The organism is Tolypothrix tenuis PCC 7101 (assembly GCF_963874875.1).
Classification (GTDB): Bacteria; Cyanobacteriota; Cyanobacteriia; order Cyanobacteriales; family Nostocaceae; genus Aulosira; species Aulosira tenue.
Genome location: NZ_CAWNJS010000001.1, coordinates 2167977 through 2283319 on the forward strand (window position 1 = coordinate 2167977; position 115343 = coordinate 2283319).

The 115343-nt window shown below is 40.5% G+C and carries 97 protein-coding genes, 1 tRNA gene and 2 pseudogenes (2 of these 100 cut by a window edge); 61 read left to right on the plus strand and 39 right to left on the minus strand.

The window, feature by feature from the left end:
- Together AACU25_RS08910 and AACU25_RS08915 are read left to right on the plus strand one after the other, a co-directional pair.
- Positions 1-466: the final stretch of a hypothetical protein gene (locus AACU25_RS08910; protein WP_096574822.1), read on the plus strand. The gene continues 860 nt to the left of window position 1, outside the view; 466 of the gene's 1326 nt are visible here — the last part of the coding sequence; its start codon lies beyond the left edge, outside the window; its stop codon occupies positions 464-466.
- Positions 467-758: 292 nt separating this feature from the next.
- Positions 759-1355, plus strand: a complete 597-nt coding sequence (locus AACU25_RS08915) for an SH3 domain-containing protein (protein WP_096574823.1) — start codon at positions 759-761, stop codon at positions 1353-1355.
- 132 nt (positions 1356-1487) lie between these two features.
- Here AACU25_RS08915 and AACU25_RS08920 read toward each other — a convergent pair whose 3' ends face one another.
- Together AACU25_RS08920 and AACU25_RS08925 are read right to left on the minus strand one after the other, a co-directional pair.
- A complete protein-coding gene (locus tag AACU25_RS08920; protein ID WP_096574824.1) occupies positions 1488-2855 on the minus strand; it encodes a DUF3370 family protein in 1368 nt (455 codons plus the stop codon).
- 40 nt (positions 2856-2895) lie between these two features.
- Positions 2896-3408, minus strand: a complete 513-nt coding sequence (locus AACU25_RS08925; RefSeq protein WP_096574826.1) for a pyroglutamyl-peptidase I family protein — start codon at positions 3406-3408, stop codon at positions 2896-2898.
- Between the two features lie 58 nt (positions 3409-3466).
- On the opposite strand from AACU25_RS08925, the gene hisH reads away from it, so the two are divergent.
- A complete protein-coding gene (gene hisH / locus AACU25_RS08930) occupies positions 3467-4102 on the plus strand; it encodes an imidazole glycerol phosphate synthase subunit HisH (RefSeq protein ID WP_096574828.1) in 636 nt (211 codons plus the stop codon).
- A 104-nt stretch (positions 4103-4206) separates the two neighbouring features.
- Positions 4207-4752: a 16S rRNA (guanine(966)-N(2))-methyltransferase RsmD gene (rsmD, locus tag AACU25_RS08935; protein WP_096574830.1), complete on the plus strand. Its 546-nt coding sequence runs from the start codon at positions 4207-4209 to the stop codon at positions 4750-4752.
- 99 nt (positions 4753-4851) lie between these two features.
- Here the strand turns inward: rsmD and petG are convergent, their stop codons facing one another.
- Positions 4852-4965 carry a cytochrome b6-f complex subunit V gene (petG, locus tag AACU25_RS08940; protein WP_071989488.1) on the minus strand — a complete coding sequence of 38 codons (114 nt, stop codon included), beginning with the start codon at positions 4963-4965 and terminating at the stop codon, positions 4852-4854.
- Between the two features lie 211 nt (positions 4966-5176).
- Between petG and AACU25_RS08945 the strand changes: the two genes are divergently transcribed.
- The 4 genes from AACU25_RS08945 to AACU25_RS08960 all read left to right on the plus strand — a co-directional run bounded on the left by AACU25_RS08945 (position 5177) and on the right by AACU25_RS08960 (position 8828).
- The gene (locus AACU25_RS08945) at positions 5177-5551 is read left to right on the plus strand and encodes a c-type cytochrome (protein WP_045874409.1); all 375 of its coding nucleotides are present in this window, start codon (positions 5177-5179) and stop codon (positions 5549-5551) included.
- A 538-nt stretch (positions 5552-6089) separates the two neighbouring features.
- Complete coding sequence (locus AACU25_RS08950; protein WP_045874408.1) at positions 6090-6827, plus strand: peptidylprolyl isomerase; 738 nt, start codon at positions 6090-6092, stop codon at positions 6825-6827.
- Between the two features lie 671 nt (positions 6828-7498).
- A complete protein-coding gene (locus tag AACU25_RS08955) occupies positions 7499-8116 on the plus strand; it encodes a class I SAM-dependent methyltransferase (RefSeq protein WP_096574832.1) in 618 nt (205 codons plus the stop codon).
- A gap of 220 nt (positions 8117-8336) precedes the next feature.
- Complete coding sequence (locus AACU25_RS08960; RefSeq protein ID WP_096574834.1) at positions 8337-8828, plus strand: hypothetical protein; 492 nt, start codon at positions 8337-8339, stop codon at positions 8826-8828.
- 107 nt (positions 8829-8935) lie between these two features.
- Here AACU25_RS08960 and AACU25_RS08965 read toward each other — a convergent pair whose 3' ends face one another.
- From AACU25_RS08965 to sufB, 7 genes and pseudogenes are all read right to left on the minus strand, one after another.
- Positions 8936-10660: an ABC transporter ATP-binding protein gene (locus AACU25_RS08965; protein WP_096574836.1), complete on the minus strand. Its 1725-nt coding sequence runs from the start codon at positions 10658-10660 to the stop codon at positions 8936-8938.
- A gap of 173 nt (positions 10661-10833) precedes the next feature.
- Positions 10834-11091 (minus strand): annotated as a pseudogene (locus AACU25_RS08970) (PDDEXK family nuclease); the annotation flags it as partial.
- Between the two features lies 1 nt (position 11092).
- Positions 11093-11701, minus strand: a complete 609-nt coding sequence (locus AACU25_RS08975) for a hypothetical protein (RefSeq protein ID WP_096574838.1) — start codon at positions 11699-11701, stop codon at positions 11093-11095.
- A 226-nt stretch (positions 11702-11927) separates the two neighbouring features.
- On the minus strand, positions 11928-13190 hold the full coding sequence (locus AACU25_RS08980) for a cysteine desulfurase (RefSeq protein WP_096574840.1): 1263 nt from the start codon (positions 13188-13190) through the stop codon (positions 11928-11930).
- A 41-nt stretch (positions 13191-13231) separates the two neighbouring features.
- A complete protein-coding gene (sufD, locus tag AACU25_RS08985) occupies positions 13232-14578 on the minus strand; it encodes a Fe-S cluster assembly protein SufD (RefSeq protein WP_096574842.1) in 1347 nt (448 codons plus the stop codon).
- On the minus strand, positions 14578-15366 hold the full coding sequence (gene sufC, locus AACU25_RS08990; protein ID WP_096574844.1) for a Fe-S cluster assembly ATPase SufC: 789 nt from the start codon (positions 15364-15366) through the stop codon (positions 14578-14580). Before sufC ends, sufD begins: the two co-directional genes overlap by 1 nt.
- 124 nt (positions 15367-15490) lie before the next feature.
- The gene (sufB, locus tag AACU25_RS08995; RefSeq protein WP_096574846.1) at positions 15491-16930 is read right to left on the minus strand and encodes a Fe-S cluster assembly protein SufB; all 1440 of its coding nucleotides are present in this window, start codon (positions 16928-16930) and stop codon (positions 15491-15493) included.
- Between the two features lie 244 nt (positions 16931-17174).
- Here sufB and sufR point away from each other — a divergent pair, with 244 nt between their 5' ends.
- The 3 genes from sufR (at position 17175) to AACU25_RS09010 (ending at position 19413) form a co-directional block, all read left to right on the plus strand.
- A complete protein-coding gene (gene sufR, locus AACU25_RS09000) occupies positions 17175-17855 on the plus strand; it encodes an iron-sulfur cluster biosynthesis transcriptional regulator SufR (protein ID WP_096574848.1) in 681 nt (226 codons plus the stop codon).
- A 73-nt stretch (positions 17856-17928) separates the two neighbouring features.
- Positions 17929-18180: a hypothetical protein gene (locus AACU25_RS09005; RefSeq protein WP_096574850.1), complete on the plus strand. Its 252-nt coding sequence runs from the start codon at positions 17929-17931 to the stop codon at positions 18178-18180.
- Between the two features lie 162 nt (positions 18181-18342).
- Positions 18343-19413, plus strand: coding sequence for a DUF6745 domain-containing protein (locus AACU25_RS09010; RefSeq protein ID WP_096574852.1), 1071 nt, complete (start codon positions 18343-18345; stop codon positions 19411-19413).
- A gap of 88 nt (positions 19414-19501) precedes the next feature.
- Here AACU25_RS09010 and AACU25_RS09015 read toward each other — a convergent pair.
- The 7 genes and pseudogenes from AACU25_RS09015 to AACU25_RS09045 all read right to left on the minus strand — a co-directional run bounded on the left by AACU25_RS09015 (position 19502) and on the right by AACU25_RS09045 (position 27372).
- Positions 19502-20123 (minus strand): annotated as a pseudogene (locus tag AACU25_RS09015) (Uma2 family endonuclease).
- Positions 20124-20282: 159 nt separating this feature from the next.
- The gene (gene ccsB, locus AACU25_RS09020; protein ID WP_096574854.1) at positions 20283-21338 is read right to left on the minus strand and encodes a c-type cytochrome biogenesis protein CcsB; all 1056 of its coding nucleotides are present in this window, start codon (positions 21336-21338) and stop codon (positions 20283-20285) included.
- A 207-nt stretch (positions 21339-21545) separates the two neighbouring features.
- Entirely contained in the window at positions 21546-23249 is a 1704-nt protein-coding gene (locus tag AACU25_RS09025) for a DUF3352 domain-containing protein (RefSeq protein WP_190445750.1), read from the minus strand.
- A gap of 475 nt (positions 23250-23724) precedes the next feature.
- Positions 23725-25701, minus strand: coding sequence for a response regulator (locus AACU25_RS09030; RefSeq protein WP_096574856.1), 1977 nt, complete (start codon positions 25699-25701; stop codon positions 23725-23727).
- 594 nt (positions 25702-26295) lie between these two features.
- Positions 26296-26916, minus strand: coding sequence for a chorismate lyase (locus tag AACU25_RS09035; RefSeq protein WP_096583612.1), 621 nt, complete (start codon positions 26914-26916; stop codon positions 26296-26298).
- A 13-nt stretch (positions 26917-26929) separates the two neighbouring features.
- Positions 26930-27136, minus strand: a complete 207-nt coding sequence (locus tag AACU25_RS09040; protein ID WP_096574858.1) for a hypothetical protein — start codon at positions 27134-27136, stop codon at positions 26930-26932.
- 155 nt (positions 27137-27291) lie between these two features.
- Positions 27292-27372 (minus strand) — tRNA-Leu (locus tag AACU25_RS09045).
- A 373-nt stretch (positions 27373-27745) separates the two neighbouring features.
- Between AACU25_RS09045 and accC the strand changes: the two genes are divergently transcribed.
- Positions 27746-29089: an acetyl-CoA carboxylase biotin carboxylase subunit gene (gene accC, locus AACU25_RS09050; protein WP_096574860.1), complete on the plus strand. Its 1344-nt coding sequence runs from the start codon at positions 27746-27748 to the stop codon at positions 29087-29089.
- Between the two features lie 107 nt (positions 29090-29196).
- Here accC and AACU25_RS09055 read toward each other — a convergent pair whose 3' ends face one another.
- Positions 29197-29490 carry a YggT family protein gene (locus AACU25_RS09055; RefSeq protein ID WP_096574862.1) on the minus strand — a complete coding sequence of 98 codons (294 nt, stop codon included), beginning with the start codon at positions 29488-29490 and terminating at the stop codon, positions 29197-29199.
- Between the two features lie 257 nt (positions 29491-29747).
- On the opposite strand from AACU25_RS09055, the gene psbX reads away from it, so the two are divergent.
- The 4 genes from psbX to AACU25_RS09075 all read left to right on the plus strand — a co-directional run bounded on the left by psbX (position 29748) and on the right by AACU25_RS09075 (position 32287).
- Entirely contained in the window at positions 29748-29867 is a 120-nt protein-coding gene (psbX, locus tag AACU25_RS09060; RefSeq protein WP_045874392.1) for a photosystem II reaction center X protein, read from the plus strand.
- A gap of 252 nt (positions 29868-30119) precedes the next feature.
- Complete coding sequence (locus AACU25_RS09065) at positions 30120-31031, plus strand: Ycf66 family protein (protein ID WP_096574864.1); 912 nt, start codon at positions 30120-30122, stop codon at positions 31029-31031.
- A gap of 29 nt (positions 31032-31060) precedes the next feature.
- A complete protein-coding gene (locus AACU25_RS09070) occupies positions 31061-31627 on the plus strand; it encodes a TolB family protein (protein WP_096574866.1) in 567 nt (188 codons plus the stop codon).
- A 135-nt stretch (positions 31628-31762) separates the two neighbouring features.
- Positions 31763-32287, plus strand: a complete 525-nt coding sequence (locus AACU25_RS09075; RefSeq protein ID WP_096574868.1) for a TolB family protein — start codon at positions 31763-31765, stop codon at positions 32285-32287.
- Between the two features lie 107 nt (positions 32288-32394).
- On the opposite strand, the gene AACU25_RS09080 is transcribed toward AACU25_RS09075, so the two are convergent.
- On the minus strand, positions 32395-33402 hold the full coding sequence (locus AACU25_RS09080; RefSeq protein ID WP_096574870.1) for a succinate dehydrogenase/fumarate reductase iron-sulfur subunit: 1008 nt from the start codon (positions 33400-33402) through the stop codon (positions 32395-32397).
- A 1612-nt stretch (positions 33403-35014) separates the two neighbouring features.
- Between AACU25_RS09080 and AACU25_RS09085 the strand changes: the two genes are divergently transcribed.
- From AACU25_RS09085 to AACU25_RS09190, 22 genes are all read left to right on the plus strand, one after another.
- Positions 35015-35461 (plus strand): AbrB-like transcriptional regulator, encoded by a 447-nt coding sequence (locus tag AACU25_RS09085; RefSeq protein ID WP_096583614.1) that lies wholly within the window; start codon positions 35015-35017, stop codon positions 35459-35461.
- A gap of 394 nt (positions 35462-35855) precedes the next feature.
- Positions 35856-36734 carry a CPBP family glutamic-type intramembrane protease gene (locus AACU25_RS09090; protein WP_096574872.1) on the plus strand — a complete coding sequence of 293 codons (879 nt, stop codon included), beginning with the start codon at positions 35856-35858 and terminating at the stop codon, positions 36732-36734.
- 146 nt (positions 36735-36880) lie between these two features.
- The gene (locus tag AACU25_RS09095; RefSeq protein WP_190445749.1) at positions 36881-37528 is read left to right on the plus strand and encodes a P-loop nucleotide/nucleoside kinase family protein; all 648 of its coding nucleotides are present in this window, start codon (positions 36881-36883) and stop codon (positions 37526-37528) included.
- 321 nt (positions 37529-37849) lie between these two features.
- Entirely contained in the window at positions 37850-39835 is a 1986-nt protein-coding gene (htpG, locus tag AACU25_RS09100; protein WP_096574876.1) for a molecular chaperone HtpG, read from the plus strand.
- 129 nt (positions 39836-39964) lie between these two features.
- A complete protein-coding gene (gene rpmB / locus AACU25_RS09105) occupies positions 39965-40201 on the plus strand; it encodes a 50S ribosomal protein L28 (RefSeq protein ID WP_096574878.1) in 237 nt (78 codons plus the stop codon).
- A gap of 643 nt (positions 40202-40844) precedes the next feature.
- The gene (gene hpsA / locus AACU25_RS09110) at positions 40845-45389 is read left to right on the plus strand and encodes a hormogonium polysaccharide biosynthesis protein HpsA (RefSeq protein ID WP_096574880.1); all 4545 of its coding nucleotides are present in this window, start codon (positions 40845-40847) and stop codon (positions 45387-45389) included.
- A gap of 120 nt (positions 45390-45509) precedes the next feature.
- Positions 45510-46184, plus strand: coding sequence for a hormogonium polysaccharide secretion pseudopilin HpsB (hpsB, locus tag AACU25_RS09115; protein ID WP_096574882.1), 675 nt, complete (start codon positions 45510-45512; stop codon positions 46182-46184).
- A gap of 31 nt (positions 46185-46215) precedes the next feature.
- A complete protein-coding gene (hpsC, locus tag AACU25_RS09120; RefSeq protein ID WP_096574884.1) occupies positions 46216-47223 on the plus strand; it encodes a hormogonium polysaccharide secretion pseudopilin HpsC in 1008 nt (335 codons plus the stop codon).
- Positions 47224-47264: 41 nt separating this feature from the next.
- Positions 47265-47894: a type II secretion system protein gene (locus AACU25_RS09125; RefSeq protein WP_096574886.1), complete on the plus strand. Its 630-nt coding sequence runs from the start codon at positions 47265-47267 to the stop codon at positions 47892-47894.
- 267 nt (positions 47895-48161) lie between these two features.
- The gene (gene hpsE, locus AACU25_RS09130; RefSeq protein WP_096574888.1) at positions 48162-49133 is read left to right on the plus strand and encodes a hormogonium polysaccharide biosynthesis glycosyltransferase HpsE; all 972 of its coding nucleotides are present in this window, start codon (positions 48162-48164) and stop codon (positions 49131-49133) included.
- Positions 49134-49161: 28 nt separating this feature from the next.
- Positions 49162-50109: a hormogonium polysaccharide biosynthesis glycosyltransferase HpsE gene (gene hpsE / locus AACU25_RS09135; RefSeq protein ID WP_096574890.1), complete on the plus strand. Its 948-nt coding sequence runs from the start codon at positions 49162-49164 to the stop codon at positions 50107-50109.
- A gap of 26 nt (positions 50110-50135) precedes the next feature.
- A complete protein-coding gene (locus AACU25_RS09140; protein WP_096574892.1) occupies positions 50136-51140 on the plus strand; it encodes a glycosyltransferase in 1005 nt (334 codons plus the stop codon).
- Between the two features lie 23 nt (positions 51141-51163).
- Positions 51164-52117: a glycosyltransferase gene (locus tag AACU25_RS09145; protein ID WP_096574894.1), complete on the plus strand. Its 954-nt coding sequence runs from the start codon at positions 51164-51166 to the stop codon at positions 52115-52117.
- 87 nt (positions 52118-52204) lie between these two features.
- Complete coding sequence (locus tag AACU25_RS09150; RefSeq protein ID WP_339382010.1) at positions 52205-52723, plus strand: GspH/FimT family pseudopilin; 519 nt, start codon at positions 52205-52207, stop codon at positions 52721-52723.
- A gap of 163 nt (positions 52724-52886) precedes the next feature.
- Entirely contained in the window at positions 52887-53540 is a 654-nt protein-coding gene (locus AACU25_RS09155) for a TIGR04282 family arsenosugar biosynthesis glycosyltransferase (RefSeq protein WP_096574896.1), read from the plus strand.
- Positions 53541-53891: 351 nt separating this feature from the next.
- Positions 53892-54734, plus strand: coding sequence for a hormogonium polysaccharide biosynthesis protein HpsJ (gene hpsJ-B / locus AACU25_RS09160; RefSeq protein WP_096574898.1), 843 nt, complete (start codon positions 53892-53894; stop codon positions 54732-54734).
- Positions 54735-54886: 152 nt separating this feature from the next.
- Entirely contained in the window at positions 54887-55165 is a 279-nt protein-coding gene (locus AACU25_RS09165) for a hypothetical protein (protein ID WP_096574900.1), read from the plus strand.
- A gap of 149 nt (positions 55166-55314) precedes the next feature.
- Positions 55315-56190 carry a glycosyltransferase family 2 protein gene (locus tag AACU25_RS09170; RefSeq protein ID WP_096574902.1) on the plus strand — a complete coding sequence of 292 codons (876 nt, stop codon included), beginning with the start codon at positions 55315-55317 and terminating at the stop codon, positions 56188-56190.
- A 603-nt stretch (positions 56191-56793) separates the two neighbouring features.
- Entirely contained in the window at positions 56794-57603 is an 810-nt protein-coding gene (locus tag AACU25_RS09175; RefSeq protein ID WP_096574904.1) for a DUF502 domain-containing protein, read from the plus strand.
- 94 nt (positions 57604-57697) lie between these two features.
- Positions 57698-58327 carry a transcription antitermination factor NusB gene (nusB, locus tag AACU25_RS09180; protein ID WP_096574906.1) on the plus strand — a complete coding sequence of 210 codons (630 nt, stop codon included), beginning with the start codon at positions 57698-57700 and terminating at the stop codon, positions 58325-58327.
- Between the two features lie 147 nt (positions 58328-58474).
- A complete protein-coding gene (gene ftsY, locus AACU25_RS09185; RefSeq protein WP_096574908.1) occupies positions 58475-60154 on the plus strand; it encodes a signal recognition particle-docking protein FtsY in 1680 nt (559 codons plus the stop codon).
- A 1518-nt stretch (positions 60155-61672) separates the two neighbouring features.
- Positions 61673-63058 (plus strand): SpoIIE family protein phosphatase, encoded by a 1386-nt coding sequence (locus AACU25_RS09190; RefSeq protein WP_190445748.1) that lies wholly within the window; start codon positions 61673-61675, stop codon positions 63056-63058.
- Between the two features lie 382 nt (positions 63059-63440).
- Here the strand turns inward: AACU25_RS09190 and AACU25_RS09195 are convergent, their stop codons facing one another.
- Positions 63441-64010, minus strand: coding sequence for a DUF3611 family protein (locus AACU25_RS09195; RefSeq protein ID WP_190445747.1), 570 nt, complete (start codon positions 64008-64010; stop codon positions 63441-63443).
- Positions 64011-64205: 195 nt separating this feature from the next.
- Between AACU25_RS09195 and AACU25_RS09200 the strand changes: the two genes are divergently transcribed.
- Complete coding sequence (locus tag AACU25_RS09200; protein WP_321206683.1) at positions 64206-64820, plus strand: RecQ family zinc-binding domain-containing protein; 615 nt, start codon at positions 64206-64208, stop codon at positions 64818-64820.
- 188 nt (positions 64821-65008) lie between these two features.
- Here the strand turns inward: AACU25_RS09200 and AACU25_RS09205 are convergent, their stop codons facing one another.
- Complete coding sequence (locus tag AACU25_RS09205; protein ID WP_096574915.1) at positions 65009-66664, minus strand: hypothetical protein; 1656 nt, start codon at positions 66662-66664, stop codon at positions 65009-65011.
- Positions 66665-66769: 105 nt separating this feature from the next.
- Between AACU25_RS09205 and AACU25_RS09210 the strand changes: the two genes are divergently transcribed.
- The gene (locus AACU25_RS09210) at positions 66770-69991 is read left to right on the plus strand and encodes an alpha-mannosidase (protein WP_096574917.1); all 3222 of its coding nucleotides are present in this window, start codon (positions 66770-66772) and stop codon (positions 69989-69991) included.
- Between the two features lie 124 nt (positions 69992-70115).
- On the opposite strand, the gene psbN is transcribed toward AACU25_RS09210, so the two are convergent.
- On the minus strand, positions 70116-70247 hold the full coding sequence (gene psbN / locus AACU25_RS09215) for a photosystem II reaction center protein PsbN (protein ID WP_045874358.1): 132 nt from the start codon (positions 70245-70247) through the stop codon (positions 70116-70118).
- 421 nt (positions 70248-70668) lie between these two features.
- Between psbN and psbH the strand changes: the two genes are divergently transcribed.
- From psbH to pth, 3 genes are all read left to right on the plus strand, one after another.
- A complete protein-coding gene (psbH, locus tag AACU25_RS09220) occupies positions 70669-70872 on the plus strand; it encodes a photosystem II reaction center phosphoprotein PsbH (protein WP_096574919.1) in 204 nt (67 codons plus the stop codon).
- Between the two features lie 173 nt (positions 70873-71045).
- Positions 71046-71318, plus strand: coding sequence for a TatA/E family twin arginine-targeting protein translocase (locus AACU25_RS09225; protein WP_045874356.1), 273 nt, complete (start codon positions 71046-71048; stop codon positions 71316-71318).
- 292 nt (positions 71319-71610) lie between these two features.
- Positions 71611-72252, plus strand: a complete 642-nt coding sequence (gene pth / locus AACU25_RS09230) for an aminoacyl-tRNA hydrolase (protein ID WP_045874355.1) — start codon at positions 71611-71613, stop codon at positions 72250-72252.
- A gap of 465 nt (positions 72253-72717) precedes the next feature.
- Here the strand turns inward: pth and rpsU are convergent, their stop codons facing one another.
- The 3 genes from rpsU to rsmI all read right to left on the minus strand — a co-directional run bounded on the left by rpsU (position 72718) and on the right by rsmI (position 74833).
- Positions 72718-72897 (minus strand): 30S ribosomal protein S21, encoded by a 180-nt coding sequence (gene rpsU / locus AACU25_RS09235; RefSeq protein ID WP_008226419.1) that lies wholly within the window; start codon positions 72895-72897, stop codon positions 72718-72720.
- Between the two features lie 416 nt (positions 72898-73313).
- Positions 73314-73658: a hypothetical protein gene (locus AACU25_RS09240; protein ID WP_096574921.1), complete on the minus strand. Its 345-nt coding sequence runs from the start codon at positions 73656-73658 to the stop codon at positions 73314-73316.
- Positions 73659-73975: 317 nt separating this feature from the next.
- Positions 73976-74833 carry a 16S rRNA (cytidine(1402)-2'-O)-methyltransferase gene (gene rsmI, locus AACU25_RS09245; protein WP_096574923.1) on the minus strand — a complete coding sequence of 286 codons (858 nt, stop codon included), beginning with the start codon at positions 74831-74833 and terminating at the stop codon, positions 73976-73978.
- A gap of 144 nt (positions 74834-74977) precedes the next feature.
- Between rsmI and AACU25_RS09250 the strand changes: the two genes are divergently transcribed.
- The 8 genes from AACU25_RS09250 (at position 74978) to AACU25_RS09285 (ending at position 83619) form a co-directional block, all read left to right on the plus strand.
- Positions 74978-75841: a sugar kinase gene (locus AACU25_RS09250; RefSeq protein ID WP_096574925.1), complete on the plus strand. Its 864-nt coding sequence runs from the start codon at positions 74978-74980 to the stop codon at positions 75839-75841.
- A gap of 31 nt (positions 75842-75872) precedes the next feature.
- Positions 75873-76736 (plus strand): 3'(2'),5'-bisphosphate nucleotidase CysQ family protein, encoded by an 864-nt coding sequence (locus tag AACU25_RS09255; protein WP_096574927.1) that lies wholly within the window; start codon positions 75873-75875, stop codon positions 76734-76736.
- Between the two features lie 185 nt (positions 76737-76921).
- Positions 76922-78181, plus strand: coding sequence for an ISAs1 family transposase (locus AACU25_RS09260; protein WP_096574929.1), 1260 nt, complete (start codon positions 76922-76924; stop codon positions 78179-78181).
- 368 nt (positions 78182-78549) lie between these two features.
- Entirely contained in the window at positions 78550-79158 is a 609-nt protein-coding gene (locus tag AACU25_RS09265; RefSeq protein ID WP_096574931.1) for a DUF4129 domain-containing protein, read from the plus strand.
- 147 nt (positions 79159-79305) lie between these two features.
- Positions 79306-80394 (plus strand): DUF4350 domain-containing protein, encoded by a 1089-nt coding sequence (locus AACU25_RS09270; RefSeq protein WP_096574933.1) that lies wholly within the window; start codon positions 79306-79308, stop codon positions 80392-80394.
- A gap of 301 nt (positions 80395-80695) precedes the next feature.
- Positions 80696-81646 carry an AAA family ATPase gene (locus AACU25_RS09275; protein WP_096574935.1) on the plus strand — a complete coding sequence of 317 codons (951 nt, stop codon included), beginning with the start codon at positions 80696-80698 and terminating at the stop codon, positions 81644-81646.
- A 44-nt stretch (positions 81647-81690) separates the two neighbouring features.
- A complete protein-coding gene (locus AACU25_RS09280) occupies positions 81691-82257 on the plus strand; it encodes a CPBP family glutamic-type intramembrane protease (protein ID WP_096574936.1) in 567 nt (188 codons plus the stop codon).
- 39 nt (positions 82258-82296) lie between these two features.
- Positions 82297-83619 carry a DUF58 domain-containing protein gene (locus AACU25_RS09285; RefSeq protein ID WP_096574938.1) on the plus strand — a complete coding sequence of 441 codons (1323 nt, stop codon included), beginning with the start codon at positions 82297-82299 and terminating at the stop codon, positions 83617-83619.
- 63 nt (positions 83620-83682) lie between these two features.
- Here the strand turns inward: AACU25_RS09285 and AACU25_RS09290 are convergent, their stop codons facing one another.
- The 7 genes from AACU25_RS09290 to AACU25_RS09320 all read right to left on the minus strand — a co-directional run bounded on the left by AACU25_RS09290 (position 83683) and on the right by AACU25_RS09320 (position 90579).
- On the minus strand, positions 83683-84249 hold the full coding sequence (locus AACU25_RS09290; protein ID WP_096574940.1) for a hypothetical protein: 567 nt from the start codon (positions 84247-84249) through the stop codon (positions 83683-83685).
- A gap of 154 nt (positions 84250-84403) precedes the next feature.
- Positions 84404-85159 carry a hypothetical protein gene (locus AACU25_RS09295; protein ID WP_096574942.1) on the minus strand — a complete coding sequence of 252 codons (756 nt, stop codon included), beginning with the start codon at positions 85157-85159 and terminating at the stop codon, positions 84404-84406.
- A gap of 244 nt (positions 85160-85403) precedes the next feature.
- Complete coding sequence (locus AACU25_RS09300; RefSeq protein ID WP_096574944.1) at positions 85404-87047, minus strand: tetratricopeptide repeat protein; 1644 nt, start codon at positions 87045-87047, stop codon at positions 85404-85406.
- Positions 87048-87083: 36 nt separating this feature from the next.
- On the minus strand, positions 87084-87218 hold the full coding sequence (locus AACU25_RS09305; RefSeq protein ID WP_321206682.1) for a hypothetical protein: 135 nt from the start codon (positions 87216-87218) through the stop codon (positions 87084-87086).
- Between the two features lie 236 nt (positions 87219-87454).
- A complete protein-coding gene (locus tag AACU25_RS09310) occupies positions 87455-87661 on the minus strand; it encodes a hypothetical protein (RefSeq protein ID WP_045874343.1) in 207 nt (68 codons plus the stop codon).
- 230 nt (positions 87662-87891) lie between these two features.
- The gene (locus AACU25_RS09315) at positions 87892-90021 is read right to left on the minus strand and encodes a tetratricopeptide repeat protein (protein WP_096583618.1); all 2130 of its coding nucleotides are present in this window, start codon (positions 90019-90021) and stop codon (positions 87892-87894) included.
- A gap of 237 nt (positions 90022-90258) precedes the next feature.
- Entirely contained in the window at positions 90259-90579 is a 321-nt protein-coding gene (locus tag AACU25_RS09320; protein ID WP_096574946.1) for a hypothetical protein, read from the minus strand.
- A 182-nt stretch (positions 90580-90761) separates the two neighbouring features.
- Between AACU25_RS09320 and AACU25_RS09325 the strand changes: the two genes are divergently transcribed.
- The 5 genes from AACU25_RS09325 to AACU25_RS09345 all read left to right on the plus strand — a co-directional run bounded on the left by AACU25_RS09325 (position 90762) and on the right by AACU25_RS09345 (position 99661).
- The gene (locus AACU25_RS09325; protein ID WP_321206681.1) at positions 90762-90890 is read left to right on the plus strand and encodes a hypothetical protein; all 129 of its coding nucleotides are present in this window, start codon (positions 90762-90764) and stop codon (positions 90888-90890) included.
- Positions 90891-90901: 11 nt separating this feature from the next.
- The gene (locus tag AACU25_RS09330) at positions 90902-92380 is read left to right on the plus strand and encodes an alpha-amylase (RefSeq protein WP_096574948.1); all 1479 of its coding nucleotides are present in this window, start codon (positions 90902-90904) and stop codon (positions 92378-92380) included.
- A gap of 151 nt (positions 92381-92531) precedes the next feature.
- Entirely contained in the window at positions 92532-93011 is a 480-nt protein-coding gene (locus tag AACU25_RS09335) for a cupin domain-containing protein (protein WP_096574950.1), read from the plus strand.
- 694 nt (positions 93012-93705) lie between these two features.
- A complete protein-coding gene (locus tag AACU25_RS09340; protein ID WP_096574952.1) occupies positions 93706-94764 on the plus strand; it encodes a spore photoproduct lyase family protein in 1059 nt (352 codons plus the stop codon).
- Positions 94765-96454: 1690 nt separating this feature from the next.
- A complete protein-coding gene (locus AACU25_RS09345) occupies positions 96455-99661 on the plus strand; it encodes an AAA family ATPase (protein ID WP_096574954.1) in 3207 nt (1068 codons plus the stop codon).
- A gap of 22 nt (positions 99662-99683) precedes the next feature.
- On the opposite strand, the gene AACU25_RS09350 is transcribed toward AACU25_RS09345, so the two are convergent.
- From AACU25_RS09350 to AACU25_RS09360, 3 genes are all read right to left on the minus strand, one after another.
- On the minus strand, positions 99684-100079 hold the full coding sequence (locus tag AACU25_RS09350; RefSeq protein WP_096574956.1) for a hypothetical protein: 396 nt from the start codon (positions 100077-100079) through the stop codon (positions 99684-99686).
- 209 nt (positions 100080-100288) lie between these two features.
- Entirely contained in the window at positions 100289-100522 is a 234-nt protein-coding gene (locus tag AACU25_RS09355) for a hypothetical protein (protein WP_096574957.1), read from the minus strand.
- A 37-nt stretch (positions 100523-100559) separates the two neighbouring features.
- Positions 100560-101522: a fatty acid desaturase family protein gene (locus AACU25_RS09360; protein WP_096574959.1), complete on the minus strand. Its 963-nt coding sequence runs from the start codon at positions 101520-101522 to the stop codon at positions 100560-100562.
- Positions 101523-101967: 445 nt separating this feature from the next.
- Between AACU25_RS09360 and AACU25_RS09365 the strand changes: the two genes are divergently transcribed.
- Together AACU25_RS09365 and AACU25_RS09370 are read left to right on the plus strand one after the other, a co-directional pair.
- The gene (locus tag AACU25_RS09365; protein WP_190445746.1) at positions 101968-102966 is read left to right on the plus strand and encodes an ABC transporter substrate-binding protein; all 999 of its coding nucleotides are present in this window, start codon (positions 101968-101970) and stop codon (positions 102964-102966) included.
- 219 nt (positions 102967-103185) lie between these two features.
- Complete coding sequence (locus AACU25_RS09370) at positions 103186-106368, plus strand: ATP-binding protein (protein WP_096574961.1); 3183 nt, start codon at positions 103186-103188, stop codon at positions 106366-106368.
- Positions 106369-107053: 685 nt separating this feature from the next.
- Here the strand turns inward: AACU25_RS09370 and topA are convergent.
- A complete protein-coding gene (topA, locus tag AACU25_RS09375) occupies positions 107054-109237 on the minus strand; it encodes a type I DNA topoisomerase (RefSeq protein ID WP_096574965.1) in 2184 nt (727 codons plus the stop codon).
- Positions 109238-109687: 450 nt separating this feature from the next.
- Between topA and AACU25_RS09380 the strand changes: the two genes are divergently transcribed.
- The 3 genes from AACU25_RS09380 (at position 109688) to AACU25_RS09390 (ending at position 113514) form a co-directional block, all read left to right on the plus strand.
- Positions 109688-110986, plus strand: a complete 1299-nt coding sequence (locus AACU25_RS09380) for a HEAT repeat domain-containing protein (protein ID WP_190445745.1) — start codon at positions 109688-109690, stop codon at positions 110984-110986.
- Positions 110987-111414: 428 nt separating this feature from the next.
- Positions 111415-112362 carry a LysR family transcriptional regulator gene (locus AACU25_RS09385; RefSeq protein WP_096574969.1) on the plus strand — a complete coding sequence of 316 codons (948 nt, stop codon included), beginning with the start codon at positions 111415-111417 and terminating at the stop codon, positions 112360-112362.
- Positions 112363-112443: 81 nt separating this feature from the next.
- Positions 112444-113514, plus strand: coding sequence for an anthranilate phosphoribosyltransferase family protein (locus tag AACU25_RS09390; protein WP_096574971.1), 1071 nt, complete (start codon positions 112444-112446; stop codon positions 113512-113514).
- A gap of 93 nt (positions 113515-113607) precedes the next feature.
- Here AACU25_RS09390 and AACU25_RS09395 read toward each other — a convergent pair whose 3' ends face one another.
- The 3 genes from AACU25_RS09395 to AACU25_RS09405 form a co-directional block, all read right to left on the minus strand.
- Complete coding sequence (locus tag AACU25_RS09395) at positions 113608-114510, minus strand: MBL fold metallo-hydrolase (protein ID WP_096574973.1); 903 nt, start codon at positions 114508-114510, stop codon at positions 113608-113610.
- A 12-nt stretch (positions 114511-114522) separates the two neighbouring features.
- Positions 114523-114906 carry an aspartate 1-decarboxylase gene (gene panD / locus AACU25_RS09400; RefSeq protein WP_096583621.1) on the minus strand — a complete coding sequence of 128 codons (384 nt, stop codon included), beginning with the start codon at positions 114904-114906 and terminating at the stop codon, positions 114523-114525.
- Between the two features lie 248 nt (positions 114907-115154).
- Positions 115155-115343: the 3' portion of an inorganic diphosphatase gene (locus AACU25_RS09405; RefSeq protein WP_045871833.1), read on the minus strand. The gene runs 324 nt beyond the window's last position; 189 of the gene's 513 nt are visible here — the last part of the coding sequence; its start codon lies off the right edge, out of view; the stop codon is at positions 115155-115157.

The window sequence follows — 115343 nt, forward strand, 5'->3', positions numbered from 1 at the left end:
GATGGTCATGCCAAAAGTGGATTTACCTGCTGAACTCAAAAAAGCTGAACAAGTTACAGCAATTTCCCATCCCCGTTGGGGACAAATATTTTTACCAACATATAGTAAATTCAAAACAATTTTATCAGCCGAAAATTGGCAGAGCGTTGAAGGCGCTGAGAAATTAATTCGCTCTTATTTGGAAGATAAGAGTATCAATGCTTTTATCTGGCATCGATTAGCTCAAGAGTATCCCACATCATTAGAAAAGGTATTACAAACTTTTCTACAACGTCCAGATTTTAGTCTAGCAAATGACTTGGATTCACTTCTACAAGAATTCGGTAAACCTCTAGAGCCAGATTTACCAGAAATTGCTAGTGTTCCTGTACATCTGCATAACTTATTTCAAGCAGCCATAGCAGAAGTGCAAAAATCTAAGCCTCAAAGTAAAGGTCAAAAAAAATCAGCAAAGGGTTTCAAATAATGTGAAATCTGCTTTGATTGCTGAAATTACTTGTGTAACTAGGGACAGAGAATAGGAAAGAATAAAGGGCTACCTAACTCTGCAACCATTCAATATCATGCCTATCTCAGGAGTAAATTCCTGAGTACAAAAATCATTTGACCTTTAACTGAGCCATATTCCAGTCCATACAGTTTCTTAAACCTGCGTACATTATTAAGAAATTTAAGTATATTTTTTCCCAATTCGGAAAACCAGTAGTATCATTTGAAGCATCTATTGTCAAGAAATCCTTATCTGGCTGCATCAGAATATGACAAATTCCAACCAAATTCTATCTAGCGAAGGCATTCTCAAGACTAATTCTACTAGCACGAGCGTAGTTAATATTCGTTCAGCACCCGTAATTAAAGAAGGTAACGTCATTCGCCAAGGTAAATCAGGCGATCGCGTCAAAATTCTAGACAAACAAAAGCCCTCGGGGGATACTCGTACTTGGTACAAAGTGCAATTTGGTAAACAAGCAAACGAAGTCGGCTGGGTGCGTGAAGATGTGATCTCAGTCGTTGCTCCTACCAAGCCTGCGCCTGATAAAAATCCTTCAGAAGCAGATACGCTAGTCTATTTTGTGACTGACACTAAAACTGTGAGAGTTCACGGTAAAGGTCAAGCATATATAAATGTGTACGACAACAAGAGCGAAACTACAAATAGCGCTCCAGCAGCAAAGTTACCTAAAACCGAAACTAATAGTCTTTGGACAACCTACATCGCATCTAAGGATGGATATACTTATCAAGTCCGCTTTATTCCTGGTGCTGACACGGAACTGACAATTATTCAGAACAATAAAGTTGTTTTACAACAAAAAGGTTTTCGTGCGGATGGTATTGAATACCGACCAAAATAATTAAAAGTCAAAAGTTGTAGAGACGCGATTAATCGCGTCTCTTAAGGTTGGGTTACGGCGAGTATAATGTAGAGTTTTGAGCCAGAAATGGCGCTATACGCCGTAACACACTACCTAAAATGATGAAGTAGCTTATTGTCCCTTTGTCTGAGTTGCAACGGTTAATACTTGCGGTGGGGAAGCATCTGGTGGATAGATCAAGTCTACTTGTACTAATCTGCGATCGCCTGCTGGCATATTTAATAAAGTTAAGGGTTCTCCAGCCTGGCCTCTAGTTTGCATTAAGTGGACAAACTTGGTTTGTGGCTTACCTTGATCGTCGTTGTAACGGATTCGTACTGTCCCACGGAAAAATACTTGATTGGCTGGTCTGTTGAAAAAGCGTAGTCCTGGTTTGACTAATTGGTCTTCTTTGAGTGGTGTTTGGACTGATACAGTTACAGTCTGCGGAGTTTGAGTATTGTTATACAACGGCAATTTGAGACTATATTGAATGCCGTAATTACCGTGAGCGCGGTATGCGGTGTCAGGATAGCGTACCAACAACTTAGCACTTTGAATTTGATTGGTTCCCAAAGTACCACCATGCACAGTACTCAAAGCGTAGGAAAGGGCTTGACCCGGTTGAGGAATCGTTAAATATTTAGCTTTAGGCTCATCCACTAATAAGGCGCGCCACAGAGAACCACTAGCTACTCCTGCTACACGTCCGTAAATTCTCGGTTTACCAGTCTCTTCTAAAGGTGTGGGAGTTTTATCTCTGGGGCCAGCTACATCACTATTATTGAGTAAATTTTGCCACTCATCTAAATTTGGGGCACGTTCGCTACCATCAGGATTTGTTTGTGCAAACATGGCGAGGCTAGCTGCGTAGACTGTGCCATTACTGCGTAGCCGCATTAATGTCGAGCGACCATTTAAAGGTGGGGTAAGTCCTTTCACAGGAATTGGCAGATTTAATAACATCTGACTTCCTTTTGGGGGAATCACAATTTGAGCAGGAAAGATTTCTTGTCGTCGTCCTCGTAGGACATCGCTAGTAACGCGATCGCCCGGGCCAGCGTAAACTGTACCTAAAGTATTTTCACTGAATGATGGTAACGAAATAAAAGGTGCATCTGGCTGACTTAAATAAGTTGCTCCTTGCAAGACATTAATAGTTACTGGAGTTGTACCAGGATTATGCAAGATAATTCCTAAATATAGCGAGCGTAAATTTTCTGGCGGTTCAGCTCTAGCTATATGGTGAGCAAAAATATCAAATCTTCCTTGAAAGGGAAAATTTAGATGAGCTGTTGGTACTTTTTTGCCATCTGGGGGAAAAGTAGAGAGTAAAATCCCTTCCTTTAAGACTAATTCTGGACTATTGCTATTAAATACTGGAACTGTATCGAGATTACCTGGTAAGGGACGAACAACTTGCGGTTGTACTACTTCTTCTGGTGGTGGTGTAGGCGAAATTGATTGAGCAAGTGTCAAACTTAGTAACAATGGCAACATAAATTTAACTATTTTTTCCTCCATAAAGACGCGGGCAAATTTATGAAAGTGCCAGTTTGTTAATAATTAATACGAAATCTGCAACAATGTTTACCAAATTTTCGTGATTTAAAACTGGAACATGGACAAAAATACAATTTGCCTGCATTTGGGATTGGTGTAAATGATCCAATACTGAATAATAAAGACCTTCGCAGACAAATTTACCGCAGTCGTGACTAATCTCAATTCCCCTGGCTCCAGAAACTAATTGTTCTATATCCACAGCTGTTTGCAAAACACTTTCTGCACTAGTTGCACAAACTTCTACAGTTAATTGCATCCGACTAGCAGCCATTCCACAACAGATAATACAATCCGGTTGGAGTTCATTGATTTTTTGAATTACAACATTACTAGCAAGCTGCACATCTACAGGTAAATGACGTAAATAAGTCAAATGATGAGGTAGTGTTTCTAGTTTGGTGACTTCTAGTAATAAATCATCCGAGGAATTTGACTGTTGATCTTCGAGCCAAGTGTCAAAAGAAGTTAATAGAAATCTTTTCTTCATAAGAAATATTATTTAAAATAGAATTACTCTCCATAATAAATTTACAAGGAGCAGGTCAATGCCAGTGATTGCGGTCGTAGATTATGATATGGGAAATTTACATTCAGTTTGCAAAGGCTTGGAAAAAGCTGGAGCAACTCCTAAAATCACTCATTCTTTTAAGGAATTAGAACAAGCAGATGCAGTAGTTTTGCCAGGAGTTGGAGCATTTGATCCAGCTATGCAACACCTGCGTGGGCGTGGTTTAGAACAACCTATTAAGGATACGATCGCATCAGGTAAACCTTTTTTGGGTATCTGTTTGGGATTGCAAATTCTGTTTGAATCGAGTGCCGAAGGTACACAACGAGGATTAGGAATTGTTAAAGGAACAGTTAAAAGGTTTCGTCCAGAACCAGAAATTACAATTCCTCACATGGGTTGGAATCAGCTGGAAATAACTCAGCCAAAAAGTATTATGTGGGAGCATTTGCCTGCGAATCCTTGGGTTTATTTTGTTCATTCTTACTATGTTGAACCAACAGACCCACAAATTAGCGCGGCAAATGTTACCCACGGGAAGCAAACAGTTACAGCTGCGATCGCTCGTGATAATCTGATGGCGGTGCAATTTCACCCAGAAAAATCATCTAATATTGGATTGCAAATCTTATCTAATTTTGTTGCTCAAGTCCGCGAACAAGTAGCAGCATAATACAATTTAGTTGTCTGTCAGTTGTTATTTGTTCTTTGTCATTTGTCTTTGTGCAATGACCAATGATCGATGAACAATGACTAATGGCTCATAACTAATGACTAATGGCTCTGAGAATTTACGGAAATCGTCAGTTAAAAACCTTGCCTGGTAAAGATACCAGACCCACCAGTGCGCGGGTACGAGAGGCTGTCTTTAATATTTGGCAGGAAAGAATATTTGGGTGTCGTTGGCTAGATTTGTGTGCTGGTAGCGGTTCAATGGGCGCAGAGGCTTTGTGTAGAGGAGCCAGCTTAGTAGTCGGTATTGAACAATCGAGCCGCGCCTGTAACATCATTCAACAGAATTGGCAGCGAGTAGCGAGTGCTGACCAAGAATGGAAATTGTTACGGGGAAATGTACTCCAGCAGTTAAAAACCTTAACAGACAAAAAATTTGACAGAATTTATTTTGATCCGCCCTATGCTAGCGGATTATATCAACCAGTTTTAGAAGCGATCGCAAACTACCAGCTTTTAGATCCTGAAGGCGAAATTGCGGCTGAACATAGTGCCCAAGATTGGACTCCCCCAATCATTCCTAATTGGGAAATTTGCCGCCAGAAAGTGTATGGAAATACTGCTTTGACGTTTTATAGGATGATCGAGTGAGTCAGGGGAAGGGGAGAAGGGGGAAGGGACAAGGGGGAAAATGAGAAATTCCCATTACCAATTACCAATCCCCAGTCCCCAATCCCCAGTCCCTAATCCCTAACCTCCCAGTTCAGTGGGGCGCTTGTATTGCTTATAAGCAGCGTAAAACAGACCAGAAAGGGTAACTACAATTAGACCAAGGACGATACCTGAGAGCAGGGGTTCAACCACTGTAAATCTCCTCTTTGCAATTATTAAACATTTGTTTCCTGTTTTTGATTTTACCAAATTCGGGATGAATGCCGCTCTCTACAGCATTTTTGGAGAATGAATCATCAAAGTAAAACTGCCATCCATGCTTGCAGTGAGCATCAAGAACTTTTAAGCTATGTGTAGGAAATGAAAAATTCTTAGCACACCTACAACTTTCACAACAAACCTTTTGGATAACCAGATTACCAAACCTGAAAATTTAATTCAGCGGATCGCTTTGCTGGCTCTTGCCGTAATGCTAGCTATCACTTTGGGCATTTTTGGTGTTCAGATGGTGCAAGCTTCCGATCCTTATGTGAAAAATGTTCTATCCTTAACTGGAGATCCAGTTCAAGGTAACGCTATTTTTCAAATCAATTGTGCTGGTTGTCATGGCTGGCAAGCCGATGGGCGAGTAGGCCCCAGCTTGCAAGGTGTATCCAAGCATAAATCGCGTTATGGACTGATTCGCCAAGTGATTAGTGGTGAAACACCACCGATGCCAAAGTTTCAGCCTAGTGCCCAAGAAATGGCAGACCTATTGAGCTATTTAGAGTCTTTATAGCCCAATCTTGGGAAATTATTGCTTGGTATGAACTATATTAAGGCTAAAAGGCGATCGCTCTCACCATATATTAAAGACTGGCGATTTTAGCTTAAAAATTTTTAACTGAATAAAGTCAAAAACTTTGTATAGCAAAGATTGTAGTAGGTGGAAATGCTTGCTGGATTTACGCTATCTATTTAGATGTGTTTTACCTTAGTTAAGGCACAAAGTTGCTGACTATATTGCACTTGTGCTTGCCTCATGACCTTGGTATTATCTTCGCCTAAACTTCATAATAGGCTGCATATTTTTGAAATTAGAATTGTATTGGGTATAACAGAGGGGCAACTGATAGCCCGTTTTGGGTTTGAGATTAACAATCTTTATCAAAAGGTTGTTCCAAACTTAGAAAACATGACTATCTAAGCCGATTTAGTATAAAGGATGACTAGTAAATTGCCTGTAGCATGATTTATGTAAGGGCTGGTTGAATAGTATGTACAACCAAAGAGTGTAAAATTCTACAAAACATATATTTTGATATATATAAAAGCTAATGACTGAAGTATTAAGAATTGGTAACCGTACAATCACGAATGACGAACTAATTCCCTTACTGGCAGGCTATCAAATGCTGCCACAGTTGCGACGGGAGTTAATTATCGATGATGCGATCGCATCCATAGATTGTACTCCGGAAGAAATCGCGGCTGCTCAACAACAGTTTTTCGCTGAAAGACAGTTAACATCTGAAGCTGATGTTAAAGCATGGATGGAATATCAAGGATTGAGTCCAAAGCAACTAGCAGATTTGACGGTGCGGAAGCTGAAAGTAGAAAAATTTAAGCAAGAAACTTGGGGTAAAAAGCTGGAAGCTTATTTTTTCCAGTCGAAAGCAAAACTGGATAAAGTAATTTATTCTCTGCTACGCACCCAAGATATGGGAATCGCTCAAGAACTATATTTCCGCATTCAAGCTAAAGAGCAATCCTTTGCAGATGTAGCGCGAGAATATTCTAAAGGCCCAGAGGCGCAAACAGGCGGGTTAGTTGGGCCAATTGAACTTAACCAACTCCATCCAGCAATGGCGCAATTACTGGCTAATAATCAACCAGGGCAAGTTTTACCCCCGACTCGCATCGCTGAATGGTTTGTGATTGTGCAGCTAGAGAAATTTATTCCTGCACAATTAGATGAACCAATGAAAGCACGGCTACTCAATGAACTGTTTGAAGGTTGGATACAAGAACAGCAAAAACAAATGATGACTCCTGCTGTTTCTCTTAGTAGCTAGAGAAGCAGTCCCAATGAAACAAGTTTCACCACCAAGGATGAAAGTCGAGGCGGGGATTTTTACTCAGCACTCTTGTACAGACGCGATTAATCGCGTCTTTGCAAATCAATTCATATTGCTCTATTGATTTACAAAACTTTAGAAAAAGTAATACTTTTCTACATATCTAGCTAACGCCTCTGTATAAGGACATTACAGAGGCTTATTCCTTTGCTAAAACGAAAATAAATGAGCTTAAACGGAATATTACGGGGAATACTTATTTGATTTTTCAACAAGATTACGAGAAAATACCGCTAAGAGTAGACAATAATACATCAGCATCTACTAGTACGTGTTCATCTAAATTAGTCCTGATTGCAATCCAGCTTAATAACCAACAAAAAAGTAAGCATTGATTATTCGATTCATTGTCTCAGACTTCAAGTAATTGCCAAATTTGAGTCGCTTTACGTCTAAACCTAAATCTTGGTCAATAAGTAGCACTTAATAGGATTGTTTTAACATTTATTGAGGATAAAACAGTCTTATTGACATGATGCTATTGTCTCCACAGCATCTACAAAAAGGTCATTTTACTAATAATTCTTCCTCAAAGTAGCGGAAGAACTAGGGCTTTATTTTGAAATTTCGCACCTCCCATCATCTAGCAGTTAGAAAAGAGATGTCAGATGTTAAAACTAAATCTTGGTAGCGGTTCTCATACTCCCAGTGGTTGGCTAAATGTAGACTATGCTATGGGGGCTTGGATAACAAAGATACCTGTTGTTTCCCATATCAATAAGAACTTTAAAATCCTCAATCTTGATTGGCCAGATAACATTTTTCTCTACGACTTGCGAAAGAAATTTCCTTGGTCAGATAATTCAGTAGATATAGTTTACAGTTCTCATACTCTAGAGCATCTATCCAAAACTGAAGGGCAAAATTTTTTAAGTGAGTGCTATAGAGTTTTAAAACCTCATGGTATTATTCGCATTATCGTGCCAGATTTGAAGGCAATTATCAACAAATACTTGCAAGGTCAAATCGCAGCCGACCAATTACTTGATACACTTTATGTAAGCTATGAATCTCCTGAAGATAATATTCTGAAAAAGAAACTAGCGCCATTTATTCGCTTTCCGCATAAGTGTATGTATGACACTCCCACTTTATTAAAAGTCATGTCTGAGATTGGCTTTCAAGCGACTAGCAAACAAGCTTTTGAAAGCGAAATTAACGATTTATCACAGATAGAAGACTACAGTCGAACTATTGAAGCTGTGATTGTGGAAGGTAAAAAGTAAACAGAGACATTTGATTGCGCGTGAGGATATTTAGTCAGTTGATGAGGATAAACCTAACTATGTTAATAGTCCTGATTTTGAGAGGAAATTAGGAGACATAGATTATTCTGATATGAAAAGGCGATCGCAGCAAATGTCTGGATCGCCTTTGGAGTTTCATGCTTTAGGAACTGCCTAAATTTTTACCTCGTCGTTGATATTGCAACTTAGAATTTAAACTATGCTTACTTTTTCTCAAGCCACTGCTTTGGCTTTAACAAGTTTAAGTTTATACGGTGTCAGTATATCAACATTATCAACATCTGTAATCGCTGGGGAACCAATTATTGATAGAAACTGCCGCTATCATGTAAGAACACAAGAAGTATTGCGGCAAATACCACAACGGAATCACGCTAGAGTATTTTCAACATCTCAGTTTCAAGTTAATAATCAAAAATACGTTCTACAATTACTAAAATTTCCCAACTCTACAGGTGTTTTATGTCTTTGGAAACCTCATACTCGGCTACCACAAAGATTAAAAGATGTGTCGATTATTCAAGACAAGGTAATTGAAAAACTTGAAAAACATCCTGATCAACCAGCAACTTATATAGTCACAGTTAAAGGTGATGAATCAGGAGATATATTAAACACGGCTTATAGATTAAACCTAACTAATCCCGAACAACCAAAGGTGACACCGTTAATCAGAGTGTACAAAAAATAGATTAATATTCTAGTCTGACTTTATGTGATCGCTGCGCCAGCACTTGGCGATTGCATCTTTTGATCAAAGTATAAATTGCAAATGCGATCACCCCAACTCACATATCACTAACTAAACTGTTGAGCATAAAACCTGGCATAGCGACGTTGAAACGCTAACAGTTCTTCATGGGTTCCAGATTCAACAATTTGACCTTGTTCTAGTACTAAAATGCGATCGCATCTTTTCACTGTACTTAATCGGTGAGCAATAATAAATACTGTGCGTCCTTGCATCAGTCTTTCTAAAGCCTCCTGTACCAAGGCTTCTGACTCAGAATCTAAGGCTGATGTGGCTTCATCAAGTATCAAAATTTGCGGGTTGAGGAGCACAGCACGGGCGATCGCAATTCTTTGTCTTTGTCCGCCTGATAAATTGACTCCACGCTCACCAACCCATGTATCATAACCCTCTGGTAGCTGGGTAATAAAATTATGGGCGTTAGCAATTTTCGCGGCTGCTTCTACTTCTGACATTGCAAAGGAATCTTGCCCAAAGGCGATATTTTGGGCAATTGTGCCAGAAAACATGATAGTTTCTTGGGGAACAATGCCAATTTGTCGCCGCAGGCTATAAAGCGTGACATCGCGAATATCCACACCATCAATTAATATTTGCCCAGATTCGGGATCGTAGAAACGGGGTAGCAGATTTACAAATGTGGTTTTACCAGCACCAGAAGCACCCACAAGGGCGATCGCTTCCCCTGGTAATGCTAATAAATTAATATTTTTTAAGACCGATTCACCAGCTTTGTAAGCAAAGGAAACATGGCGATATTCTACCTTGCCTTGTACAGGTGGGAGGGCGATCGCATTCGGCTTTTCTAAAACTGTGGGTTGAATTGCTAATAATTCAAAAACTCGGTCAATGGATGCCTCGCCTTGCTTAAATTCGTTGTAATTATTAGTAGTATGACCGATAGGGTCAATTAACAATGCTGCTGCTGTGAGGTAGCTGAAAAACTCGCCTACAGTTAAGTTGCGTTGGGAAATTTGCCATCCTCCCACCAACAAAAGTGATAAAGCACTTAAAGCTTCGAGAAAGCCGATAATAGGGATTTGAATGGCTTTGAGGCGTTCGGCTGAATATTTAGCTTTGAGGCTGTGTTCTGCTTCGTGGCTAAACCGCACCATTTCGTAGGTTTCGGCTGCAAAAGCTTGAACTAACCGAATCCCACTAAAAACTTCTGTGAGGATAGCCGATAAACTAGAAACTCGATTTTGACTGCGACGAGAATATTTCTGTAACCTTTCGCCAAACCAACCAATCAAAATCCCCATCAGTGGTGCAACAATCACCGTTGCTAGGGTGAGCTGCCAATTCAAGTAAATCATGTAGATGGGAATTGCCAGCAATTGCAACACACAGGGGATTAAATCGTGAAAGATTTTATTGACTACTTCCCCAATCCTGTCAACATCCTCAGTCAAGCGGTAAGATAAATCACCTGCTTTGGCGGTTTCAAAATAGCTGAGGTTGAGTTTTTGCAGATGTCCGTAAACTTGCTTACGGAGGAGAAACGCTACTCTTAACGCAGCCTGAGCCATGTAGATATCTTGCACAGACTGAAAAAAGCCACGTACCAGAAATACTACAGCACAGATGCCAGCTAATTGTGCGATCGCCACTACATTACCCTCTCCAAAGGGCGTTGCCAATTTACCCGCGAGATTGATGAGTGTTAATGTCGCCAGCACATATCCTAAGATGCCAATAAATCCCTTGATGATAGTTTGCCACTGGGTTCGGATATAGGGTAGCAGTTGCCAATAATTAGATCGCGTTTTCAAGCTGTCACATCCACAATAATTTCTTTCTTTGTTTGACGCTATCAGTTTTTGCGGAGTTTCTGAATAGTTAGGCGAAAAAAAGGCTGAAGTATGAAACCCAACACCATAAATTCTCAGTTTTTTTGTAGGGTGTGTTATGCCGTAGGCTAACGCACCTGTAATAGTTAACAGTATCGTTGTTTCAGTGTTGTAGAGCCAGTACTTTTAATTTCGATTGACAATTCTTCTGCTAAAACCAAAATCAAGCGATCAAATTGAATTTTGGGATTTTCATGTTCAAAAAGTGGAGTCATAATTTCTAAAGTGCCACAGTCATAAGCAAATCTAGAGCCTCTGTCCTCACCTGTATCTTTGAGTAAGGCTTCAAAGGTATCCCAGCTAATGTTGTATAGCACTGTTCTTTGTTCAGCAGACGTAGACTTAACCAGCATATTACAATAATTCTTCTGTCATAACGCTAGATAAAATTCCTAAAATTTTACCTATATCATTAATATAATATTCATTCAAATCAATCTCTACTATTTGTCCCAGAAGCTTTAAAAACTTCCAGTTAGTTCCAGAGGTAACAGTTCCATAAATTGTTTTAATATTGTTTCCCTCGCGTTCGTTAAACAATTTAGCTGCTATCATTTCTGCAACACACTGACCTAAACCAGCATTGAGATTTTCTTTTTTAGCTTCTACAATCGTTACCACTGGAGCATTAACAATTAATAATTCTGGGGAACGGCTAATAATAAAATCACAATTACCATTTAATCCTTGAGATGATTCGACAGTAAAATCTATACCTGAAAATAAACTGATTTGATTATTTAAATATTTTCTAATAGCAATTAAAATAGGGGCAATAATCATCTCACTCCGAGATTTTTCTGTATTACTAGCAAGAGCTAAAGGTATATTTTCTTGTAAAATTTCTGCTAGTAATGGCGGACAGATAATTTCAGGCACAGATGAAAATATATTAATTTTGTCAGAAATAGTTAAGTTAAAAGCTTTTCTAACTTTATCTAAAGTAAAATCACTGTATGACATTGAATTTACTCCTGTAAATCTTTCCAATTATTAATTTAAATGTAGGGGAGCCAGTGCGTTGCGGAGGTTTCCTCCGTTGAAGCAACTGGCGTTGTGTTGTCGCGCAGCGCAATGCACCGTCAACAATTTAAGGTATTTAAAACCCATTAAAAACTAAATTGTGCCAATTATCAGCCTTATACATAGCTAATAGTTGACACAATTAATCTGAAAATATTGACAATTTTTAGCCGAAGATTCCCGCGAAAAATTCAAGAGTATCCTTCAACGCCTTGATGAAAATATCAATTTCCTCACGGGTATTGTAGAAAGATAAACTTGCCCGTGCAGTTCCCGCAATATTTAGGTAGCGGTGTAATGGTTGAGTGCAATGATGTCCAGCACGGATGGCTACACCTTCTTGATCTAATAATGTAGATAAGTCGTTGGCGTGGACTTCGGAAGTTGTAAATGAGGCTAAAGCGGCTCTACCTTCTCCTTTAGCATCTGGCTTGGGGCCATAAATCCGCACTTGGGGAATTTGTTCTAATTGTTGGAACAAATAAGCTGTTAATTCAGCTTCATAGGCATGGATTTTATCCATACCAATACTAGTAAGATAATCTATAGCTGCACCAAGAGCGATCGCTTCTCCAATTGCAGGTGTACCCGCTTCAAATTTATGGGGTAATTCTGCATAGGTAGAATGGTCTAAATAGACTTCTGCAATCATCTCGCCACCACCGAAAAATGGTGGCATTGCTTCTAGTAATTCTAACTTGCCATATAAGAATCCTATGCCAGTTGGGGCACACATTTTATGACCGGAGGCGACTAACCAATCACAGTCTATTTGTTGTACATCAATGGGCATATGGGGGACACTTTGGCAAGCATCCATTAAGAATTTCGCGCCGTATCTGTGAGCAATCGTAGCTATTTCTTGGACTGGATTAATACAACCCAAGGTGTTAGAAACATGAACCACTGATACCAATTTTGTTTTTGCAGAAATCAGTGATTTAAACTGTTCCAAATCAAATGTTTCTTCTGGTGTCAGTTCGACAAACTTGAGTACCGCACCCGTTTTTTGTGCCACAAATTGCCAAGGAACTATATTACTGTGGTGTTCCATCACCGACAGAATAATTTCATCTCCTGGCTGCAAATTGTTCATTCCCCAGCTATAAGCTACCAAGTTAATCGCTTCACTCGCGTTGCGGGTGTAGACAATTTCTTGACGCGATGCAGCATTGATAAATTTGGCTACTTTATCTCTAGCACCTTCATAAGCATCGGTAGCTTTAGCACTGAGAATATGGGCACCCCGATGGACGTTGGCATTATACTGCTCGTAATAATCTCGCAGAGTATTTAATACTGGCAGAGGTTTTTGAGAAGTAGCAGCATTATCCAGGTAAACTAAGGGTTTACCATTGACTACCTGACGCAAGATAGGGAAGTCAATACGTACTTGATCGGCTAAGGTTTTGGTAGAAGTAAAAGTCATTGGTAATTAATGATTTGTCATTTGTCCTTAGTCATTTGTCCTTAGTCATTGGATGTCTTAAGACTCTTGACTGTGTTTAACAGACTTTCCCTGAGAGAGGGAACTGGTATTTGATTAATGATTTCAGCAGCAAAAGCGTTAATTAACAAATTTCGGGCGGCGTTTTCATCAATGCCCCGACTTTGCAGATAAAATATTTCATCATCTTCTAACTGGCTGACGGTAGCCCCGTGAGCGCATTTGACGTTATCTGCTGTAATTTCTAGTTGGGGTTTGGTATCAACTCTCGCTTTGGATGATAGTAGCAAATTCCGATTTAATTGTGCTGCATCTGTGAGCTGTGCTGGTTTGGGCACGAAAACCTTGCCATTGAATACAGCATGGGCGCGATCGCCTACAATACATTTGTGCAATTGCTTACTTGTACCATAGGGATGATTGAGGGCGATCGCACTGTGAGTATCAGCTAACTGATTGCCAAATATTACCGTCAACCCGTTGAGGGTGGTTTGAGTTTGTTCGCCAGTTTGCAAAATTTCTAAATTATGGCGTGACAGCTTGCCACCAAAGCTAATAGCATGACAGGTATAGCGACTATCACGAGCTTGAGCGATCGCAGTTTTACCAATATGGAAAGCTTCTACACTTTCACGCTCAACTCTAGTGTGACTGACTTCAGCATTCTCAGCTAGCCAAATTTCCGTAACTGCATTGGTGAAATAAACTCCCTCCTCTGCGTTCTCTGCGCCTCTGCGGTTCGTAAACTCTTCCACCAAAGTCACCTGTGAACCGCTTTCCGCTACCACCAAACAACGTGGCTGCGAAATCGTTGCTTTTTCCCCTGCAACTGTAATAAACAGCAAGTGAATTGGCGTTGCAACTGCTACATTCTTCTTCACCAATACCACGGCTGCATCAGTCAAACCAGCAGTATTCAGAGCCGTGAAAACTTCCTGCTGTCCTTCACTTTGGGCTAAATACTGCCGCACCCGTTCCTGTTCATCTGTCGCTAAAGCTGTCAAATTGCTAACAACTACACCCGCAGGTAAATCTGCAATTGCAGATAATTCTGGTGCGTATACACCGTTAACAAATACCAAATGGCTGTTAGCGGCTTCTGGTAGAGTGAGCGCCGCAATATCTGTAGAGATTAATTGCTTCTCTACCTGAAATTCCTGCTTTCGCAACGCTGACAAATCTGTAAAGCGCCATTCTTCATCGCGGCTGGTGGGAACAGTGGAATGACGCACCACATTCGCAGCAGCTTGGCTAACTCCTTGTAACCAACCTGCTGCTGGTTGTGCTGTTACCTGTGCTAACAATCCACTGAGATACTCATCTCTATCCAGCAAACTAGAAATTGAACTGGGGGAAACTTGAATAGTCATTACACACCCACCTCAACCGCAGCTTCTTCTAGAATCCAGTCGTAACCGCGAGACTCTAACTCTAGCGCCAATTCCTTGCCACCAGTAGTAAGAATTCTTCCGTGTGCCATGACATGCACAAAGTCAGGCACAATATAGTCGAGTAAACGCTGATAGTGAGTAATCAAAATTGTGGCATTGTCGGGACTAGCCAAGTGGTTTACCCCACCAGCGACAATTTTTAGCGCATCAATATCTAAACCAGAATCGGTTTCATCCAAAATTGCTAACTTTGGTTCTAGTAGCGCCATTTGCAGAATTTCATTGCGCTTCTTCTCACCACCGGAAAATCCTTCATTGACACTGCGGCTGAGGAAAGCGGGATTCATCTTCACCACTTCCAGCTTTTCCTCTACCAAATCGTCAAAATCAAAAGCATCCAGTTCTTCTAAACCTTGTGCTTTACGGCGAGAATTATATGCAACGCGCAAAAAATCTAAATTGCTGACACCGGGAATTTCTAGGGGATATTGAAACGCTAAAAATACACCACTTCTCGCCCGTTCTTCGGCTTCCAATTCCAGCAGATTTTGTCCTTGGAAAATTACCTCGCCACCAGTGACTTCATAAGCTGGATGTCCCGCCAATACTTTAGAAAAGGTACTCTTTCCAGAACCGTTCGGCCCCATAATCGCATGGATTTCGCCTGCACGAACTTCCAGATTTACACCCTTCAGAATTGGTGTCCCATCAACTGTAGCTGTCAGATCCTTAACTGACAGTACAACTTCGCTATTTTCAATAATCATGTTCTCTCTCTCTTCTCTGTCTCTCTCTATCTTCGTGCCCTTCGCGCCTTAGCGGTTCGTTACTTCTATCACAGATGAACACAGATAAATACGGATATATTCGGCTTCATCTGCGATTTGAATATTAACCAACACTACCTTCTAATTTCAGGCTCAATAATTTATCAGCTTCCACCGCAAATTCCATTGGTAGCTGATTAAACACATCCTTGCAGAAGCCGCTAATCATCATCGAAATAGCATCTTCTGCCGAAATGCCCCGTTGGGCAAAGTAAAATAGCTGATCTTCCCCAATTTTGGAAGTAGAAGCTTCATGTTCTACCTTGGCACTGTTATTTTGTACCTGAATATAGGGGAAAGTATTGGCATGAGCATTATCGCCAATCAGCATGGAGTCACACTGAGAATAATTTCTCGCACCTTGCGCTTTCGGGTTAACTTTCACTAAACCGCGATAGCTGTTGCTGGAGTTACCCGCAGAAATTCCTTTAGAAATAATTGTGCTGCGAGTGTTTTTACCAACATGAATCATTTTGGTGCCGGTGTCGGCTTGCTGCATATTATTTGTCAGCGCCACCGAGTAAAATTCACCTACAGAGTTATCACCCACTAATACGCAGCTGGGATACTTCCAAGTAATTGCTGAACCTGTTTCTACTTGAGTCCAGGAAATCTTGGAATTCACACCCTGACACAAACCGCGCTTGGTAACAAAGTTATAAATTCCACCTTTACCGTTAGCATCGCCTGCGTACCAGTTCTGCACAGTGGAGTATTTAATTTCGGCGTTATCCAAAGCAACTAGTTCTACAACAGCAGCGTGTAGTTGATTGCTGTCATACATTGGCGCAGTACAACCTTCCAGGTAGGAAACATAGCTACCTTCTTCAGCCACAATCAATGTCCGCTCAAATTGTCCTGTATCACCAGAGTTGATGCGGAAGTAGGTAGACAGTTCCATCGGGCATTTTACGCCTTTAGGAATATAGACAAAAGAACCATCGCTAAACACAGCAGCGTTCAGCGCCGCAAAATAGTTATCAGCTACCGGCACAACGCTACCCAGATATTTTTTGATCAATTCTGGATGTTCCCGCAATGCTTCAGAAATTGAGCAGAAAATTACGCCATCTTTAGCTAGCTTTTCCTTAAAGGTTGTGGCGACAGAAACGCTATCAAAAATTGCATCAACAGCGACGTTGGCGAGGCGCTTTTGCTCAGATAGAGGAATACCTAGCTTTTCAAAGGTTTCTAACAGGGTGGGATCTACTTCATCCAGACGTTCCAGCTTTTGTTTTTTCTGCTTGGGAGCTGAATAGTAGATGATATCCTGGTAATCTATTGGTGGATACTTGACATTAGGCCAAGTTGGTTCTGTCATTTTCAGCCACTGGCGATACGCTCTGAGGCGAAACTCCAGCATAAATTCCGGCTCTTCTTTCTTGGCGGAAATTAGGCGGATAATGTCCTCGTTTAGTCCACGCGGAATAGTGTCGGCTTCAATATCCGTGACAAAGCCGTACTTGTATGGTTGGTTGACTAAGGTTTTGACAGTGGCACTCATCGGTAGTAATCTCTCGTGTTCTTTAGGATCTCTCTCTAGGATTCGGAGACGGGCTTGGTTTGAGCCGATTCCCATCTCGCATTACTGAGTGGTTACACGGCTGTTACAATAGGAATTGAGACTAAAACAACAACAATGTTGTTTAATGTATCTTCATTTTACGCTAAATTAACAACAACAATGTTGTTTAAGTCAAATTTTCCTAGAAATTTTTTGGACGTTTGCAGAGCGTCTCCCCAAAAAGATGACGACTACCCACCAGTCCTCCACCAAGCAAGACATTCTGGAATATCTCCAGAAACACTCACAAGCAACCGCTTTTGAGCTAGCCGAAGTTTTAGATATTAGTCCCCAAGCGATTCGCCGCCATCTCAAGGATTTGGAGGCGGAAGAGCTAATTTTATATTCCACCACAGTGCAGGCGGGAATGGGACGACCCCAACATATTTATCAATTGAGTGCGAGAGGACGCGATCGCCTACATCGACAACAAAGCGATCGCTTTGGTGATAGTTATGGTGATTTTGCTGTTTCTTTGCTGGATACCTTAGCAGAAACAGTAGGCAAAGACCAAGTCACATCAATCTTACAAAAACAGTGGGAGCGTAAAGCCCAAGAATACCGCGATCGCCTTGGTAACGGTTCCTTAAAAGAGCGTGTCGCCAACTTAGTGGAGTTTAGAAAAGCAGAAGGCTTCATGGCAGAGTATCATGCTGTAGAGTCCGATAATTCTAAGAAAAGCGATCGCTTTCTCTTCATCGAGCATAAATGTGCTATTTCTAATGTTGCCGAATCTTTCCCCAGCGTTTGCGGTCATGAACTAGAAATGTTCGCCGCAGTCCTCCCCGATTGTACAGTCGAGCGCACCCACTGGATTATCAATGGTGAGCATCGTTGTGGCTATTTAGTCCAAGCGCGGGAATAGAAGGGGGACAAGGAGGACAAGGAGGACAAGGGAGACTATTAACTATTGACAAATGACTATTGACTATTGACAAATGACTAATTCACCATCAGAACAGTTTTTAAGTTTGGAAGAGTCCTCAAAAGTAGAAGCGGCTTTGTTATCTTCCTCGGAAAAATTTTTAACAAGATTGACAATTTCATCCCTGAAGCTTTTAAAGCATATTGCTCAAGAATATGGTGTTGCTATCGAAGATTTGACCACACCACAAGTCATTGCTTGGTTTGAAAAAGATAGCAAAATAAAGCGTGAGCAGGGAATTGAAGCTTCTTATTTAAAGTGGTAAAGTTGTGTTTTAATGCATTGATAAAAAATCTAAAACGCTTGTAGTTGCGCTTTAAAGCCATTTCGGATACTAAAATTGTTATTTCTGCACTCGTATATAAATAATATTAAATATTGATGTGCCTGTTGCCAAAATTGAACAGTCATGATTTTCTAGCTGAGAATGTCTAATCAAGAGATTAAAACACTAACTCCAGAGCAAGAAGCTTTAATTCCTGTTTATCAACAGAAGTGGAGAAAAATTGCGCTGTCAACTGAGAGAATTGATAGAGAAAAAGCATCTGAGGCAGTGAAGGCTGCTTATGATTTAATTGGTGAAGATGAGCCAGAGATTATTTTCTTTGATAGCCCTTACACTGCTGCTAAACACTTTTATTTTCAAGGCTCATATTCGGAATTAGATTATAGTGATCTTTTACCTCAAATCAGAGAAATTTTCATGTGTATCGTGTTTAACGATATCGGTAATGAGGATTTTAAAACAGATTTTGATACAGATCGTCAACTCTGGGAAATAATAAGCAATATAGAGGAAATTTCTGAACGAGAAATGCGAGAGCTAGAAATTGGAGATGACCTACCTTATGAATTTGAATCTGGTCACATGCAAACAGACAGTATCTGCTATGAATGTGGCTGGTCGGATTTTTGTATTTCAGAACTGGGATTTTATAAACATTCTACATGGGATATTTACCAAAATATTCTGAAAAATTGCGGACGAATTTATGCGTATAAAGAAGCTTGTTTAATTTGCGATCGCCCTACTAAACTATCCTTCAACAATCAAAACCGTCTCCACGCAGAAGGAGAACCAGCATTAGAGTATGTTGATGGTTTTAAAGTCTATGCTTATGAAGGTGTTAGACTACCTGAAAAATACGGTAAAGTATTTGCAAATCAATGGCAAGCAACATGGTTACTTGAAGAAGGTAACGCAGAACTCAGAAGAGTTTTGATTCAAGGTATTGGCTACAAACGCATTTGTGAAGAATTGGGTGCAATTGAGTTAGATAGTTGGCAAGAATACACTTTATTAAGAATTGATAATTACCAAGAAATAAATCGGCGTGGTTCTACATCTCTAGAATCTATGTGTTTATTAAAAATGATTTGTCCCAGTACAGGAAATATTCATATATTGCGCGTACCCCCGAATATAACATCCGCACGAGAGGCTATTAGTTGGGTAAATTGGGGTATAGACCCAGAAGATTTTTTGGTACAAACTTAAGTTAAAATAAAAAACATTGTTTGCTCCTACTCTTTTACCTCATTTACATGAAAAAAGCTATATATTTATTTTTATAAATAAACTGTAATTAAAGTTTTTGTATTTGACTTGCAGCTACAATTTGTTTGACAGTAATTTGTAATTCTGGGAAAGTGGCAGAGATAATGCGGTCATTACCTGTAAATTTTTGCGCTTGATATTGACCATCAATTAACTGATAAACAAACACCGTAGGAAGTTTAGGATTACCGAGATAAGCACGAGAAGCGATCGCTAAATAATCCACAATCCAATACTCAAGAATACCCAGACGCTGATACTCATCTAATTTATCAATATAATCATCATCCCAATTTAGTGGAAGTAACTTCTACAGCCAGTTGAATCGGCTCAATTAACGCCCCATAAGCTAGCACATTACTATTCCACTGTGATGCTTTAACTACAGCTACATCAGGATTTCTACCTTGTTCTTCTCCCGTACTAGAAAATGTCCTAACTACCACATCTTTATCAGCAATATAATCAAGCTCTAAGCGCCTAATTTCATCATTGAAACCAAGCATGAGAAATCTTGCTACATTCTTATGCGCCCTAATAGGTTCCACTTTGATAATCTGTCCATTTACCAGTTCATAGATACCAGAACCATCAGGATACTGTTCTAAAAAATCCTCAAAAGTTAATTTTTGAACTGGAATCTTAACCATATTTATTCACAGCTAAATATAATATTTTGGCTATTATACTGTGCGCTCTTTGGTTGTATTTCGTATCCTTCTGTTGCAAACATAATTATCAATTACGAATTACGTATGATGAATTTTTAATATCCCCTCCTCTGCTCACAGAGAAAGGGATAATTTTTGTTAGAAAAACCAACCATAAGAATGCAAACCTTTACCCAAAAGATTCACACCCAAATAGCAAACCCAAACCACAACAAAACCACTAGCAGCTAAAATCGCGGGACGACGACCTTGCCAACCGCGAGTAATTCTGGCGTGGAGGTAAGCGGCGAAAACTAACCAAGTAATTAACGCCCAAGTTTCTTTAGGGTCCCAACTCCAATAAGAACCCCAAGCTTCGTTAGCCCAAACTGCACCAGCAATAATACCAATTGTGAGTAAGGGAAATCCCAAACCAATGATGCGGTAGCTGATATTATCTAAAGTTTCTGCAAGGCTAAGACGTTGAGGTGATAAAGGTTCAGCAGATGTAACAGTTTGCGATTGCGGCGCAGTGACTAAATTTAAAACAGCAGTTTTACCGTTACCATTGCTATTACTTTCATAGCGAACAAAACCATTATTTTCTACAGCAGGTGTTTGTGGTTCAGAAACTAATTCACCTGCTTTGTGTAACTTATAGCCATTACTGCGATAGCCACCAGTGCCAACAGAACTGCCTTGTAGTTGGATATTGTGACCGCGAGTCACAATGAGAAAAGCGATCGCCAGCAATGAACCGACCATCAAAGCAGAATAACTCAACATCATCACACTGACGTGCATCATCAGCCAATTTGACTTCAGCGCAGGTACTAAAGGTTCTGACACCTGCATTTGCGATGGTAACGTCAAAGCCGCAAAAGCCGAGATTCCCATAGCCACAGGGGCAGTTACCACTCCTACTAAGCGGCTACGGCTTGAATTTTCGGCAATTAAATGAATAGTGGTAATTCCCCAAGTCAAGAAAAACAGCGATTCATACAAATTACTCAGTGGGAAATATCCACCTTCTATCCATCTTGCTCCTAATAAAGTAGCTATGCACAAATTAGCGATCGCCATTCCAGCTGTCCCCAAAGCGGCCATAGCTGGAAGATTTGGAAAAGCTGCCCCTGCCCAATACACCAGCATGGTGAGGAATAAGACAGCAAAGGAGGCATTGTCCAGCCAGTTCTGGAGTACAACCAGATTCATAAAGTGTTCTCCCCAGTGGATTCGTTAAAATTATTTTTTCTGACTGTTCTGATCCTATCTGCTTAGAGCGTATTGGGTCATAGGTTTTTCAAAAGTCAAAAGTTATGGGGCATGGGGCATTGGGTAATTGGTAATGGGTAATTGGAATTAAGAATTTCCCCCCTTCTCCCTGCCCCCTGCCCCTCTGCCTCCCCAATCCCCAATCCCCTACGAATGCTCCACCTTTTTGAGTGCAAAGAAAATATCATACCGACTACTGCGATTATCACTCACAGCAGTTGTCACACCAATGGAACGGGTTGCACCTAACCAAGTTTGTTGATTGGGAATTATATTTGGTAGCGGAAAATTTTTCGCTGCTTGTTCAACATCTAAGAAAAATTGCCCATTTGTTGGGTTCGGTTCTGTGGGTACAGTTTGTTGAAAAGGAATTGTACTAGCTAATGTATTTGTAGGTTTGGGAACGATTTTATCGGCAATGGGCGCACCGAAGATGAAAAACGCCACATCTCCATCTAACCAACCGTGGGTAGCGGTTAAGGTTCCATAAGGTGCAACCCAATTAGTCACAGGTTTACCTGCAACCGATGCAGGTTGAATTCTGAACTGATATTGAGTTTTCATCACGTCATCGAGCTGCTTTAGGGATGTTTCCGCCAAAGTGCGATCGCTTGCTTTGACCATGAACAGCAATCCAGCTCGAAAATCTGCTGTTGAACTATCTTTTGGGGTGTTGGGAATAACTGATAAAGAAAATTCACCCTTCATCCACCGCAGTAAATCCCGTTCTAAATCCATATTGATTAAAGATTTCACCCCACTTCGCAGTTGTTCTGGGGTAATTGGCGATAGGGGATTTCCTTGGGATGTTAAAGCGTAGTCTGCCCAGAAACGCTGTAAGTTACCACCAGAAAGCATCATTAAAGTTTCTGCTGGCACCATGCTTTGCATTCTACCTGCCTTATTTTCCACTGCCAGCACTCGCTGACTATTCGGGGTCAGCCAAGAAACTCCTTTTAAACGTATCCCTTGGGGCTCTAATTGAATTGTCCCTGCCAAACCTTGGTTATTTTGCAGCTGTGCTAAAACTTGCGCGGGTAACTGGCGATTTGGCGCAGATGCAGCTATCCTAGCAGCCGTTGGTACATTGACATAAAACTGAGCAAAAGGCTGATAACTAGCAATTTTAGGAAAATTATCGGCAAATCCGCCTGTTGTAGCTAAAGACGTTTTATTTTTGTAAGCATCAATAGCTCGTTCTGTAGCTTTGGGATCATCAGCGATTACCAAGTACCGCCCATCTAAGACTGTAGCGCAGAGGTTTCCACCCGTTTGTCCATCAGTTTGCTTGATGGGAAAACCTTGATATGTGCGGTCAATCCATTTACCTTGTTTTAAGCTTTTAGGTTGTGCCAAAAGGCTTTGAGCCTGTTCTGGGTTTTTTACAGGCAGAACCATTACCATTGACTGCTGACTGCTATTAGGTTCTGGGTTAGTAGAAACTGGCTTTGGTGGTGGTTGAGTAGCTTGGGGTGCGAGAATGGCGATCGTTACCTCATTGCCTACCCACGGCTGAATATCTTTCTGGAAGTCATAACCATTATTAGTCAGAAAGCGATCGCGCAACTTCACTAAATTTTTATCTATTTCTGCTTGGGTTTCTTTTGTCCCATACTGCCGCAATTGCTGCCATTGTTTAGGATCTGTGGTGAGAGAAACCGCAAACAGGGCATCTTGAGGAATAATAGTTGCACCTACTGGTAAATCTTTAGAAAATAATTGCCCCTGGGTTAATAGCCAGTATGCTGCACTCCCGCCACCAATTAACAACCCAGCAGCCGAAAGCGTCAGCACCAGAGACGGTTTCTTAATTTTTTTCTTCATCGCAACAGACACATTAGGCAGTACCATCGAAACCCATACCTCATACTTGCGAACTCATTACTTGATTTGCCAAGTAAATCAAAGGCTTAGACATTCTTTAGGGCAGCAAATTATCTTAATTTGTCCACCCTGAACATTTACCAGCCTTTGTTGATCAACTTTTCCCAGTATGTCAAAAGCACTGTTTTACTAGTTAGTTAGCTTTGCTAACACATTTTATTAACACACTTTAGTTGATTTTGCCGGACAATACCAAAGTCGCTCCGTTACCCCAAGCGTTATGAGGATATAACTAACTTGACACAGCTGCAAGTCAGTTGCTTCTACGGTGCCATCGCAGCGATCGCTGCGATTTACTAAGAAACTTCCGGAAAATAAATTATTCAATATACTCCGAGAATATTTTCTTTCTTCCCCCTGCACCCTGCACCCTGCCCCCCTGCCAACAAAGCGATAGTATATTTTTTTAGTAGAAAGTCCCCAATCACCAATCCCCAAGAAGCTATAAATTAGTCAGCAGCCGTACTTTTCTGCTCATAAACGTCAAGAAGCTTTCTTTTTGAGCAATAATTTCCGCTTTAACTTCCATTCCTGGTTGAATGGGATAAGAGCGATCGCCTTTTGTTAAATAAAGTTTTTCCGGTTCTATAGTCACCTCATAGTAAGGCGCAGTTGTAGCCATAGCATTATTTTGAGGTGTAATCGCATCGGCACTGATACTCCTCACAGCACCAGCTAAAATCCCATAATCTGGGTAAGGATAAGCGGAAATCCGCATTTGGACTTTACCTTCTTGGCAAGCTGTAACTGGTTGCACTTTACAGACTTTGACGTTACCAATATCTTCAACACTGACGTTAGCTTTAACAACCAAAGGAGCCTCAGAGGGAGCAACTTGTGCGATTACCTCTCCTGCACTCACTAACTGCTGAGGATTTCGCAATTCTAACTTCAAAATCGTACCTTTATCAGGAGAACGAATGATAGTTGCTTGCTGTTGCTTATCTATTTGTTTTAATTCTTTTTGACCGTTGTCAATGATATTTTTAATTTCGATTCTCAGCTGGAGCAGAGCATTTTTTTCTTGCTGCAAGCTTGCCAAACTTCCATCACCAGCAGAACGTTCTTGAGCAATTTTTGCTTCTACAACTGTTAACACAGCATTATTAGGATTAGTGGCGGCTACTGCTGGTTTGTATTTGCTAGTAGCTGCGGCTACACCCTGTTTTTGCCTTTCGATAACTTGCTTTTGAGCTTCTAATGCTGCTTTTTGCGATAATAAAGTTTGTTCCTGCTGTTCTAGTGTTAGTTGCACCTGTTCCAACTGATTCTGAGAAATTGATCCAGATTTAGCAAGACCGAGATAGTAATCGCGCTTCAGTTTAGCAGCTTTCCAGGCTGCTTCTGTCGCTTTCACATTCGCTTGCATTGATTTCAAATCAAATTCTGCTTTTTGTAATTCATTTTGAGCAATTTTAATATTTGCCTTAACTTCGTCTAGTTGACCGCTAGATGAAACTTGAGTTTGCTGATATTCTCTTTCTGTATGTTGCAACTCTGCCGTTGCACCTGCGATCGCCTTTTTATTTCGCTCTGTTTCTGCACTTATTTGCCTATCTACAGCACGAATTTGAGCATCCAATTGCATTAGTTGCATTTCATTCTGCTGGATATTCGCTAGAACTTGACTTTTTTTAATTAGTATTTCGCTATCATCAATAGTGGCAATAATATCTCCTTTATTTACTACCTGATTCTCGCTCACCAGAATTCTTCTCACAGTTCCTTCTGATGCTGATTGGACTAAGCTTATTTCTCCAACAGGACGAACATTCGCAGGTGCCTTGACAGTTACTTGATATTGAATAACTGCAGATAAAATAACTGCTGTGGCAACAGATCCAATTAAAAGCTTCCCTCCTACTTCTACCCAACGAGTTGTATGAGGTAAAACTGCGTCTGTTTGAATTACATCTAATAAAAGCGGAGTATCTTCTTGGAGTAGTGTTCCTGGCTTCGGCAATGCAGCACTTTTTTGAAAATCAAAAATCTCAGAACTAGATAGTTGCTGCTGAGGAATAATCTTATTAATTAAACCAGGCGCTAACTGAGTGTAGCCTTTCTCAACCAAGCGAATTGAATCTCTGAGTTCTTCTGGGGATGCATCTTTTAAGATATAACCACAGGCTCCAGCATTTAGAGATGCATTAATATATTGATGCTTGTCATAACCACTTAAGACCAAAATTTTCGTTTTCGGAAATCTTTCACTAATAATCTTTGTCGCATTAATACCATCCATCTCAGGCATTTCCATATCGATGAGCACGACATCTGGATGTAAGTTAGCGACTTTTAGAATTGCAGCTTTTCCATTCTCTGCAACTCCTACTACTTCTAAATCTGTTTCTTTTTCAATCAATGACCTTAAATATTCTCGAATAGTTTCTTGGTCATCTACTAGCAGAACTCTAATCATATATTTGTCTGTTTAAGAAATATTTTGCTAGCCAATATATAATTGTATTTTTTAAATTTTATATAAATATGAGACTTGCCAATCATCACATCAACATAGCAAAGCTTGACTCTAACTTTATAGTATTAGCCTTGTCTAAATATTTTTATTATCCTCTTGTAGGCAAAGTTTCTATCTAAGAAAGTATCATCTCAAATTTTATGTTCTACTTTTGGAACTTACTAGTAATTTATTTAAACATACAGCTAAGGCTTTTAAAAATAAAATTTAACTAACTTTTGACACACACTTTAGGGATAGTACAAGAGTGCTGGTAAATCAAATATCATGTGTTTAGCATCAAAAGCACATTATTCATTGTTATAAAATAGCTATTTTACATAGGAGTAATATTTGGAGATTAATTTACTCTTCAGCAAAATTTTAAATTTTACCAGTGTAGCTTGATATTAAACACCTGTAGATGAATTAGGCTCTTTACCAGGGGACTATTGAGATTTTTTCACTCTTATAGACATACCGAATCTGGTGAACTCTGCTTTCAGACTTCCCAGCAAAACTTTACAAGAAATCAAATTTAATTTGAGCTTTTTTCTAATCTCTAGAATTTAGCTGCATCGGGCCCAAATATTTAGTTAAATAAGGTGAAAAAACTTCGTAAATTAATGTTAAAGGCTGTCCGTGATGCCAAAACAGATAGTGACGACCCCAAAAAGGCCCATCCACCTCAAAACCAGACTCTAAAGCAGGTGAGTAACCATAGTAAATCCCTTGAACATCTCGATACAGCTCTGTACGGAGACGAGCTAAACTTGCCCAAATCGGTAAAGAACGGTTTTGTAAATACTCATCTACATGGCTGGCTTCCCACCAAGAAGTAGCATAAGCCAATCTCTGACCAGACGCAGTACGTAACCAAACCTGTCGCCGCAGCCTAGGGCCTGGTACAACTTGAATTAAATCGGGAGCTGCATCCGAGTCCATACCAATTAACGACATATCAATTACATCAACTTCCGTTGGCTCGCCTGTCAGTAACTCTAAATGGCGTGTAGGAGAGCCATCGCCTAAAAGCAGCAATTGCCAAGTTGGTGCTAGCTGAGAGTGGGGCAAACTTTTCCTAATTACTTCCTCTCCACCTTGCCAAATTGGATTCAGGCGATGCCATGCTGCTGGCAGTGTTAAGTTGTTTGTCGGACTAAAAGTTGCAGTCAATGTTCTTTGTTCTTTACAAAAGTTCACCTATTTCTATGAAAGCATAAAAAACTAGTACCACTACAAAGCTAATACCAATTTGAGAAAAGAATGTGACAGATTTTATGGGCAAGGCGTTGCCTTGCTCTCCAAATGATTGATCTGTCGCAAACATTATTTGAATTGGTTTAATTTTCAGTGATTTTTGAACAGTTTGAAATTTCAGATTGATTTTAGCCACATTGTATTAGTATTTCACCCAGGAACCTTTATTTCTCCCGTAGCCCCTAGCCATTTCCCCTTACTCCAGATTTCGCTTCTATAGTTAAAGGTCAACAGCCTCAAGTTTTTTACCCTTGACTATTGACCTTTAACTTTTTACTATCCACTAAAAAATGCGGATGGCGAGACTCGAACTCGCAAGGCAAAGCCACACGCACCTCAAGCGTGCGCGTATACCAATTCCGCCACATCCGCACGGTTTTTATCACTGAAAATAGAATATAGCATAAATTTTCTGCTAGTGGATACTAGACTGACAGAAATATAGTCACTTCCCGAGAGATATTAAAAGGGGTATGCCAACGTGGGGTACAAAGTACGCTTGTACAAACCTAATTCGGGTAAATGCAGCAGGAGACTAACAATAGAAATATTGTTAATCTAGTTAAACCCCCGTAGGCATTCTCAGCCAAATCCTAGCCTTTGGGAGACTACCCAAGGGCTGATAGACTCTTCTTGGAGGAGGTTGGGGAATCTCCTGTCATAATTTGAAATAAGGCGGAAAGCATTGTTGCAAGTTGAATGGGAGAGAATGTCAATCTACTGGTACTGATCTCGAAACTAGAAAATGAAGTTTGACAAAATATTAATTGCCAATCGGGGAGAAATCGCCCTTCGCATTCTCCGCGCCTGTGAAGAAATGGGAATTGCGACAGTTGCGGTTCACTCCACTGTTGATCGTAACGCTTTACATGTCCAACTTGCCGATGAAGCGGTTTGCATTGGCGAACCCGCCAGCAGTAAAAGTTATTTGAATATCCCCAATATTATTGCTGCCGCCTTAACACGTAATGCCAGCGCCATTCATCCTGGATATGGCTTTTTAGCAGAAAATGCTCGGTTTGCAGAAATTTGTGCCGACCATCATATTGCTTTTATTGGCCCAACTCCTGAAGCGATACGCTTAATGGGCGATAAATCTACTGCTAAGGAAACGATGTACAAAGCTGGGGTACCTACAGTACCTGGTAGCGATGGCTTAGTCGAATCTGAGCAAGAAGGATTAGCACTTGCCAAAGACATTGGCTATCCAGTCATGATTAAAGCCACAGCCGGTGGCGGTGGCCGGGGTATGCGTTTAGTACGTTCTGAAAGCGAATTCGTTAAACTTTTCTTGGCTGCTCAAGGTGAAGCGGGTGCAGCTTTTGGTAATTCTGGCGTTTATATAGAAAAATTTATTGAGCGTCCACGCCACATTGAGTTTCAAATTTTGGCGGATAATTATGGCAACGTTATCCACTTAGGCGAACGGGATTGCTCGATTCAACGCCGAAATCAAAAGCTTTTAGAAGAAGCCCCTAGCCCCGCACTCGATTCCGACCTGCGAGATAAAATGGGTCAGGCTGCCGTGAAAGCTGCCCAGTTTATTAACTATACCGGGGCTGGTACTATCGAATTTCTTTTGGATAGATCCGGTAAATTCTACTTTATGGAAATGAACACCCGGATTCAGGTGGAACATCCTGTAACAGAGATGATTACTGGAGTAGACTTAGTTGTCGAACAAATCCGGATTGCTCAAGGCGAAAGGCTGAGGCTGACACAAGACCAAGTAGTGTTAAAGGGTCATGCAATTGAATGCCGAATTAATGCCGAAGATCCTGACCACGACTTCCGCCCTTCACCTGGACGTATTAGCGGCTATCTTCCCCCCGGTGGCCCTGGTGTACGGATTGATTCCCATGTTTACACCGATTACCAAATTCCCCCCTACTACGACTCGCTAATTGGCAAGTTAATTGTTTGGGGGCCAGATCGTCCCACTGCCATTACCCGCATGAAACGGGCATTACGGGAATGTGCTATCACCGGATTGCCTACTACTATTGGGTTTCATCAAAGAATTATGGAAACTCCACAGTTCTTGCAGGGTAATGTTTACACTAATTTCGTGCAGGAGTTAAACGGATAAGGGATTGGGGACTGGGGACTAGGGACTGGGGAAGAGGAGGATGAGGGGGAAAAGGGAATAATTCTTAACTCAGCACTCAGTCCTCTCAATGCCCAATGCCCCATGCCCTAACTTACATGAGACATCATGGTCAGTAATCCTTGCTGACCAAGCAGAATTTCTCGTAGCAAACTGCAAATCCCAACCCAAATAATAGGTGTAATATCTACTCCACCGATGGGTGGGACTAGTTTTCGCAACAAAGCTAAAAAAGGTTCAGTGGGCCAAGCTATGAGATTAGTAGGGAACCGATTTAGATCCACTTGCGGATACCAAGTGAGAATGATGCGAAAAATGAACAAAAATATCATCAATCCCAATAAAGGGTTGAGAATCCAAGTAGTTAGGTTAACAACAGTCATTAGTTTGAAGTACTATCTGTGAACGCAGAAACAATCTAGGCAAGATTGCAAAAATTTTAAGCTTTGTAAACCACTCTCTATAATTTTAACCAAATGCTGTTACCTGCTCTTAGAGATGGAAAAGCAAATATCCAGCAGCCCTTAACTTAATTATTTATCAGGCCGTTGTCCTTTTGTGGCTGATGATTGTGAGGCTTCTCAAGGAAGTAATACACTATTAGAATTATGATGAAGTGTGTAAAAAAAGGTTGAGAACTATGACACCTGCTTTAGCAAATTTTCTTTGGAGTCTGTTGTGGGGTACTCTAATTGTCGTTATCCCTGCGACAGTTGGTTTGATTTTCATTAGCCAAAAAGATAAAATCCAACGTTCATAATCTTGGCGGGGGTCAGCTTGACTCTCATAAACCTTTGTCTGTTGGCTATTTACCTGATTGCACCAAGAGCAGCAATTCCTCTTAACAAAGGACAAGGTATACTTAGCTGACAGACAAAAATTTTTTAGCTTTCGGTGGATAGCTTCAAAGCTTCTTTACCAGTGGCTTTGAAGCTTAAATATATTGTGCTTGATTAGAGTAGTGATTTTAATTGTGACTCGCTAACATAGATTTGATATTGGAAAAATAGCAATGATAAATTTTGGGCTGAACTCAGCCAGTATTCTGGCTCAGGTAAATTTTGGGACAAACTCAGCCAGTATTTTGGGAATTTTCCTGGCTGTGGCTGGGGCAGCACTGTATTTTCTACGGACTGTGCGTCCCGAACTGTCACGAGATCAAGATATCTTTTTTGCAGCGGTAGGCTTACTTTGTGGCTTTATTTTAATCTTCCAGGGTTGGCGATTAGACCCAATTTTGCAATTTGGTCAGCTACTTTTAGTGGGTACAACTGTATTTTTTGCCGTAGAAAGTATTCGCTTACGTAGTATTGCTACCCAGCAAGCCAAGCGCAATACTCCCATTGTGGATGAAGAGCGCGAGGTGAGCAATAAATATTCCTATGAAAAGCGGCGACGGGGATATCAAGCTGAAGTGGATGATGATTTAGATCCCTTGCCTTATGAGGAAGAGGAACGCCCCGTACGACCCCGAATTCGTGCTAGCAGAGACGATCGCTCTTCCCGTGATGATTATTATGCAGATCAATCTCCCCGTCGTTCAGAACGTCCCAGCAGTAGTAATGAAAGACCGGACTCAGGCGAAAGAAACCGTCGCCGCAGCTCCGGACGTTCTGGGAGCCGTCCTTCCGACAGATTGGATGAAGAAAGTTGGGGTTCTGCTTCTAGAGAAGTTGATGATTGGGATAGTTCGGGAAGTGAAGTTAGAAAACCTTCTCGCCGTGGTAATAACACGCCACAGCGTCCCGAAATTCGTGATGAAGATGTCACCCCCAGACCAAGGAAACGCCGTCCAGTTAATGATTCACCAGCTCGCAGAGAGCGTGAAGATGATGAGGCCATACCAACTGATTATGTAGAATACAAACCAATTGGAAGAACAGATGATGATTCTGATAATTCGACCAATTTTGATGATATCTAAAATAGTCAGGGCGATGGAAAATAGTTGAGGTGAAAAAATTTACACCGGGATTTTGGCTCCAACGACCGATTCATTGGAGCCTAGTTTTTAGCTTGGCAAGTGTGCTTGTCTCTTGTAGTTCTAGTGATATTCCGCTTGGGCCTACTTCCCTCAACAGTCGTTCTACAGAGGAGCAACCGACTTTGAGTGGAAATGGGCGCTTTTTAGCGTTTGTATCCAATCGTAACGGTAGTCATCAAATTTTAATTTACGACTTACAGAATCAAAGTTTTATTCGCACCCCAGGCTTAAACCGACCGGAAACCATTGCCGAAAGTCCTAGCTTGAGCTACACAGGGCGCTACATTGTATACCTAACTAGCGATCAAGGCAGACCAGTAGTAGCGCTTTACGATCGCGCTACTCAACAATCACAAATCCTCACACCAGTCTATCGCGGCTGGGTGAGAAAACCAGGGATCAGCCCAGATGGGCGTTATGTGGTATTTGAAACTGCTAGCCGTGGTCAGTGGGACGTTGAAGTCTTAGACCGGGGGCCAAATATTGAATTAGATATTCCCAATGGTGCAACAGTTGCACCGCCTAATTCTCAATAGGGTAAGGCTAGAAAAAGCGATCGCAGACTCTTTACGCTTCAAAATAAGTCTGTAATTTTTTGACTAGCTTCTTTAAAATCATCAAGGGGATTCAAGAATATTTTTTGGCTAGCCCCAGCCGCACAATTAAATATTATGAAACGCTCTATTTTTATATCGGTATTTGCTTGCTCCAGTCTATTGACTGGTTGTTTTGGCTACCCACGCCTTTTGAGTTATCCGTTTGATCCTGGGGGTCGCAGTCTCAACAGTTTAGCCTCAGAATTAAATCCTCAAATTGCTGGCAGATATATTGTGTTTACTTCTGACAGAAGGGGAAGTCAAGATGTTTACTTATTTGATCGGATAACTGGCAATTTAGTAGATTTACCAGGTTTAAATTCTTTAGATACAATTGCTTCTCATCCCAGCGTTTCTGAGGATGGCCGTTATGTAGTTTTTGGGGCCAGTCGTCAAGGGCGATCGGCTATTGTACTTTACGACAGGGAAACACGCCAATTGCGGAATTTAACGACAAATCTGCAAGCAGAAGTCCGCAATCCCACAATTAGCGCTGATGGTACTAGGATTGCTTTTGAATCTAGTAATAATGGGCAGTGGGATATTTTAGTCTATGACCGTTTTGGACAGCCGCTCAATATACCTCAAGATCCACGGTAAGTAACTGTTAGGGGTGTCCTTAGTCATTTGTCATTGGGTAATTGGTAATTGGTAATTGGAATTAACAATTTCCCCCTGCTCCCTGCTCCCTGCCCCCCTGCTTTTTCCTAATCCCTAGCCCCTACCTCCTCTTGCACAGATTCAATGAGCGATCGCACTTGTTGGGTACCTTCGGAAGATTCAAAGGAAAGGGGGAATTTACCTCTAGCAATCATCCGTAAACCGAGGGGTGCTAAACTGAGCAATCCTCGTAAATCGCGAAAATAATTACCTACGACTTGTATACCAAATTGACGTTCATCAATCCAGCCACCTGCTTTTACTAAGTCAATTAAGACTTTGCGGTGGCGAATTGAACGGCTAGCATCGGCTTGTTTACGAGCAAGTATTTCTTGTTTAATTTTAGTGATTTGCTCTAATGGTGCTACTTCCATCGGGCAAACTGCATCACAATACAAACAACGGGTACAACCCCACACTCCTTTAGTACCTTCGTTGTAATTTTCTAAGCGAGTTTCGGTTGTTTGGTCGCGTGAGTCTGCGACCATGCGATAAGCTTTGGCTAGGGCATGGGGGCCAACAAAATCAGGATTTACTTCACGAGCATTGCATTCTGAGTAGCAAGCTCCACACATAATACAATTACCTGTTTGATCGAGAAGCGATCGCTCTTGTGGCGTTTGCAAAAATTCTCTTTCTGGAACTTGTCTGGCTGCGGTACTCACATAGGGAGTTACTGCTTCTAAGTTATTCCAAAAACTGCCCATATCCACCACTAAATCCTTAATCACAGGCATATTACCAAGTGGTGCGATCGTGATTTCTGGAATTGCATTTGCTTCCCTTCCTGGGGATGGAATTTTTGCTAATCTAGCTATTTCGCTGCCAACATTTTCCTTACAAGCTAAAGCAGAACGGCCATTGATTCGCATAGCGCAACTACCACAAATCGTATTGCGACAATTTTTGCGGAATGCTAAAGTTCCATCTTGTTCCCACTTAATGCGATTGAGACAATCCAAGATTGTATTGCCAGGTTCTACCTCTAACAGGTAAGTTTTTACAACAGGGGAGGAATTTTGTTCTTGTCGAATGACCTTAAATAGAATTTCCATTATTACCAACCAAAATTTTGAAATTATCTACCTGCCTGAAAACTCATCACTACAGGCTGATTACTCTAAAAAACGAGCTATACTCTTTTGGCTCTTTATTCCAGGCTAGCTGTTAATAGACTGATGATTGAAAACTTAATAATTCTAGTACACAGCCGCAAAATAGAGTACCACCCAAAAACTACTCTTAAGCTACATGATGTAAAGTTTTTGGAAGTTGAATTTCGTAAAAAGTTTTGATAATGAGCCACTATCTTGGGTAAGCTTCCCAGATTTTTACTAACGTTGCTAACTCTGCTTGACCTAGCAGACTTTTCCAGATAAATTTAAAATTCCGCGTAGTAGTAGTTTCAGGATTAGCATTAAAATTTTAGCCTTTGACGCACAGCGGGCTACATTTGTGTCCGACTCTTGACCTAACATCAAAAAACGTAATTGCTACTTTACATTTAATTGACCTGTTAGGCAGTATAGGTAAAAAATGATTAGCCAGATCAGGACACATGGAAGTTGGCTCGAGAGGAAAAATAGATAAATTAAATCTACCTTAGGGTAGCACTACATCCTGATGTTCACAGCATCAACTCCTAGCTGGGAGAATACCTCAAATGCTTCTAAAATGGCACCTTTTGTTTATATAGAAGTGTTAAAGCGCTAATGAAGTCAAGTACTGGCAATAATGCACTAGACAGATGTACAAAAATTAATTCTTCCCACAGATAGACCTAGAGAATCCTCTATCTGCTTTTTATCTGTTGGCTATCAATGGGACGAAAATCCTCAGGGATTTTTTACTCGTCTCAATCCAGCAAATCTTAGATTTAACTCAGTTGTCAAATCTGGCAGTCTAAATTAGAGGAATTTTGATAAAAGCACCATAGCAATACTCACCACTGCTATCAAACCCTAGAAAAATCATCATCGTTTTTTACTTCCCCAAGCTAGTACATTTAAATAAAAGTTTACCAGTTAAATTTAATTCAAAATAAAACAACTATTTTGTTATTATTAGTCCATGCTAGTATTTAATATAAAATTACAGAAGTAACAAACCCAGTATTAATAGCCGTACAAGCGCGGCTACTGCTGCTTTGTTGATTTTGTAATGTAGAGACATGAAAATTCACGTCTCTACTAGCAGGACTAAAGGGTGTAGGCCTGTATGACCATATTCAAATCCCATGCTGTTCAAAGCTCTAGAGTAGTAGTAGGATAAACCTTCTAACTCAAAAGTAAGAAAGACCAGCATTGAAAGTGGAAAACCTGCAATTTCTTGATCTACGACTTATTGGTCGTAGGACTCACATAATTTGTAAAGGTGGCTGAAAGTTAAGCCGCTAAAGTAGCGCCAAAAGAAAAAATAATTTCATTTTCCTTGGCGAATCATGGTTAAAACTGACGTAAAATCACCGAAATTAATACCTGTGATTACCATGAAACCTCATCTGTTGTGGATAACCATAATAGAGGCGCTATAGCTTCCCCCTATAAGCAGGAATGTACCCTCACCTTAAGGGTCAACAGTTGCTCTGTGCAGATGCTAAAAAGCTAAATGCTGGCACAAGACAATATCGTTTATCAGTTTGGAGAAAGTAAGGAAACTTTGAGCATAATGACTGAAACTGCAACCGCACCATTAACCGGAAAAGCATTGCTTGCTAAAGTAAAAGAGCTTTCCAATTTACCACGTCGAGAAAGAGCAAAGCAGTGCGGCTACTACACTGTTACTAAGAATAATCAGGTTCGTGTAAATCTCACTGATTTTTATGATGCTTTGCTATCGGCTAGAGGAATTCCACTCAGCCCAGAAGCACCCAAAGATGGACGAGGCCGCGAACCGACATACCGTGTTAGCGTTCATCAAAATGGTCAGATTGTGATTGGTGCGACATACACCAAAGCAATGGGTTTAAAGCCAGGCGATGAATTTGAAATTAGATTGGGTTACAAGCACATTCACTTGATTCAACTTGGTGAAAGTGACAAAAAATTAACCCAGGATGATTTGGATGTTGATGACTTAGATGAAGAAGATTTAGAAGACGAAGACGAAGAATAAGCGGTGCTAATGATAGAGGTAGGTTGAAAGTAAATACTGGATAACTTATCTCTACAACTACAGCCGCGAGTTGGCTGTAGTTTGACCGTTTAATTTTAGATTTTAAATTTTGGAAATTAGAATTTAAAATTTGCTTCCAAAGTTGAATTATGGTATAAGCAAACGTACTTATACACGCTTGGTGAGTAGTAAGCTAAGTGCAACCAATCTAAAATTGCTCATCGCTTCGTCTAGCCCAATATCGATGGTATGGGGCCAATCTAAAATCTAAAAATCAAAATTGATTGACAATTCTGTCATCGATAAAAATACGATTTGACCTCTTGCATAAGTCACTAACTTTAGTAGAGTCTTGAATAATCACCAAGAAATCTATTGTTGCAAAAAGTTAGTCGTGTTTTTCGTGCCTATTTTAATCACATTGATAACGCCATCAGCCGACAAACTACTGGCATTTTTCCAAAATGCACCAGTAGGATTTGTAGTGATGGCTTTTTTTATTGCTTGGGTAGGGTGTTGGTTACCCATAGCAGCAGTAATTGCGATCGCCCTCAAATGGCAACCTCAAAAAGCTTTACAGCCAGAACAAAAGTTGCCCTTATTAATACCTCTTTATCTATTAGCCCCGTTAATTATCTGGGGAATGAGTTCACTGGGATTGCGATCGCTCTTTGATTATGGCTTGGTTGCTAATATTTCAATTTTCAGCTCTTTACTTTTAGGCTTTACCTTAGGAGTGATGAGCTTAACTATTGTATTTATCGGTCAATTTTGGTTGGGTTGGTGTCAATGGCAAGAATCAAATTTCCAATTGATTTTACCCAACTTGCTACCAATTTTGTTGATAGCGTTATTAGTTGGTGCCATAGAAGAGTTAGTTTTTCGAGGCTTCCTTTTAACTGAATTAGCAAGAGAATACCCAATTTGGCTAGCAGCGATCATTTCTAGCTTAATTTTTGCCCTACTGCACTTAGTCTGGGAACAAAGAGAAACCATACCCCAACTCCCTGGATTGTGGCTGATGGGAATGGTACTAGTCTTTGCCAGATTTGCCGATCGCGGTAATTTGGGTATAGCTTGGGGACTTCACGCCGGATGGGTATGGGCGATCGCGACTATAGACACAGCAGGATTAATTACTTACACAGATAAAGTATCGGAATGGTTGACTGGTAAGAATAAAAAACCACTAGCTGGTTTAGCCGGAATTATTTGTGTGTTGCTAGCTGGGGGAGTTCTATGGTTTTTTCCTAACATAGCTAGAATTAACTAAAAAATTCTCACATTTCCTCATTGAACAAATTTAGTCAACCCAGTAATCCCACCCCAATTTTAGGGAACACTAACTCCAGAGAAACCACAGATTTAGTCTGGTGCAGATGTGTTTCCTGAAAATAATTATCCGCGTTGTACGAAAGTATGATCATTGAGTTATACGGATTACCGGGTACTGGGAAATCGACTATTGCAAATAAATTAGAATCCCTGCTACGGGGGAGAGTTATCCGAATTGAGAGACGGAAAGACTTTATCTGTTTTAATTTACTTTCGTTCCTCCGACATCCTATAAAATTTTTTAACCGGACAGTACGGGCATTTTATGAAAGTGGTAACAAAAGCCTACTGTACTATAAATTCATCAAAGTATTTCTCTATCGCAATGCCGTAGTTGAGAAAGCAAAGAGATATCCGGTGGCGATTGTGGATGAAGGCCATTTGGGCAATATTCTGTCGGCATTTGAACAGCCGATTTCTAAAGAAATGTTAATTAAGGAATTAAAAAATCTGGAAATTCCTGATATTGTCGTGCATTTTACCTTACCGGAAGAAGAGCGCCAAATCAGGCTGAAAAATCGCGGATTTGTTCCACGGGACAGCGAATCAGAAGGCTATCATCGACGTTGGATCAAAGCTATGCTTGCCAATGACCAATTGTTAGCCATGCTTCTACCTACTTTGCCAATACAATATATTCATGTGGAGCAGCACATGACTGTAGATGAATTGTACATTCTACTCAAAGAAAAGCTTCAAGCAGTGGAAAATCCCAGCAATAACCACCTTTAATAGCCTGGGTACAGACTAATTAGCTTAATACCTCGTCTAAAAACGGGATTTGTCAATAATTTTGGTAAATTATTTTGAGGTTTTAACCTCAAATCTTTTTGATACTGAGAATCAATTTACTTTAGCAGAGTAGGGAAATCCGAATCACCCTTAGACGGCAAACAATGCTTTACATTGCAAGCGATCGCCTCAAAAATGCCTTTAAAATCCTAAATGATATTTATGCCCTTCTACTGTCTTGGGATTTTTTCATACAAGCATTACGCTAGGGTGTATTTACAATAGCGATCATTCTCTTACTTCCATTGAAGATTACCAATTATGCTAGAACAAGGCACTATCAGTATTCATACCGAGAATATTTTCCCGATTATTAAGAAGTCTCTCTACTCAGATCACCAAATCTTCTTGCGGGAACTAGTATCTAACGCTGTAGATGCCATTCAAAAACTTAAGATGGTATCCCGTGCGGGAGAATATACCGGAGATATTGGCGAACCAGAAATTGAAATTGCCATAGATAAAAATAACAAGACTATCTCAATCTCCGATAACGGTATCGGAATGACTGCAGAGGAAGTCAAGAAATATATCAACCAAGTTGCTTTCTCTAGTGCTGAAGAATTTATTCACAAATATCAAGGTAAATCAGACCAACCAATTATCGGTCACTTCGGTCTTGGCTTTTATTCTTCCTTCATGGTGGCGCAAAAAGTCGAAATTGATACCCTCTCCTACCAAGAAGGCGCGCAAGCAGTACATTGGTCTTGTGATGGTTCACCAGAATTTACTTTAGAAGAATCATCCCGGACAACTCGCGGTACTACCATCACCCTAACTCTGCAGGCTGAAGAAGAAGAATATGTAGAGTCAGCACGCATTAAGACTCTTGTTAAGACATATTGCGACTTCATGCCAGTGCCAATCAAATTGGAAGGTGAAGTTTTAAATCAGCAAAAAGCACCTTGGCGAGAATCTCCCAATAATCTGAGCAAGGAAGATTATCTAGAATTTTACCGATATCTCTATCCTTTTCAAGAAGAACCTCTGCTGTGGGTACATTTAAATACAGACTATCCCTTCATTATTAATGGAATTCTGTATTTCCCCAAAATGAGACCTGATGTGGATGTAACTAAGGGACAAATTAAGCTATTTTGCAATCAAGTTTTTGTCAGCGACAACTGCGAAGAAATTATTCCCCAATTCTTAATGCCCATGCGGGGTGTAATTGATAGTACTGATATTCCTTTAAACGTATCACGTAGCGCCCTACAAGGCGATCGCACTGTTCGCAAAATTGGTGACTACATTGCTAAAAAAGTAGGCGATCGCTTAAAAGAACTTTACCGCGATAACCGCGAACAATACATCAGTGCATGGAAAGACCTCGGCACTTTTGTGAAGTTTGGTGTGCTCAATGATGATAAATTCAAAAAGCAAGTCGAAGACATCATTATCTTCCGCACCACCGCTAAACTTGCTACAAAACCTGCGTCAACTCCGGCAGTTGAAGTCCAGTCCCAAGAAGGAGACGTTTGGCAAGATGTTACTTCTCCCTCTCCTAGCACTCAGGACTCAGAACTCAGCACTCCCTATGCCACTCTGAAAGAATACTTAGAACGCAACAAAGAACGTCACGAAAACAAAGTTTTTTACTGCACTGATGAAGCATCACAAGCTACCTACGTAGAATTACATAAAAATCAGGGCTTAGAAGTCCTATTTATGGACTCCTTCATCGATACCCACTTCATCAACTTCCTAGAACGGGAATATAACGATGTAAAATTCACACGGGTAGACTCAGACTTAGATAATACCCTGTTGGATGATAAATCTGGGGAAATTGTAGATCCCACAACCAACAAAACTAAAAGTGAAGTCATCAAAGAATTATTTGAAAAAGCCCTCAACAAACCCAAAGTCAATATCCGCACAGAAGCGTTGAAATCGGATAATCCTCAGGGAACTCCACCTGCAATGGTACTACTACCAGAAATTCTCCGTCGTCTGCGAGAAATGAACGCGATGATGCAGCAACAAACTACAGAGTTTCCCGAAGACCATATTTTAGTGGTTAATACTGCTCATCCCCTGATTCAAAATCTGGCTAATCTCAGTCAAGGTAGTATTATCCAAGGAGATGGTTTATCCCCAACAGCGCAATTAGTGAACATGATTTGCCAGCATGTCTACGATTTAGCGTTAATGTCTCAGAAAGGCTTTGATGGTGAAGGAATGAAATCCTTTGTTGAGCGCTCAAATGAGGTGTTAACCAAGCTGACAGAACAAGTCAATCATTAAATCATCACAATTGTTGTAGGATGCGTTAGGAACTTAACGCATCCAATATTTGGGGTGTTACCCATGATCTACGCCAAAGCTCATACAATAGAAAGGTTGTCTTGAAATAGTAGTTTGGAGATAGTTACTATGTCTCGTCGCTGTGAATTAACTGGTAAGAAGGCCAATAATGCCTTTTCCGTGTCCCACTCCCATCGCCGTACCAAGCGCCTTCAACATGCAAATTTGCAAAACAAGCGTGTTTGGTGGCCTAGTGGAAATCGTTGGGTGAAACTGAAGCTTTCTACCAAAGCAATCAAAACCTTAGAAACCAAAGGTTTGGAAGCAATGGCCAAAGAAGCTGGGATTAACTTGAATCATTACTAATACCGATTTCCAGAAATAGCGCTACAAGTTTAAGTAAACACTGCCATCAACAGGGATTAAGAATATTAACTGTAGGTTGGAGAGCCATTTCACTCAACGGGGGGAATACTCGTTGAGTGACTTAGCGTTTGAGGTACCTAGTACATCTGTAAAGATTTCTGATTGAAAATCCCTAATTCCTAAGTTTTGTCTGAACTGAAAAATATTGACGCTGTCGCCTCCTCACTTTGGGGAGGCTTTACATTACTTAATATTATTTGATGCGTGACTGATAGATTTCTTTTATCTTGTGGGTATTATAAGTTTACTTTGTTAACAGTAACTTCATAAAGTTTCTTGCCCATGAAGTAGATTTCTATAAAGTTTAAGTGAAATTACACTGTTATTTTCTCTCATTTGCAACAAATTAAGAATTTAGGAAAGATCAGTATTTTCCTGATAAAACCGTCAACCTTAAGCGTGATATAAATCGGACAAACTAGTTTTTGCTGATTGTGCTGATTTTTAGTTCTTTTGAGACCTGATACACAGATTCATCAATAGCTAACATCATTTAGTTTGTTTGTGGATATCCTCCACAAGCAATATTTGTCATAAATAACCTACTTATTGCCGTAATAAAATACTGGACAGGAAAGGAACTATGTCATCAAAACGCCATCTGTTCAAAGCAACGCAAAAATTATTCAAACAATTTTTTAAGCATTCTGTTTCTGCCCTTAAAAAGCGGATTGTTTGGCTTCTAAGAACAATTTTTCATACCAGAAAAAGACGTGGTGCGGTAAATGCAGGTTTCGTCCTTCCCACAGTAGCAATGGTAGCTCTGGTAGTTGTGCTGCTAACTACTGCGATTTTATTTCGGTCGTTTGAACGTTCTAAAAATGCCAGTAATGTTAGGGTAAATGAAGCAGTACTCAATGCTGCAGCGCCAGCTATTGATCGTGCTAAATCTAAATTAAATAAACTGCTAACTGATGGTAGACTACCACGAGCAACACCCACAGATGCAGCTTTACAAGGTGCATTCAATACATATATAAATGAATACACTTTGGGAGATGAAACACAATTAAAGCTGACCCTCAGTACGAGCGAAAAAGCAAAAAGAACTGAGACAGACGAAAAGAATAAAGAACTGAAATCAGCATGGATGTATCCTGTAGATACCGATAATAATGGGTTATTTGATAGTTATACCCTTTACGGAATTTACTACACAAATCCTCCACTGAATAACGGCACATATAAATATGCCAGAAATCCTCTAGAAGCTAGAACCACACCGATGGTGATTGCTGGAGTCGGTGATGCTTGTAAAGATACTAATGGTACAAGTGCGACTTTAGTAGGTAACTCTGGATGGTTCAAAATTGGTAGTAAGTTAAAAAAAGCGTTTTTTGTTTACACTGCAAGTGTTCCTATTACCAATTCTGGGACTTTGCCTACAGGATATGAACGTTATAAAGGCAATAAAGGCTTCTCGGCAATAGAATATCAACAAGAGCGTGTACAACTACCATTAGTCAATAATGCTGTCGTTTATGAGGACGATCTAGCAATTACCCCTGGTAATGCTTTTAGGCTAAATGGAAGGATTATTACAAATAGTAATCTCCTGGCTCGTGCTAGGAATACTAGTGATAGATCTGTCGCACTCTTTCAAATTAGTAGTCCAGACTCTTGTTTCTACGAAGCTGACAATGCCAAAATTATTGTTGCTGGCAATTTAGGTTCAGGTACTTTTATTGCTAATAGTACTAACACTGATGATGGGCCATTAATACATTTATTTAATGGTAAAGGAGTCGATCCTACTTCCGGTAATAATCCTAATATTACTGGATCTAACATAAAAGCTCAGGTTTCTGTTACAGAAACATCGCCAAATATCGCATACAACAGTTTAGCTTATGCACAGCGTATTAATCTTTTAGTAGATGCTCAGATGGGTAATGCTATAACTACTGATCCCCAAGAAATAAAACAGGGTATCACTGACAAGAAAACAAAACTTGGTTTAGCATCTCCATCTACTTATACTCAATCCGATCCAATCCGCCGCCAACAAATAGAACTTTACTTCAAGCGACGCACCCGTCGTGTACCTAATGCAGAGGTCTCTTTTGGAAGTGATGCCTTAGGCAGTTATACTACTGCTAATGTACTTCAAACACTTGATGGTAGTGGTAATTCTAACCCTGAGGTACTGCGTCCACCTAATGCTTGGATTTATCCCTATGCAACGAGTGATGGTACAAGTAAAAGCTCTGGTGGTGTTACTTATTCCAATCTAACACTCAATACTGCTAGTAGTAAGTTGCTACCTGGTGCGACTGAACCAACTAAGCTGGAAAAAGAGCGCCAAGGTAGAGAACAATATGTAGGCGATCGCATTTCTGTTGGTAATAATCTACCAGAGTTGTGGTGGAACGGTAGTAAATTTGTAGGGCCAAACAAAGAAGATACTCAAAATCTCAGCAGTACTTACTGGAATGATCCTGACGAAAGTACCACTAGTAATATTCGCACTCGCCGTAGTCAGATCCAACAACTGGCTGATTTAGGTTCCATAGAAAGAGATGGAGAATGGGAACTCGCAGCAGCACAAGTACCATCAACCCCACAAGAAGCTGTTGGTGGTTTGCGGGTGATCACAGGTGCGGGTATTTACTTACCTAAAGATTACACTCCCGCAGGTAAAGCTGGTGACACAAACTTTGCTATTGCTGGTGCTAAAACGGAAATATTAAAAACTTGGTCTGACATGATGCCAGTACCTTCGGCAACATACCTGTCAACCACTAAAACTTTTCAGCCCTATCTATTTTACGATCCACTGCTGACATATACGTTGCCCAAACCAGCTGAGTTTCAACCATACTTGAAAATGCGGGCGACGGCAGTTTATCACTACAAAGATGATCCTACAAACTACAGCGCCACCAGCCCGACACCAATTGCTTGTGTTAGTAGCTACTATGACCCCACTAACAGCACTACGGCGCAAAATATCACAACATTCGCAGGGAAAACATTACCTACTCCCACTAATGCTAGTGGTTTATCTAACAATGGCGTAGTCTATGATGCTCCTAGTAAGTCTGTTAGTGATTATCAATCTGTACTTGACTACCAAGCCTTATTAAAATACTCCAATGGGCGTTGGGTAAATGAGCCACTCAAAAATGCTTTAGCAAAAACAGCAGCAAATCGAACTATTTCTGATAAGTCTGCTATTGATTCGGCAATTTGCGCTCTGCAAATTTTAGACGGTACTCTTTCGGTTCAAGCTACACCTAAGGTTCCCCACGGCGCAATTAAAGAAATTACCTTTGTGGATGGTAGGCAAGTTCGAGCCATTGATGCAACTACAGGTAGTGGAAATTACGACCTGGCTGTAAAAGACAGACAACCCTTAGAAATTCGTGCCACAGTTCTCGATCTGAACTTGCTACGGGGAAAAACAGTTGGGTCTGCAGGACAAGGAAGCGCACAAGAATATTTACTACCCAATAGCGGTATCATCTACGCTACTCGTGATGGTGCGCTCATAGATACTAGTGATACTTCACCAACTATTTCACCTGTAGACTTCAAACTTGACCCAACTCGCCGGCCAAACGGTATTATGCTGGTCAACGGTTCAGAATTGGTACGTCAAAATAATTACCGAGATGCAGAAAAAGGACTGATTTTAGCTTCTAATTTGCCTGTTTACATCAAAGGTAATTTTAACCTACACACTCAACAAGAATTCACCACAGCACTGACAAGTAATTGGAGTAACTTTTATACCCGCACCAAAGCTAACCTAAATCCTAATTTTGCCTGTCGTCCAAATGACCCTAGACTGCCCAATTGTACTACCGGTGACAAATGGCGACCTGCGGCTGTGTTGTCCGATGCAGTTACCTTACTTTCTGGCAACTTTAGAGAAGGTTTCCGCAATGAGGGAGACTTTGATTACAACGATAATTCAGGGGGTAGTGACTACACTGCTGCTAGAACCGCCAGCAAGTTAGGAATTAATGCTTATGCTCCGGAAGCTCAATGGTTTGATTCCAACACTGGTTTCCCTAAAGACTTCGACACATCTACAACTGGGGTTCAGGGTAGTTCCTACGTCACTAACTTTGTGACACCAATTGTTAGACGCATCCAAGTTGGTGAGTACGCAACAGAATCTTGTGTGGCTGCTAATGTTGCTAACTGTAATACTGATCCCACACAATGGAAAATTTCGACTTCCAATTCATTAAATGGGCAAGGAAATAATAACTGGAAAGCTACTGGTAATTCTGATGGTATTATTGGTCAACCAATCAATTCCTTAAAAACAGGCTCCTTGGGAGCAGAACCCACTAATACCTACGCAGGTTTTCCTCGCAGAATTTCTTTTGCTAGAAATGGTGACGGTTCATTAAAGTTACAAGATGGTTTGCCAATTTATTATGGAATTAACGATCAGGGGAAACTAGCCGAATTTCCAGTCTCAACTTTGAGTACAAATAAACCACGCCTAGCAGTAGACTCATCAGGCAATAAAGTGATCATTCCTTGGTATAAACCAAAAGCTGATGGTACTTATGAACCTGTTCTCCAAATCAACACACCTTTTGACACAGATACAGACACTAGTCAACAGGATACGTTAGGCATTGTTGGTAGTAATAATAAGCATGAAAACTGGTTGCAAGTAGCATTGCCCTCAACCGGAACCACCTTTAATGTGATTATTGCATCAGGAGACACCCCTGCTCGTTCCACAGAAGATAATGGCGGATTACACAACTTCCCACGCTTTTTGGAGAACTGGAACCCCACAGGCACAGCAGGAGATGCTTATCCAACAATTATTACTGGTTCTTTCATGCAGATGAAACGCAGTGCCTATGCTAACGCACCATTTCTGCCCACATTCACAAACTATGCATACGCTATAGAAAATAGCAGTGGTAGGCTACCTTTCTATATGCCTCCTACAAGGCAGTGGGGTTATGATGTCGCACTACTATCTCAATCACCAGACTTGTTTGCCCAAAAATTAGTCAGAATTCCAGACGATGCACCCGATGAATATGTGAGGGAAGTTGGGCGAGATGACAATTGGGTGAAAAATTTGTTATGTGCCAAAAAAGCTGATGATAATTATGCTGTAGATGCGGATCAACGTCCTAGTTGCAGTTAGTAATCCAGGCTAATTGGGGGTTTGTAGTAAGGAATTTAGTGCTTACTACAAACATATTTATTCCTCAAAATTCATGAAATTAACCAGGAATTTCCATATTTCAAAAGTTGGTGAATAGCTATGATTCAGCACAAACAACAAACAACAATTCCCCACACTGGTGAGTCTGGTTTTACGATTATTGAATCCTTAATCGCAATGCTGGTTGCTTCTGTTTTACTGGTTTCAATTGCACCTGTGATAGTTTTGGGAACTGCAACTCGCGTCCAAGCTAGACGGATCGAACTAGGCACTCAAGCCGCAAGAACATATATTGATGGCGTGAGAACAGGAGTGATTTCTGCCCCCGCAGCGACTAGCTCAGGTACCAGTTTAAATGCATCCGATCCTCCGACAGTAGGTGGTTTAACCTGTAATGCTAATGCATACTGTACAGTACCTGCCACCCCTGCTAGCAACTTGTACTGTATAGATGGTGATAGTAGCGGTAGTTGTACTGTCGGTAATAGTAAAGACTTACTCATCCAAGCATTTCGTTATAACACTGCTTCCAGTAGTGCTACGGCTGGCTACCAATTAGGTGTACGAGTTTATAGAGCCGACGGATTTAGCTCAGATGGTAGTTTGAAAAAAGCACCTAGTAAGCAAGCAACTTTCACTGGGGGAATGGGCGATCGCAAAGCGCCATTGCTAGAAATGACAACGGCGATCAATCCTCAAACCAATTCATTTAATGATTTGTGCAACCGCCTCAAAAATGTCAGCAATGCAGCTTCAAATTCTTCATGCAACTAAGCATCAACGTTTGGAATAGAGAATATTCACCATGAATCCAATCCAATTTCTGCTTGGTATCCAGATTAAACGGAATAAGTTGCTTTCACAAGGTGGTTTTACCCTCATTGAACTGCTAATAGGCATGGTCATAGCTGTGCTTGTAATCACACCTTTGCTGGGATTCATGATTAACATTTTGAACAGCGATCGCCAAGAGCAAGCAAAATCAACTTCTGAACAAGAAATTCAAACAGCACTCGATTATATTGCTCGTGATTTACAGCAGGCAGTATATATCTATGATGCGACAGGTATTGATGCTATCAAAACCCAGCTACCTAGTCCCACTGCTACAGATAGAGTTCCTGTATTGGTTTTTTGGAAGCGGGAGTTTATCGGACAAGCACTTACAGCAGCAGATACTAACAAAGATGATACTTTTGTTTACTCATTAGTTGCCTACTATCTCATCAAAGACACTAGCTCAACTTGGTCTCAAGCTGCTCGTATTGCTAGGTGGCAAATTAGAGATGGAGTCTTAAGTACTGATGCTAGTGCCGTTACTTGTAATGGATATAGCGGCAAATATGTGAATAGTAGTTACTGTCCTGGCTCAGGTTTTGCTCCATTTAACTTTGATGGCGCTGGTACAATCGAGCAAAAGATGAATAACTGGACAAGACTAAGTTCCTATACAACAACTACAAATGTAAATGGAACCCCCACTACAACGACTACAAATGTCAGTTATAGCAATGATCCTATAGTCTTACTAGACTACATAGATCAAACTACTACTGGAGCGCCATCTGCAACCTGCTCCACTGGGACAAAAGTACCGCCAGCGAGTTTCGTTAATGCAAATAATGCCACAAGTAACATGACCAGCTTTTATGCTTGTGTGGATAGAGCAAATACAACAGCACAAGTATTTATACGAGGTAATGCACTTGCGCGTTTGCAAAGTACAAATTTGGCTTACAACGCTAGCAAGAAAAATTATTTTCCTAGCGTAAATATGCGGGTACAAGGACGAGGATTTTTATTCACCAAGTAAATCTATCAGTAACAGTAATTATTTATTAATGACAGGTGAATATGAACAAGTTAAGTTTGAAGTTATTGTCAAGAGGGGGAAGTAATCCAGGTTCCCAGAGTTTATTCGCTACAAATCAAGTGGCTGGCTTTACTATGGTGGAACTTGTAGTCATAGTACTAATCATCGGAATTTTGTCAGCGATCGCAGCTCCTAGTTGGTTTGCTTTTACGAACCGACAAAAACTCAATAAAGCTAGCGATAAAATTGTAGCTGCTTTACAAGAAGCTCAACGACAAGCCAAAATTAGTAAACGTAACTATAGTGTCAGCTTTCAAAACAACAACTTGCCACAAGTAGCCATTCATCGTGCAGATACTACACCAACTGACTGGCAGAATTTAGGGGTAGATGTAGGAGTTAAGCCAGGACAAGTAAAACTGGGAACAAATCTTAGTGATACAAATACTCTATCTTCTCCTAGCACTGTAGTATTTACTAATTTGACTACGTCAAAAAGCATCACTTTTGACTACATGGGTATTTTAGCCCCCAAAACTAATGGTAGTGCTTCTGATACTGGCTTAAAAGTTGTTGTGAGCTTACCAAACTCCAGTGGCGTAAAAAGATGCGTCATTCTAGAAACTCTGCTTGGGGGAATGCGAACTGGTAAAGATACTCAATGTAATTAAAACCTGCTTAATCAAATCGATATTAAAAAACCCGAGAAATACGGAAGTAAACAAAAAATATACAGATGACAATATAGATAGCAAAGATATTCCTTTGCTATTTTTTTCTGTTTATGGTTAGTGGGTTATCAGGCCCATAGCTCTATAGATATCATCTAAGTTTGGACAAAAACAACTTAGGAGATTTAAGACATTTATATAAAAATAAATTCAGTGTGCGCTCCTTTCAAAACGACAGTATTTTAAGTATTTACTGGGAAATTACTGATGAGCGAAAGCCTTGATTTTACTGTAGCTATCCCTACTTACAATGGCGGAAGTCGTTTACCTGAAATCCTAGAACGGCTACGCAATCAACTCTATACCGAAAACATTTCTTGGGAAATCATTGTTGTAGATAATAAGAGTACAGATAATACGGCAGAGGTTGTTAAGACATTTCAAGCTGCTTGGCAATGTCCTTACCCTTTAAAGTACTGCTTTGAAGAGAAGCAGGGTGCTGCTTATGCTAGAAAACGTGCCATTGCAGAAGCCAGAGGTAAGTGGATTGGGTTTCTTGATGATGATAATTATCCTGTCGCTAATTGGGTGTCAGTTGCTTATGCTTTTGGGCAAAAACATCCCAACACAGGAGCTTATGGTAGCCAAATTCATCCAGAATGGGAAGTAGAACCACCAACAAATTTCCAACGACTTGCTCCATTTTTAGCTATCACAGAGAGGGGTGATTTGCCTCTACTCTATGCACCTCAAAATAAATTACTGCCTCCATCTGCGGGATTGGTTATTCGTCGTCAGGCCTGGTTAGACAGTATGCCAAATGAGATGATTTTAACTGGCAGAGTTTCTAATAATACCCTGACAGGCGAAGACTTAGAAATGTTATCTTACATTCAAAAGTCTGGTTGGGAAATTTGGTATAACCCAGAGATGGAAATTTATCATAGAATTCCCAGTTGGCGCTTACAAAAAGAGTATTTAATTCCATTTTTTCGCGGTATCGGGCTCAGTCGTTATGTCACTCGCATGGTAAATATAGAACCTGCGATTAGACCTTTAGCTTTATTTATTTACACGCTCAATGATTTAAGAAAAATTTCTTTTCATTTGCTCATATATGGGCTAAATGTCAAATACAGTTTAGTTTTAGCGTGTGAAATGCAGTTATTTATGAGTAGCTTTATTAGTCCATTTTATCTATGGTCTCATGGCTATTTAACTCCTAAAACTAAGACTTAATTAAAATTAGACGGTAAAGGATGACATCATGGATTTTACAGTAGCAATACCTACTTATAATGGTGAATTAACTTTGCCTTTAGTTTTAGAAAGATTGCAAAAACAAGTTAATGCAGAAAATATTGCTTGGGAAGTAATAGTTATTGATAATAATAGTAACGATAGTACTTCTCAAGTAGTTAAAGAATTTGCCGCTAATTGGCATTCTCATGTTCCATTAAAATACTTTTTTGAGCAAAAACAAGGAATTGCTTATGCCCGTTGGCGGGCAATTCAGGAAGCCCAAGGGGAATTTGTCGGCTTTTTAGATGATGACAACTTAGCTGCTCCTGACTGGGTTTATAAATCTTATATATTTGGTAGAGAACATCGGCAAGTGGGCGCTTATGGTGGAGAAATTCAGGGTTTTTTCCAAGCACCACTTCCTGATGATTTTGAACCTGCTAAAACATTTCTAGCTATTAGAAAATATGCTGATACAGCAACTCTATTTGAAGTAGATAAATTAAGATTACCTCCAGGTGCAGGCTTAGTTGTTCGTAAGCAAGCTTGGCTAGAAAGCGTTCCTAGTCGTGTCGCCCATACCCAGCGCGGATGTGATGATTATGAAATTTCTATCAATATGCACTTAGCAGGTTGGGAAATTTGGTATAACCCTCAAATGCAAATTCAGCATCTTATTCCAGCTTGGCGGATGCAAAAAAGTTATTTAGTAAGTATTGCTCGGATTTATGGCTTATGTACTTGTCAGATACGTTTAACGACTGTGAAAGCTAATTGGCAAAAAGCTGTGTTATTGGTAAAAATTTTCTTGGGAGGTTTGAAAAGAGTTATTTCTCATCTTCTGAAATATCGTCACCAAGTTATTACTAATTTAGGCTTTGCTTGTGAGATGTCATTTTTTTTGGGGCAACTTCTTAGTCCATTATATTATTTAAAACTTCGTATATTTAACAACAATACTCTATCAAAATAAATTGATATATAATTATTAAAATTTTTATGATTGCCAACAAAAAATTATTAAGTAAAATTTCTGTAATTATACCTGTTTATAATAGTGAAAATACTATTGCACAGACAATTAATTCGGTTCTACAACAAACTTTTACTAATTTTGAACTAATTGTAATTAATGATGGTTCACTAGATTCAACTTTAGAAATTATTTCAAAAATTAATGATGATCGTCTAAAAATATTTTCTTTCGATAATGCAGGCGCAAATGTTAGCCGTAACCGTGGATTAAAGTATGCCGTTGGTGAATTTGTTAGCTTCTTAGATGCTGATGATTTATGGACACCAGATAAATTAGAATCTCAATTTCAAGCTTTACAAGCTAATCCTCAAGCAGCTGTTGCCTATAGTTGGACAAATTGTATTGATGAAAAAAGCCAATTCCTACGACGAGGAACATATATTAGTGCAACAGGTAATGTTTATGCTAATTTATTATTACTGAATTTTTTAGAAAATGGTTCTAATCCTTTAATTAGAAGAGATGCTTTAAATATAGTTGGTGGCTTTGATGAATCTTTAAATGCTGCACAAGATTGGGATATTTATTTGAGATTAGCTGCTCATTATGCTTTTGTAGCAGTGCCATCTCCGCAGATTTTATATCGAATATCTAGCAACTCAATGTCTACTAATGTCCTAAAATTAGAAGCAGCTTCATTGACAGTAATAGAACGAGCCTTTAAGAAAGCTCCTCAATCTATTCAATATTCAAAAAAACATAGTTTAGCAAATCTGTATAAGTATTTATTATTTAAAACGCTGGAAGGTTTACCAGAAAGAAAGCGCACTCTTACTGCGTTGAGATTTTTTGGCAAAGCTATTATCAATGATATGTATTTGCTAAAATCTCCAACTTTAATCAAGGTATTGTTAAACATAATTTCCACAGCAATGCTGCCACGCAACCTAGCATTATTTTTGTTTTATAAATTTCCCAAAATATTTAATATCGTTACAATTTTAGGATATATGAAATTAGCACTATAGACTTTATTTATTATATACTATTTATGCCTTTAATATCTGTAGTTATTCCTGTCTATAATGGTGAAAAAACAATTAAACAAACTATAAAATCTGTTTTAAATCAAACTTTTAACGATTTTGAATTAATTATAATTAATGATGGTTCCCAAGATAAAACTTTAACGATAATTCAAAGTATTGCAGACAAGCGTATCAGGCTATTTTCCTATCCGAATGCAGGTTTATCCGTAAGCCGTAATCGGGGATTATCTCATGCAGTAGGTAAATATATTTCATTTATTGATGCTGATGATCTATGGACTAATGATAAACTAGATAGTCAAATCAAGATATTAGAAAATAACCCTAACGCAGATATTGCTTATAGTTGGACTGATTATATTGATGAGCAAGGTAATTTTCTCTGTAATGGTAATCATTCAACATTTAATGGCAATGTCTATGAAAAGCTATTAATAAGTAACTTTTTAGAAAATGGCTCTAATCCTTTAATTACTAGACAAGCTTTAGTAGAAGTAGGCGGTTTTGATTCTTCACTAAAATCTGCTGAAGATTGGGATTTATACTTGAGGTTAGCAGCCCGTTATCTTTTTGTAGCAGTATCATCTCCACAAATTTTATATAGAGTTTCTGAAACTTCTATGTCCGCTAATCTGTTGAAAATGGAAGATGCTTGCTTACAAGTAATTAATAGGGCATTTACTCAGGCTCCTGAATCACTCAGAAATCTAAAATTGCACAGTCTAGTTAATTTATATAAATATCTAACCTGTAAATCTCTGCAAGCACCTCTAAATCGAAATAAAAGTTTCCTGGGAGCTAAATTTTTGTGGAATTTTTTTATCTATAATCCCAAGCGATTACAAGATATTCAGTTTACTTTGACGCTACTAATTAAAATATTGATGATTATAGTTTTGCCATACAATTTAGTAAAAGCTTTATTGAATAATAGAAAAATAAATGTAGTTTCCTAAAGCAAAAAATAAATCTATTACTAATAAATAAAGATAAATACTTGAGGTGCATTACTCGTGGATTGCGAATCAAATATTAAAAATTCAGTGAAAATTAGCACTAATAGCGGCTTCACTGTGATGGAGACGTTAGTAGTTGTTTTAGTTATTGGTATTTTAAGTGCGATCGCAGCTCCTACTTGGGTGTCTTTCGTCAACAATCAACGCCTCAACACTTCTCAAAATCAAGTCCACCAAGCATTTCGCCAAGCACAAAGCCAAGCCAAAAAGGAAAAATTAACTTGGAATGCAAGCTTTCGAGAATACAACGGTATTGTGCAATGGGCGGTTCATCCGGCTAATGTGAGCGCCGTTAATGCTAATTGGAATAACTTGGATGCTAATGTTTTATTAGATCCAGAAACAACCTTAAGTTTGTCAAACGGAATCAGGCAAATTCAATTCGATCACACAGGTAGCGTCAAGCAACCACCTTTAGGAAGAATAACTTTATCTGTTAAATATGGTGGTAAAGCTAAACGTTGCGTAATTGTTTCCACAATTTTGGGCACAATCCGCACTAGTAAAGAGCAGCCTACACCGCAAAGTAACAAGTATTGCTATTAAGTAGGGTGATGTAATTGAAGATAACTGGACAGGGCTGTCATTTGTCCTTGGTCAGAGTTTAAAGCCTAAAGAAAATTGACTTTTGACACCCATAACTGAGTAAATGATAGATATGCCAGCTGGGTAAATCTGGTTTTAGTCGATTCACATAAGGTATGCCGTTCTGAAATCACTAGACAGTCTGAAACAGCATTTAATTATATTTACTCGTTATCCAGAACCTGGGAAGACAAAAACCCGGTTAATACCTGCTTTAGGTGAATTGGGTGCTGCTAATCTGCAAAAGCAGATGACTGAATATACGATATTGCAAGCTCAAGCATTGCAAAAGATGCTTGCTATTTCTTTTGAAGTGCGATTTGCAGGCGGTAATTTACAACTGATGCAAGATTGGTTGGGGTCTGATATAGTTTACCAGCCTCAAGGTGAAGGTGATTTAGGCGATCGCATGATGCGATCGCTTGCGGATGCTGTTGCATCTGGTAAACAACAAATAATCATCATCGGTATAGATTGTCCTGGGGTAAATTCTCAATTGCTAGCAATGGCGTTTGAACAACTAAATAATTTTGACCTAGTTCTAGGCCCTGCAATGGATGGTGGATACTACTTAATTGGGTTACGGCAATCAATTCCCCAATTATTCGCTAATATCGACTGGGGAACTTCTCAAGTATTCTCACAAACTGTAGACATCGCCCAGCAGCTGAATTTATCACGCACTGACTTACCTATCTTGGGTGATGTTGACCGTCCTGAGGATCTGCCAATCTGGGAACAAACTATTGCTAGAGAAGTTGCTGACAAAACTCAGTGATGAGTGAAGAAATATGGAGAAATTTACTAAAAGTGTTGCAAAACACTAGGTAACTTCTGAGGACACTTATGATGACAAGTGCTACTTTGGTGTAGTTTCATTGCAAGAGACCCAAAATCTCTATGCTTATTCCCGATCAAGGGTAAGATTTGGCGTTGATTAGTCAATGGTCAAAAGTAGTAACTATTGATAATTGATTGTGGGACTCGGCTTTTCAGCCATCGAGTACCGACATTATGTAATTGGTGACATCGACCTTTTGTTGCCATATAACAAGTACGGTTATGGGAACAATATTCCAGTAACTTTATATAGGACAATCACTCTGATTTACTCAAAGACTAAAAAACTATGGTGAAACGTTTTACTACCGTGAACACTGCCCTGACATTAAAGGTGGTGGGCATTGTCCTAATTTTGTCCTTTTTGCTAGACTTTGCGATTCTGTTGTTACCCTTCCAACCCACCGATCGCGCATGGCAAATTAATTTGGCTACAGCGCTTGTGGATCGGGGGATTGTACCATTGGTAGGCTTTGGGATACTGTTTGCAGCTTATTGGATTGAGACAGATGGTGATAGCGATCGCACCCCAAGTCTCGATTTGAGATTTCCTGCCTTCGTTCTATCAAGTATCTTAGGCTTAATGTTTTTGTTAATTTTCCCCCTGCATCTCAATAATGTAAATCAAGCTAAGACTCAAGCAGTTAATCAAATTAACCAAGATGCAGATCAGGCAGAAAATCAACTTAATAATCGGTTATCGCAATTGCAAGCACAACTGAATACTGATCAAGGAAAAGCACAGCTAGAACAACTGCGAAATCAAACTAAAACTCAGTTAACTGAAATACTGAAAGACGAGCAAAAATATAAGCAAGCGCTAGAAAGTCCTCAAGTTCCCCCAGCTGTTAAAGATTTACTCAAGAAAGCTAAGGCAGATCCAAAAGTACTTGATAAAGCTATTCAAGAACAAACAGATGTTCAGGCTTTACGCAATCAACAACTCAGCCAAGTTCGTCAGCGTAAGGAAGAAGCCGAGAAACAAGCTAGAGACAATGCGTGGAAATCTGGAATCCGCACTGGTATTAGCAGTTTGCTGTTGTCCCTTGGTTACATCATCATCGGCTGGACAGGATTAAAAGGAATGGGAACTTTCCAAAGTAGTGGACGCAAAACTCCTGCACCTCGTTAAGCAATGCAAAATTTGCTGATTCAAAATCCAACATGAAAAACCCACTATTGATAAGCCGCCTTAAGAAGGGAAAAGGTTAAAGGGAGAAGGGTAAAGGAAAATTCCTTTACCCTTTTCTCATAAAAAGGGGCTAGTACCGCCGTGAATTTAAAATGCAAGCAGGTATACAGCGTCAGGGTTTCTTTGTTGAAGAATGGGTGGCTTCTCTTACAAAATTTGGCGAAGAGAAGTTGCGTGCGCGGGTAACCCGCGTTGAGCAAACTTCGGGGACGGAAACCGACACCGCCAACGCCAGTTGTTTTAAGCCGGGGAACCCCTTCGGGTTCGGCAGTCCACTCGGCGGCATAGCCGCACGTGTGGCTGCACTCACCGTCCAACACACTGGCTCAACTTTGCTCTATTTACGCCATGTTTTACCCAGAAATGTGTAATTTATTGCATGATTTTCTAAAATAATCGGCAATAGAGACCATAAAAGAGGAATTTTCATGCCTTTATTCTGGGTTTCTACTGATGGGGACTGAGACGAAATTAACTAACATATAGCTTGATTGGGTATAAATCTTTTTATAGGTTGAGAATGTTTTCTATTTATATACTGACTTATAACGAAGAATTAGATATTGCTGCTTGTATAGAATCAGCAATGTTATCCGATGACATTATTGTTGTGGATTCATGCAGCAGCGATCGCACTTTAGAAATTGCCAATCGCTATCCAGTTCGCGTCTTTGAACACCCTTTTGAAAGTCACGGGCGACAGCGTACTTGGATGCTAGAGTCTATTATGCCCAAGCATGAATGGGTGTATATTCTGGAAGCTGATGAACGCTTGACACCAGAACTGTTTGCAGAATGCGAACAAGCAACACAAAATCCAGACTACATTGGTTACTACGTTGCAGAACGTGTGATGTTTATGAATCGTTGGATTCGCTACAGTACCCAATATCCGCGTTATCAACTACGTCTGTTCCGTCATGGTAAAGTGTGGTTTACAGATTACGGTCATACTGAACGTGAAGTTTGTAATGGTGCAACCAGCTTTTTAAAAGAAACCTATCCTCACTATACTTGTGGCAAAGGTTTGAGCCGTTGGATTGAGAAGCATAACCGTTATTCTACTGATGAAGCTATAGAGACATTGCATCAACTAGAACAAGGTGATGTTAAATGGCGAGATTTGTTTTTTGGTAAGTCAGAGGTAGAAAAACGGCGCGCCTTAAAAGATTTATCTTTGCGATTACCTGCTAGACCACTGGTACGCTTCTTTTATATGTATTTTTTATTGGGCGGTTGTCTAGATGGACGCGCTGGTTTGGCTTGGTGTACATTACAGGCATTCTACGAATACCTGATTTTGCTGAAAGTCTGGGAAATGAAGCATATGCCCGTCCCTAGCTTAGAGACAAAAGTATCTGTTTCACAAACAAGTACGCCAGTTGATGTGCTGTGATTTGGAGTTGAGAGACGCGATTAATCGCGTCTGTACTCAAGAGTCATTTAGCTCAATACCCATGACCTCCAATACTTGTTGGTTAAGGGCAAAAGGGGAAGGGGAAAAGGGGCAAGAAAAAACCTTTAACCTTTACCCTTTCTCCTGCGGAGACGCTACACGTAGCTTGCTTAAGCGCAGGGGTACACCTTTTCCCCAAACCAAATACTAAGCAGTATTGCCATTACCCCCTAATCCTCACTCCCAGCACTGGTGGGGACTCGAGTGCGCCAGTCACTAATCCCCAATCTCAGTTATGATAGATTAATATTTTTTTATATAATTTTTTTAGAAAACTTTTTCTTTCCTGTCCAAAACATATTTAATCGAAAAAACATCTTTACAGCTATCTGCTCGTACTTTCAAAGGTATTAGCAGCTTTTAATTAGGCGCGCTAGTCTGATGAGAACTTAAGAAACTTGTAATAATAATTTACAAGTATGATAAAGAAAAGTAACATCTTCTCAGCTAAACTAGCCGCGATAGTACTTCGTAGCGATCTACTATGCAATTAACAGAGGTTGCCAGATTTGCTTGTGGTAGCTTGTACTTCAAGTTATATCTATGCGCTTAAATAAATCGGTTGGTAACAAGACCGATCGCAAAAGTTCCACTAGCCTAAGCAAGGAGAATCGGGACTTGGTAATTAATCGCCTAAAACAGGACTTAAAAAATGACCTGATTGCTGGTTTGTTGGTAGTAATTCCCCTAGCAACTACAATCTGGCTAACTATTACCATTGCAAGTTGGGTCATTAACTTTCTTACCCAAATTCCTAAACAACTCAATCCGTTTGAGGGATTGCATCCTATACTAGTAAATATACTGAATTTGGGAGTTGGGTTAGCTGTACCACTGCTGAGTATTCTGTTAATTGGCTTAATGGCGCGCAATATTGCGGGGCGGTGGTTACTAGATTTTGGCGAACAGCTTTTACAGGCAATTCCTTTAGCGGGACAGGTATATAAAACCCTGAAACAGCTTTTGGAAACGCTACTCAAAGATTCTCCTAGCAAATTTCGGCGTGTAATTTTGCTAGAGTATCCCCGGCGAGGAATATGGGCGATCGCTTTTGTGACGGGTATCATCAGCAATGAGATTCAAGCTCAAATGTCGCGTCCGATGTTGAGCGTATTTATCCCCACTACTCCCAACCCCACTACCGGATGGTATGCGGTTGTTCCGGAAGATGAGGTGATAACCCTGTCCATGTCCATAGAAGATGCTTTTAAAATAGTGGTTTCTGGTGGCATTGTCGCCCCCAATACAGTGATAGCTATTTCTCAAGAGGACGTAACAGCCCTAGAAACAAAGTCACAAATGATTCCCTTGGCAGAAAATTCTCATCATTCGGAGAAAGTTACCAACAAATAGATAATATGGTTGTCTGACTATAGCAAAATCTATAGACTCCTGATTCCGTTCTCCCTACTTTTATTCAGTCTTAACTAACTCCAACTTACTTTATATGCAAGACCGTAAACCGCAGCAGCTGGCGCGTGAACTAGCGCTGTTAAGCCTCAGTCAGTTGCCTGTTAACCCGAAGAAACTCACAGAAGAACAACTTCCCAAGTTAGTATTAGCGGCAGTACGTACCCTGAGATCGGAAGTCCAAGATAATTTGGATAATGCAGCTGGTGAACTACAACGCAGTCACGATCGCATTTTAACTAGTCAAACCCGTGCTTCTGACTTGAATACTGCGCGGACAATGTTACAAGAAGCGATCGCAGCTACCCAAACCGCGATCAATCAATTGGGTGCAGCCGTAGAGTTTCCCGAACTGATTCAACTCGCTAACCAAGATAAGAAAGTTAGCAGATACGCTATCGAAATAGTCAAGACAGTAACCGAGGAACGCAGTACTATCGACGAACATATTGCGACTGCACTCGTAGATTGGCAAGTTACTCGCCTAGCCCAAATAGATCGAGATATTCTGAGAATTGCTGTTGCAGAAATGCTGTTTTTAGGCTTACCTGATAGTGTAGCTATCAATGAAGCTGTGGAATTAGCAAAACGCTACAGTGGAGACGATGGTCATCGGTTTATTAATGGCGTACTGCGCCGATTCACGGAGCAGAAAAAGACTGCATAGCGTTTTAATAGTGCTAAGTTTTGAGTTAGAGGTGAGATATGAGTAGTGGTTACTCCTGGCGGTTTTCCCACCAAGAAACAGTCAGGAATTCAATTACACTCATAACTTATAACTCTTACTTAAATTACACTAATATCACTAGCTGCAATGGTTTTTAATTGGTTCCGCCGTCAACATAACGATTCCTCTGATGTTCCCTCCCAACAACAGCAGGAAGAAACCCCTGCTGTTTTAGAACCCCAACCAGAACCAGCAGAAACGTCAACTACACCAGACACAGCGGCAGATTTATTAGCTTTTGCAAAAGCCGCTTATAAAAATATTCAGCAAAAACAGCAATCTCCAGAGGCTGAAACTGCACCTGCTGCTGAGGCTGAAGTGGAAACTGCACCAGCAGTTACAGAAACAGCAGCACCAGAATTAGATGCCACTGTCAGTGAGACAATTACTGAGGAACCTGAGGCAGTTGCAGAAACTACGCAACCCTTAGAAACTGTTGAGGAAGTATCTAGTAACGAACCAGAAACTGTAGAGACTTCTATAGAAGAAATTGCTGCAACGCCAGATGTTGCTACCCCAGAAGAATTAACGGTGAGTGTGGTAGAAACAACAACCACCGAAGAATCTGTGACTACGCCAGAAACAGCAAAGCCAGCAGCAAACTTATCCTTCTTAGAACGGGCGGCGGCGGAACGACAAGCAAAGCAGGAAAGATTAATCGCCAGCGCGATTGAGGTAGCAGAACCGGAGATAGTACAGCCAGCGGCGATAACATCAACAACCCCCTCTTCCGAAACCACAGCAGAAATTCCTGGGCTGGAATTTGATGAAGGTTTTGTCTGGTCAGCAGAAATCTTAGCAGCTCAAGGTAGACGGGCAGAAGATATTTCTCTAGAAGAAATTACTTGGTTGAAAAAGTTACGCCAAGGATTAGATAAAACCCGGCGCAATATTTTAAACCAACTGAAGGCGATTGTTGGTCAAGGGCCGCTCAACCAAGCTGCTGTATCGGAAATTGAAGCATTACTCCTGCAAGCTGATGTGGGCGTGGAAGCGACAGATTTAATTATCAGTGCGCTACAGAAAAAATTGCGCGAAGAAGTCACACCCCCAGAACAAGCGATCGCTTATCTGAAGCAAATTATCCGGGATATGTTGGATAATCCCGTTCAGAAAAACTACAAACCCAGCTTTGCGCCAGAAAAAGACACCTTAAATATTTGGTTAATTACAGGTGTGAATGGTGCCGGTAAAACTACGACTATCGGTAAAATTGCTCACCTCGCCCAACAATCTGGTTATAAATGCTTAATTGGTGCTGCTGATACCTTCCGGGCTGCGGCTGTAGAACAGGTGAAGGTTTGGGGTACCAGAAGCGGTGTTGAAGTAATTTCCAACCCAGGAAAAAATACAGATCCAGCCGCCGTGGTGTTTGATGCGATCGCCGCCGCCCAAGCTAGGGAAACTGAGTTACTCCTGGTTGATACCGCAGGGCGATTGCAAAACAAGAAGAATTTAATGGATGAACTCAGTAAAATTCGCCGCATTATCGACAAAAAAGCCCCTAATGCCAAAGTCGAATCACTGCTAGTTCTCGACTCTACTTTAGGTCAAAATGGCTTACGTCAAGCTGAAGTCTTTTCCCAAGCTGCACAACTGAGTGGTGTGGTGTTAACCAAACTGGATGGTACTGCAAAAGGTGGCGTGGCGTTGGCTGTGGTGCAGCAGTTGGGTTTACCGATTCGCTTTATCGGTGCTGGGGAAGGTATTGAAGACTTACGTCCCTTTTCTAGCTATGAGTTTGTCGAAGCACTCCTGAATGGCTGATTGATAACATGTCATTTAGGATTTCTCTTGAAAAAATCATACAGCGTATTCCAGGTGCATGAAGTACCAGGGTAGGGGCACAAAATTTTGTGCCCCTATATATTCAGGGCTTAAGAGACAATTTATAAAGTAAATCTTAAGTAGGGGAGCCACTGCGTTGCGCGGGTTTCCACGGCAGTCCGCTCAAGTCGGGAAACCCGCCCACGCGGCTGCCTCCGTGTTGTAGCAAGTGGCGTTGTGTTACGGCTATGAAGGCATTTGGGACACAGAGACAATGGAATTTAGCCGTAACGCACCGCCGCATGGATGATGCGTTAGGCGATAGAATGTTTCTTTCGTGACAAATCATATTGGCAACCAGCGCCTAACGCATCCTACAATAATTTTATTTTTACGTTATAGATAACCTCTAATTTTCAGTCCGAACAACTTCTCATCTAGGACACATAGCCTAAAAAAATTGTTTTCTCCCACATTTGTGCAACCTTTGCTAGAATTCTACTCTAATGCTGCGTTTTCAACTTCCTGATAATGAAGTTACTAGTAGCATGACGATAGTTACTTGCCGCAGAGAAAACTCTGTTACCTTTTTCAGAGGTGACAGGCTGCTATCCCTTAGGTTAGCTTCCAACCTAATTACAGCCTGACAAGTTTTCCTGACTTTTACAGGTGCTGGAAAAAAAATTTTAGGGTATTAGGGTGTAGAGGTTTTGAAATTTTAAGATTGAAATATCCTTAAACCCTCACCAGCAGAAAGTTTCAGGCATTTATGTGCAAAGTTAGGCTCGTTTTTAGGCAAAGTAAGTACCCAGAACCCTTTGCATAATTGCTCAGTCAACAGTACATTGTTGTCAGCAATCAGTAGAAACTCTTAAGGGTATTATCAGTCTCTACTTTTTATGAAGTCCACAATTATTCTCTACCCAAAATTTAAAGGTGTAAAATATGTTTATAAAAATACAAAATTCTGTCTCAGCCTTTAGGCTTAAAATTTGAGGGCTGATATTCTCAAAGGTGTGCGATCGCTGAAGAAGATTGCTTTTAGTACTGAACTCTCAGCAGAATTTATTTACATATTTTTAACTTGGAGATGGGTGCTATTTTCATGGGTATCATTCTCCGGATAGACCCTCATACCCCCCATACCTCAGACCCCTCAACCCTAAAAATCCAACTGGCAACGTAATATATTATTTTCGTCAAAAAGAATTTTTCTGTTGTCAGATATACTACCAAGCAATTAGCTTATGAAAAAATTACAATTTTGCTAGTATCTGCCGGAAATTGCGGAGCTTAACGTTGTAGTTTATGAAGAAAAACACATTAGTTATAATTACTCTCTTTCACAAGAAATATAATCAGCAAATGCAATACTTAATATAATTAATGGCTTACGTCTTTCTACTCTTGCTAAAATGACAAATCTTGCCCCAATATGGTTTAGCAATGCTCAAGCCAAAGGATTGATTCAGTAATCTAAAAGTTTGCCTTTATTAAAATGTAATAATACCTGTGATTGTGTCTCAACTGCCCTCTCAACCCACTGATAGTAATAATGGTGCTACAACGGATGTCACTCCAGTTGTTGCATTGAAAGAACTCGTGGCAAGGCTGCACCGAGAACAGAACAAAATTCAGGATTTGTTAAGTTCTTTAGGATTTGCCCTCAGAAGCTTTAATAATTTGAATCAATTTTTGGAATTGATACCGCTGATGGCAACCAGAGTTACAGATGGGGATGGCAGCGCCCTATTTCTTTACAAACCAAACGGTCAAGTCAGATTAGAACAATTACACTGGCAAGACAGCGGTCAGCGTCGGAATATTCGTAAAGCTTTAGAAACAGCAACTAGTCAAATTACACTTTTACAAAATAGTGCCCCACTAGCAACCGCCACGGGAATGTTAGACGATCAGATGCATCGTTATTTGGGGCCAGATGTACAAATATTTGGCACTGCTATTTTAGTGAAGCATACAGAACGGGGATGGCTATATGTTTTAAGCCGCGACCCTGAATATAGCTGGACAGAAACTAGACAAAAGTTAGTCCGACTAGTTGCAGATCAAACTGCTGTAGCAATCGAAAACGATGAACTAGCAGTAGAACTAAGAAAGAAAGAACGTTTAGATCAAGAATTAGAAATTGGCGCAGAAATTCAACGCCGATTGCTACCTCGCCAATGTCCTGCAATTCCTGGTGCTGCCTTAGCTGCACGTTGTAAACCTGCTAATCGTGTCGGCGGAGATTACTACGACTTTATTGCTACCAATCAAAATCAAATTAATTCCAATAATAAAAGTGGTTTAGAAACTGGTTCTTGGGGTTTGGTGATTGGGGATGTGATGGGTAAAGGAGTTCCCGCTGGACTGATTATGACCATGATGCGAGGAATGCTGCGGGGAGAAGTATTGCATGGTAATTCTCCATCGCGGATTTTGCAAAACTTAAATCGAGTCATGTATGCGGATTTAGAAAATTCGCACCGTTTCGTGACGCTATTTTATTCAGAATATAATCCCGAAACCCGAATTTTATCTTATAGTAATGCTGCACATAATCCGCCTTTATGGTGGCACGCAGCCACAAAAACTGTATCTCGCTTAGATACCTTGGGAATGCTGATTGGTTTAGATGCCAATAGCCAATATGAAGATGCCCAGGCACAACTAGAACCTGGGGATACGATTATTTACTATACAGATGGCTTAACAGATGCCGCCGCCGCTGGAGGCGATCGCTTTGATGAAGAAAACTTCGTTGCTTCCTTCAGCGCTGCTTGCCGATATTGCGATGGGCCAGAAGAAATAGTTGATTATTTATTCGACCAAGTTCAACAATTCATCGGTGATGAAAAACAAAATACCGATGACATGACTTTGGTTGTTTTACAAATAGAATAGTCAACCCCGTTAAGGAATTCAAAATTCAAAATTCGTCTTGAAAAGTTTGCTCAACGGGGGAACCCCCGCACGCAACTTTTCGTAAAATTCAAAATTGAAGATACCAATGCGTAATTCTTCATACACTACCATGTTTTGTATTCATAGGCAAAAGCTTACCTTGGCAAGCATTGTCAGAAGTAAACCTATGTAATTATACTTGATTTAGCTTGAATTTATGTCTTTATTTGATACTTTATTCTTCTCCAGCGGAGACGCTATGCGTAGCTTGCCTCCCCGCAGGGGTACATACTTTAGTCCTTCAATTTAGGCATTCAGGCCAGATTTTGGCACAACCAAGCATGAAAATCTGTGTTTCCAATGCCCCATACCCATTTTCAAGCTAGTGTTGATGCACTCGTTCTAATAGCCATAGCGAAGCGACAGTACCAACAAAGTGAGCCGCAATGCCATTGATATTTGCTACCGCTACAAATACATCAAGGGCGCGAATAATTTTATAAGGATCGGTGATGGCGACTCCGGGAGGTTGGGAGATAGATTTTGCTACTAATACGCCTAAAGTTGCACCTGCACCCAAAAGGCTTAACAGTATACCGATTAAAGCGGCGATAATTCCTAGGCGAATTGCACTTACTGTATCTGCTTTGCTGGGATGTAGAGATGGATTAGGATTTCCTAAACGCTTACCTAGACGCGTGTAACGAAAATTCCAATAGATGCTGAATAACAACACAATAATTCCAGATGCAGCCCAAAATATACCTACCCCAAGACCTGCATTTGGCTGATCGCTAAAGCCTCGGCCAGTCGCCGCAAACAACAAAGATAAGCCAGAAACTACGGCCAGTCCCAACTGTACCCAGAAGGTAATCCAGCCTGTGAGACGAAGAGTATTAGCGATTCCTTGAACTGCTGGTGCGAGCGATCGCGCTTCTGTTTCGGTTTGCATATTACTTGCCATTTGAGCTAGGGACTAGGGACTAGGGATTGGGAACTGGGGATTAGGGTTGAGAAAACAATTGTTGTCTTTTGTTGGGTGATCCCATTCCCCCAATCACTAAGAATATTTCTACCTCGCTATTTCATACCCCCATCCATAGACAGAAACACCTCAAAATCTGGGGGAATAAAATCGCAGTTAGTAGTGATCGGGAACCCTACAAGTGGTAGCAATAAACTATGGCTAAACAGCGGCAAAATAGACGTTGATGAAGTATTACAAGTAGCCGAAGCCGTACAGCAGGCTGATGAGCCACTTAATTTAGAAGATTTACAGGAAGCAACAGATTTATCCCGCAGCAAACTGACAAAAGCTGTGAGTCGTTTGCAAGAAGTAGAAGCGGTGAAAATTTTACCCACTGGAGAAGTTACCACCAGTGAAGTTGAAGTTAACCAAGCTGCTTCCGTACAAGCAGCCACCCTAGCAAAACAGCGACGACAACAATTTATGCGATCGCGTCTGGAAATGATGCGAAACTATGCTGAACTACGGGATTGTCGGCGTGAGTTTCTGCTCAACTATTTTGGCGAACCTGTAGAAAATAAATGTGGTTTTTGTGACAACTGCCAAGCGGGAATTACTGTTGAGACAGATACTTTTCAACCTTTTCCCATTAATAGCTATGTAATTCATACTAGCTATAGTAAAGGGCAAGTGATGCGCTATGAAGCAGATAAAATGGTGGTTTTGTTTGAAAAATTCGGGTACAAAACTCTCGCTGTTGAATTAGTCCAGAAATTACTCAAGCAAGTTGAATAGTAATAAAGGATGAAGTATGAAAAATTTGATTTGATATAAGTCTCTGAATGCATCGAGAAAGATGGTGCGTTACGGCTAATTTTCACTCTCTTAAGTGCCGAAATTCTTGCACAGCCGTAACACACCCTACTTAAATATTTACTAATGACTAATGACAGCCTTTACTAGCTATCTTTAATTGCACTGCTCTACTTAATTCGCAATAAACCTTTTAAGAAACTAATCAGGTTTAAAGCTATTTCTTCTAACCAAAGCATAATAGTATCGAGCCATTCTAGAATTTGCTCTAAGATGTGCTTTTCATATCCAATTAGGGTAGCTTTAGTTTCTATCCAATCTGGCTGTGCTTCAACTTGGTTTATTTGCTGACGCTGAGAAATTTCGCCTTTTTGACTAACACGACTAGTTTGAGTTTTAGGTTGAGAAATAGAAGCAGAAGTTCGCTTACTAGCAGTAACTTTGCTAGATTTTTTCTGAGTAGAAGTAAGATTTCGCTTAGTTTTTTTCTGTTGTACTAACCCAGCATCTTTTTGTGGTTGTTGTAAAAAGTTTTGATAACTCTTAACTAAATTTTTTGGTATAGCAGGTATTGCTGATGGATTGGCGGGTAAAGCTGGATTGGTTTCCGCAGAGGGTTTAGCTGGCTGTACTACAGCAGTTTCAGACTCACCAAATAAATCATCCCATGTCAACCAAGGGTCTGGGGTAGAAACCTCATTTACTACTAGATTATTTTTAAGGAATTTAGTAGGAAGATGGGGTGATTTTTTACCTGGAAGTTGATTTCTTAGTTCTTTATTACCTAATTTTTTATCGCTACCAATACCAAAAAAGTAATTTATCGCCGCCGTTATCAAAGCAGGGATATTTGGCGTTTGATTTTCTAAACTATCAGCCGGGACTGTTAATTGTCCTCTAGCTGCTAGTTGTTCTTTACCATAAAGAAATATATTAAATTGAGTTTGAGCAACTTGGATAATTTCTTGGCTACGCTGTTGCATTGGTACTACTATATTTGATTCCCAATTGGCAACAACTTTATCTAAAAATGCTAACGCTTTTGGGGCAGTTGGTAAAGCTTCTGGTACTACGACCTCTTCAATTATATCGCCAGGAGATAAGGCTGGTATTTCTTCTGGCTTCCCACCCGTTAGCTTGGTTAATAAGCGTTCAATTTCTGGTAATAAATTAGCTTGTTTTTTGGTCTCTAATAAACGCCAAGCACGCCAATAGTTAGCAACTTCACTAATAATTAATTCTTCTAATTTTGCTTGCTCTTGCGGGGTTAAAATATCTAGAGTTTCATTATTGGTAGTAATAAGTAATAAATTGCGATTTTCTACATCTGTCGCAATTCCCTGCACCATTTGATATTCGGGTAAGGGGTTGAGACTCCCTACCGGATTCTCTAAAATAGTTAATGATTGCGAAAGAGTAGAGTTATTGCTTGGTGAAGTGGGTAAAAATTGCAACCACAAAGATTCTAAAAAAACTAAGGGTTTTTTAACTGTAGATATACTGTTTGAGGGTGTGGTTGTAGTTTCCGTAAATGGCAAATTTTTGACAGTCTCTAGTACATTCTGAATGGGGGTGTCAGATGGTGGAGGAGTTTCGGCTTCTAACTGTAGTCTTGTTGGCGGTTCTTTACTAGACAGAGTCCTCTCTGATGATTGATCTGGCTGCAATAGCAGGTATATCGGGTAAAGTATTAGCTCAACACCCCATTTTGTTGCAACTTGTACATACCTAATGGTGTGTTCCAACTGTTCTGTCAACCGCCGAGATTGCTGGTGGACGAAGTTAAAAATTCTGCTTTGATAACGACCAGAGGAACCGGAAGACATGGTAGTGATTTGTTAGTTAGAGCTTGATTGAGTTACGAGACTCCCACCGCACAGCCAAAAAGAGAAACTGTTAATTATAGTCAGTGCCCTGATTTTAGCCAAAATATGACCCCACCAGTAACTGAATCTCATACTAAATTAATCTCTGAGGCAATTGAGCAATTACGCTCTTGTTGTCAAGTAAATCTTCAGTCTACCTGGCTATACCAGGAGTCTGACTGTGATATTACTGAGGTTACTGCATCGAATTTGTCTACATGGAACGCCGTGCAGCTAAATGCTAAAGGCCATATTGCTTGGACAACCGGAAAGCAAGTTTTATGGTTGGCGCAAAAGTTAGTAGTTCCCCAAGATTTACAGGGTTATCCCTTGGCTGGGTTATCTTTGCGGTTAGCATTGCTTTGGTGGGCAGATGCTGCTGAGATTTATGTAAATGGGAAATTAGTGCTGGAGGGAGATTTATTTGATTGTTCGCCGAGAGTGCTGTTGAGTCAGGGGGTAACGCCAGGTGAAGAATTTATTGTGGCTTTGCGACTAGTGAGTCCGGGACATGATAATGGTGCGTTAGTGCGATCGCTCCTTGTTTACGAATCTCCTGATTATAATCGTCCAGATGCGGGTTTTGTCGCTAATGAGTTGGCTGTGGTACAGCTTTATTTGGAAAGGTTTGCACCAGAAAAGTTAGAGGTTTTGGCGGGGTTGGTAGAAGAGATAACGAACCGCAGAGGCGCAGAGAACACAGAGAAAGAGAAAAAAGAGTGGGCAAAATTACTTTTATCTGTCCGCAATAATCTACTTCAATCTAAAATCCAAAATCTAAAATCTAAAATTTATTTATTGGGTCATGCTCATTTAGATTTAGCATGGTTATGGCCTGTAAGTGAAACCTGGAATGCAGCACAGCATACTTTTGAATCAGCGCTAAAGTTACAAGCAGATTTTCCAGAGTTAATTTTCTGCCATTCCACACCAGCGCTGTATGCTTGGATTGAAGAACATCGACCCGATTTATTTAAAGCAATTCAAAAAGCAGTAGCGGCTGGACGTTGGGAAGTTCTCGGCGGTACATGGGTGGAACCAGATTTAAATTTAATCGCTGGTGAATCCATTGTGCGTCAGCTATTGTATGGTCAGCGCTATATAGAAGAGAAGTTTGGTAAGCTGTCGCCTATAGTTTGGGTTCCTGACAGTTTTGGTTTCTGTGCAACTTTACCGCAGTTTTTCGTTAACGCTGGGGTGGAATATTTTGTTACTCAAAAATTGCAGTGGAACGATACTACTAAATTTGATTATGGGGCTTTTTGGTGGCGATCGCCTGACGGTAGTGAAGTATTTAGTCTGATGTCTGCAGCTATTGGTGAAGGTATCGACCCGGTGAAGATGGCAAATTATGCCTATGAATGGGAAACTAAAACTGGGTTAAAAGATGCCCTTTGGCTCCCTGGTGTCGGCGATCATGGTGGCGGCCCTACCCGTGATATGTTAGAAACTGCCCAACGCTGGCAAACTTCACCCTTATTCCCAGATTTAGAATTTACTACTGCAGAAAAATATCTCCAGCAAATAAAAGAAACTATCAGTCAAAACCACCACCCGGTTTGGGACGATGAACTTTATTTAGAATTCCATCGCGGTTGTTACACTACCCACGGAGATCAAAAACGTTGGAATCGGCGTTGTGAAGGCTTACTATACCAAGCAGAATTATTTGCGAGTTTGGCAAATATTAGCTGTGGTGTGGAATATCCGAAAGCAGAAATCGAAACAGCTTGGAAGCAGCTATTATTTCAGCAATTTCACGATATTTTGCCTGGTTCTTCCATTACTCAAGTGTATGTCGATGCTCTACCGCAATGGCAGCATGTGGAAGAACTAGGAACGAAGATATTACAAGCATCATTATTAGCGATCGCATCTCAGATTACCCTACCACAACCACCACAACCAAATAGTTTGCCTGTAGTCGTGTTCAATTCCTTGAATTGGCAACGTTCTGAGGTAGTTTCTGTCAGCTTACCCCAAACAGAAACAGCTAACCCACAATGGCAAGTGTACGATGTTGCTGGAAAAGAAATACCATCTCAAATTAGTGAATCATCGACTCTGCTATTTTTGGCTAGCGATATTCCATCCGTCGGCTATCGTCTATTTTGGCTTGTCCCTACTTCCTCCCTTCCCTCCTCACAGCAGCTTCCATCTAACTGGGTGCTAGAAAATGAATTTCTCCGAGTTACTGTGAACTCCAACACCGGAGATTTAGCTAGCGTATTTGACAAAACTCAGCACAGGGAAGTCCTCAGTGGTGCGGGTAATCAACTGCAAGCTTTTCAAGATAGCGGCCAATATTGGGATGCTTGGAATATCGACCCCAATTATGCCCAGCATCCCCTACCGCCAACTATTCTCAAATCCATTGAGTGGCTAGAAAAAGGTGCAGTGCAAAGTCGTTTACGAGTGGTGCGCCAGTTGGGTAACTCGGAATTTTGCCAAGACTATATATTGTCAGTGGTCGAACCCATACTCAAAATTGCCACAACTGTAAATTGGCAAGAAAATCATGTGTTGGTAAAAGCTGCTTTCCCTCTCAACCTCGAAGCAGACTTTGCTACTTATGAAATTCCCTGTGGCGCAATTCGCCGCACAACCAAACCGCAAACCCCCGCAGAAAAAGCTAAGTGGGAAGTTCCGGCTTTGCGTTGGGCTGATTTAACTGAAGAAGCCACAGCAGAAAATTCCTCAAACCCAAATTATTACGGTGTTAGTTTGCTGAATGATTGTAAATACGGTTACGACAGCCAACCTAATCAATTACGCCTAACGCTATTACGTAGCCCTAACTGGCCCAATCCCCAAGCAGACAAAGGTTTTCACGAATTTACCTATGCTTTATACCCTCACGCTGGTACTTGGGAGTCCGCCCAGACTGTCAAACGTGGCTATGAGTTGAATATCCCACTCCAAGTAATTATTAACCCACTCAGCACTCACAACTCAGCACTCACAACTCAGCACGGGCTAAACGCCCCGCTACCGCTAACAGCACTCAGCACTTCTCACACCAAGAGTTTCCTGAATTTATCGGCTGATAATTTAATCTTGATGACACTCAAGCAAGCTGAAGATGATTCCCAGCAATTCATTATGCGTTGTTATGAATGTCACGGAGACGCAGCCAAGTTATCTTTGCAAAGTGATATCGGCTTAATTTTAGGAGATGGTGTAGATTTATTGGAGCGTTCTACAAGTACAGAATTCTCATCTCGCCAGGAAAACCTCAATATCCAGCCTTGGAAAATTGCTAGTTTTAAAATGAAACCAGGGAATTAACCCTGATTTTTCTGAACCTTCAATATATAAAGGATTGAGGATGAAGAGTTTTTTAAACCTTCATGCTTCATCCCTTTATTAGTAGGATAATTTCAGCCTTTAGCCTTTACCCTTCAGCCTTGATTTAATCTTCATGGTCTTCATAAGGGTCTGCTAATTCTTTACTAGGAGGCCCAAATGATATATAGATTCCCCAGCCGGTGATGGCAATAACAGCGGCGGCGACAGAAATGATGAGAACTACTGATGGTTCCATAATTAAGGGATATGTTATCAGAAAATTGCTTGAAAAGACTGTGAATTAAGTGTTCTGCTCAAAAATGTAAGCAGGTTTTAAAGAGTCTTTATTATGTTATTGTAATGTAATCAAGAATAAGTAAGCAACGCAAAAAGTGTTTCATAGTTGAAATACTGCGTGCTTACGAAACCAAAAACAAAAACTCATTAGTACAAGTACGGCGGGACACGTCGGAATTTATGCTTGGTAGTCAGTGCGTTACTTTGGTTTTCAAAGTTAAAGCAACTGGCGAAAATAAGGTGTCTATACTTTAATTGGATACTTCCTATTAAAGTAAGCAACATCGTAGAACCAAGAATCACTTGATTTTTATCACGTGAGTGTCAAAGAATATTACAGAAGATAAGAAAAAGCTTTGGCAAGTAATCTTAGGTGAACTATGGCACAAAGGACAAGGTTGGGAGATATACTGAGACCCCTGAACTCTGAGTATGGTAAAGTTGCTCCGGGTTGGGGAACAACACCTGTAATGGCTGTTTTTATGCTATTATTCTTCGTTTTTCTGCTGATTATTCTACAAGTCTATAACAAGACCATCCTCATCCAAGATGTATTTGTAGATTGGCGTTCTTTAGGCCGTTAATCTTGACAAAGCTCTTGACATTATAGAATAGGCGCAGCGACACCCGGCTCATCCGGGTTTTTTTGTGATTTGATAGTGAAAAAATTAGTCGAAAACAAGCCAACATAATATAAGTAGGAAGAACATCATCTTCCTATGGTTTTGCTTGACCTATAGATTTATCGGAAAAATCCATGAATATATTTGGTATTGGTCTGCCGGAAATGGCTGTAATTTTTGTAGTAGCACTGTTAATCTTTGGGCCAAAAAAGCTTCCAGAGGTTGGACGTAGCTTAGGTAAAGCAATTCGGGGCTTTCAAGAAGCCTCAAATGAATTTCAAAATGAGTTTAAGCGGGAAGCTGAACAAATAGAACAAGCTGTGAAAACTACTGCTGAACTTGAACCCAAGCAAATCGAAGCAGCACCAGTACAGCATGACACTGCTGATTCTTCACCCAAAAGCTAGAAAGGTGATGCATATACAATGACTGGCAATTTTAGATTTTAGATTGCCGATTTTAGATTGTTTTGTGATTTGAGATGCATAAGTGCTGATGCAAAATTCAATATATCTTTGTCATTGCGAATGCAGCGTTAAGTCTTTTCCCAAGGAGACGCTACATTAATAACTTTGTGGAACCATTTACCTCAAGTTTCTAGGTAAAACAATTCTCAAATCCTTAAACTTCATCCATTTATTGATGGAATTATTCCCAAATCCAAAATCTAAAATCCAAAATTGATAGAGTAGATTCAAAATGACAGAGGCTGTTACAAAACCAGCTTTGGTGATTCCTCAGCTAATTGTTGGGTTGGGGAATCCAGAGCCTAAATATGATCAAACGCGCCATAATATTGGCTTTGCGGCTGTTGATGCACTTTCACGTGCTTGGCAAATTCCGTTAGCTGAAAATAAAAAGTTTCAAGGCGAGTATGGTGAAGGGGTTGCGCCTGTGGGGGGTAAAATCCGCTTGCTGAAGCCATTAACCTATATGAATCGCTCAGGACAAGCAATACAAGCTGTAACTAGTTGGTATAAATTACCGCCAGAGTCGGTGTTGGTCGTTTATGATGAGATGGATTTACCGCTAGGAAAGACCCGCTTGCGCTTATCTGGTTCCGCTGGGGGTCATAATGGAATGAAAAGTGCGATCGCTCATTTAAGTTCCCAAAATTTCCCTAGGTTACGTATCGGTATTGGGAAACCAAAAGGAGCAGGTAATAACGATGATTCCGGGGCTGTTTCCCATGTACTAGGACGTTTTACTGCTGCTGAAAATCAAACAATGTCTGCTGTACTTCAGTTTGTAGTTGAGTGTATAGAACTCTCTCTCAAACAAGGAGTAGAAAAAGCAATGAACCGTTGTAACAGCCGCACTATAGAGATTTCTGAATCTTAGTTAATTTTTTTAATTTGGTTGATGGGCAGCGATTGTCGCCTACTCCATCCAACCATACTCAGACAATTCAAACCCAGCAAATTTATACAAATAGACTAAATCACACCCCAATCAGGGGTGCGGTAAGTCTATGTGATTTTTTTTCACAGTCATGGAAGTGTTTTTTGCTTGCGTGTACTACTCCGACTTGCCCACAGGCCTAAGTCGGAGCTGCAAAACTCGCTCGCTGTTGCTCTATGGGGTACATTCATCGCTAAATGTATGGATCAAAATCCCATGAGTTTGATACAGCATCTGGAGGCCTTGCAACCTTTAAGAGATTCCAGGCTAGACTTTAGCAGCCATCTCTGTTCCTTATCAGGTTGTTTTGTTTTTGATACTTTCCGCACCTTCAGTAACATCAATTAGTGAGTACGGTAGGCAATATCTAGAACAAGCCAGCCTTTAGCACTACCAGTAATAAGTTTATTTAAAACGGCGTTTACGTCTAGCTGCTACTGCCTTACGTTTACGCTTTTCTAATGGGGTTTCAAAGTGCCGATGGTATTTAACGTCAGCTAATATTCCAGCTTTGGAAACCTGGCGTTTAAAACGACGCAGTGCTGAATCTATTCCTTCGTTCTCTCCTAAAACCACTTGGGTCATTCTTGATTTATCCTCATATCGATCAGTTTCCATTGTAATAGCAGCCCCGAACTTAGCAAAACTCCCCAAGCTAAGAATCGGTAAAAAACATAATTTTCTGAATTGATGTAATCACTATTAGCAGTAAAATCTTGGGTTTTGCCATTAAGTAGATATAGTTTTGCGACTATACCAACTGTGTTTAGCCTTCTGGAACGAACAGAAAATTCGGGGTTTTGAAAGCCTGGTTTAGCTAGGAAACTCTCCTGTAGAGCTTGTTTCTCTGTGCCTATACCAATCTTCAGTAATTCCTGACTTTGGGACTACTGAAGGTTGGCGATCGCACTCTACCAGTTTTCCCGCTATACTATATCGTGGTAATATTTGTAACCAGGAATTCTATTAACTATTACTTAAAACTGCTGCTTTTAGAGATTTTAAAAGTTAATTCTTCCTTGACTAAGTAATTTATATCCAGCTACTAAAGCGGCACAAGCAACAAATAAATTCCACAAGCTAGTGGCTCTAAAAAATACTCCACCGCTTAAGAAAACTAACACTAACCCAAGACCTAATAAACCCCATCCCAAATTACGTGCTTCTCGTCCGAAAAACATTAAGGTGATTAAACCTGCCATAATTGCTAAGACTGAAGCGGTAGCAGGTAAGCTGCGCGAGAAAATTGAATAGTATCCACTCACAAAAATAATATTTTGTCCGAAAAAGTAGATACCTATAAAAACTAGAACTAAACCTATTAGTTTGATTAACAGCCTACTCATAATTTTTTTGCATTTTTAATGGCTGCAATTATTATTTTAATTATGATTATACTTGAGTTTTTCAATGCCTACAAAACAAGCAGTTAAATTTATTTAAATTTCATATTTGTAATACGTAAATCTACGGCATAGCACCCCGAGCAATTTGCAGTAATGTCAAGGTTTAGAAACAAAAATATACAGAGCGATGCGATGAAAGATAGTTGGAGATGGCTGTCATTGGTCATTGGTCATTGGTCATTGGTAAGGGTTTCAAGCCTATTTAGGTTTCGTAATATACTTGGGTTTAGTTTCACCGACTTACTTAGCCACGATGATTATTCAGGACTTGCATCGATAGACAGCGCTAACTGATAGAGTTGACGACGGGACAAGGAAGTGAATTTTGCTAATTGACGGCTAGCTTGCGATCGCGATATTCCCTGACGGATTAATTGTTCTAGTTCAGCTTTGAGTTCTGCTTCTGTGAGTTGGGGTTGGCTGGGTGGAATTCCCGCAACCACAAGAGTATATTCGCCTTGGGGTTCGCGTTGGTTGTAGTGGGCGATCGCTTCGGCAATAGTTCCCCGCCAAAACTCCTCGTAAAATTTGGTTAATTCCCTAGCGAGGACAATTTGGCGATCGCTACCTAACATTTCTCCTAAGTCTTGTAACGTATCGCGTAAACGATGGGGCGATTCGTAGAAAATTATTGTGCGAGATTCTGTTTGCAACGATTCTAAATATTCTCGGCGTTGTTGAGTTTTAGCGGCGAGAAAGCCTTCAAATACAAATCGATCAGTAGGTAAACCAGATGCGCTTAAAGCTGTAATTGCTGCACTCGCCCCCGGAATTGGTACTACTGTTATCCCCGCTTCTATACAAGCTCTCACCAGTTCATATCCCGGATCGGAAATTCCTGGCATACCCGCATCACTCACCAAAGCAATTGCTTTACCATTAGCTAAATGCTCTAATAATTCTGGAATCCGGCTAGTACGATTGTGTTCGTGATAGCTAATTTGGGGAGTCTGAACTTGGAAATGTTGCAAAAGTTTCCCCGTGTGACGTGTATCTTCCGCAGCAATTAAATCCACATTTTGTAAAATTCGCACCGCCCGAAAGGTGATATCTTCCAGATTGCCAATTGGTGTACCGACAACGTAAAGTGTTCCTGGTTTTGGATCTGTCTGCATGGGGACTGGGGATTGGGGAATGGGGATTGGGGACTGGGGATTTGGAAAAAGCAGGGGGGCAGGGGGCAGGGGGAAAAATAAATTAAAAATTCCTATTACCAATTACCAATTACCAATTACCAATTACCCATTGACAAATGACAAATGACAAATAACGCCTTATTTGTAGGTTTAGTAACCTTGGATTTGATTTACTTGGCTGAGTCGCCTCCCCAGAATAATCAGAAGATTGTTGCTAATGACTATACTGTGGCAGCAGGTGGCCCGGCTACAAATGCGGCTGTTACATTTAGCCATTTAGGTAATCAAGCTACAGTGTTGGGTATTGTGGGTTCTCACCCGATGACGCAGCTAATTCGTACAGATTTGGCAGCTTACAAAGTAGCGATCGCGGATCTTTACCCTACCACTAATGCTGCTGTACCTGTATCTTCCATCATTGTTACCCAATCTACAGGTGAACGAGCAGTAGTTTCTATTAATGCAGTCAAAACTCAAGCTAGTAGTTCATCAATCCCGGCTGATATTTTGCAAAACATTGATATAGTGCTGATTGATGGACATCAAATGGTAGTGGGTATTGAACTTTCTCAAATGGCTAAAGCTCAGAATATCCCAATTGTGATTGATGGTGGTAGTTGGAAAAGCGGATTTGAGGAACTGTTACCTTCTGTTGATTACGCGATTTGTTCTGCTAATTTTCATCCTCCCAACTGTCAAACAGCTGCAGAAGTTTTCGCCTATCTCAGTTCGTTTAAAATTCCCCACATCGCCATTACCCACGGCGAACAACCGATTGAATACTTAAGTTGCGGCGATAGTGGTGTTGTGAATGTGCCACATATTCAACCAGTTGATACACTGGGTGCTGGAGATATTTTTCACGGTGCTTTCTGTCATCACATTTTACAAGCAAGTTTTACTGATGCGCTAGCTCAGGCTGCGAAAGTTGCCGCTAATGCTTGCCAATTTTTCGGCACACGCCGTTGGATAGAAGCCAATCACTGATTAGAGATTTCACTCAGATAAGGCAAAATGAATGAAAGATTTACAAGAAATTTTAGCGATCGCTCGTCAGGTAGGATGGGGAGCAGCAGATATATTACAGTCTTATTATCACGGGACTATTAAAGACTCTAATTTAGAAATTGAATATAAACAAAATGAACCTGTAACCGCTGCAGATATCGCTACTAGTCAATATATTTTAGACAATTTACAAGCAGCTTTAGGTAACGAAGATTTTGCTTATATTAGTGAGGAAACTTATAAATCACAACAGGGTAAAAATAACTCTCAATATGTATGGATAATTGATCCCTTAGATGGCACTCGAGATTTTATTGATAAAACTGGAGACTATGCAATTCACATTGCTTTAGTTACAGAAAATCGCCCAGTACTATCTGTTGTATCATTACCAGAATCAGAAAAGTTATATTATGCTACCAAGGGCGGCGGTACATTTGTTGAAACTCGTAATAGTTCTATTCCCTTACAAATATCTTTAAACTTAGATACAAAGCCTTTAGAAGATTTAACTTTAGTAGTAAGTCGCTCTCACCGTAACCAAAGATTAAATTATTTATTAGAAAATTTACCCTGTAAAAATCATAAATCTGTTGGTAGTGTTGGTTGTAAAATTGCTACTATTCTGGAACAAAAGGCAGATATTTATATTTCTCTTTCTGGCTCATCTGCGCCTAAAGATTGGGATATAGCAGCGCCAGAATTAATTTTAACCGAAGCTGGCGGTCAGTTCACTCATTTTGATGGCACACCATTACAGTACAACACTGGTGATATTAGTCAATGGGGTGGTTTACTAGCAAGCAATGGTCTATATCATGAGGATTTATGTCAACAATCCGAGAGAATTTTAGCAAATTTTTCTAATAGCTAAATGATATATCAAGAGTTGTAGAGACGCGATTAACAGGGTAAGCTCATCTAATTTGGTATAATGCGAACTTGACAAATTAAAGAATATAAGGGCAGAAGACCGAATAAAAAACGCACTTGACAACTGAGCAGGATAAATGAGAAGACTTCAATGCTGTTGTCAAAAGATGGTCAGGAGTCAGGAAGATGTCACAAGGCTTTGAAATGAAATCTGCTGATGCTACGAAAAATTCTGGTGGTAACAGACAGGCAAAACAAGTGGCAGACATCGGCAGTATTCAACAGAGTTTAGTGGAGCATTTTTCTGATATCAAAGATCCAAGAGTAGAGAGAACTAAAAAACATCAACTTACAGATATCTTGGTAATTGCGATTCTGGCAGTTATAGCAGGAGCGCAGGGATGGGAAGATATTGAAAATTACGGCATCAGTAAGCAACAATGGTTAGAAGAATTTTTAGTGCTACCAAACGGAATTCCGTCAGATGACACTTTCCGTCGGGTGTTTGAGTTCATCAACCCAGAGGCATTAAATCGATGTTTTCTCAGTTGGGTAGAAACCTTAGTCACCAAAATGGGAGGAGAAATAATCCCCATAGATGGCAAGACGATTAGAGGTTCTTATGACCGAAATCAAGGGAAATCAGCACTTCATGTAATTAGTGCTTGGTCAAGTGAACAACACCTGGTTTTAGCACAGATGAAAGTAGAAGATAAATCCAATGAAATTACGGCGATTCCGGCATTATTGGAATTGATAGATATCACAGGAGCTATCATTACCATTGATGCGATGGGAACACAAACCGAAATTGCCAAAAAGATTATCGATAAGAAAGCCGATTATATCTTGGCGCTTAAAGCTAATCATCCCACTCTCTGTTCTCAGGTGAGTGAATGGTTTGAAACCGCTCTTGCCGATAATTTTCAAGGTATTGATGTCAGTTATGACAACCGGATTGAGAAAGGACATCACCGCAGAGAAATTCGTGAAGTTTGGACTGTACCCATTGCGGCAATTGGTGAGCTTTATCAACCCAAATTATGGACAGGATTGCGAACCCTGGTTATGGTTGTTCGTGTGCGTCATCTTTGGAATAAAACTACTCGTGAGGTTCAGTTTTATCTCACCTCTTTAACCAGTGATGCTCAACTTATCGGTCGCGCTATCCGAAAACACTGGGGCATTGAAAACGAGGCTCATTGGACGCTTGATTGTACTTTTGCTGAAGACGCTTGCCGTATTCGCTCTTTCCATAGCCCCCGCAATTTTGCTCTTTTACGACGCATTGCTCTTAATGCTCTTAACTGTGAACAGTCTTACAAACGTAGTCTGCGTCAAAAAATGAAACGCACTGCTATGGATAACAATTATATGATTCGGGTTCTCAGTTGTTGTTTCATTAACAATACATTAGATTCTTCTGATTCCTTGTGTCAAGCCTGATTGAGATGCTCTTACCCTGGCGATTAATCGCGTCTGGAATCCAAGGTTCAGAGGTGTTTGTCATTGGGTAATCGGTAATTGGTAATAGGAATTTATCATCGCCTAATCCCCATTTTCTATGGCTATAGAATCTTTGAAAAAGCGTTTCCTTACGTCAACCCATGACAGAAATATCGGTTAAGCTTTCAATATCCTTGATGGGTTGCGCTGCGCTTAACCCATCCTACAGCTAAATTATATGTCGCGGGTTAAAAGTTGGAGAGACGCAATTAATTGCATCTCTCCTCAAAAGTCAAAAGCTAAAATTACTTTTTTGTTTGGCATTTGGTGTTTTTCCCCATTACCAATTACCAATTACCCATTACCACATGACTACAGAATCATTTGAAAAAAATACCTGGGATTGGCAACTTTCTCAGTTACAACAACAAGTAGGAGAATGGATTGAGTACCAATTTTCTCGCTTAGAATCAGCTTTACCACAATTGCCCCCCGGATGGTCAATTAGTCCTTGGTTAAGTGAACTGTTAAAATTTCTATTTTGGCTGATATTAGGTTTATTTGTAGTTTGGTTGCTTTGGCTGTTGTGGCGAGAATTTAACCCTTATATATATTCTTGGTTGAATAGAAGAGGCAATCGTTATAGATCTGTTACAAATATCAGCGATACTGAGTTATCTGTACCTTTATGGTTAGCGCGATCGCAAGAGTATTATCGTCAAGGTAATTACCCTGAAGCTTGCCGTTGTTTATATATGGCAATATTACAGCGCTTGCATGATAGCAGTGTTATTAGCCACAAACCTAGCCGCACTGATGGCGAATATTTGCAATTGCTGCGAGCATCTATAACGCCTATCCAGCCTTATGAAACATTAATCACAACTCACGAACAATTATGTTTTGGCGATGCAGAAATTCTGCCAGAAAATTATGAGCATTGTCAGCAAGCGTATCGGGAGATTGCGGGGGAGTAGGGTTTGGGGATGAGGGATATAAGGGAGATGAGGGAGAAAGAATAAACGACAAATACTATTACCCATTCCCCATTACCCATTACCCATTCCCCATTACTGCATTACTATCTACAATATCCATAAGTTAAGTATAAAGCTGTACATTAAATGAAGCGCTCAAACCGCTTGGCTTGGCTGGGGGCGATCGCATTAGTGGCGATCATTGTATTAAGCTTGATAGCGGCTCCCCGCAATAGCACAATTAATAGTGGTTCAACTTATAACCGTGCTGCTGATGGCTATGGGGCTTGGTATGCTTATATGCAGCAGCAGGGAACTACAATCAAGCGTTGGCAAAAGCCTTGGAAAGATATCGAAGCGCAAAAAAAACCGATGACATTGTTAGAGGTAAATAGCAGTCTCGGTTCTCCAATCATCAATTCTGCAAAACGGGAATGGTTACAAAAAGGTAATACCTTGGTAATTTTAGGCGTGCGTTACCCCGTGACTGCGGCTGATTTTCACACTATGCAAAAATCTCCCCTTGGAGATGTGAAAATTGATACAACTAGAAGGCATGATAAAGCCGATAAAGAAGAAATTAAATTAGGCGATCGCTTCGGTGCTGTAGTCTGGGAAGAAGAGTATGATAAGGGAAAAGTGATTTTTTCCACTACTCCCTATTTAGCAGCCAATGCCTATCAAGATTATTTAAGTAATTTTAAATTTCTTGCAGATTTAGTCAGCAAACAAAAGAACGCTATTTTTGTGAATGAATACATTCATGGTTATAAAGATGCTGATGTGCGACAACAAGAAGGCAAAGATAACTTATTGAGTTATTTTGCTAAACAGCCTTTGATTGTGGCGTTATTACAGGTAGGTATTTTATTAATAGTCTTAATTTGGGCGCAAAATCGCCGCTTTGGTAAGCCAGAAGTTTTAACTGTACCAGTTTTAGATAACAGCGCAGCTTATATCCAAGCTTTAGCAGGAGTATTACAAAAAGCTGAATCCAGCGATTTTGTGGTTGAAATGGTGGGAAAAGAAGAACAACTACAACTGCAAAAAGCTTTAGGATTAGGGCCGATTTTACTAGAACCTCAAGCTTTGATCGATGTCTGGCGAGAGAAAACAGGTGCAAGTTCTGCTGAACTAGCTACAGTCTTAAAGCTACAATCCCAAAAACGACCCATGCGTGAACGAGACCTATTAAGCTGGTTGAGGAAATGGCAAACAATCAAAAATAATTACTAATTCGTAATTCGTAATTATGCTGCGAGTTTATTCACTCACAAAGGACTTATTCTTATTGGGTGCTGTACTTCCATCATGTAATTATTAATTACAAATTGTTAAACAAACAAGATAATTTATACTAATCATCTAAAATTAAACAGCAATTCATAACACAATATCGTTCAATTAGTGCCAAAAAGTTTAAAATCTGTAGGTTGGGTTGAGGAACGAAACCCAACATGTTCATCAGTTTGTTGGGTTTCACTACGTTATACCCAACCTAGAATTATCTAAATTACGAATTATAAATTAGTCTAATATGAGTGAAATAAATTCTGTTTTAATTCGCCTAGGGAAAGGACTTAACCAGATAATTGTTGGACAATCTAGCCTGGTGCAACAGTTACTGGTAGGACTGTTAGCTGGGGGACATATAATTTTAGAAGGAGTCCCCGGCACTGGTAAAACACTTCTAGTTAAGGTATTAGCGCAATTAATTCAAGCAGATTTTCGGCGGATTCAATTAACACCAGATGTATTGCCGTCAGATATCACTGGGACAAATATTTTTGATTTGAATAGCCGCAGCTTTACTTTGAAAAAAGGGCCTGTTTTTACCGAAGTATTACTAGCAGATGAAATTAACCGCACTCCACCAAAAACCCAAGCGGCGTTGTTAGAAGCAATGGAGGAAATGCAGGTAACTTTGGATGGTGAAAGTTTACCTTTGCCAGAATTATTTTGGGTAATTGCTACACAAAACCCCCTAGAATTTGAGGGTACTTACCCTTTACCAGAAGCACAGTTAGATAGATTTTTATTTAAGTTAGCTGTAGATTATCCCGAGCAAGCAGCAGAAAAACAAATGTTACTCAATCGTCAAGCGGGGTTTGCCGCGCGCAGAGGAGATATAAATCGGCTTGAACCTATAGCAACGGTAAGCGAAATTTTACAAGCAAGGCAAGCAGTTAAAGAAGTTAAAGTCTCGGAATCAATAATTGATTATCTACTAGCGTTAGTCAAAGCATCTCGCCAACACCCGGAATTAGCTTTGGGTGCATCACCTCGCGCTGCTGGTGCTTGGTTGCAGACATCCCAAGCATTTGCGTGGTTAGCAGGAAGGAATTTTGTCACACCAGATGATATAAAATCTGTCGCCTCACCTTTATTGCGTCATCGCTTAATTTTGAAACCAGAAGCAATGCTTGATGGGTTACAAATTGATGCAGTAATTGCTTCTTTAATTAATCAAGTACCAGTACCAAGATAAATGGTAAAAATGCACTCCAAATGACGAAGTAAATAACCAGCAAAATGCAAAACCATCTGAATAAATTATTCAATTTAAAGGTAATACATCGTCTGAGGAAAGCAATATCAACAATTCCTGATTCTCGCTTTTGGTTAAATAATGTATTAGTTTTGTTAGGAGTTTATACAATTATTTCATTACCATTTGGTTTATCCTTGGGGTTTCTCAAATTTGGCTTTGTTGAATTACCAATAGGAGAAATCCTGAAGATTTTAGCTATCTGCTTATTTACACCTGCAATCACTGAAGAAATATTTTTTAGAGTTTTCTTCTTGCCTCATGTGACAGAAGATGTTTCACAAACTACTAAATGGTTATGGGGATTTATAAGTTTGGTAATTTTTATTATTTACCATCCCCTAAATGCTTTGACAGCTTATCCGGCTGGGTTTCCCACATTTATGAATCTAGCTTTTTTATTTATGGCAGCAATTTTAGGAATTGTCTGTACTATCGCTTATCTCCAAAGTGGTTCTTTATGGTCTTCAGTGGTAATGCATTGGATAATTGTAGTAGTTTGGCTAATATTTTTTGGTGGATATGAAAGACTGAATGCTGGATTAAATTAGAAAATTCTTAAACACAAAATTATATTTGATATAAAAGCAATGGTGCCAGCAGATAGAGTTTATATATTATTAGTGATAGGAATTGCGATCGCACCTATTTTGGCGATGCTTTTCGGTATTTACACAAGTATCGGGATTACACTTTTATTTGATATTTTCGTCCTCGCATTAATGGTGGTGGATGGTTTACGAGTAAGGCGCGATCGCATCGAAGTTAGCCGCCAAATTCCATCACGCTTATCTATTGGTCGAGATAACCCGGTGGTACTAACGGTAAAATCGGGAAATACCAATGCTGTAATTAAAATTCGTGACTATTACCCCACAGGCTTTGGTGTTTCTACACCAGAACTCAGCACTACTGTAGGGATGAATAGCACCCAGGAATTAACATACACAGTTCACCCCACACAACGGGGAGAATTTGCTTGGGGCAATCTTCAGGTAAGACAATTAGGATTTTGGGGATTAGCTTGGAATGATTGGCAAATTTCGCAAAATCTACGGGTGAAAGTTTATCCCGATTTAGTGGGATTGCGATCGCTTTCTATTCGTTTAGCATTGCAATCATCTGGATCAATCCGCCAACGCCGCATGGGTATTGGTACAGAGTTTGCGGAACTGCGAAATTATCGCACAGGCGACGATTTACGCTTGGTTGATTGGAAAGCCACAGCCAGACGTGTAGGGGCTTATGGTAATACACCCCCCTTAGTTAGGGTTTTAGAACCAGAACAAGAACAAACTTTAATCATTTTGCTCGATCGCGGGCGGTTAATGACAGCCAAAGTCCAAGGTTTGCAGCGATTTGATTGGGGATTAAATGCAACCTTATCCTTAGCTTTAGCCGGATTACATCGAGGCGATCGCGTGGGTGTGGGTGTATTTGACAGACAAATGCATACGTGGATTCCACCGGAACGCGGTCAAAATTATCTCCCCCAGTTAATTGATCGCTTAACGCCAATTCAACCAGTATTGCTGGAATCTGATTATTTAGGGGCTGTAACCAATGTAGTACAACGGCAGACTCGGCGCGCACTCGTAGTATTAATTACCGATATAGTTGATGTCACTGCTTCTACCGAACTTCTCGCCGCCCTTTCGCGCCTAGCGCCTCGTTATCTACCATTTTGCGTCACACTCCGCGATCCGCAAGTTGATCGTCTAGCGCACACCTTCACTGAAAATGTGACAAATACTTATGTTCGCGCAGTCGCTTTAGATTTATTAGCACAGCGACAAGTAGCATTTGCCCAATTAAAGCAAAAAGGTGTATTGGTACTTGATGCACCAGCACACCAAATTACAGATCAGTTGGTTGAACGATATTTACAACTCAAAGCCCGGAATCAACTTTAAAAAATACTTTCATCTATCCTTCAAATCTACACCAACAACCTACTGCACAACTGCATCGATATTTTAGGGATTGATCGCAGAATTCGCCATTTTGATCAACGAAGCGCGATCGCCTGCTTTCAACCCAACAGTATATTGCACACCCTGAAGTCGCCAAGTCAAGGTGGCATCTGAGCAATTAGCGCCACAAGTAGAATCTACAAAATAGCCCTTAATACCCTTAGCTAACACAACTCGTTTCCCAGTTAACTTAGGAGTTTTACGGGTTATAGCTTCCGCAGTTACAACACCTAAACGGCAAGCCGTTCCACCAGTGCAATCGGGGCTAAAACCTAGTAAAATATCATATTTCCTCAACGTAGCGTTTTCGACAATCGCATAAACTGGGTTAGCGCCATCCGACTCAGGAATAAACTTAGGTAATAACAGTCTAATTTTTATCTTCTGTCTTAATCTTGGTAGAATCGCCTTAAAAACCGGATGTGGTTGAGAATCAACGGTTTCAACTTGGCTTTGTGCAATCTTCTGAGACTGAGTATTGGTAGATGCGATCGCTAAACCTGATAAGCTGCTGCTGACTAGCAAAATTGCGGCAAACGCACCACTGAAATTTCTTAAACCGAACATCATCCGCATAAGCCTATTTAAAGGTAAATACTTAATTGATGACCAAATTTTAGTATCAAATTATGCGGTTTGTCATTTGGTGTTTGGTGTTTGTTCCCATTACCAATTACCAATTACCAATTACCAATTACCAATTACCAATTACCCATTCCCCCCGCTAACTACAAGTAGCAGCTGAAGCTGAGTTCACTTTTGTTAAATCCCCAGTGAAGACAGCTGTGTATTTGTAGGGTGATGTACCAGTGCAATTCATTGCAGTTTTATTAGGACGGCGGGGAGTCCACCAAGAAGTTGCATTTACAGTTAAATTCACTCCATTCCACAACAATTGATTGACTACTAAAGAGTTTGTTTGCCCATCACTCGGCCTTTGAGCCGTGAGAAATGTCGCGTAGTTTACATCACCATTACTGGGATTTATCCTGGCTATAACTGCTACTTTTGGGCCGCCGCCACTACCGTAACTAGTTAGCCAACGACCAGTAGCAAAGCGGCGAAAATCATTTCCTGTCTGGCTACCAGTGGAGGAAAAAACTCCATACAAAACGCTTCCGCCATCCCAAAGCAAACCATAACCAGAACCATCATCACCAGTGGTTTCGTAATCATCCCGACACCATTGTTTGACACCATTATTAAAAAGGATGATGCGAGGATTTTTGTTATTAGAAGATACTTGCCTATAACCGATGTAGATTGTTTTGCTCCCACTAATGACCCTGGGGCCATTTTTAGCTTTGATTGTGGCTTCACTATCACCACAAGTGAATGACACACTATTACCAAAAGATGACTGTACCGCAGTTTGGGCATTAGCTGAAGGAGCTATGTCTGTGATTGCTAAATCAGCGCCTAATACCACTGATAAAGATAACAGTGCCAAAGATTGTGGCAGTTGGCGTTTATACTTCATGGGAATTGTTTTGATTACATTACTTTACAAAAACAACACCGTATCATGAAGTTTACATGAAGCTTTAAACAACTTAATGTTTATTAATAATGCATTGATAATGTGTTGTTATTAAGCATCAAAAAGATGGATATATTAATTAAATACAAAAAAAATTGCAGTGCGAACAGATTGAGATATTGCACTTAAAACCTGATAATTGCTGGTTATAAGCCTACAAGTTACCTAATAATCAATTCATATTTTAGAAATTTAAAATATCTAGAGATTCTTCAATCTCTAACTCTAAAATTCTTTCTTTTGCATCTTTATGTTCTGCTATTTTGCCAGCTTTCCAATATAAATCTGCGGCTTTTTGAAAATCTGCTAATGCTCTTGTTTTATCATCCATGCTAACTAAAGCATTACCACGGTTATAATATGCATCTATATAATTAGCATTAATTTTAATCGCCTGACTATAATCTAAAATTGCGCTTTGGTAATCTTCTAAATCACACCTTGCATTACCACGACTGTAATATGCATCAGCGTAATTAGGATTAATTTTAATTGCCTGAGTGTAATCTGCGATCGCACCCTCATAATCTCCTAATTCTGCACGTGTATTACCGCGATTATAGAAAGCGACAGCATCATCAGGAGCAATTTTAATTGAATGCGTCAATCGCTGTTGTTCTTTTAACAAATAACGCGAAATTACCCGATTTTTATCTGCAACAGCATAATTAGGATTAATCTTAATTGCCTGTGTATAATCTTCAATTGCGCCTTGATGATCGCCAATATGAGAACGAGCATCAGCACGGTTCATATAAATCAGCGCCACATCAGGATTTATTCTAATGGCTTGGGTATAATCTTCGATAGCGGCTTGATAATCTTTTAGTTGATAACGCGCTAAACCACGCTGGTTATAGGCTTTGGTGTAATTGAAGTTAATTTGGATAACCTGAGTATAATCTGCGATCGCACCCTCGTAATCGCCTAGATGATAACGCACCATGCCGCGTTTGTAGTACACATCGGCATTATCAGGATTCAGTTGCAAGGCTTGGTTATAGTTAATAATTGCTGTATCAGATTCGCCTTGCTCAAAAGATTTATCGCCTAAATTTACATACAATGTATTTAAATCGGCGGTGCGATGGGAAACAATCTCTTCTGCTTCCGGCAAAGCTAAATGCTTGATTATCTGATGATTATTTTGATTATTAGTTGGAAATTTTGGTATATCTTGCTGCGAATTATATTGATAAATTGTAGCTGGTTTATCTTTAAGTTTAGCTGCTTGTAAATCTTCTAAATAACCGAATAAACCCCCAGCATAAAGTAATTGATTAATGCCAAAGGCTATTCTTCCCCTTTTCAGCTTAATCATTTGCGTAGGCAGAAAACCAGCTAAAAAAAGGTGATATTCTTGTTGAGCTTCATGTACTTCTTCTTGAATTAAAACGCAGACCACAACTGCATTTCTTTCCACTTCTTCAGAACTCACAGACCATCTCACTCTATCAATACTGCCATGACGCGATTTAACTTCCACGCCAATTGAGGGTTCAGCAGTGAGGGTAAAATCTACCTTGCCATCACCACCGATTTTTTTTTCATAATCTACTTCTGTAATAAAATCGGCTAAACGTTCTTTAACAACTTCCTCACCGAGTTTACCTTTTAAGTTGCTAATAAAAACATCCCGGACTGGCGAAGTACGCTTATATTTTTCTGCCATCAGCCAGCAAAAATCCCGCAATGCTTTTAACCTTTCTCCAGAGATTATAGTTAACTCACTATATTGACCTTCTGTTTCACAATGAAGCAGACAACCACTAGTTAACCTTCTAATAAAATCAGACTGTAGCGATCGCAGTAAAGTAATCCAGTCCATTTATATTTCTGCGAGTCTTTTGATGGGATTATTTTATTAAAATATCAAATCGGCGTAAATCGTTAAATATTGGTGTTGGGTGTTTGGTGTTTGGTGTTGGGTGTTGGGTGTTTGGTAATGGGTAATTGGTAATTGGTAATGGGTAATGGTAATTTCTCTCTGTTCCCTCATCCCCCCATCTCCCAGTCCCCAATCCCCATTACCCCTTATCCCCAGAGGGGGCCCCGAGTTCCCCAATCCCTAATCACAATTGACCCCTCCTTACCAGCCAAACAAGGTAAGCAAGGAGGGATCAGTGAAAGATACATTAAATGTATCGTCTGCAATTGATTGTAACTACAATGCACTTAAAATCGGTCAAGAGTACGGCAAACTGAGTACTTGAGGCGATGTTGATTAACAACTACTCAAAAAACCTCATCTTCCATACCGCGCCACCATTCACCCAAATTCATCATATCTTGGAAGATATCTTCTAATTCCTCAACATAGACATCTTGAGGAATCAAGGCTTGACGTTCTTGGAGTTTTTTGAGGCGAAGTTGTACTAATAGCCAAGGTTTAGCGATGCTATCCGTGGCTTCCATGTATTGAGCCAGCTGTCTACTATCCATGATTTTTATATTTGTGATGATGCCATTACTTTTTACGATACAAGACGTAGCTGTAAGTGGCCATTTTTTATGCATAGTTTAAGTAAGCGATCGCACTTCTATACCCTATGCATGATGATTGCTGTTGGTTAAGGGGAATGGGTAATTGGTAATTGGGCATTGGGCATTGAGTATTTTTATTTCCCCCTCTGCTTCCTCTGCCTCCTCTGCACCCTCCGCCCCCTTGCCTCTTATGGTTTACCAACCAATTCCCTAAAGGCTGGCTCACGTGCGATATCATCAAAATCGATATCTGTCGCCGCTTCTTCTTGATATCGCGGATTTAATCTAATTGCTTGGCGGAGATTATCTACAGCAAATTCTACATTTCTTTGGAATGCATAACAGGTGGCTTTATTGTAATAAGCACTGGCATAATCTGGTTTCAATTCTAATGCTTGATCAAAAGAGGCGATCGCTTCGTCATCTCTTCCCAGCCTTACCAAACAATAACCGCGTTTATCCCAAACTTTCGGCGCTGGTTTAATTTCGATGGCTTTGTCAAAAGATGCGATCGCTTCGTCGTATTCTTCTAATTCAATCAAGGCTAAACCGCGATTCATCCAAGCTACTGGATCGTCGGGCTTGACTTTGGTGGCTTGATTAAAGGAGACAAAAGCCTGTTGATGTTTGCGTAAGTTTCCAAAGGCGACACCGCGATCGCACCAAGCTTGGTGATATTCGGGATTGATTTTTAAAGCTGTATCATAGGATGCGATCGCATCTTGATAGCGTTTCAACCTAGCGAGAGTTAAACCTTGTTTAAACCAAGCTACGGGATTACTCGGCTGGATTTTCACTGCTTGCTGATAAAGTGCGATCGCATCTTCATAGCGCTTTTCATTAAACAGCACATCTCCCTCGGCAATATATTCCTCAACGGATTCTGCTGCTGGCGGCGGTTCTGGAATTTCTTCCTCAATTTCCGGTGCAATTTCCTCTGGAATTATTGGCTGCCTAATTTCTGTTAGTTCTTCTACAATGGAATCTTTCCGTTGTTGTGCATCTAATTGCAACTCGGAAAGTTGCGAGACAAAGTTCCTTTCTAATTCTTCTAGTTTTCCTAAAATCAGAATTTTCTGTTCTTGAGCATTTAATTGTAATTCCGAGAATTGCGAAGTAAATTCCGAACCAGAATTTTCTAAGTTTTCAATAATCAGCGCTTTTTGATTTTCCGCATCTGCTTGTAATTGGGCTAATTTATTCGCAAACTCTAATTGCAATTTTTGTAAATCTGCAAAAATCTGCTCTTTCTGTTGGGCAATCTCCGCCTGTAATCCCGATACTTGAGATTTTAAGGAATTTTCTAATTCTGTAATATTAGCGAGAGTTATATCTATATTTTGTTGAGAATTGACCTGTAACTCTGATAGTTGAGATTTTAATAAATTCTCTAATTCTGTAATATTAGCTAAAGTTGCATCTTTATGCTGTTGAGCATCTGTTTGCAATCCTGATATTTGTTGAGTAAAATCTGTTTGTAAATTACCTAAACTCTCAACAACTGTATCCTTTTCCCTTTGCGTATCAGATTGCAATCCCGATAAATAAGAATTAAATTCCGAGCGAGATTTTTCTAGACTTTCAATAATAATATCTTTTCGTTGTTCTGCCCTTAGTACCAGTGTAGATAATTGCTCTGCTAAATCAGATTCTATTTTCCCTAAATTCCCCACAGCATCAGATTGCCATTGCGCTACTTGAGCAGTAATCTCTGAATCTAAATTTGCTAATTTATTTTGAATAATATTAATTTCTGAGTCTATTTGATTGAGGATACTTTCTTTTTTACCCACAAACTCAGATGTAATTAAAGATATATTTTCTTGTTCAGCTTTCAGCCTTTGTTGCAGAGTTTCCGTCTCTTTGCTTAACTCTTCAGTAATTTTTTTAACTTCTTGAATAGCATTTTCCGCTTCTTGCTTCACCAGAGTTAGCTGATTTTGGGAATTTTCTACTCCTTCTAGCTGTGACATAGCTTGAGTGACAATTTCGCGGATGGCTACCCGTCGTAACAGCCAAAACAAAGCAATCACCGCTACGGGAAACAAGCTTAATAAAACTAACCAAACGTTAAATAGCATGGTTGTACGACTAAAATTCCGCTCAACATCAAATTGGGCTGCATCTCGAATTTGCTTTTCTGCACGCAGTCTAGCTAATTCTTCTCGCTCCTGATTTGATAATACCGGAGCAGGAGTCACAACTGGGGCTACAGATGCAGGAGTTTGCCCGCTAGCTTGCGGAGACAGCAGCCAGCCAGAGAACAGAATCACGCTTTGTAAAACTAAAGCGTAGGCGACTGGATTTTTACTCTTCATCACAACCATCCTATCCCTTGGGCAGTTTTGCCAGCGGCATACTTCTCCAATCTATACCAGAAACTCTGGATTATTAGTCTGCCACAGTTGTTTTGATAGGCGGGGGAACGGATAAGGGGGAAAGGGTAAGGGGAAAAGGGTAAAGGTTTTAAACCCTAGAATTAACGCAAGTCCAACCCAGCCATATACTGTACTCTTGCTGCTAAAGCATCCTACATATCAAATATGAGTCCTATATCATTCATTACTCTTTACCTGAATGTTACCTCTCACAAGCTCAATGCATTGCTGATCTTGGCAAGATTCCATTGTCATTGTTCCATCAGCACGAGCAAAAAACTGAGCGCAAAGTTTGCCTTCGTGGAGATTAATCAAATTAATAATTTCTTGAGGAGACTTGCTTAAAAAGTTATAAACATTTAATTGGCAATAGTGACATTTCCGCACATCATTATCACCTTCCATATCTGCCCAACGCACCTGACATGGTTCCTGAATAACGATTTCCACATGATTAAGAGACTTAACTGCTTTAAATCTCCTTTCTTTCTTAGACATATTGAAATTTATCCCAACCTTAACTTTCTCAATCGTATAAAATCCATATTTGATTTGTAGGATGCGTTAGCGATAGCGTAACGCATCTATAGCAATACTTTTCGTACGTTACCTTATAAAATTGATATTTGATTTTTGAAATTCACGTAGGATGCATTAGCAGCGAGAGTACGGCATATACCATGCAAGTTTACCGAGCAATTATTCATTTCTTAATTATTTCTTCAGATTCTCGGCTAAAAAATCGCCGCCAAAATTCCGAATTACCACCAACCTCTGCTGTATCTTTCCTCAAAGGTGATATTGACTAGCAAAACGAGACATGGCAAAGATTAACGGCACAATGATGCAATATTTCCACTGGTACACCCCTAATGATGGGAACTTGTGGAGCAAAGTTGAAGTTTCAGCGCCAGAATTAGCACAAGCAGGTTTTACAGCCCTATGGTTACCACCCGCTTATAAAGGATTTGCTGGTGCAAATGATGTGGGTTATGGTGTTTACGACTTATTTGATTTAGGTGAATTCGATCAGAAAGATTCTGTTCGGACGAAATACGGTACGCGTCAGCAATATCTTGATGCGGTTAAATCTTTACAAAAACATGGACTGCAAGTGTATGCAGACGCAGTGTTAAATCATAAAATGGGTGGCGATCGCACAGAAACACCCAAAGCCACGCCTTTTTCTCAAGACGATCGCCTCAATCCTAAAGGTGGATTGCAAGAAATTAAGACCTACTCTTATTATGATTTCCCAGGCAGAAAAGGCAAATACTCTAACTTTGAGTGGCACTGGTGGCATTTTGACGCTGTTGATTATAACGAATATAACCCAGGCGATCGCAGCACAATTTATTTACTCGAAGGCAAAAAATTTGATGACTACGTAGCCTTAGAAAAAGGCAACTTTGCCTACTTGATGGGTAGCGATTTGGATTTCCAAAATGATTGGGTACGTGGTGAAATCACTTACTGGGGTAAATGGTATCTTGACACCACAAAGGTTGATGGTTTCCGTTTGGATGCGATCAAACATATTTCCTCATGGTTCTTTCCAGAATGGATTGATGAACTAGAACGCCATGTTGGCAAAGATTTATTTATTGTCGGGGAATATTGGTATAACGATATCAATACTCTGCTTTGGTATGTTGATAAAGTTGGTGGTAAGATGTCAGTTTTTGACGTACCACTACATTACAACTTCCATCAAGCCAGTAAATCTGGAGGCAATTATGATATGCGCCGGATTTTAGATGGCACAATGATGCAGAAACGTCCTACCCATGCTGTCACCTTTGTTGAGAATCATGATTCTCAACCTTTACAAGCATTAGAATCTGTAGTTGAACCTTGGTTTAAACCGCTAGCATACGCCATTATTTTGCTGCGAGAAGAAGGTTATCCTTGCGTCTTTCATGCTGATTACTACGGCGCAGAATATGAAGATAAGGGAAGAGATGGCAATCGCTATAAAATTTTTATGCCCTCTCACCGTTGGATTCTTGATAAGTTACTTTATGCACGTCAGCATTATGCTTATGGGCCACAATACAATTATTTTGACCATTGGAATACTATTGGCTGGACAAGATTAGGTGATGAAGATCATCCCAAAGCAATGGCTGTAATTATGAGTGATGGTGCAGAAGGTAATAAATGGATGGAAGTTGGTAAACCCAATACTAAATTTATCGATTTAACAGAACATATCAAAGAACCTGTATACACCAATGATTCAGGTTGGGCTGAATTCCGTTGCTTAGGCGGTTCAGTATCAGTTTGGGTACAAGAATAAATCTAACTAACTCATATCTTGCGAAAATTTGGAGATTAATGTCTAAAAATTAGCTGCTGAGATTCCAAATAACCTCTTTTTAAGGTAAATTGTTTCACTAGCGTGAAATGATTTACCTTTTTTAAATAAGGCACAAGTAGCAAGCTTGAAGATGAAAAAACTATCTCTGATTCTCCCCTTAGCTATTTTAACTTTTGGTAGCATAGCTGTTAAAAGCCAAGACACATCACCAAATACTTACACCCAATCTGTCACCCGTGAAGTTTTAGCTAACGGTTATCCGACTCAAGATAAAAAGCAAATTCTTGAACTTGTGCGTTACACAATTGCACCCAAAACTAAACTCCCGATTCATATCCATCCGGGAATGCAAATTGAACGAGTAGAGTCAGGAACTTTAACTTATACGGTTGTGGATGGAGAAGCTAAAATCACGAAAGCTAATGGTACAGAAGTGATTCTCAAAAAAGGGAAAACTATAGATATTACAGTAGGTGATGCTTTGGTTGAACCTGGCGGTATGGTTCATTATGGAGAAAACAAAACAAACAGTCCGGTTATTCTGTTATCTGCTTCTTTATTTGATGCAAAGCAACCAAAATCGATTTTAATCAATCCGCAAAATAAATAATAAGCTGTTAAGCATTTAATTTGCACATTGAGACTGCAAGGGGGCAGGGAGCAGGGAGCAAGGGAGAGGGTTTGCAGCTTTTACCAGCATAAACAATGATGCAATTTAAATGACGATTAGCTTATTATAGGAATCCGCTTTAGTTTCTGAAATTATTTTTCTCATGCGGTAACAATAAGCCGTAACCCACCTGACATAGTTCCTAAATCATAATTTCCACAATATCAAGAGATTTAACTGCTTTAAATCTCCTTGCTTTCTTAGACATATTTAAAGTCATCCCAACCATATCTTTCTCCATCTTATAAATTCACGTAGGATGCGTTACGCTATCGCTAACGCATCTACTACTTTCAAGTTAGTGGGGGCGGAAATTACTACTCTTGAATCCAGTAATATCCGCTCATTGAAAATGAGAATATATCAACTCCGATTTTAAAATAGAGTTATGCGAACTCAAGATATCAACAGCTATTTTAGAAAAATCTTGTTAAAACACCAGCAAATAGCTCAAACAGCATAATAGAAAATTTCGCTACAGTTTCATACTGCTAGAGCTTGCACAAATTACCCATCATTTTCTGAATTGGGAGCAATTTAATTGTTTTAGCAGAGAATGCCTCTAACTTATTCGTAATAGCTAATTGCAAATATCAATCACAACAGATAACGCACAGCGATATTGCAGCATACTATGACAGACTTGATATCAAAAGCAGACTCATCAACACCAGCAGCAAAGTTGTGGATACCTGAACAAGTGATGTTTACTCCTGCTGCTTTAAATGAACCTTGGGGACAGAAGATTTTTGAGCGCCTGCAGTCACTTAATTTGCCTATAAAAGAGTTAACTAGTAATCGCTTAACTGGCTTGCGGGGAGAAAATGAACGCGAGACTTACAATATTGCCAAGCGTACCCTTGCAATTGTGACTGCACCACCTAGCCAATTCAAGCTGAGTCCTATCCCGCCATCTGCTGATTGGCAATTTCACATTGCTGAGGGTTGCCCAGCACACTGTCAATATTGTTACTTGGCAGGTAGTTTATCAGGCCCCCCTGTAATTCGCACTTATGCGAACTTACCGCAAATATTAGAGAATTTAAGTAATTACGAAAAACCAGAAAAACTCACAACTTATGAAGTTAGTTGCTATACTGACCCCCTAGGTATTGAGCATTTAACAGGTAGCTTGGCAGAATGTATTCGTTACTTTGGTACTCGTAGCAATGCAAATTTACGCTGGGTATCAAAGTTTGACGCGGTAGATAGCTTACTCAATTTACCTCACAATGGTCACACTCAATGCCGAATCAGCGTCAATGCGGCACCAATTTCGGGTAGATTTGAAGGTGGTACGGCATCTGTAGCATCAAGGCTGAAAGCTTTGCGGAAGTTAGCTGACAGTGGCTATCAGGTAGGATTGGTAATTGCGCCAATTATGCCTATAGATGATTGGCAAATACAATACAGTCGCTTATTTGACTTGATTAGCGAAGCACTAGATTACAACTGTGCATTAACTTTTGAGCTAATTTCACATCGCTTTACACCAGGCTCAAAAGAAGTTTTGCAATCTTGGTATCCGCACTCCAAATTAGACATGGATGAAGAAAAACGCCGGATCAAGCGCAATAAGTTTGGCGGGATTAAGTATGTTTATGATGCTGACACAAACAATTCCATGAAACAGTTTTTTGAAGCAGAGATTCAAAATCGCTTTCCAAATGCGAATATTTTATATTGGACGTAATTGAATTCAATTGTTGTCATTGTCTAAGAGGATGTTTGAAAAGTCTGTAGTAGTGTATCAAATATTTTTTACCCCACCCTAGCCCTCCCCTTGGAAAGGGGAGGGAACTGGATTTTCCGGTCTCCCCCCTTGACAAGGGGGGATTAAGGGGGGTAACAGTGCAATTAAAATCACAGGGAAAAACTTTTCAAACAACCTCTAATACTAAATTAAATAATGTTTGCGACACATCAATATATTCTAAGGGCAAGGCATTGCCTTGCCCTTAGAATTATCTGTACCAACTTGTAATCTGCTGTATTACAATAACACTGCCTGCATAGGCGATCGCTTAAACTTTAACCCTTAATGGTCAAACTTTAACCCTTAATGGTCAAACTTTAACCCTTAATGGTCAAGGTTTAAGGCTTAATGTTCAAGGTTTAAGGCTTAATGGTCAAGGTTTAAGGCTTAATGGTCAAGGTTTAAGGCTTAATGGTCAAGGTTTAAGGCTTAATGGTCAAGGTTTAAGGCTTAATGCTCAAGGTTTAAGGCTTAATGCTCGAGGTTTAAGGCTTAATGCTCAAGGTTTAAGGCTTAATGCTCGAGGTTTAAGGCTTAATGCTCGAGGTTTAAGGCTTAATGGTCAAGGTTTAAGGCTTAATGTTGTAAGAAAACTAAAGTAGACTCAAAATTTTGGGCATTACCTTGCCCCTACAATCTGTGGCATTCTTTTTTAAAGGATATCAGTAGGATGCGTTAGCAGCGAAAGTACGGCATCTGTTGTAACTCCTGATTTCTTTTTGGCAATTTGGCATCCCAAGTATTTAAACTTGAGTTTCAATAGATAACAACAGAGAACGACAGCAAGAAGATTGTGTGACAGACGCACCAAAAATCCCTCCTTCTGCTATCGTGGGCCAGTTGTGAGATTGCTGTCACCGCTACATCATGAACACAGCAATCTTGACGGACGAGAACAACTGGCTAGAAATCCCACCACAACACATAAAAATACTTGTCGGTTAAAGGGAAAAAGGGGAATGGGAAAAGGGAAAGAAAAAACCTTTAACCATTAACCTTTAACCTTTTCCCCAAAACCAATTTTGAGTTCAAAATGCTATCCCTTGTAGTATTGCAACGCATACAATCTCAGTCAAATCAACAATTTACCCTGCTTCTCATCAACAGATATTTTTCTTTACATTTATAACTAATGTCGTGGCTTTACTCATATTAAATTGCTATGGGCAATATTGTTTGAGAATGCCTGTTATTAAAGCTTTTGAATTAAAAATTTTAAACTTAAAATGCCAAATTGAGAGCCGAGGCTTTTATTACTTTATTCAAAGTTTTATGATTTTTATTTTCAACTGCAATCCCAATCCATCAGCGCAAATGATGAATTAAAAATTACGGAAGCCCAATATCATCTAGGATTGCAGCTTGAAATTTGCTGACAAATTGCCAAAAATCAATATTAATAGAGATAAATGTTCTTAACCTATTTATAGCTATTATTTATCCAATTGCTATTAGCGCTGAAACCTTAAATTTGCGTAAATTTTTGGGTTTAGGGCTGCTATACACAATCTAAAATTATTATTCACTGAATATCTCGGAATCTTAGAGGAATCTATCTGCCAGTAGGAGTTAGCAAGTGAATTGCCCTAATTGTCTATTTGAAAATCCAGTTACAGCAAAGTTTTGTATGCAATGCGGTACACGCCTTTCTCAAGAAACTTCTCTGCCAATCAAACAGCAATTAGGCAATCAAAAACAGGAGTATCCCCAATCCCCTCAAGCTGAACGTCGTCAAGTCTCTGTGATGTTTTGCGATTTAGTGGGTTCTACAGCATTATCCAAGCAAATCGATCCAGAAGATTTACGAGAGATTATCTTAGCTTATCGACAACTCAGCGCTGAGGCAATTCATCGCAATGGAGGCAGAATTGCCCAGAGTTACGGAGATGGGCTGATGGTATTCTTTGGGTATCCAGTAGCCTACGAAGATAATGCCCAACGAGCAATCCGCGCCGGTTTTGGAATTATCGCCGATATGGAGCAACTGAATGCTCGCTTAATGTCAGAAAAAAATATCAAACTAGATGTACGTATCGGTATACACACGGGTAGAGCCGTATTAGGAGAAATGGGTAACGATGATACCCACGAACAAATGGCTATTATTGGCGATACCCCAAATATTGCTTCTAGAATCCAGACTGTAGCACCAGTTAATACAGTAGTTATCAGTGCTGCTACTTATAAAATTATTCAAGGTTATTTTGAGTGCCAATCTTTGGGATACCACAGTCTCAAAGGTGTTCCGCAACCAATGGAAGTGTATGGGGCGCAACAGGAAAAAGATGTGCACAACCGTTTAGAAGCGGCTACAGGCTGTCTGACTCCTTATGTTGGTAGAGAGCAAGAGCTAGAAACCCTACTTCATTTGTGGCAGCAGGTGCAGTCTGGTAACGGGCAAGTAGTATTAATTACTGGTGAAGCGGGGATAGGTAAATCCCGCCTGGTGCAGGTGTTTAAAGAGCAAATTGCCAACGATGACTATGTATTACGCGAATGCTATTGTTCTCCTTATTACCAAAATAGCGCGCTCTATCCTGTCATCGATTTGCTAGAAAGACAGATGCATTTGGCGAGCAAAGATTCCCCGGAAATTAAGCTAGCAAAGCTAGAGCAGTTATTACATAAGTATGAATGTCAGATAGAGTTGGTAATACCACTGTTAGCTCATCTGCTATCAATTCCTTTAGATGAACGTTACCCAGCACTGAATTTATCTGCTCAGGTACAGAAGCAGAAAACTTTAGAATCTCTCTTAACTATGGTGATGGCACTTGCTGCCCAACAGCCATATTTATTAATTTTTGAAGACTTGCACTGGGTTGATCCTTCTACAATAGAACTGCTAAACCTCATCGCCAAGCAAGCTTCGCAGTCGCGTGTGTTGTTACTGTGTACAGCCAGACCAGGATTTAACTTTTTAAATTCTAATTATGAGTATTTTAGCCAGATTACCATCAAACAATTATCAGAATCACAAACAAAGCTGCTGATCCAGCAGATAACAGGCGACCAAGCTGTACCAGAGTCAGTAATCAAGCTCATGGTGGCAAAAAGCGATCGCATCCCTTTATTTATTGAAGAGATGGCCAAAATGGCTCTGGAATCGAGATGGCTAGCAGAGGGAGAGGCTATTGATGATGTGACGATTCCTGATACTATCCAAGACTTGCTGATGGCCAAATTGGATCGCTTAGGCACAGCTAAAGAAGTAGCACAAATCGCTGCCATTATTGGGCGGAAGTTTAGCTATGAGGTGCTGAGAGCTGTTTCACCTTTAGATACAGCAACGCTGAATAGCTCGCTGACTCAGTTAGTCAATGCCAATTTGCTGATTGTGGTTAATGTGCAAGCATCCTATGTATTCAAACACTCTCTGATTCACGATGCAGCTTATGAGTCATTGCTGAAAAGCACCCGCAAAAATTATCACCAGAAACTTGTGCAAGTTTTAGAGGAGCAGTTTCCAGAATTTGCCGAGACAGAACCAGAACTGTTGGCTTATCACTACACAAAAGCAGAATTGAAAGAACAAGCCATTCATTACTGGCAACTAGCTGGTCAAAAAGCAGTTGCATCTTCAGCCAATCTCGAAGCCATAGAGCATCTCCATAAAGGATTGGAATTGCTATTGACTATGTCAGTTACCCCAGAACGGAATCAGCAAGAATTAGCTTTCCAGACTACCTTAGGTACAGCTTTAGTCGCCACCAAAGGTTATGCAGCTTTAGAAGTAGAACTGGCTTACAAACGCAGTGAAGAACTCTGCGAACAGATTGGGGAAACGCCTAAATTATTTTGGGTACTGAGGGGATTATGGGCCATGTCTGCGGGGCAAGCAAGGTATCAGACTTCGCTAGAATATGGGCAGCGACTGATGAGCATCGCCATAGCCGAGCAAGACCGAGGTTTAGAACTAGAGTCTCATTTTACTTTAGGACTAGACTTATTCTGGCTAGGAGAATTTGCCAGTTCTCGAGAACACTTTGAGCAAGGAATTGCCCTTTACGAACCACAGCTGCATCACTCCCACGCATTTATTACTGGACAAGATGTTGGAGTTGCCAGTTTAGCTGTTAACTCTTGGAATGTCTGGTTGTTAGGCTTCCCAGAAGCAGCTATGCAGTACAGCGAAAAAGCGATCGCTCTGGCAAAGCAGTTATCTCATCCCTACAGTTTAACCCAAGCTCAAGCCTGTACTTCTTGGCTTTATCAATTTCTGGGAGAAACACAAACTGTATTGCAGCTAGCAGATGCAGTGATTACCTTAGCGCAAGAACAGAGTTTTCCTTTTTGGCTGGGGTGGGGAAATATCTTACGCGGTTGGGCGATCGCTCATTTGGGAGAAGCACAGGAGGGAATTGCCCAGATATGCAAAGGATTAACCACTTTCCAAAGTACAGGTACACAAGGCTGGCTACCGTATTTTCTAGCGCTGCTATCTGAGGCTTATGGAAAATTAGGGCAACCTGAAGAAGCGCTTGTAGTTGTGGCTAAAGCACTGAGTGAAGTGAAGAAAACAGGAGAATGTTTCTGGGAAGCGGAGTTATATCGAATTAAAGGAGAGCATTTAAGAGTGCAACTACAGCAGACAAAGGCTCAAGCACAAGAAGCTGCAGTAGAAGAATGTTTTCTTCAATCTCTCGATATTTCCCGTCGTCAGGGTGCCAAGTCATTAGAACTCAAGGCCACAATTAGTTTGGCGCGTTTATGGCAGCAGCAAGGTAAGAATGAAGCTGCAGAAAAAATACTTTCCCAGATTTACGGTAGTTTTTCTGAGGGATTTGAAACCAAAGACTTGAAGAATGCTTTAGCCTTGCTTGCAAAACTGTAATAAAACTGAACAGATGAGAAATTTAATTCCAACCAGAATGGAACATAGAATTTACATTACTTGAATGTCCAACTTGTGTATATACATTTGCTAAAAAATCAGGGTCAATAACTGGTAGCCCATTAGTTTGTGCATAGGTATTTCTTGTAACCATCAGTACCGGCTGACCTTGGTAAATGATAATAGGGGGATTTAAGCAGTGAGGATTGTAAGGGCTGTACATACCAAATTGACCGCCATATATCCCAAAAGAATTAAAGATGCTGTACATACCAAATTGACCGCCATATATCCCAAAAGAATTTGCGATTGAGTTTGAGTCATATTGGGCAGTTGATAATACTCCCAAGAATTGACCATCACCAGCCCATATTTGACCTACACCATTAATAGAAATTAGAAACTCTATGATTGTCATATTCGAGAAAATACTTTTTCTCTAGCTTCACACGCGGTATTTCTTGTTACCTCGGTAATAATAACGAATTTATAAGCGCTTAATTGAAGCTCGTTATGGGAAAATATCGGTAAAACTTTTACTCAAATATTTAGCAAAAAAAAGCTTGTCTAAAAACAAGCTAGATAGATATTACTAAGATACCTATGCTATTTTCTCGCTAGAGAAACTTAGCGAACTAATCCGAAATAAGCGGTGGCTGCTGCCAGAATAATAAATAAAACGCCTAAGACAAGGCTAACGGAAAATTCAAGCGAAGTTTTTTGATTGAGTTCTTTTTTGCTTTCACCGCTTGGAGAATTAGTTGCAGCAATATTTTGGGAATTTGGTTTGTCAGTAGTCATGGTTTTTGATGATTTACGCTTACTTATTTCTAAGTTTGCTGCAAGCTCAAAAAACTTCATCTTGCTTATGGACTACTAAAAAAGTTGTAGAAAAGATTTAGCAAGGTAACTTTCCTAAGTTAGCCAGAATATATTGGTTGACTTTGATATAACCTGAATCCACATGAGTAAAATGATTACTCAACATGGGATATGCTTGCGGCATGGCATGGAATGGAATTGATGGATACAAATGATGTACTGCATGAAGCGGCATATTCCACATTAAAAACTGCACAGGCCAAAGTGTAAAGGTGATGCGCGTGTTGGTTAGCAGGTTAGCATCAAGAGTACAGCCTGTATGTTCTCCTAATAAAATAAAACGTAAAAGCGGTTGACCGACAATTAGGGGTAGTAGCCAATACATGAAAAACCAAGGTTTACCGACTGCAAATGAAACCGCGATCGCACCTGCATAAACTGCTAATTGTAATCTGGTAGAACGAATCACCTCAGCTTTTGCTGTATCTGGGATAAATGGGCAATTATCCAGTTTTCCCAGCGCTGCGCGATAATGTCCTTGGATTTTGTCTAACCACCAAGGTAAACCGCTAAGTACCAAGAAATACTCACCCAGGTTGCGCGGTGTGAGATCCGTTAATTCTGGATCTTTACCGGGAACGCGAGTATAACGGTGATGCCATTTGTGATAGCGACGATAAAATGTACTGTTGTAAAACGAGAGTACACCTGCAAACCAAGCAACAATATCATTTAAGCGATTGTTGGCAAAAGCAGTTCTATGTCCAGCTTCGTGCATCGGTGCAAACATACAAGCCAAACTAAAGCCATAAATGATTAATGCAGGGATGGCTAACGGCCAATTACCAAAGTTAGTAGCCCAAACATAGCCACTACATCCAATAATTGCTAAATGTCCTATTAGTTGTACTAACCCTTTCAAGTTAGAGCGTTCATTTAAAATGCTTAATTCTTCAACGCTGAGAATTTGCTGCGGATTTTGATGTTGCTCCGTTTTATCATCCCATAATTTAGTTTGAGTAATCATCTCACTTGACATAGTTAACACTCCACATCATCTCAATTGTGTGATTCCAGTATTCTTTGTTAGGGCTTAGGCAAAAACAGCAAGCAAGCTCTACAATTAAGTGTTGTCTTGTAGATACAAAGCTATAATTTAATACATCATTCATCGATTAGATGTAAAGCATTTTAGGGAAAAGCAATTGGGCTTTTAGTTACATAGCATACAGATTTTTAGATAATATTTACGTAAGCCAAAGGCAACGCGATCGCAGCAATTTAGCGGTATTTCCATCAAAAAATTCAGATTATCGGTAGAGAAGTATGTTGTCTCTCTGCGTCCCCTTTGCCTATGTGGTTAAATACTTTTTAAACCGCAGAGAGGAAGAGAACATAGAGAAAAGAGGTTCTTGCCCTGTCTCAGCTTGTAAATTTTGTGGCACTATGTTGCATACATTACTGATAAATTTCATGTAGAAAGGATGACAACAAAGTTCAGCAAAGCGAAAAAGCTGCAGCGATGGGTACTTGGTTTGATGGCGTTAATTTGTGCGATCGCTCTGACAAATTGCATGACACCTAATCCCAAATTTCCATTGCTAAGGATTGGTACGAATATGTGGCCGGGGTATGAAACCCTGTATTTAGCGCGTCATTTGGGTTACTACAAAGATACACCCATCCGCTTGGTTGATTATCCATCGGGAACAGAGGAAGTCAGGGCATACCGCAACCACGAAATTGAAGGCGCAGGATTATCTATCGATCAAGCAATGCTACTGGCTGCAACTCAAAAAAATCTCCGCATTATTGCGGTGATGGATGTGTCTAATGGTGGGGATGTGATTCTGGGTAAACCAGAGATTGCTGACATCAAAGCTTTAAAGGGAAAGCGAGTTGGTGTGGAGTCTACAGCTTTAGGCGCTTTCTTTATCGCTAGGGCGCTGGAAAAAAATGGATTATCTCCCAATGATGTAAAAATTATATCCTTAGATTTTTCCCAGCATGAGCGAGCTTTTAACGAAGATAAAGTTGATGCAATTGTGACATTTGGGCCGCCACGCTTCAAATTACTGGCAGCAGGTGCCAAACTTTTATTTGATAGTAGTCAAATTCCCGGTGAAATTGTTGATACTCTAGTTGTCAGCGAAGATGCGATCGCTAATAACTCTCTGACAGTTCAAACTCTGGTGAACGAACGGTTCCGCGCCTTGGATTACTTGAACAAAAATCCGGAGGCTGCTGCGGCTTTAATCGCCCCACGCACTGGAGTAACCCCTCAGCAAATTCTTGATGCTTTTAAAGGGATGCACCAACCTCACCTCGAACAAAATCAAAGATTGCTCAATCAAACTGATCCTGCTTTAGTTAATGGCATGAAAAGACTTGTCAAAGTAATGGTAGAACACAAATTAATTCCCACAGCAATTGATGCTGCTAGCATTCTTGATGATCGCTTTGTCAAAAACGCTAAACTCTAGAGTTGCTGCATTCCAAGATTCAGGAAATCTCAAAATAATCATCCTGATGGTAAACGCAACTTTTTGACTAGACACAGTCTCAACTTCTGACTTTTTTGTCCAAAGCATCTACCTTTTATGAATGAAACAAACCCTTTTCCCCTTTTACCCTTCCCCTTTCCCCCTGTTCCCTTATTTCTCAAGATTCCCTAACATTCTTACTTAAGTTCTGTGCTTGTTATGAAACGCTTCCCCTTTCCCCTACGCTTTTCAATCCCTGCGGTTTTAATTGTGTTTGGCACAGTACTAGGGCTTTTTTCTTTAAATCGAGAAATTGCTGCAAGTAACCACAAAACTGAAGAAAACGCAACTCACTACGCGCAATCATTGGGAAGTCAAATTGCAAGCATATTAGATTACCTTTACAGGGGAGGGGATGTAGAACAGGCTGAAATTGTCATCAGTCAATTGGGAAGTAATCCGCGATTGCCTTTGATTTTAGTAGTTAACGAGCAGGATAGGATTCTGCTGTCAAATAATTATGAATTACGCAAACGTCTGGTAAAGGATACAGAAGCCGCGCCTAATTTATCGAGATTTGCGATCGTGCGCGAAAAAATGGCGGGAGAAGTCACGCTTTCTCCAGATAAGCGCTATCTCAAAGTTATTTATCCTGTGCTTTTGCAAGCCCAACCAGGAGAAATCCGTCCTTCCAGGGTGGGTGTTTTATTTATGGAATATGATTTGGTGAGCGAAAAGCAGGAAGCTTATGCAGATGCGGCGAGTCGAACTGTTGTTTCCAGCACAGTTTTAGCATTATTTTGTATTGGCTTATGGTTCTTTTTTTACCGTACCTTAACACGCCGAGTTGATCATTTAGTTGCGGTAACTAATAGGTTAGCTAATGGAGAATTAAGTGTTCGTGCAGGTTTATCAGGTTCAGATGAACTGGCTCAAATCTCCATCGCTTTTGATCGTATGGCTGTAGGTATTCAGGAAAATACTAAAGCTTTGCGTCGCCAAAATGCTACCTTAAAGGCACAGCAGGAATCGGCGCTTGATGGCATTTTAATTATTGATGAAAACCGCAAAGTTGTTTCTTATAATCAACAATTTTGTCAGTTATGGAATATTACTCCTGAGATTGTAGAAAATAGCGATCGCCAATTATTAGATTTGGTGCTGGCTAGTCTAGCCGATCCAGAAGAATTTGTGGAGAAAGTCGAGTATTTATATCAGCATCCAGAACTAGCTAGCCGTGATGAAATTACTTTTAAAGATGGGCGGATTTTTGATCGCTACTCTACCAGCGTGATTTCTCTGAGCGGTGAACTTTACGGCAGAATTTGGTATTTTCGCGATATTAGTAATATCAGGCAATCGGAAGCAGAAATTAAAAATGTGCAAAGATTTCTGACTTCGATTATCGAAAATATTCCCAACATGATTTTTGTCAAAGATGCCAAAGACTTGAAGTTTGTGCAAATAAATAAAGCTGGGGAGGAACTGTTAGGTTATTCCCGAGAAGATTTACTAGGTAAGAGCGATTATGATTTCTTCTTGAAAGAACAAGCTGATTTCTTTACTAGTAAAGATAGGGAAATAATCGCTTCCGGTAGCATTTTAGATATTCCCGAAGAACCAATTCAAACTAGAAATTACGGCACTAGAATTTTACATACTAAGAAGTTACCAATTTTTGATAATGCAGGTAACCCACAATATATAATGGGCATCGCGGAGGATATTACAGAGCGTAAACAGGCAGAAATTGAATTACAGCAGGCAAAAGAGGCCGCAGAAGCAGCGACTCAGGCTAAAAGTGATTTTCTGGCGAATATGAGCCACGAAATCCGCACACCGATGAATGCGGTGATTGGGATGACGGGGATTTTATTAGATACAAACCTGACTCCAGAACAACAAGATGCTGTAGAGACAATTCGCTCTAGTGGGGAAATTTTACTATCCTTAATTAATGACATTTTAGATTTTTCCAAAATTGAATCAGGCAAATTAGAACTAGAAGCAGAACCTTTTGATCTGCTAAATTGCCTAAAAGAATCTATCGCTTTACTAGCTAATAGTGCCGTAGCTAAAGGATTAGAAATTAGCTATCATTTCGCCGCCGATGTACCTAAAATTATTGTGGGAGATGTAACTCGGCTACGTCAGATTTTGGTGAATTTGTTGAGTAATGCGATTAAGTTTACTGAAAATGGTAGTGTCAATGTCACAGTTACAGCCAAAATCAGAGATTTACCAGTTGGTTCTGCTGATGTGCCTTATCAGCTACATTTTGCTGTGCGCGATACAGGAATTGGCATTCCCCCAGAAAAACTCAATCGGTTATTTCAATCCTTCAGTCAAGTAGATTCTTCCACAACTCGCCGCTATGGTGGCACAGGTTTAGGATTAGCGATTAGCCGCCAACTTAGCGAAATGATGGGCGGTAAGATGTGGGTGGAAAGTCAGCAAACAGAGGGATCGACTTTTCATTTCACCATCGCCGCCCCTGTTGCTGCTGCTGTCGCCACTACAGAAACTCATGGGCAATTAACTGCTAACCAAAAAAGTACCCAGTTAAATCAATCGCACTCAGTTAATTCTGCGATCGCAGAATCATCTTCTCTGAGAATTTTGCTCGCAGAAGATCATCCAGTCAATCAGAAACTTGCAGTATTGATGCTCAAACAACTGGGGTATCGCGCCGATGTTGTGAGTAATGGGGTAGAGGTTTTAGCAGCAGTGCAAAAGTTGCGTTATGACGTAATTTTAATGGATGTGCAAATGCCAGAAATGGGCGGGATTGAAGCTACTCAGGTAATTTGTGCTAAATATGCAGCCGATTCTCGTCCCCGGATTATCGCCATGACAGCCCGGGCGCTACAAGGCGACAAAGAAGAATGTCTCAGCGCCGGGATGGATGATTACATTACCAAACCGATCCGGATTGATACTTTGGCTCAAGCTTTAAATCGATGTTTGCCAATAGCGGCGAATAATAGCGCTCAACCCACGCAAGTACATCACAAGCAACCGCAAACAGATATTGCAGAAAGAGAATTACCAGTAATTAATACCAAAGCTTTGCAACAAATTCAGCAACTTGCAGCCAGAGATGGGGCAACATTCCTGGTAGAAATGATTGATTGCTATTTAGAAGATTCCCCACTAATGCTGCAACAAATAAAAACCGCAGTTGCTCAAGGAGATGCTAAGACTTTACATCGCCTAGCCCATAGCTGGAAATCAAGCAGCGACTATCTAGGAGCCACCAAGCTAGCAAATCTCTGCCGCGAACTAGAAGCGATCGCCTCTACCGGAATCACCAATGTTCAGGACAAACTAAAGCATTTAGAAACAGAGTTTGTGAAGGTTCAAGTAGCATTGCAGGAAGAGAGGGGAAGGTGTGTTGGGTAATTGGTAATTGGTAATTGGTAATTTGTTACTTATTTATTAAAGAAGCCGGAAGAATTGGGGGATTCTCCCCCAAACCCCCGATTGGGGGACGCAACCGTCCCCCAAACCCCCTCCAAAATGATTGATCTGCTTTTTTTTGAGTAATCCCTGTTTTGTCACTCTGGGAAAAGAAAAATCAAAGCCAAAATTTGAACTGTAGATAGAATGGGCATTTGAGCGTTTATTTTCTAACACAATGGCTAAAATCATGTTTTTTTGGTAAAAGTCTTATGCTGTAAGCATTCCAGATTATTCTCTCCCGAAAGTGATAAAAGAGGGGTAATACCAATCTGAAAAAACAATGCGACAGATTGTAGGGGCACGGCACGCCGTGCCCTCTAGAATATATTGATGTGTCGCAAACATTATTTGATTTGGTATAATCAGCTTTTTGATTTTTTTATCAATTAATTTTCTTAACTGAATTGTATTTTCTTATTGCCACCTCATCCCCCACCCTGCGGGAAGCCCTCCCGGGTTCAGCAGTTGCTTCTCCCAAGGGGAGACGCTATGCGAACAAGTCGGGGAACCCGCCCAACGCACTGCTTCTCCTGCGGAGACGCTACGCGAACACCGCAAAGCGTCTACATCTCCCTTATCCCCAGTCCCCAATCCCCAGTCCCCAGTCCCCAGTCCCCAGTCCCCCTCACCCCTTCAACTCCCCTAACTTCGGACTCCACCAACCTTTCTGGGTGCTGAAGTAGGCGACATCTTTGTGTTTTTTATCGTTGCGGGATTGGGGGTTGGAACAGCGCAGCATTTTCTTGTTCTGTCCATCTTTGACATAACTGTATTCTTCTAAAGGCTTGTGACATACTGGACAGGAGTATTTGGTAATTGCAGCTTTGGATTTTTGCGGAGTTGCTTCCTTAATTTCCTTCGTTTCCTTCGCGGCTTGAGAACGGGGTGCTTCCCAACTTTTGCTATATTCGCTCCAAAACAGCACGATGTTATCGCACCCACTGACGCATTTGAGGAAATATTTCTTTTTAACTTTACTGCTCTTAATTTTGGCTAAATGATTCTTGCATTGTGGGCAACGAGTGCGGGAAGTCTCAAATTTGCGTTCCGCCATAGGATAATTTTTTACGCCAGTCGCCGCACTCACGACGATGGTTTTGGCTTTGGCTAAGGCGGGTGCAAAATAACTCTCATTCCATTTGGTGAGATATTGCTGCCACTGTTGTTTACCAGATGCGATCGCATCTAGGGCATCTTCCATTTTGGCAGTAAATTCTGTTTCTAATAAGTCGGGTAGGGCTTTCTGTAAAAAGGCATCGACTTCTAACCCCAATGTTGTCGGCTGTAAACTATCTTTGGCTAACTGCACATATCCGCGTTTTTTCAGGGTGGCGATTGTGGGAGAATAGGTACTAGGACGACCAATGCCTTTACGCTCCATTAACTGTACTAATTTGGGTTCGCTGTAACGGGGTGGCGGTTGGGTTTGTTTCTTCTCATGTCCAGCATTTTCTAAAGTTAGCATTTGCCCTTGTTGTAAATTAGGCAAAATACTATCTTTACTCAGGTTAGGCCAGTAGCGCGCATAACCTAAAAACTCCACAATTTGTCCTCTTGCTTGCCAGAGAATATCCCCAGATTGAGTAATTACCAGGGTTTTTCGCAGTTGTGCGGCTCGACATTGGGATGCGATCGCTCTTTTCCAAATTAAGACATACAAGTTAAACTCATCTGCAGTTAGTTCTAGGCGTAACTGCACAGAAGGGCGAAACACATCTGTAGGGCGAATCGCTTCATGGGCTTCCTGAGCAGTTTTGTTACTGCGATGTCTGGTAGTTTTTTGGGGGACATTTTGCGGATCGTTTTGCTCCAACCACTTACGGGCGCTATCACAGAACTCCGGACTCAGCATTACTGAATCTGTTCGCATATAAGTAATTAGCCCAGCCTCATAGAGCTTTTGTGCTACCTGCATTGTCTTCTCTGGGGCAAAGCGCAACCGAGAACCCGCAGCTTGCTGTAAAGTAGAGGTGATAAATGGTGGTGGTGGTTGGCGGTTAACAATCTTACCTTCAAATTGCACCACTTTGTGAGGATGGCGGCGCGCCTCTTCTACTAGGCGATTTGCTTCCGCTTCTGCAAGTACACGGGTAGATTCTGGCGCTTGGGTGCTATTCACCGCTGCATCGTCATTAACTTCCGCTTCTTCCTTCGCTGCTTCCTTAGGTGCATTCGCCATCCCTTTGTAGAAAGCACGGAAGCCTTCAGCGTAATCTACCCAAACACTCCAATAATCTTGGGGGACAAAAGTTTGAATTTCTCTCTCGCGTTGACAGATTAAATGTAAGGTAGCACTTTGCACTCTCCCGACACTTTTCGCCCCATTATTCAAAGCCCAAACTAAAGGACTGCCCTTATAACCTACCAACTTATCTAAACAATCGCGGCACAATCCCGCCCCTACCAAATTTGTATCTAATTCTCTAGGATGTGCGATCGCTGTTCTGACTGCTGCTTCTGTAATTTCAGTGTACACCACCCGTTTTGGTTGCCTCAGTCCCAAAGCTTCCTTGAGGTGCCAAGCGATGGTTTCCCCTTCTCTATCTGGATCTGTAGCTAAAACAACTTCCTGTACCTGCTTTACCGCCGCCTTTAACTGCTGAATCGTTTCCTTAGCCTGTTGATCCCGGGGGACATAGCGACACTGCACATTACTCCCATCCATAGTAAAGCCCAGGGAATCCTCACCTTCATTACTCAGTTCGCGAATGTGACCGCAACTAGCGCGTACAATCCACTCAGAACCGAGAATTTGACTGAGCTTTTTAACTTTACCTGGAGATTCAACCACTAGAAGGCGTTTAGGCATACCAGATGCAACCTAACAGAAGACTTCTTAGTTTTTTATAGTACACCTGTTTTGCACAAATTGAGTGCTGAGAAGTAGGCTGTGTTGTCGCCAAGCGCCGCACCATCAGCAATTCGTAAAGCATTAGCCTACTGGCGTGTCTAGACTAAAATAGTGTATTATTCAAACTCTTGTGGGATGGGCATCTTGCCCGTCCTGGGCGGACAAGATGTCCACCCCACAAGAAAATTATATTGCCACATTTTAGCCTTGTCGCGCCACTACTTAGACTGCCGTACGCTCTAGAATATATTGATGTATCGCAAACATTATTTGATTTGGTATTAAGTTCATAGTCAGAACATTAGCCCTAGATTTTCTCTACTTGATTGCTAATTAGAAACCCCTGGCTAGATTGTATAAATCCTGAGAAAATATAAAAGATGACCAGTGTAGAGGTTTGTAAGAATCGTGAATAATATCAACCAGCTTTTGGTGCAAGCACAAGCAGCACATGATGCAGCTGATTGGTCATTGCTGATTCAATATCTACAACAGTTGATTCTCAAACAAGAGTCTACACATCCAGAAATATTGCAAAATCAAGAGCTTCTGCTGGATTTAACCATCTCTATTTTAGAAATGGGTGATTTTCAGCAACGCTGGGAGATTGCGAAGATTTTTCAGCATTTAGGAAAATTAGCTCTTCCGCGATTAGTTGAGATTTTAGAAGATGAAGACGCAGACGAGGAAGTTCGTTGGTATACAGCAAGGATATTAGGAGAACTTCAGCATCCAGAAACGATCGCACCTTTAGTACAATTATTAAAAACTAGCGATAGCCAAGAACTCAAGCAAATGGCAGCTAATGCATTGGGGAAAATGGATCGCCTTGCTAGTGCAGCACTAACTGAACTCTTGCTTGCGGAAGATACCAGACTTTTAGCAGTGCGATCGCTTTCCTATATTCCTAGCACAGACACCATTACGCCGCTTTTGAGTGTGGTAGAAGATCCACAACCCGCAGTGAGAACCGCAGCCATTGAAGCCCTCAGCAGCTTTCATGACGAACGCATTCCCCCTGTATTGGTGAAAGCTTTAGATGATTTCGCCGCCTCAGTCAGACACGCCGCAGTCCAAGGTTTAGGTTTTCGCCCTGAATTATGCGAAACATTAGATTTAGTCACAAAACTGCAACCGAGACTTGATGATTTAAACGAAAATGTTGCTTGTACAACTGCAATTACCCTTGCTCGGATGGGTAGTGACAAAGCGGCTCAATGCTTATTTGAGGCTTTAATATCACCAAGTATATCCATCAAGCTGCAATTAGAAATTATTTGCGCCCTGAGTTGGTTAGGAACATCTGCAAGTTTGGCATATCTCCAACAAGCATTTAATCAAAGCACATCCAAAACAGTGTGGCAGGAAATTGTCACAGTTTTAGGGCGAGTACAACAGCCAGAGTTAACGCCATTAGCCACAGAAATTTTATTGACAATACTGCAATCCAACCATCCTGCCAAAGAACTTGCCAACATCAAAAATGCGATCGCCCTCTCCTTAGGACAACTAGGCTGCATCCAAGCGATTGAACCATTGATTTTACTCCTAGCAGACGCAGAACCATCAGTAAGACTACACGCGATCGCCGCCCTCAAAAATCTCTCACCAGAAATCGCCCATCAACAATTACAAAAATTAGCCAACAACACCACCCTCACCCCCGAATTACAGCAAGGAGTCGCGATCGCTTTGGCGGAGTGGTAGGTAAGGGGTAAGGGGTAATGGGTAATGGGTAATGGGTAATAGGTAATGGGTAATGGGTAATGGGTAATGGGTAATGGGTAATAGGTAATAGGTAATGGGTGTTTTTTATTTCTCTCTCATCTGCCCAATCCCCAGTCCCCAGTCCCCAATCCCCAGTCCCCAGTCCCCAATCCCCAGTCCCCAGTCCCCAATCCCCTTGTCTTGATATTTAGATACGACGAAAGAAAATTTAAAATTTCGTCTTGAGGAGATTTGGCGACAAATGGGGCTTCTGGATGACGATTAATGAGAAAAAATATAAAACGACTTTCAGAAAAAGTTAAATTAAAATATTGCAGAGGAAAGCACTTGTAACAAACCGTACCAAATTAAGGCAAGAAATCCGTTAAGTTAATGAAATCAATAAATGTAATTCAGGCTACAAAAAAATGCGACTAGAGCAGTTGCAAGCCTTTTTAGCGATCGCGGAAACCGGCAGCTTTCAACAAGCTGCTAGAAAATGTGGTGTCACTCAATCGACAATTAGCCGCCAAATCCAAGCCTTGGAAGCTGATTTGGGGCTAGAGTTGTTTCACCGCACGACTCACGCCAAGCTAACACTAGGCGGTGAACGTTTACTACCCCGCGTGCGAAAAATTTGTCAGGAGTGGCAAATAGCGACAGAGGAATTAACAGATTTAATTGCAGGTAAGCAACCAGAATTGTGTATTGCAGCGATTCACTCGATGTGTGGATCGTATTTGCCACCAGTATTACAACAATTTTGTCGTGATTACCCAGAGGTGCAATTGCGGGTAACTTCTTTGGGTAGCGATCGCGCTTTAAAAGTCTTAAAAGATGGACTGGTGGATTTGGCGATCGTGATGAATAATCGCTTCTTAACTACTGGTCGCGAAATGGTGGTAGAAGTTCTGTATGAAGAACCTATAGAGGTATTAACTTCTGCCAAGCATCCCTTAGCCCAATATGAATATATCCCTTGGTCGGAGCTAATTCGTTACCCCCAAGTTGTTTTTAAAGATGGTTATGGGATGCAACGTTTAATCCAAGATAGATTTGAGCGGTTAGAAGCTACACTGCAAGCTGCTTTAGAAGTAAATACTTTAGATGCGTTCCGGGGAGTAGTGCGTCAAGGAGAACTGATAGCTTTGCTACCCCATTCCGCACTGATGGAAGCGCGGCTAGATCCCACCTTGGCAGTACGTCCTTTAGCCTGTAATAGTAACAGTAATCTATCTGATAATTCGAGTTTGACACGCCGGGTAGTTATGGTTACCACTGGCGATCGCCTGCAAATTCCCCCAATCAACCATTTTTGGCAACTGGTGCGACAAAATATCCCGCCGCAAATTAACCAACAGCGATCGGCTTCTTAAGGCTATGATGACTCAAAAGTCACAAATCTAAAGTCCAAGAATTGTTGACTGTTGACTGTTGACCCTTGACCTTTGAGTACCATGAGCAATTTATTTAGGCAATTATTAAAAAAGGTAGGAAGTGGAAATCACACAGGAGAGAATTTAACTCGTGCTGAAGCCGTCACAGCTACCAAAATGATGTTGCTAGGTGAAGCTACACCTGCCCAAATTGGGGCGTTTTTAATTGCTCATCGGATCAAGCGTCCCACGCCGGAAGAGTTAGCGGGAATGTTGGATGCCTACAATGAACTAGGGCCAAAACTGCAACCTATTGCGGCGGAACGACCAGTAATAGTATTGGGCATACCGTATGATGGCAGAACTCGGACTGCGCCAATTAGCCCAATAATCGCTTTGCTATTAGCTGCTGTTGGTCAACCAGTGGTAATGCACGGAGGCGATCGCCTACCGACTAAGTACGGACTTCCCCTGGTAGAAATTTGGCAGGGTTTAGGGATAGATTGGACAACCTTTCCACTAGCAAAAACCCAGGAAATTCTAGAAAAAACAGGAATTGGCTTAGTTTATAACCCTAAGCATTTTCCATTAAATCAAAGTATTTGGAATTACCGCGACCAATTAGGCAAGCGCCCACCCTTGGCAACAATGGAGCTAATTTGGTGTCCTTATGCTGGAGATGTTCATATCATCCCTGGGTTTGTGCATCCGCCAACAGAAGCGCTGTTTCAGGAAACGCTAGCTTTACAAAATGTAACAAAATATACATTAGTGAAGGGATTAGAAGGTAGTTGTGACTTACCACGCGATCGCACAGCAATTATTGGCTTATCTTCAAATACAGGAGTGCTAGAACGCTTACATCTTGCACCACGAGATTATGATTTTACTACCAAAAACGTCCCTCTAGAGACTACCGCCGAATTGCTTGCCCAGATGCAAGAGGTATTAGCTGGTAAACCCACAGAGTTAATGCAAACAGCCTTGTGGAATGGTGGATTTTACCTTTGGCGTAGTGGTATTTCTCCAGATATGCGATCGGGTATTGCCAAAGCCTCAGAATTATTCACTACTGGTGTAGTCGCAGCCAAACTCCAAGAACTTACCCAAGTAGTTAACAGCCAAGAAGAATCAACCCTCAAAGCTACTTAGGAGTGCTGAGTGCTGAGTAAAAATCCCATTGAAACTTTCATAGATGGCGGTGAATTTTCTTCATTGGGATTGCATCCTCATCTCCCTCATCCCCTACTTACTCACAGACAGAATCATACCCTCACGAGCTAACAATGCTTTGGGGAAGCTAGACTTAATTTCAGATTGGACGCGATCGAGAAAATCATCATCATCATCTGGATGATAATGGGAAATAACTAAGCTCTTAGCACCAGCTTTGCTAGCTAAATCCACAGCAGTTTGCCACTGTAAATTAGAGGAATCATTATTGTGAGCAGTAGGGGGAGCATAGGTACTGTTAGCAATCAGCAAATCCACCCCTTGAATTAGCTGGAGAATTTTTTCTTGTTCTACTTGCTCAGGATTTTTCGACAAATCTGTGACGTAAGCAACGCTAAAACCTTGCCAATTAACTCGATAACCAACTGAACGCTGGTGTGTATTAATTAATGCTGGGCTAATCGTCATTTCTCCTAGCTTTACTTCGCTACCAGGATTTATATTGTGGAAATGCAACTCTGATTGCATCACCTGTAATGGGTAGGGAAAGTGCGGTTGCAGCATTTGATCGCACAGACATTGCTTAATCGAGGCGCTGTTTGAGGCTGCTGAACCGTAAATATGGAAGCGATTTTTCGCAACAAATGCGGGGCCAAAAAAAGGAAATCCCTGAATTCGATTGGATTGGGAGTTAGTAAAAAATAGATAGGCTTCTAGTGGCTGTTCTAATTCTTGCCAAGTTTTACCCAGTAACCTTAAGCCAGTACCCCCATCAAAAATTAAATGTTTTGTACCTACACGCATTTCCACACAAGCAGTGTTTCCACCATAGCGCGTGGTGTTGCTGCTGGGAGTAGCAACCAAACCTCTCACACCCCAGAATTGCACCACAAATTCCCCAGATGGATTTGACAGAGGGGTGGCTTGTTTCTCAGTTAAGTGGCTTTGGGAATCCGACAGTTCAGTATTTGACATCTTCTTTGCAGTTTAGGCCTTACTGAGCAGGTCATCGTAGTGCCGTACTTCCAATAGTCGGTTGTTTTCATCTACAATGACGACCGTAGGCGAGTAATTTTGTAACTCTTCCTGAGTGAACTGCCCGTAGGCCATTATAATCAGGCGATCGCCTATAATGCCTAGACGTGCGGCAGCCCCATTTAGCTCAATAATTCCAGAATAGGCTGGAGCAGGTATGGCATAGGTAATAAAACGCTCACCATTAGCACTATTCACGACTTGTACCTGTTCATAGGGTAAAATTCCAGATTTTTGCAACAGAATATTATCTATACTGATACTACCCACATAGTTGATATTGGCCCCTGTGAGGGTACAGTTGTGAATTTTTGCCAAAAGGAGAGTACGCTGCATTTGATTTAGGGGTGCGGTGGCAATATTGGCGTTTTGAGTCAGCACTTGCAGGCTGAAGATGGAAAAATTATGAATAATGGATAGTTAATCACTAGTCAATAGCACAAATATAGCAATGAGTCAAGAATTAAGAGTTGGAGAGACGCGATTAATCGCGTCTTGATTATTTCTCTTTTATACTCTAAGTCCCTTGTTCCTAGCTTCTAGTTCTACTGACCACAGAACAACTACCCATTACCTATTATCAATTATCCTTGAGCAGCTTTAATGGACTTATCTACCAAAGCTTTGACCTTGTCAACATCTTGCCAACCGAGAATTTCAGTTACTTTCTTTTCCAGATTTTTATAACTGCGGAAAAATTCAGCGATTTCATCCAAGCGGTGTGATGGTACATCCTTTAAAGATTGTACTTGAGCGTAGCGCGGATCTTTGTC

What these genes read in the sequence shown, in the direction of transcription:
- AACU25_RS08915 (WP_096574823.1), top strand. Translation starts at nt 759, where the DNA reads ATGACAAATTCCAACCAAATTCTATCTAGCGAAGGCATTCTCAAGACT.
- AACU25_RS08920 (WP_096574824.1), bottom strand. Translation starts at nt 2,855, where the DNA reads ATGTTGCCATTGTTACTAAGTTTGACACTTGCTCAATCAATTTCGCCT.
- AACU25_RS08925 (WP_096574826.1), bottom strand. Translation starts at nt 3,408, where the DNA reads ATGAAGAAAAGATTTCTATTAACTTCTTTTGACACTTGGCTCGAAGAT.
- hisH (WP_096574828.1), top strand. Translation starts at nt 3,467, where the DNA reads ATGCCAGTGATTGCGGTCGTAGATTATGATATGGGAAATTTACATTCA.
- rsmD (WP_096574830.1), top strand. Translation starts at nt 4,207, where the DNA reads ATGGCTCTGAGAATTTACGGAAATCGTCAGTTAAAAACCTTGCCTGGT.
- AACU25_RS08950 (WP_045874408.1), top strand. Translation starts at nt 6,090, where the DNA reads ATGACTGAAGTATTAAGAATTGGTAACCGTACAATCACGAATGACGAA.
- AACU25_RS08955 (WP_096574832.1), top strand. Translation starts at nt 7,499, where the DNA reads ATGTTAAAACTAAATCTTGGTAGCGGTTCTCATACTCCCAGTGGTTGG.
- AACU25_RS08960 (WP_096574834.1), top strand. Translation starts at nt 8,337, where the DNA reads ATGCTTACTTTTTCTCAAGCCACTGCTTTGGCTTTAACAAGTTTAAGT.
- AACU25_RS08975 (WP_096574838.1), bottom strand. Translation starts at nt 11,701, where the DNA reads ATGTCATACAGTGATTTTACTTTAGATAAAGTTAGAAAAGCTTTTAAC.
- AACU25_RS08980 (WP_096574840.1), bottom strand. Translation starts at nt 13,190, where the DNA reads ATGACTTTTACTTCTACCAAAACCTTAGCCGATCAAGTACGTATTGAC.
- sufD (WP_096574842.1), bottom strand. Translation starts at nt 14,578, where the DNA reads ATGACTATTCAAGTTTCCCCCAGTTCAATTTCTAGTTTGCTGGATAGA.
- sufC (WP_096574844.1), bottom strand. Translation starts at nt 15,366, where the DNA reads ATGATTATTGAAAATAGCGAAGTTGTACTGTCAGTTAAGGATCTGACA.
- sufB (WP_096574846.1), bottom strand. Translation starts at nt 16,930, where the DNA reads ATGAGTGCCACTGTCAAAACCTTAGTCAACCAACCATACAAGTACGGC.
- sufR (WP_096574848.1), top strand. Translation starts at nt 17,175, where the DNA reads ATGACGACTACCCACCAGTCCTCCACCAAGCAAGACATTCTGGAATAT.
- AACU25_RS09005 (WP_096574850.1), top strand. Translation starts at nt 17,929, where the DNA reads ATGACTAATTCACCATCAGAACAGTTTTTAAGTTTGGAAGAGTCCTCA.
- AACU25_RS09010 (WP_096574852.1), top strand. Translation starts at nt 18,343, where the DNA reads ATGTCTAATCAAGAGATTAAAACACTAACTCCAGAGCAAGAAGCTTTA.
- ccsB (WP_096574854.1), bottom strand. Translation starts at nt 21,338, where the DNA reads ATGAATCTGGTTGTACTCCAGAACTGGCTGGACAATGCCTCCTTTGCT.
- AACU25_RS09025 (WP_190445750.1), bottom strand. Translation starts at nt 23,249, where the DNA reads ATGGTACTGCCTAATGTGTCTGTTGCGATGAAGAAAAAAATTAAGAAA.
- AACU25_RS09030 (WP_096574856.1), bottom strand. Translation starts at nt 25,701, where the DNA reads ATGATTAGAGTTCTGCTAGTAGATGACCAAGAAACTATTCGAGAATAT.
- accC (WP_096574860.1), top strand. Translation starts at nt 27,746, where the DNA reads ATGAAGTTTGACAAAATATTAATTGCCAATCGGGGAGAAATCGCCCTT.
- AACU25_RS09055 (WP_096574862.1), bottom strand. Translation starts at nt 29,490, where the DNA reads ATGACTGTTGTTAACCTAACTACTTGGATTCTCAACCCTTTATTGGGA.
- psbX (WP_045874392.1), top strand. Translation starts at nt 29,748, where the DNA reads ATGACACCTGCTTTAGCAAATTTTCTTTGGAGTCTGTTGTGGGGTACT.
- AACU25_RS09065 (WP_096574864.1), top strand. Translation starts at nt 30,120, where the DNA reads ATGATAAATTTTGGGCTGAACTCAGCCAGTATTCTGGCTCAGGTAAAT.
- AACU25_RS09075 (WP_096574868.1), top strand. Translation starts at nt 31,763, where the DNA reads ATGAAACGCTCTATTTTTATATCGGTATTTGCTTGCTCCAGTCTATTG.
- AACU25_RS09080 (WP_096574870.1), bottom strand. Translation starts at nt 33,402, where the DNA reads ATGGAAATTCTATTTAAGGTCATTCGACAAGAACAAAATTCCTCCCCT.
- AACU25_RS09085 (WP_096583614.1), top strand. Translation starts at nt 35,015, where the DNA reads ATGACTGAAACTGCAACCGCACCATTAACCGGAAAAGCATTGCTTGCT.
- AACU25_RS09095 (WP_190445749.1), top strand. Translation starts at nt 36,881, where the DNA reads ATGATCATTGAGTTATACGGATTACCGGGTACTGGGAAATCGACTATT.
- htpG (WP_096574876.1), top strand. Translation starts at nt 37,850, where the DNA reads ATGCTAGAACAAGGCACTATCAGTATTCATACCGAGAATATTTTCCCG.
- rpmB (WP_096574878.1), top strand. Translation starts at nt 39,965, where the DNA reads ATGTCTCGTCGCTGTGAATTAACTGGTAAGAAGGCCAATAATGCCTTT.
- hpsA (WP_096574880.1), top strand. Translation starts at nt 40,845, where the DNA reads ATGTCATCAAAACGCCATCTGTTCAAAGCAACGCAAAAATTATTCAAA.
- hpsB (WP_096574882.1), top strand. Translation starts at nt 45,510, where the DNA reads ATGATTCAGCACAAACAACAAACAACAATTCCCCACACTGGTGAGTCT.
- hpsC (WP_096574884.1), top strand. Translation starts at nt 46,216, where the DNA reads ATGAATCCAATCCAATTTCTGCTTGGTATCCAGATTAAACGGAATAAG.
- AACU25_RS09125 (WP_096574886.1), top strand. Translation starts at nt 47,265, where the DNA reads ATGAACAAGTTAAGTTTGAAGTTATTGTCAAGAGGGGGAAGTAATCCA.
- hpsE (WP_096574888.1), top strand. Translation starts at nt 48,162, where the DNA reads ATGAGCGAAAGCCTTGATTTTACTGTAGCTATCCCTACTTACAATGGC.
- hpsE (WP_096574890.1), top strand. Translation starts at nt 49,162, where the DNA reads ATGGATTTTACAGTAGCAATACCTACTTATAATGGTGAATTAACTTTG.
- AACU25_RS09140 (WP_096574892.1), top strand. Translation starts at nt 50,136, where the DNA reads ATGATTGCCAACAAAAAATTATTAAGTAAAATTTCTGTAATTATACCT.
- AACU25_RS09145 (WP_096574894.1), top strand. Translation starts at nt 51,164, where the DNA reads ATGCCTTTAATATCTGTAGTTATTCCTGTCTATAATGGTGAAAAAACA.
- hpsJ-B (WP_096574898.1), top strand. Translation starts at nt 53,892, where the DNA reads ATGGTGAAACGTTTTACTACCGTGAACACTGCCCTGACATTAAAGGTG.
- AACU25_RS09165 (WP_096574900.1), top strand. Translation starts at nt 54,887, where the DNA reads ATGCAAGCAGGTATACAGCGTCAGGGTTTCTTTGTTGAAGAATGGGTG.
- AACU25_RS09170 (WP_096574902.1), top strand. Translation starts at nt 55,315, where the DNA reads ATGTTTTCTATTTATATACTGACTTATAACGAAGAATTAGATATTGCT.
- AACU25_RS09175 (WP_096574904.1), top strand. Translation starts at nt 56,794, where the DNA reads ATGCGCTTAAATAAATCGGTTGGTAACAAGACCGATCGCAAAAGTTCC.
- nusB (WP_096574906.1), top strand. Translation starts at nt 57,698, where the DNA reads ATGCAAGACCGTAAACCGCAGCAGCTGGCGCGTGAACTAGCGCTGTTA.
- ftsY (WP_096574908.1), top strand. Translation starts at nt 58,475, where the DNA reads ATGGTTTTTAATTGGTTCCGCCGTCAACATAACGATTCCTCTGATGTT.
- AACU25_RS09195 (WP_190445747.1), bottom strand. Translation starts at nt 64,010, where the DNA reads ATGCAAACCGAAACAGAAGCGCGATCGCTCGCACCAGCAGTTCAAGGA.
- AACU25_RS09205 (WP_096574915.1), bottom strand. Translation starts at nt 66,664, where the DNA reads ATGTCTTCCGGTTCCTCTGGTCGTTATCAAAGCAGAATTTTTAACTTC.
- AACU25_RS09210 (WP_096574917.1), top strand. Translation starts at nt 66,770, where the DNA reads ATGACCCCACCAGTAACTGAATCTCATACTAAATTAATCTCTGAGGCA.
- psbN (WP_045874358.1), bottom strand. Translation starts at nt 70,247, where the DNA reads ATGGAACCATCAGTAGTTCTCATCATTTCTGTCGCCGCCGCTGTTATT.
- psbH (WP_096574919.1), top strand. Translation starts at nt 70,669, where the DNA reads ATGGCACAAAGGACAAGGTTGGGAGATATACTGAGACCCCTGAACTCT.
- AACU25_RS09225 (WP_045874356.1), top strand. Translation starts at nt 71,046, where the DNA reads ATGAATATATTTGGTATTGGTCTGCCGGAAATGGCTGTAATTTTTGTA.
- pth (WP_045874355.1), top strand. Translation starts at nt 71,611, where the DNA reads ATGACAGAGGCTGTTACAAAACCAGCTTTGGTGATTCCTCAGCTAATT.
- rpsU (WP_008226419.1), bottom strand. Translation starts at nt 72,897, where the DNA reads ATGACCCAAGTGGTTTTAGGAGAGAACGAAGGAATAGATTCAGCACTG.
- AACU25_RS09240 (WP_096574921.1), bottom strand. Translation starts at nt 73,658, where the DNA reads ATGAGTAGGCTGTTAATCAAACTAATAGGTTTAGTTCTAGTTTTTATA.
- rsmI (WP_096574923.1), bottom strand. Translation starts at nt 74,833, where the DNA reads ATGCAGACAGATCCAAAACCAGGAACACTTTACGTTGTCGGTACACCA.
- AACU25_RS09250 (WP_096574925.1), top strand. Translation starts at nt 74,978, where the DNA reads ATGACAAATAACGCCTTATTTGTAGGTTTAGTAACCTTGGATTTGATT.
- AACU25_RS09255 (WP_096574927.1), top strand. Translation starts at nt 75,873, where the DNA reads ATGAAAGATTTACAAGAAATTTTAGCGATCGCTCGTCAGGTAGGATGG.
- AACU25_RS09260 (WP_096574929.1), top strand. Translation starts at nt 76,922, where the DNA reads ATGTCACAAGGCTTTGAAATGAAATCTGCTGATGCTACGAAAAATTCT.
- AACU25_RS09265 (WP_096574931.1), top strand. Translation starts at nt 78,550, where the DNA reads ATGACTACAGAATCATTTGAAAAAAATACCTGGGATTGGCAACTTTCT.
- AACU25_RS09270 (WP_096574933.1), top strand. Translation starts at nt 79,306, where the DNA reads ATGAAGCGCTCAAACCGCTTGGCTTGGCTGGGGGCGATCGCATTAGTG.
- AACU25_RS09275 (WP_096574935.1), top strand. Translation starts at nt 80,696, where the DNA reads ATGAGTGAAATAAATTCTGTTTTAATTCGCCTAGGGAAAGGACTTAAC.
- AACU25_RS09280 (WP_096574936.1), top strand. Translation starts at nt 81,691, where the DNA reads ATGCAAAACCATCTGAATAAATTATTCAATTTAAAGGTAATACATCGT.
- AACU25_RS09285 (WP_096574938.1), top strand. Translation starts at nt 82,297, where the DNA reads ATGGTGCCAGCAGATAGAGTTTATATATTATTAGTGATAGGAATTGCG.
- AACU25_RS09290 (WP_096574940.1), bottom strand. Translation starts at nt 84,249, where the DNA reads ATGATGTTCGGTTTAAGAAATTTCAGTGGTGCGTTTGCCGCAATTTTG.
- AACU25_RS09295 (WP_096574942.1), bottom strand. Translation starts at nt 85,159, where the DNA reads ATGAAGTATAAACGCCAACTGCCACAATCTTTGGCACTGTTATCTTTA.
- AACU25_RS09300 (WP_096574944.1), bottom strand. Translation starts at nt 87,047, where the DNA reads ATGGACTGGATTACTTTACTGCGATCGCTACAGTCTGATTTTATTAGA.
- AACU25_RS09305 (WP_321206682.1), bottom strand. Translation starts at nt 87,218, where the DNA reads ATGAGGGAACAGAGAGAAATTACCATTACCCATTACCAATTACCAATT.
- AACU25_RS09310 (WP_045874343.1), bottom strand. Translation starts at nt 87,661, where the DNA reads ATGGATAGTAGACAGCTGGCTCAATACATGGAAGCCACGGATAGCATC.
- AACU25_RS09315 (WP_096583618.1), bottom strand. Translation starts at nt 90,021, where the DNA reads ATGAAGAGTAAAAATCCAGTCGCCTACGCTTTAGTTTTACAAAGCGTG.
- AACU25_RS09320 (WP_096574946.1), bottom strand. Translation starts at nt 90,579, where the DNA reads ATGTCTAAGAAAGAAAGGAGATTTAAAGCAGTTAAGTCTCTTAATCAT.
- AACU25_RS09325 (WP_321206681.1), top strand. Translation starts at nt 90,762, where the DNA reads ATGCAAGTTTACCGAGCAATTATTCATTTCTTAATTATTTCTTCAGAT.
- AACU25_RS09330 (WP_096574948.1), top strand. Translation starts at nt 90,902, where the DNA reads ATGGCAAAGATTAACGGCACAATGATGCAATATTTCCACTGGTACACC.
- AACU25_RS09335 (WP_096574950.1), top strand. Translation starts at nt 92,532, where the DNA reads ATGAAAAAACTATCTCTGATTCTCCCCTTAGCTATTTTAACTTTTGGT.
- AACU25_RS09340 (WP_096574952.1), top strand. Translation starts at nt 93,706, where the DNA reads ATGACAGACTTGATATCAAAAGCAGACTCATCAACACCAGCAGCAAAG.
- AACU25_RS09345 (WP_096574954.1), top strand. Translation starts at nt 96,455, where the DNA reads ATGCAATGCGGTACACGCCTTTCTCAAGAAACTTCTCTGCCAATCAAA.
- AACU25_RS09350 (WP_096574956.1), bottom strand. Translation starts at nt 100,079, where the DNA reads ATGACAATCATAGAGTTTCTAATTTCTATTAATGGTGTAGGTCAAATA.
- AACU25_RS09355 (WP_096574957.1), bottom strand. Translation starts at nt 100,522, where the DNA reads ATGAAGTTTTTTGAGCTTGCAGCAAACTTAGAAATAAGTAAGCGTAAA.
- AACU25_RS09360 (WP_096574959.1), bottom strand. Translation starts at nt 101,522, where the DNA reads ATGTCAAGTGAGATGATTACTCAAACTAAATTATGGGATGATAAAACG.
- AACU25_RS09365 (WP_190445746.1), top strand. Translation starts at nt 101,968, where the DNA reads ATGACAACAAAGTTCAGCAAAGCGAAAAAGCTGCAGCGATGGGTACTT.
- AACU25_RS09370 (WP_096574961.1), top strand. Translation starts at nt 103,186, where the DNA reads ATGAAACGCTTCCCCTTTCCCCTACGCTTTTCAATCCCTGCGGTTTTA.
- topA (WP_096574965.1), bottom strand. Translation starts at nt 109,237, where the DNA reads ATGCCTAAACGCCTTCTAGTGGTTGAATCTCCAGGTAAAGTTAAAAAG.
- AACU25_RS09385 (WP_096574969.1), top strand. Translation starts at nt 111,415, where the DNA reads ATGCGACTAGAGCAGTTGCAAGCCTTTTTAGCGATCGCGGAAACCGGC.
- AACU25_RS09390 (WP_096574971.1), top strand. Translation starts at nt 112,444, where the DNA reads ATGAGCAATTTATTTAGGCAATTATTAAAAAAGGTAGGAAGTGGAAAT.
- AACU25_RS09395 (WP_096574973.1), bottom strand. Translation starts at nt 114,510, where the DNA reads ATGTCAAATACTGAACTGTCGGATTCCCAAAGCCACTTAACTGAGAAA.
- panD (WP_096583621.1), bottom strand. Translation starts at nt 114,906, where the DNA reads ATGCAGCGTACTCTCCTTTTGGCAAAAATTCACAACTGTACCCTCACA.